This window comes from Salinicola aestuarinus (genome assembly GCF_003206645.1).
Taxonomy (GTDB): Bacteria; Pseudomonadota; Gammaproteobacteria; order Pseudomonadales; family Halomonadaceae; genus Salinicola; species Salinicola aestuarinus.
In genome coordinates this window covers 114,396-228,695 of the sequence record NZ_PZJP01000003.1, presented here as the reverse complement: position 1 = coordinate 228,695, position 114,300 = coordinate 114,396, and the positions used below count along the sequence as shown (strand labels likewise).

The window sequence follows — 114,300 nt, the reverse complement described above, 5'->3', positions numbered from 1 at the left end:
CCAACAGCTCGACGAGGCGCGCGAAGAGATCATCGTTCGGCACCGTCGAGTGCCAGGCGATGAGGCGCTCGGGCGTCTCGATACGGGCGAGCGCGGCGCGACGGACGCTCGGGTCGTCGTCATGGGCGAGCGCTTCGAACGCCTGCGTGTCTTTGGCGCCGAGCTGATCGACGGCGCGTAGGCGGACGGCAGGATCCTTATGCCGCCAACGGGGGGAGAAAAGACGCTGAAAGAGTCCTGGCATGGCCGGTGTGGCATCCTGAAAAACGACGGGCTGGCAATGGCCGGCGCGAGGTCAAAGTGGCGCCAGCGGCAGCCGACTATCTAACCATTTGAACGGCGACGGTAAAAGGGCACGAGGGCGGTCGCGTCGGTCTGTAGCGACACCTGACAAACGTCTGAGGTGGCCGTATGATCGGTTGCAGCGGCGTTCGCCCTCGCTTAGCGTAACCCCCAATCCCAGGCTTCGGAGTTCGGTCATGAGTCTCAAAAGAGATCCGGCAGAGAGCGCCTTCACCTTCAAAGGTGGCATGCTGCCCATGACGGTCATGGAACTGACCAGTGGCGATCCGGAGCGTATCCGCGCTCAGCTCGCGGGCAAGGTGAGTCAGGCACCCGCTTTCTTCCAGCACACCCCGGTCGTGTTGAGCGTCGAGCATATCGACGAGCCGCATCTGGCGCTGGAGCGGATCTGTGCGGTGTGTCGCAGCCACAAACTGCTGCCGGTGGCGGTTCGCGGCGGCCCCGACCCGGTCAAGCAGTCCGCATGGGCGCTCGGCCTGGGCTGGTTCCCGCCGCAGGAGTTGCGGCCGCGCAGTGTCGAAACGAATCCGGTGGAGAAACCGGCCGAGGCGTCTGCCGATGCCGAGCCGGCAATGGCCGCGTCGTCTGCGCCGATCGGCGGGCGCATCTACCGCGGTACCGTGCGTTCCGGTCAGCAGATTTCGGCACCCGACGGCGATCTTATCGTCATCGGCGCGGTCAACCCCGGCGCCGAGATGCTGGCGGGGGGTAGCATTCACGTGTACGGCCCGCTGCGTGGGCGGGCGCTGGCCGGTATCCACGGCGACCGCGATGCCGGCATCTTCTGTCATGATCTCCACGCCGAGCTGCTGTCGGTCGCGGGGACGTACAAGCGGATGGAGGATATCGATCCGCGGATGATGGGAAGTGCAGTCCAGGTTCAGCTCATGGAAGATCAGCTCAAGATATCGGCGCTCACCTGATCACGTCGGCATAATCGTCGACGCCGATGCCGCAGGGCCGCGTAACAAGAACGGTCTTCGAAGCGGTGAGAGCGATTAACAATCTATCGGGTAACAGGAAGTTCATCTTGGCCAAGATCATCGTTGTAACCTCCGGTAAAGGTGGTGTCGGCAAAACCACCAGTGCGGCGGCCATTGCTACCGGGCTCGCGCTGCGCGGCAACAAGACCGTCGTCATCGATTTCGACGTGGGCCTGCGCAACCTGGATCTGATCATGGGGTGCGAGCGCCGTGTGGTCTACGACCTCGTCAACGTCATTCAGGGCGAGGCCGGGTTGAATCAGGCGCTCATCCGGGACAAGCGCTCGGAGAATCTGCACATTCTTCCGGCCTCGCAGACACGCGACAAGGACGCCCTGACGCTCGAGGGCGTGGAGACAATCCTCGGCTCGCTCAGCGAAGAGTTCGACTACATCATCTGCGACTCACCGGCGGGCATCGAGCGCGGCGCCCAGCTCGCACTCTACTTCGCCGACGAGGCGATCGTGGTGACCAATCCCGAGGTTTCCTCGGTGCGGGACTCCGACCGGATCCTCGGCCTGCTGTCGTCGAAATCCCGGCGCGCCGAGCAGAACCGCGAGCCGATCAAGGAGCATCTGCTCGTCACGCGTTACAACCCCAACCGGGTCGACGATGGCGACATGCTCAATCTCGATGACATCTGCGAGATCCTGGCCATCAACCTGATCGGGCTGATTCCCGAGTCCGAGGCGGTACTACGTTCCTCGAACCAGGGCGTGCCGGTCATTCACGACGACAAGAGCGATGCCGGTCAGGCCTATGCCGACACGGTCTCCCGCTTGATGGGCGAGGACGTGCCACTTCGTTTTCAGCACGTGCCCAAGCGCGGGCTGATCTCCCGAATGTTCGGAGGAGGAGGTCGCCGGTGAAACTACTCGAATTTCTCAAGGGCGAGCGAAAGAAGTCCGCCTCGGTAGCCAAGGAACGGCTGCAGATTATCGTTGCTCATCAGCGCGGCCACCGTGGTCAGCCGGACTACATGCCGATGCTTGAACAAGAGCTGCTCGAGGTGATCCGTCGCTACGTCAAGGTCGACCAGGACGCGATCAACATCAGCCTGGACAGCGAAGACGACTGCTCCGTGCTCGAGCTCAACGTGACCCTTCCCAACCGCGACTGATTCGCAGGGGCGCGCCGCTGGTGCCTGGCCTGGCGCCGGCGGCGCATGAGTCGCCCGATTGGCTGTGCTAGGCTTGCCGTTTTGTCAGGCGGAGAGCGCAATGGCCCCGAGCAAAGCGGCCCCGGCCGACACAGAGCCCACGTTTCTGTGGCACGACTACGAGACCTTTGGCGCCGACCCGCGGCGTCACCGCCCGTCGCAATTCGCGGCCATTCGTACCGATCGCGACTTCAACGAGATCGGTGAGCCGCTCACTCTCTACGCGCGGCCCGCAGACGACGATCTGCCCCATCCGCAAGCGTGCCTGATTACCGGCATAGCCCCCCAGACCGCGCTCCGTCGCGGCGTGCCGGAAAGCGAGTTCGCGGCACGCATCCAGGCTGAAATGAGCGTCCCCGGGACCTGCTCGCTGGGTTACAACAGTCTGCGCTTCGATGATGAAGTCAGCCGCCACCTGTTCTACCGCAATCTGCTCGATCCCTATGCTCGCGAATGGCAGAACGGAAACTCCCGCTGGGATCTTATCGATGCGGTGCGGGCGTTCTATGCGCTGCGCCCGGACGGTATTGAGTGGCCTGCCAGAGACGACGGTGCTCCCAGTTTCAAGCTGGAGCATCTCACTGCCGCCAACGGTATCGCCCACGAAGGGGCCCACGATGCGCTCGCCGACGTGCGAGCGACCATCGGCATGGCCCAGCTGCTGCGAGCACGCAACCCGAAGTTCTTCGACTATCTGCTGACGCTTCGCGACAAGAAGCGCGTGGCAGGGTTGCTCGACGTCACTGCGCGCAAGCCGATGCTGCATGTGTCGCGTCGCTACCCGGCAAGCCGTGGCTGCAGCGCGCTCATCGTGCCGCTGGCGATGCACCCGTCCAATCCCAACGGGGTGATCGTCTACGATCTGGCAGTGGACCCGGCGCCGCTGTTCTCGCTCTCCGCGGAGGAGATTCGCGCGCGGGTGTTCGCCTCCGACAGCGAACTCTCGGAAGGGGAGACACGCATTCCGCTCAAGGTGGTGCATCTCAACCGCAGCCCGGTGCTGTTGCCGATTGCCGCCGCCGACGAGAGCGTGGCCGCGCGTCTGGGGCTCGATCGCGCGCGCTGCGAGCAGCACTGGCAAGCGCTGGTGCAGAATCCGGACTCCGCCAGCAAGGCGGCCGGCGCCTTTGCCGAGGCGCCGCCGGAGCCGCCGCGTGATCCCGACCTCATGCTCTATTCCGGCGGTTTCTTCTCGCCACACGATCGCAAGGCGATGGCGCGCGTCCATGCCACCCCACCGAGTGATCTGGCCGAGACCGGTTTTGCCTTTCAGGATCCGCGTCTGGAGGAGATGCTCTTCCGGCTTCGTGCCCGGAGCTACCCCGAGACCCTGTCGACGGAAGAGAAGTCGCAATGGGAAGCGTACCGCTGGGCGCGTCTCAACGACCCGCAGAGCGGCGGGCTGACGCTCAAGGAGTTTGCCCGCGAGATCGAGCGGCTCAATCAGTCGGCGCTGGCCGATCGCGATCGCCAAGTGCTCGAGGAGCTGGTGATGTACGTCGAGTCGATCATGCCCGAACAGGCCTTCGACGCCTATTGAGCGCTGAGACGCCGTCATGAATGAGTTCGACATCGAGCAGCTGACGCCTGAAGACGTAGCGTCAGTGGCCAACGCCCTTGCCGAAGCCGACGGGGTTCCGTGTGAGACGGCGCTGGGCAGCGTCACTGTGACGGGGGCGGCACACGGGCCCAGGCTGCTTCTGTGTCACGGTGCGGGGGCGGGGCACGACTCCGAGTTCCTGGAACAGCTGCGCGCGGCACTGGTGGCCTCACACGTCTGTGTGGTGGCGATCGAGTTTTCGTACATGGGCCAGATGCGGCGCGAGCAGCGCCGGCGACCGCCGCCGAAAATCGAGCGGCTGGTGGCCGAGCTCGCCGAGTGGCAGCGCGCGCTGCAGACGATCGATCCTGAGACACCGCTCTGGCTCGGTGGCAAGTCGATGGGTGGGCGAGCGGCAAGCCTGCTGGCTGCCGAGGCGGGGGCGGATGGTCTGGTGCTGCTGGGCTATCCGTTTCATCCCCCGGCGACGCCGGAGCGGCTGCGTCTCGACCACTGGCCGAGGATCGACTGTCCGCTACTGCTGATTCAGGGCACCCGCGATCCCTTCGGTCGCCGCGAAGAGGTCGAAAGCTATACGCTGCCTGCGCATGTGGAGTGTCACTTTCTCGAGGGCGGCGACCATGACTGGCAGCCGCGCAAACGCCAGCCCGAGAGCCGTGTTGATCTGATCGATCGAGCGGCAGCCCTCGTCGCGCGGCGACTTGGCGCAAGTGGATGATCGGCAGGGGAAATTGGCTCGCTAAAAGCTGTTGACTTTCAATCGGTCACCGGTAGAATGCAGCGCCACGTGACCAACGGGTGGTTAGCTCAGTTGGTAGAGCACCAGCCTTACAAGCTGGGGGTCACTGGTTCGAACCCAGTACCACCCACCATCACTTTCGAGAGATGGCGTTCGAAGAGAAATCGGCTTCGAACATTGCGTAGGTCACGTGATGGATAATGCGGAACGGTAGTTCAGTTGGTTAGAATGCCGGCCTGTCACGCCGGAGGTCGCGGGTTCGAGTCCCGTCCGTTCCGCCATTTCCATGGAAGCTCGCAAGAGTTTCAATTGTTAGATGCGTAGTACGTATCGTGCTGTGAGTTACGACTTGGACACGATGGTTAGCGTGGAACGGTAGTTCAGTTGGTTAGAATGCCGGCCTGTCACGCCGGAGGTCGCGGGTTCGAGTCCCGTCCGTTCCGCCACGCTTCGCACTGTAAGTTGTTTGACGTCTGGGTGGTTAGCTCAGCTGGTTAGAGCACCAGCCTCACATGCTGGGGGTCACAGGTTCGAGTCCTGTACCACCCACCATTATCTCAGGTAATGGTGCACCCTATGCGGAACGGTAGTTCAGTTGGTTAGAATGCCGGCCTGTCACGCCGGAGGTCGCGGGTTCGAGTCCCGTCCGTTCCGCCATCGACGTCTTGCGCCTTGAACCAGCGCTCATGAGTTTCCCCTCCTGGTTCTCGCTGTTTTTCCAGTTTCTTTCTTCAGCTTTGCGGTTGTTTTCAAGCCAACTGTTGATAGACGGAATCTGTTGATAGCGGACCCTGTTGATAGACGTTTCCTCCTGATAGAGCTTCTCTGAGCACTGCATAGCTGCCGATGGCATTCGCCACTCAGGGCGGTTTTTTGCGTTTCCCTATTCCTAATCTCGCCGTCTCTGTCGGTTGTCAAGACGCGTTGATGCGAGGGCATGACGCTTTGGTGCAATGGCTCTCGTCGCTGCTTCGTTTACACTGATGTTCATACGCGCGTTTGAAACCTTCTCCGCTCGCGGCCGTGAACGCGCTCGTCAACGCTCAACGGGACCTCACAGTGACCGCTTTCCCCAACCTCTTTCGTCCGCTGCGCCTCGGCTCGTTGACCCTACGCAATCGCGTCGTGATGGGGTCAATGCATACCAATCTCGAGGAGGCGCCCGACGGCTTCCTGCGCCTAGCGGCTTTCTATGCCGAGCGTGCCCGCCACGGGGTGGCGCTGATCGTCACCGGGGGGATCGCGCCCAATGCCGAGGGGGGTGTGTTTGCCCAGGCAGCCAAGCTGACGGATGCCGACGAGGTCGACGCCCACCGCCAGGTCGTCGAGGCGGTTCATGCTGAAGGGGCGCGCATCTGTCTGCAGATTCTGCACGCCGGACGCTACGCCTACGCCCCGACGCTGGTCGCGCCCTCCGCCATTGCCGCGCCCATCAACCGTTTCACGCCGCGAGCACTGACGTCCGCAGAGGTCGAGCAGCAGATTGCGGACTTTGTGCGCTGTGCGCGGCTCGCGCAGGACGCCGGCTACGACGGGGTCGAGGTGATGGGCTCCGAGGGCTATCTGATCAACCAGTTCCTGTGCGCGCGGACCAATCAGCGCGACGATGAGTGGGGTGGCGACGCCGTGCGCCGCCGCCGCTTTGCCGTCGAGGTTGTGCGAGGCATTCGTCGCGCCTGCGGTGAGGACTTCGCGATTCTCTTTCGGCTGTCGATGATCGACCTGGTCGAGGAGGGCAGCACCCAGGAAGAGATCGTGGCGCTGGCCTGTGAGGTCGAGAGCGCCGGGGCTGATGCGCTTGACTGCGGTATCGGCTGGCACGAGGCGCGGGTGCCCACCATCGTGACCAGCGTACCGCGAGCGGCGTTCGTCACGGTGTCGGCGGCGGTGCGCCAGGCCATTGCGATTCCGACCATTGCCACCAATCGTATCAACATGCCCCATGTCGCCGAGCGAGTGCTCGCCGAGGGACATGCGGATCTGGTCTCGCTCGCCCGTCCCTTTCTGGCCGATGCGGCCTGGGTCACCAAGGCCGCGGCTGAGGATGTGGCGTCGATCAACACCTGTATCGCCTGCAATCAGGCCTGCCTCGACCAGACGTTTCAGGGTAAGCTCACCTCGTGTCTGGTCAACCCGCGAGCGTGCCACGAGACCGAGCTGACACTGACGCCATCCGAGGCTCCCAAGCGGATCGCCGTCGTCGGCGCAGGGCCTGCCGGTCTGGCGGCGGCGGTTGGCTGTGCGGAGCGGGGCCACCGCGTCACGCTGTTCGAACGCCATGCGTCGATCGGCGGCCAGTTTCAGCTCGCCTGGCGAATTCCCGGGAAGGAAGAGTTCGGCGAGACGCTACGTTACTTCAGCCATCAGCTCACGCGTCTTGGGGTCGAGCTGCGTCTGAACACCGACGCCGATGTGCAGACACTGCTCGACTTTGACGACGTCGTGCTGGCCACTGGCGTCACGCCGCGGCGTATCGCCTTCGAGGGAAACGAGCGGGCCTGCGTGATCGACTATCCCACGGCGATTCGACATCCCGAGAGAGTCGGTCGGCGAGTGGCGATCATCGGTGCCGGCGGAATCGGTTTCGATGTCGCCGAGCTGCTCGCCCATGTCGAGATTCCGCAGGGCGAGGTCGCGGCGTTCGAGCCGGCATCGGCCGACGCCACGCCGCAGGCGGTCGAGCAGTGGCACGACGAGTGGGGTGTCGATCTCGCCAGCCGCCATCCGGGGGGACTGAAACCTCGGGTGGCGCCGCAGGCGGCACGCCGCATCACACTGCTGCAACGCAAGCGCGACAAGCCCGGCGCCGGGTTGGGCGCCACCACCGGTTGGGTGCATCGTGCCTCGCTGCGCGCCCGCGGTGTCGAAACGCTGGCCGGCTGTGCCTATCGGCGTCTCGATGATGATGGCCTGCATCTGAGCGTCGATGGCGAGGCGCGGGTGCTGGCGGTGGACACGGTCGTCATCTGTGCCGGGCAGGAGTCACAGCGCGAGCGGCTGGCGGACCTGGCGCGGGCCGGCGTCAGGGCTCACTGCATTGGCGGCGCTGACGTGGCCGCGGAGCTGGATGCGCGTCGCGCCATCGATCAGGGCACGCGACTGGCGGCACGGCTCTGACGGCCTGTCACTGGCAGGGTATGAGACAGGTGATAGACTGAGGCGATTCTCGCAGAGCGCGAGACGCGCAGCGGCGATCCCGCTCGTTGCGTCCTGCGCTCTGTGTCATTCCGGCCACGATACGGCCCACCGACCGTGATACCTGGCCCGACGGGGCGGCAGCGATGATCCTCGGCCGTCCCGCGATGAAGGGATCGGAAAAGGACCCGCCAATGACAATCGACTGCAGCCCCCGCTTTCTGGCGAGCGACAATACCTCCGGCATTTGCCCCGAGGCGCTCGACTACCTGATTCAGGCCAATGCCAGTGACGATCTCGCCTATGGCAACGATCACTGGACCCACCGTGCCGCCGACCGCTTCCGTGAAATCTTCGATTACGACTGTGACGTCTTTTTCGTCTTCAATGGCACCGCGGCCAATTCGCTGGCGCTGGCCGCCCTGGGGCAGAGCTATCACAGCGTGATCTGCCACGAGCTCGCGCACATCGAAACCGACGAGTGCGGCGGCCCGGAATTTTTCTCCAATGGCTCGAAACTGCTCACCTCTCCCGGCGAAGAGGGGAAGCTCACGCCCGAAGGGATCGAGCGGCTGGTGGTCAAGCGAAGCGATATCCACTATCCCAAGCCGCGAGTGGTCTCGATCACTCAGGCCACCGAGGTGGGGACGGTCTACTCCCGCGAAGAGCTGCTCGCCATTCGCACCATGGCGGACAAGTACGACCTGCGGGTGCACATGGACGGCGCACGCTTCGCCAACGCCTGCAGTGCCCTCGATGCGACGCCCGCCGAGCTGACCTGGCAGGCCGGTGTCGACGTGCTCTGCTTTTCGGGTACCAAGAACGGCCTGCCGATGGGGGAAGCGATTCTGTTCTTCGACAAGGCGTTGGCCGAGGATTTTGCCTATCGCTGCAAACAGGCGGGGCAGTTGGCGTCCAAGATGCGCTTCATCGCCGCGCCCTGGCTGGGGCTGCTGGAGTCGGGCGCGTGGCGCACCAATGCCGACCACGCCAACGCCATGGCGCGCTATCTCGCCGATGGTCTCGCCTCGTTGCCCGGCGCCGAGCTGATGTACCCGACCCAGGCCAACAGTGTCTTCGTCAGCCTGCCGACGGCGGTGATCGATCGTCTGCGGGCCCGGGGCTGGACGTTCTATACCTTCATCGGTGCCGGCGGCGCCCGCTTTGTCTGCTCCTGGAATACCACCACAACGCTGCTCGACGAGCTGCTCGCCGACGCCCATGCCGCCTTCGACCATTCGGCGACCGGCTGACGCCCTTCAATGTCGGTCCGTTGGCGCGTCACGCGCGCCAACGGACGATTCTCGCCGATCCAGGTCGCTCTCCCGCCTCGCCGAACGTTTGTTTTTCTTCATGGATTTTCAGTCGTTAGCGGTTTTCGCTTGTCGTTTCGCGTTTTTTTCACGGTAAATTGCCGTGCATCACAACTCGATCGTGGTAGCGTGTTCCAAAGCATAGTTTTCGGCGTTGCGTCGATAGAGCCTGCGGATGAGGGCCGACCGGCGCGTCGTGCATCTGTCCAAGCTGATGGTCAGCTAGCCCGGCTGGCGGGTTGCGGTTCCCGTCCGTTCGGGGGTCACGCAGGAGGCCTCTATGAGCATCTTCGATCAAGTGCAGAGCCGTTTCGAGCGGGTTCAACAAGAAGAAATGAGCCTGCAGGAGTATCTGGAACTGTGTCGCAAGGAGCCGAGCGTCTACGCCAACGCCGCCGAGCGAATGCTCGAGGCGATCGGCGAGCCCAAGACGATCGACACCGCCAAGGATCCGCGCCTCTCGCGCATCTTTTCCAACAAGGTCATCCGCCGCTACCCCGCCTTTGCCGAGTTCTACGGCATGGAGGAGGCGATCGAGCAGATCGTCGCCTATTTCCGTCATGCCGCTCAGGGGCTCGAGGAGCGCAAGCAGATTCTCTATCTGCTCGGTCCCGTCGGCGGCGGTAAGTCGTCATTGGCCGAGCGGCTGAAGCTTCTCATGGAGCGGGTGCCGTTCTACGCCATCAAGGACTCGCCGGTCTTTGAATCGCCTCTGGGGCTCTTCTCGCCGGAAGACGATGCCGAACTGCTGGAGAAGGAGTACGGCATCCCCAGACGCCACCTGCGTGGGCCGATGTCTCCCTGGGCCGCCAAGCGGCTCAAGGAGTTCGGTGGCGATCTCTCACGCTTTAGAGTCGTGCGTCTGACGCCATCACGGCTCAACCAGATCGCGGTGTCCAAAACCGAACCAGGCGACGAGAACAATCAGGACATCTCGTCGCTGGTGGGCAAGGTCGACATTCGCCAGCTCGAGCTCTACTCCCAGGACGACCCCGACGCCTACAGCTTCTCTGGCGGCCTGTGCAAGGCCAATCAGGGACTGATGGAGTTCGTCGAGATGTTCAAGGCGCCGATCAAGGTGCTGCATCCGCTGCTGACCGCGACCCAGGAGGGCAATTACAACCCGACAGAGGGCATGGGGGCGATCCCCTTCGACGGCATCGTTCTTGCCCACTCCAACGAGAGCGAGTGGCAGCAGTTCCGCAACAACCGCAACAACGAGGCGTTTCTCGATCGCGTCTACATCGTCAAGGTGCCGTACTGCCTGCGGGTCTCCGAGGAGATCAAGATCTACCAGAAACTGCTCGAGCACTCCTCGCTCAATCTGGCGCCCTGCGCGCCGGATACACTGCGCATGCTGGCCCAGTTCTCGGTGCTTTCGCGCTTGAAGCAGCCGGAGAATTCGAGCATCTATTCGAAAATGCGCGTCTATGACGGTGAGAACCTCAAGGATACCGATCCCAAGGCCAAGTCGATTCAGGAGTATCGCGACGGCGGCGGTGTCGATGAAGGGATGGACGGCCTCTCCACGCGTTTCGCCTTCAAGATTCTCTCCAAGGTCTTCAACTTCGACACTCACGAGATCGCGGCCAACCCGGTTCACCTGCTTTACGTGCTCGAGCAAGCCCTCGAGCGCGAGCAGCTGCCCAAGGAGACGTTCGACCGCTACCTCCGCTTCATCAAGGAGTACATGGCGCCTCGCTACGTCGACTTCATCGGCAAGGAGATTCAGACCGCCTATCTCGAGTCCTATACGGAGTATGGACAGAACATCTTCGATCGCTACGTGACCTACGCCGACTTCTGGATTCAGGATCAGGAGTATCGCGATCCCGAGACCGGCGAGCTGTTCGACCGCCAGGCGCTCAACGAGGATCTGGAGAAGATCGAGAAGCCGGCCGGTATCTCCAATCCCAAGGACTTCCGTCACGAAGTGGTCAACTTCGTACTGCGGGCGCGGGCCCACAACAACGGCATGAATCCCAACTGGCAGTCCTACGAGAAGCTCAAGGGCGTGATCGAACACAAGATGTTCGCCAACACCGAGGAGCTTCTACCGGTGATCTCTTTCAACGCCAAGGCGTCGGCATCGGATCAGCGCAAGCACGAGGATTTCGTCGACCGCATGGTTCAGCGCGGCTATACCGAGAAACAGGTGCGACTGCTGTCGGAGTGGTACCTAAGGGTGCGCAAGTCCCAGTAGTCGACGTGGCCGGGTTCTCGCCCGGTCGGCTCGCCGCCCGTTCATCGGAGAGGTCATGCCATGAGCTATTTCATCGACCGACGCCCGAATGCCCGCAACAAGAGTGCGGTCAATCGTCAGCGGTTTCTGCAGCGCTACCGTTCACACATCAAGCGGGCGGTCGAAGAGTCGGTCAATCGCCGCTCGATCACTGATATCGAGCGCGGTGAGAAAGTCTCCATTCCCGCGCGCGATATTACCGAACCTTCATTCCAGCATGGCCAGGGTGGGCGCCGGACCATTGTCAGTCCCGGTAACAAGGAGTTCGCCGAGGGCGATCGTATCCGTCGTCCCGGCGGCAGCGGTAGCGGCGGCAGCGGAGAGGGGCAGGCCTCCAATCAAGGGGAGGGCGTCGACGAATTTGCGTTCACGCTCTCCCGCGAGGAGTTTCTCGATTTCGTCTTTGATGGGCTCGAGCTGCCGCACCTCGAGCGCAAGCAGCTCAAGTCGATGGAGGAGACGCGGCCGGTTCGGGCGGGGATCTCCCGTGAGGGCGTGCCCGCGCGCATCAATATCGTGCGCTCGATGCGCGAGGCGCAGGCTCGGCGGATCGGCATGCGGGCGCCGCTCAAGCGGGCACTGCGCGAGGCGCAGGCGGCACTCGAGAACGAGGAGCGCAAGGACCCGGTGCTGCGGAACCCGGCGCGGATCGAAACGCTCAAGGAGGAGATCGAGCGGCTCGAGAAGCGCATCGCCGCCATTCCCTTTCTCGATACGTTCGACCTTCGCTACAACCACTTGAGCCATCAGCCGATGCCGTCGAATCAGGCGGTGATGTTCTGCGTCATGGACGTCTCCGGCTCCATGACCCAGGCGCACAAGGACATCGGCAAACGCTTCTTCCTGCTGCTGTACCTCTTTCTCGAGCGCAACTACGAGCGCGTCGAGCTGGTCTTCGTGCGGCACCACACCGTCGCCAAGGAGGTCGATGAGGAGGAGTTCTTCTACTCCCGCGAGACCGGCGGCACCATCGTTTCCAGCGCCCTGTCGCTGGTCGACGAGCTGATCGATGCTCGCTATTCACCGCAGCTGTGGAATCTCTACGTCGCTCAGGCGAGTGACGGCGACAACTGGGATGACGACTCCTCGACCTGTATGGCGCTGCTTCAGGAATCACTGATGCCGAAGCTGCAGTACTTCACCTACGTGGAGATCACGCCGCATGCGCATCAGGCGCTTTGGACGGCCTACGAGACGATCCGGGCCGGCCACCCGGATCGCTTCGCCATGCAGCAGATCGTTCAGGCGGAGGATATCTACCCGGTCTTTCGCAAACTCTTTAGCCAACGGACCACGACCTGAGTCGGCGGCTGCGCTGCGAGGCGCGCCATGCGCGATGCAACGAGGACGCGGCGCGACGCGAGCGAGGGCTTGCCCGCGTCGCGCCACGGCAGGCTAGACGCCAGGTGCTACCTAGAGGGGGAAATCGATGACGCGACGTACGCCCATCGCCACCGGTTCGGACTGGAACTTCGACGTGCTCGAGCGCTACGAGCGTGCCATCGCCGCGCTTGCCGACGAATACCGCCTCGACACCTATCCCAATCAGATCGAGATCATCACCTCCGAGCAGATGATGGACGCCTACTCCAGCGTCGGTATGCCCATCGGCTATCATCACTGGTCATTCGGCAAGCAGTTCCTCTCGGTAGAGCAAGCCTATCGGCGCGGTCAGATGGGGCTTGCCTACGAGCTCGTCATCAACTCCGACCCCTGTATCGCCTATCTCATGGAGGAGAACTCCCTGATGATGCAGGTGCTGGTTATTGCCCATGCCTGCTACGGTCACAACTCGTTCTTCAAGGGCAACTATCTCTTCAAGGCGTGGACCGATGCATCGGCGATCGTCGACTATCTGGACTTCGCGCGAAAATATATCGACAAATGCGAAGAGCGCCACGGGGTGGAGGCAGTCGAGCAGCTGCTCGACGCCTGCCACGCGCTGCAGAATTACGGTGTCGATCGTTACAAGCGCCCGTCGCCGATCTCGGCAGAGGCGGAGTCGCAGCGTCAGGCCGAGCGCGAAGCCTACCTGCAGACCCAGATCAATACGCTCTGGAGTACCATTCCGATAGCGGGCGGACAGATGCCGATACTGGTAGCCCACGACGACGAGAACGATCCGCTGGGGCTACATCGCCACGGTCGTTATCCCAGCGAGCCGCAGGAAAACCTACTCTATTTTCTCGAGAAGAACGCGCCGCTGCTGGAGCCCTGGCAGCGCGAGGTTGTGCGCATCGTGCGCAAGCTGGCGCAGTATTTCTATCCGCAGCGCCAGACGCAGGTGATGAACGAAGGGTGGGCGACCTTCTGGCACTACACCTTGATGAACCGAATGTACGAGGATGGCTTGATCGACGAGGGCGTCATGATCGAGTTTCTGCAGTCGCACACCGCCGTTGTCAGCCAGCCCGGATTCGACAGCCCCTACTTCAACGGTATTAACCCGTATGCGCTGGGGTTCGCCATGTTCAGCGATATCCGACGCGTCTGCGAAGCGCCCACGGGGGAGGATCGTGAGTGGTTTCCCGACATCGCCGGCAGCGACTGGCTGGAAACTCTCCACTTCGCTATGCAGAACTTCAAGGACGAGTCGTTCATCCAGCAGTTTCTGTCGCCCAAGGTCATTCGCGATCTCAAGCTCTTCAGTCTGGTCGATGACGATCGTGATGACAGTCTTCAGGTCGAAGCGATCCACGACGATCGCGGGTATCGGCGTATTCGCGAAGCGCTGAGCGTCCAGTACGCGCTCTCCGCTCGCGAGCCGAATATTCAGGTCTGGGAGGCCGATATTCGCGGCGACCGCTCGTTGACCCTGCGTCACGTGCAGGATCGGCGCCGACCGCTGGCGCAGACGCTGTTTCCCGTGATGCGCCACCTCCATCAGCTCTGGGGGTTTCCGATCCGGCTGGAGTCGCTCGATGGCGGCGAGGTCGTTCGCCGCTACGAATGGCCGATCCCTGACCCGGCGCGGGATTCGGCCTAAGGCGACGGGCACCGCGGGGCGAGTGTGGCTCGCCGTCGGGCCGAACGGGCGGGCGAGCTGATATACTCGCCGCGGTTTTCCCCTTCACCTGCGCAGCCAAAAACGCCGGGAGCAGACTCCATGCAGAATGCCGTCATCCTGATCAATGTCGAAAAGGGCCGTATCCGCGGCGTTGCCGAGCGCCTCGCCGACCTCGAGGGCATCAGCGAGGTCTACTCGACCTGTGGCCGCTACGACCTCATCGCGATTGCCCGTACCCCGGACTTTGAATCACTCGCTACCCTCGTCACCGAGCGACTGATGAGCGTCGAGGGGATCAGCGATACGGAAACGCTCAATGCCATGCAGTTGCATTCGCGCCACGATCTGGACGCCATGTTCTCCGTCGGTCTCTGATCGGGGTGGCGCGTCGACGACAGGCGGGCGTGCTGGCCAAGCTGTTTCGCTCCTCGAAGATCACGCTTGCCTTCGTGGTGGTCATCAGCGGTCTCTGGTACTGGCACGAGAGCGACGTCCGCGATCAATTGGTCTGGATGGGCGTGCCCGATTGGCAGTGGAACGACTGGCGGGGCTGGAACCGCGTGCTGCGCAACGACGGCTACATGGTCGGCTGGTCCGATCTTCGGGCCATGCCGCTATGGGCCGCCTACCGGCTGACGCCGGCGGGGGATGCCCGCAGTCAGCCTCGCCCCGACGGCTTCGATAAAGACTGGCGGAGCCTCTGGCCGATCACCAGCGGCGACTACACTGGCAGCGGGTACGATCGCGGTCATCTCGCGCCCAACTACGCGATGTCGGTGGTGCACGGGCGTCAGGCACAGCTCGACAGTTTTCTGATGACCAACATCACCCCGCAGCGGCCGAAGCTCAATCGTCAGCTTTGGCAGCGCCTGGAAGAGGCGGTGATCGACGACTTCGTCCCGCGCTTCGGTGTCGCCTGGGTCATCACCGGGCCGGTTTTCGACGATCAGTGGCTTCATCGCGTCGGGTTCTCCCAGATACCCGAGGCGTACTACAAGGTTATCGTCATTCCCGGCAAAACGCCTCGCGCGCTGGCGTTCCTCATGCCGCAGGAAGTGAATGGCCGCGAGCCCCTTGGCCGCTTTCTGGTCTCGATCGACGAGATCGAGGCGCGCACTGGGCTGGATTTCTTTCCGCTGCTGAGCGACGACGTGGAGCGGCCGCTCGAGAGTCGAGTGCAGACGGAGGGCTGGGGGATGGCCTCGGTCTCGACCCGTCCGGGGCGTTATCAGTAGCGCCCCTGGCGTGCGCAGGGTTCGGTCTCGACAGTCATGCAGGGTTCAGAAATGTCGCGTCGCAACGCCATGTCGCGCAGCGCAGCAATGTCGCGTAGTCGCAAATGCGGGTTCGAATCGATGTTGAGTCGACGGCATGTCAGAAGGACATCGAGGTGTCAGAAGGATATCGAGAAAGGGGACTTGCGAGATGCAGTACTCATGACGATGGTGCCCAGGAGAGGACTTGAACCTCCACGTCCATAAGGACACTAGCACCTGAAGCTAGCGCGTCTACCAATTCCGCCACCTGGGCGTCATGAATCTGTCGGGGTAAAGCTTGAGGCTCGATGTGTTCGAGTCTCGAATGGTGCCCGGAAGAGGACTTGAACCTCCACGTCCATAAGGACACTAGCACCTGAAGCTAGCGCGTCTACCAATTCCGCCATCCGGGCTTGCTACCTGCTTTCCACCTTGGCTTGTTCGATAAAACGTCGTGTCGTCGTGACACTGCAATTTTGTCGATGGTGCCCAGAAGAGGACTTGAACCTCCACGTCCATAAGGACACTAGCACCTGAAGCTAGCGCGTCTACCAATTCCGCCATCTGGGCCAAGGCGCGATGCATAATACCGATTGTGCATCCGAATGCAAGCCCGCAGGCGCATGATCTCTGCGCGGATCCTTTGTCGGCACCGCTTCGAAAATGGGTCGCTGGGACATCGTGACGCCCACGGTTGTGACGCCCACGGTTGGGTCGGGCCGGCGTGGCGGCTATACTCCGCACATGACACGACAACGATGTAACGGCAGCGCGTCTCGATTCGACAACGCGCCAGCCCGCCAGGACGGTGCCGAAAACCGTCCACAACTTCCCGGTAATGCCCTTTTCGGTCTCGCTCACGCCAAGCGGCGAGACGTTTCACGCCGCCTCGTGCTCGCGTCGGGCAACCTTGCGCTTCACCGCGCGCGCCCCCTCACCGCCCAGACCGTTTCGCGGGACAGCGGCTTCTATTTTGATCAGCAGACGCGCGGTGCCCAGTCTGCCTGTCTCAACGCAAGGACGATGGCTGCATGACTCAGTGGACACTGAAGGATGACCCGCACGCCGCACGCGAGGCGGACAAGTACGACAACCCCGTGCCGAGCCGTGAATATCTTCTCGCCCGTCTAGAGGCTTACGGCAAGCCGATCACTCATGAAGACATGAGTGCCATGCTGGGGCTCGACGACGACAATCAGCTCGAAGCGGTGCGCCGTCGCCTGGCGGCAATGGAGCGCGATGGACAGATCCTGCGCGATCGTAAGGGTGCCTACGCGCTGATCGACAAGCTCGACCTGATCAAGGGGCGCGTGCAGGGCCATCGCGACGGGATGGGCTTTCTGATTCGCCACGACGGCGTGAAACCGGATCTCGTGTTGCCGCCGCGCCAGATGCGCCGCGTCTTCGACGGCGACCTGGTGCTTGCCCGCGTCAGCGGTCGCGATCGTCGCGGTCGGTCGGAAGGGACCATCGCCGAGGTCCTCGCCCGCAATACGCAGACGCTGGTCGGCATCTTTCGCCAGAACAGTCCCGAATTCGCGGTGCTGATTCCGGAGAACTCGCGTATCAGCCAGGAAGTGATCATCCCGCACAGCGCCAGTCAGGGCGCAAAGGACGGTCAGATCGTCTCGGTGAACATCACCCAGCAGCCGGAAACGCGCAAGCAGCCGGTCGGCGAGGTGGTCGAGGTGCTCGGCGAGCGCATGGACCCGGGGCTCGAGATCGACATTGCCATCCGGACGCACGACATTCCGGCGGAATTTCCTCCCGAGGTGGAGCAGCAGACCGCCGGCATCTCCGCCGAGGTGCTGGAGGAGGACAAGAAGGCTCGCATCGATCTGCGCGACATGCCGTTGGTGACCATCGACGGTGAGGACGCCAAGGACTTCGACGATGCCGTCTGCGCCTGGAAGACCAAGTCCGGCAGCTGGAAGCTCGTCGTCGCCATCGCCGACGTCTCCCACTACGTCCGTGGCGCCAGCGCGCTGGACGCCGAAGCCTACGTGCGCGGCAACTCGGTGTACTTCCCGGGGCAAGTCGTGCCGATGCTGCCGGAGCTGCTCTCCAACGGACTCTGCTCGCTCAATCCGCACGTCGACCGCCTGACGCTGGTCTGCGAGATGAATATCTCCCAGAGCGGGGCGATTAGTCGCTACAAGTTTTACGAAGCGGTGATGCAGTCCCACGCCCGTCTGACCTACAACGACGTGGGTACCATCCTGCAGGACGCCGAGAGTGAAGAGGGTCAGGCGCTGCGCGAGCGTTACAAGAAGCTGGTGCCGTCGCTCGAGAACCTGCATGAGCTCTACGGCGTGCTGCGCCAGGCGCGCACCGTACGCGGGGCGATCGACTTCGAGACCACCGAGACACAGATCGTTTTCAACGATGCGCGCAAGATCGAAAAGATCGTGCCGCGAACGCGTAACGACGCCCACAAACTGATCGAGGAGTGCATGCTGGCGGCCAACGTCGCTACCGCACGTTTCCTCGACAAGCACGACCTGCCGGCGCTCTACCGTGTCCACCAGTCGCCGGCGCCGGAGCGGCTCGAGAACCTCCGTCTGTTCCTCGCCGAGCTCGGTCTCACCCTTGGCGGCGGCGACGAGCCCACGCCGAAGGATTATCAGGCGCTGCGCGAAGTGATCAAGGATCGCCCGGACGCCGACATCATCCAGACGGTGATGCTGCGCTCGATGAGCCAGGCGGTCTATTCGCCGCAGAACGATGGCCACTTCGGTCTCGCCTATCAGGCGTATGCGCACTTCACCTCGCCGATTCGCCGCTACCCGGACCTGCTGGTCCACCGGGCGATTCGCTCGGTGATTCGCGGGCCGCGCCAGACCCAGACCGTACAGCGCGCCGAGAACGCGCCAGTCGAGAAGCCAGCGACGTGGTGCCCCTACACCTTCGAGCAGATGCTCGAGCTCGGTGAACACTGCTCGATGACCGAGCGCCGCGCCGATGACGCCACCCGCGATGTCACGGATTGGCTCAAGTGCGAGTTTCTCTCCGATCACGTCGGCGAGGTCTTCGAAGGCACGATCGCGTCCGTCACGCAGTTCGGTATCTTCGTGCGTCTCGACGATGTCTACGTCGAGGGGCTGGTGCACGTCACCTCGCTGCCCTCCGACTACTATCACTACGAAGCCGAGAAGCATCGCCTCAAGGGCGAGCGCAGCGGGGTCGCTTACCGTCTGGGCGACGGGGTGACCGTGCGCGTGGCACGGGTCGATCTCGACGATCGCAAGATCGACTTCGATCTTGCCGATGCCGCGCCGCGTCATCGCAAGCCCCCCAAGAGCCGCAAGGCCGATAGCAGCGGCGATAACTCGGGTGGCGGTGCGCCGCGCAAGCGCAAGCAGCGCGCTGGCAAGCGGGAACGCAGCGGTGGCCAGGCGTCTGACAGTGGTGACGGCCAGAATCCGCAGGGCGGCGACGCCCAGTCCGGCGACAGCCAGCCGAGCGCAGACGCCGGCCAGAGCGGCGGCGCGACAGCGGATGCCGGCCAGTCGGGTGATGGTGAGGGCAGCAACGAAGGCGGCCGCTCCCAGCGTCGTTCGCGTGGCCCGCGGCAGCGCCGAGGCAAGCGTTAATGGCGAAAAAGCCACAGCGAGCGGGCGCCGGTCGGCCGGCTCGCGACCGATCGAGTCAACCCGGGCGTGAGCGAGCGGCCAAGCCGCGCGCCGCGGCACGCTCGTCTCATGCGATCAGCGCGCCGGACGGCCTGGAGTCCGTCTACGGGGTGCATGCCGTTCAGGCGCTGTTCGAGCGTGGGCAGCCGCCGCGCCGCCTGTGGGTGCAGCAGGGGCATGCCGAGCAGCGTCTGGATGCGCTGTTCGAACAGGCGCGCACCTCGGGTTGCAGCGTGGAGCGGGTGGCTCGGGAGACTCTCGATGCACTCTCGGGTCATGCGTCGCACCAGGGCGTCATCGGCTTTTGCGACCCGCTGGTCGCGGAGAGCGAAACCACGCTCTGGTGGCGACTCGAGCGTTGGCTGAAAGCCGCGCCGCCGCTATTGCTGATTCTCGATGGTGTCACCGATCCGCATAATCTCGGTGCCTGTCTGCGCAGCGCGGATGCGGCCGGCGTTTGCGGGGTCATCGTGCCCAAGGACAAGTCGGCGCCGCTCAACGCGACGGTGCGCAAGGTCGCCTGCGGCGCCGCCGAGAGCGTGCCGGTGTTTCAGGTCACCAACCTGGCGCGCTGCATGGAAAAGCTCAAGTCTCAGGGTGTGTGGCTCATCGGGACGGCCGGCGAGGCAGAGGGTCTGCTGTTCGACGCTGACCTCACGGTCCCCTGTGGCCTGGTCATGGGCGCCGAAGGCAAAGGGCTGCGCCGGTTGACCCGAGAAGCCTGCGACAGCCTGATCAAACTCCCGATGCAAGGGCACGTCACCAGTCTCAACGTGTCGGTGGCAACGGGTGTCTGCCTGTTCGAAGCGCTGCGTCAGCGAGGCGTGACCGCAGCGGTCTAGTTGCTTCTCGCGGCTCTCATCTCTACAATTACGCGGTTCTGCGGGNNCCCGCAGAACCGCGTTTTTGCACTGTCGAGCCGGCGGCCCAGCGCCCGAAGCCGATGGCCAAGCGCCTCAAGTTCGACTATTCGGGTTCGACGAAACGTCGACGCGCCGACACCGGCGCAGACCCGATATCGACTCCTTGCTTCCCGAGGTCTCGTACTCGCGATGCCACGCGGAAGCTGCCAAACCGCAAGGAGCTAACATGCGTCACTACGAAATCGTGTTCATGGTCCACCCGGACCAGAGCGAGCAGGTTCCCGCCATGGTCGAGCGCTACACCAGCCTCGTGACCGAAAACAGCGGCACCGTGCATCGTCTCGAAGATTGGGGTCGTCGTCACCTGGCCTACCCGATCAACAAGATTCACAAGGCGCACTACGTGCTGATGAACATCGAGTGCAGCGGTGAGACTCTCGACGAAATCGAGAACATCTTCCGCTTCAACGACGCCATCATCCGCAGCATGATCGTGCGCAACAAAGAGGCTGTCACCGAAGCCTCGCCGATGATGAAGCCGGCCGAGGAAAAGAGCCGTCGTCGTGACGACAAGCCCTCCGAGCGTGGCGATCGTGAACGTCCCGAGCGTTCCGAAGCCGCTACCGAAGCCAACTGATCCATACCGCTTTAGGAGAGACTCGCATGGCACGTTTTTTCCGTCGTCGTAAGTTCTGTCGCTTCACCGCCGAAGGCGTGAAGTACATCGACTACAAAGACATCGATACGCTGAAAGCCTACGTCACCGAAACCGGCAAGATCGTACCGAGCCGTATCACCGGGACTCAGGCGCGCTATCAGCGCCAGCTGTCCACCGCTATCAAGCGGGCGCGCTACCTGGCGCTGCTGCCGTACTCCGACAGCCACCAGTAATACCGATACCGAGGGCGTCATGCTGGCACTGGCCCGTTGGATCATGCGTGGTACACCACAGGCGATCGTGGCGGCCGCACTGACTGCTCTGGTGCCGTGGCTCTTCTGGTTCAGCGCCGCCGTGGCCGGCCTCGTCACCTTGAGACGCGGCTTCACCACGGCGGCACCGGTACTGATCGCTTCCGCGCTCCCCGCCGGCTGGTGGTGGATGCAGGGTGATGCGGTACCGCTGGCGAGCGTTCTGTTGGTGACGCTGATGGCCACTGTCTTGCGTTCGCGCATGCGCTGGAGCGAGACACTGATCGTCGCGACCGTCGCCAGCATGGTTCTGGTTCAGCTGGGGGTGTTCGTGCCCGCCGGCGGTGCCGGACCGCTGCTGGCGGAGCTGCGACGCAGCAGCACCGACGTCGCTGGCATGCTGGATCAGCTGTCGGCACAGGGCGTCGATACCCAGCTACTGGCCGAGGTCGTCATCGGCGGCGTCACCGGACTGGTGGTGCTGATGGCGGCGGTTGCCTGCACGGCGCTGGCGCGGTCCTGGCAGGCCGGGCTCTACAACCCGGGCGGCTTCCGGGAGGAGTTTCACGCGCTGAAACTCTCGCGCAAACAGCTACTGCTGCTGGTGGGAGTGCTCGTCGCCGGGATGCTGCTGACGCTACCGGCGGCGGCACTGCTGGCCTGGGTGCCGCTACTGGTCGCCGGCGTGGCGCTGGTCCACGGTTTTATCGGTTTGAAGGGAATGAGCGGGTTGTGGCTGGTCGGCTTCTACGTATTGCTGCTGACTACCTGGCCCACGATTCTGATTGTACTGCTGTTGGCATTGGTGGATACCTTCGCGGATTTTCGCGGCCGCCTGACCCGCAGTGACTGACGAGAGGTTCAAGAGAATGGAAGTCATTCTGCTCGATAACATCGGCAAGCTGGGCGACCTGGGTGACAAGGTCACCGTCAAACCCGGCTATGGTCGTAATTACCTGGTACCGTACGGCCTCGCCGTGCCGGCTACCAAAGACAACGTCGAAGCGTTCGAAGCGCAGCGTGCCGAGCTCGAAGCGCAGTCAGCCGAGCGCAAGGCGCAGGCTGAAGAGCGTGCGTCTCAGCTCGCCGAGATCGAGCTTTCGCTGGTGGCCAAGGCCGGTGACGAAGGCAAGCTGTTCGGCTCCATCGGCCCGCGCGATCTCGCCGAAGCCATGGCGCAGGCCGGTATCGACGTCTCCAAGAGCGAAGTTCGCATGCCGGAAGGCCCGATTCGCAAGACCGGCGAGTACGACATCGCGCTGCAGCTGCACGCCGAAGTCTCCTCGAGCGTCCGTGTGGTCGTGGTCGCCGAGTAATCGTCCAGTCGGGCGAATGCCGAGCAAAGGCACGCGGGGCTTCCCCGCGTGCCTTTTTTCATGGGTTTACCGTTTTTCATGAATCTTTCGTGGGCGACCTGGACGGCGCATGACGCCGACAGGTCGGCCGCTTTCATCGAGCGTGGAGCACGCCGCCGGCCATCGATTAACATGAGCGAAGCGCCGGGCGCGTGGTCGGTGCCGCCGAAGGGTCAGAGTCAGCATGAACGAACGCGTCGATAGCGACCTCGAAACCAGCCAGATCAAGATGCCACCGCACTCGCTCGAGGCAGAGCAGTCCGTGCTTGGCGGGCTGATGCTCGACAACTCGAGCTGGGACACGGTGTCCGAGCGTCTCGTTGCCGACGACTTCTATCGTCACGAGCATCGTCTGACGTTCAACGCCATGGCGGAACTCGCCGAGGCGACCCAGCCACTGGACGTGGTCACCCTGTCGGAGTCGCTCGAGCGCCGCGACCAGCTGGAGAGCGTCGGCGGCCTCGCCTACCTGGCTGAGCTTGCCCGCAACACGCCGTCGGCGGGCAATATTCGCGCCTACGCCGATATCGTTCGCGAGCGCGCGATGCTGCGCAAGCTGATCCAGGCGTCGCGTCAGATCGCCGATAGCGCCTACTCGCCCGAAGGGCGGGCGGCGGACGAGCTGATCAACGAAGCGGAACGTCTGGTCTTTCAGATCAGCGAGTCGCGGCCCAAGTTCGGCGGCCCGCAGGGGATGAGCCAGCTGTTGACCAAAGCGGTCGACCGCATCGACGAGCTTTTCAACATGAAAGGCGAGATGACCGGTATCTCCACCGGCTTTCGCGATCTCGACGAGATGACGTCGGGGCTGCAGCCATCAGATCTGGTGATCATCGCCGGGCGTCCGTCGATGGGTAAAACCACGTTCGCGATGAATCTGGTGGAGCACGCCGTCGTCTCCTCCGACAAGCCGGTCGTGGTCTTCTCGATGGAGATGCCCGCGGAGTCGCTGATGCTGCGTATGCTCTCGTCGCTCGGTCGAATCGACCAGACCCGCGTGCGGACCGGTCAGCTCGAGGACGAGGATTGGCCGCGGCTGACCTCGGCGGTCAACCTGCTCAAGGACCGGCAGCTGTTTATCGACGATACGCCGGCGCTGTCACCCAATGAACTGCGTTCCCGCGTGCGACGTATCGCCCGCGAGCACGGCAATGTCGGGCTGGTGATGATCGACTATCTGCAGCTGATGCAGGTGCCCGGTCTTTCCGAGAACCGGACCGCGGAGATCTCCGAGATCTCGCGATCGCTCAAGGGCGTGGCGAAGGAGTTCAGCTGTCCGGTCGTGTCGCTGTCACAGCTCAACCGGTCACTCGAACAGCGTCCCAACAAGCGCCCGGTGATGTCGGATCTCCGTGAATCCGGGGCCATCGAGCAGGACGCCGACGTTATCGCCTTCGTTTACCGTGACGAGGTCTACAATACCGACAACCCGGACAACAAGGGGCTGGCGGAACTGATCATCGGTAAGCAGCGTAACGGCCCGATCGGTACGGTCCACATGGCGTTCATCGGTAAGTACACACGCTTTGAGGATCTCGCGCCGGATAGCTACGGCCAGCACTACGAGTAATACCGTGGCGACGTTTTATCGACGGCGAGTGGCCCGGCGCGCTCGACGTCATTAGTGTATCGCCGCCGCCCCGGGCGGCGTTCATCGATTATCGAGGAGTCAGACATGGCAGGCGGTTTTCAGCGCGGACGTCGGCAGCGTACGCCCAAGATCGAAGTTCGTGGTCAGTTGGAGCAGGTGGAGCGGGAAGGGCCGTTCAAGGAGTGGCTGGGCATGCCGGATCTCTACCGGCACTGGATTACCGTGGACGGTGAACTCTACAGCTACCAGACCGAGGATTCTGAGCTTCCGGTCGCGGTGGGGGACCGGGTGGTCTTTCGCTACAAAGAGACCAAGGCGGGTCGCTGGGTCGATCGCAACTCGCTGGGCAAGGCGATCGATCCGTCGGATTACCAGTAAGTCGGTGTGCGGCATCGGCCCTGACGACCTCAGTCGACACTGACGCGCCAGGCGTCACGACGTGAGGGTCGCGGGTAGACACATTTCGCTACATTGTCATGAAAGCGTCATTGCCATGCGGCTCTATAGTCGACATGAGCCTGCCCAATACTGTTGCCACCGAAGAAGAGACCCTGATCGACGTCATTGAGCGGCGTCGATTGCGCACCCACTTTCAGCCGATCGTCTCGGTCGCCACCGGGCGCATCCTGGCCTACGAAGCGCTTACCCGCGGTCCCGAAGGGTCTTCGTTGGCGACCCCGCTGGCGCTATTCGCGGCGGCCAATCGATGCCGACGGCTGGCCGCGCTCGAGCAGGCGTGCCTTGCCTGTGCCCTCGAGCGCTGGGCGAGAACCGGGCTCGACGCGCTATTGTTTCTCAATATCTCCCCGGATGTGCTGATCGACGTGCCCGTCTTCGTCGAGACGTTCGTACCGCTTCTCGACCGCGTCGGTCTCGCGCCGACGCAGATTGTCCTCGAGATCACCGAGCAGTCACCCGGCATCGACCCGCAGCGTATGGCGACGTCGGTCGAGCACTATCAGTCGCTCGGATTCTCCTTTGCGCTGGACGACCTCGGCGATGGTTACGCCGGCCTTAGACTCTGGTCCGAGCTCACGCCCAGCTACGTCAAACTGGATCGGCACTTCGTCAGCGGTATCGATGGCGATCACGTCAAGCGCCGCTTCGTACGCTCGATTATCGACATCGCCCACAGCCTGGGGGGGCGCGTCATCGCCGAAGGTGTCGAGCGGCAGGCCGAACTCGATGCGCTACTCGAGCTCGGCGCCGACTACTGTCAGGGTTGGCTGTTCGCGCATCCCGATCCGCAGCCACGTCGTGTCCGCGAGGCACTCGAGGCGCGGGTCGCTGCGCTGCGCGAAACGAGCCGTGACTATGCCACCGTGATGGAGATTCGCCGACTTTGTGTGGAATTACCTGCGCTAGGGTCCAGCATCGATGTCGCCAGCGCTGTCGAGCGCTTCACTCGTATGCCGGAGGTCAATGCCTTGGCGGTTGTCGACGAGCACGGCCGGCCGCTAGGGCTACTGGGGCGCCAGCAGCTGATGGCGCTGCTCGGCAAGCGTTTCGGCTTCGACCTCCACGGGCGCCAACCGATCTCCCAGGTGATGCAGGCCCAGGCGCTGTGTGTCGAAGCCTGCGAGCCGCTGGAGCGCGTGTCACGCAAGGTGACCGGACGCGATGAGGCGTCGCGAGACGAGGATTTCATTATTACCGACGGTGGCCATTACCTGGGCGTCGGTCATGTCATCAATCTGCTTCAGCTCGTCACCGAACAGCAGGTGCAGGTCGCCCGTCAGGCCAATCCGCTGACGCAGTTGCCCGGGAATCAACCCATACGCGCCGCGCTCGAGCGCTATCAGCACCGCGCTCGCACGTTCGTCGCCTGCTACCTGGATCTCGACCACTTCAAGCCGTTCAACGACCGCTTCGGCTATGCGCTGGGCGATCAGATGATTCTGATTCTGGCTCGGGTGCTGAGCGAGGCGACTGGCCGTGAAGACTTTCTAGGGCATCTCGGCGGGGACGATTTCGTACTGCTGCTCGATGGAGACGCCCGGCTGCACCAGCGGCTGGGGGCGATTCAGAGTCGCTTTCAGCGAGAGAGCAGTGAGTTGCTACCGACGCTGGAGCGTGCCGCCGGCGGGTTTCACGCCAAGGATCGGTTCGATCAGTGGCGTTTCTTTCCGCATACCCGGCTCTCGATCATTGCGCTGCGCACGCCACCGGGCGCTGCCCTTGAGAGCTTCGGCGATCTCTGGAGCCGCTTCAAGACGCCGGCCAAGCGCGCGGACAACGGCCGGGCGGTGGTGACGATCAAGTCATTCGATGATGGCCTGACGCCCCCGCCGGTGGTGAATGACGAAAGCCTGGTCTCGTGGTTGCGCGACGCGCAGGGATGAAACCTGGTTTTCATATTCCGCTGGCCTAATGGTGGGAATGCCTGAGCGTTCAGGTAGTGCGGCCGGAGCAGGATCGATCGTCCCCGCTACGCCGCTTCCCCATGTCGACCGGAGAACCCTATGGAAATCGAGGAACTGGAGCACTTCACACAGGCGCATCGTGACTACGACGTTCGCATCATCGCCCACGCCGGCAGTCGCTACTACCAGGTGATGCTGGAGCCCGCCGGCGGCGCCACTCAGCGACTGACGCGCCGGGGAAAACCGATGATGTTTCGCTCTCTCGACGACGTCTACGGCGAACTCAAGCGTGCTGCCATACGCCAGGCGTACCTGGTGCATCAGGTCGCCAACGACGACGTCGTCGGATTCGAGGCACACTGTCGCGACCCGCTGCCATCTCGAGTGTCAGTGGTTTTCTGATTCCCCTCTATTCACTCCTTCCCATGCTCATTCGTTGACGCCCACCCATTCCAACGCCATGACTGGCAAGTCGACATGAGACTTGCCCAATAGTCGCCAGACGGCCCGATGTCGCCTTTCGCGTTGCACCGCCAATCGACGTTTCCTCAGCGCCGATAGCCGCTGGCGTGCTCGCCCTTGCCGTAGGCAGCCTCGAAGGTGATCGTCTCGAGAAAGGCGTCGGCCTTGTCCATGATCGCCTGGCGTCGGTCCTCCGCCATTTTGTCCCAGCTACCGTAGATCAGTCGCATGCGCTGGTTATTCTCCAGGGGCTTGCGATGGGTCTCCAGGAAGTGCCAGTAGAGACTGTTGAATGGACAGGCATCCTCGCCGGTCACCTGCTTGACGTCGTAGCGACAGTCGCGACAGTGATCCGACATGCGGTCGATGTACTTGCCGGATGCGCAGTAGGGCTTGGAGCCGAGATAACCGCCGTCCGCGTAGAGCGTCATGCCAAGCGTGTTGGGCAGCTCTACCCATTCGTAGGCGTCGGCGTAGACAGCCAGATACCAGTCGCAGAGTGCCGCCGGCGCCACACCGCAGAGCAGGGCGAAGTTGCCGGTCACCATGAGTCGCTGAATGTGATGGGCGTAGGCGTTGTCGCGGGTCATCTCCAGCGCCCGGCGCAGGCATCGCAGATCGGTATCGGCGTTCCAGTAGAAATCCGGCAGGCCACGACGGGCGTCGAGCCGGTTCTCGCGCTTGTAGTCCGGCATCCGCTGCCAGTAGATCCCGCGGACGTACTCTCGCCAGCCCAGGATCTGGCGGATGAAGCCTTCGGCGGCATTGATCGGCGCCTTGCCGTCCTGCCAGGCATTTTCCACCGCCTCACACACCTCACGGGCACCGAGCAGGCCGAGATTCATCGAGGCCGAGAGCCGGGAATGGAACAGCAGGGGGTCGTCGTCGCTGATGGCGTCCTGATAGGTACCGAAGTGGGGGAGGGCGTGGTCGAGGAAATGGCGCAGATCGGACAGCGCCTGACGCCGGGTGACGGCCCAGTTGAAGCGCTCAAGCGTGCCGAAGTGGTGACCGAAGTGCTCCGAGACCAGTGCCGTGACCGCTTGCGTGACCTCGTCCGCGCGATGCGTCGGCGGCGTGGGAAATTCAAGGTCGCTTCGCACCGGGGCACGATTCTCCTTGTCGAAATTCCACTGTCCACCGGCGGGCTCGCCATCGATCATCAGCAGGCCCGTCCGCTTTCGCATCAGGCGGTAGAAGTCTTCCATGCGAAAGCGTTGGCGACCCTCCAGCCACTCGCCGAAGTCACCCAGGGAGCAGTAGAAACGGGTGTCTTCGAACAGGCGCCAGCGGGTGCCTCGGCTCTGAATGCGTTCGAGTAGTCGCCACTCGCCCGGGTGGGTCACGCGAATTTCGTCGCACTGATAAGCGTCGGCGAGGCGCTCCGCCTCTTCGATCAGATCGTGGCAGTTGTCGTCATCGTCGAGCCGGCTGTAGTGGACCCGATACCCTTTGTCGCGGAGGGTGTCGGCGAAGTGCCGCATCGCCGACAATATCAACACGATCTTCTGCGGATGGTGGGGCACGTAGTCCCCTTCGGTCTTGACCTCGCAGAGCGCGACCACAGCGTCTTCAGGGGCCTGGGTCAGCACCTCGAGAGCGTCGTTGAGCTGGTCGCCGAGGATCAGAATCAGGGGGCGGGGCATCGAATTGTCCATGACTTATACAGATAACATTGATCGTATAAGACGATAGGTTTTGCGCAAGCCGGGAGTGGTAGACTCGCGGCGATAACGAGTCCGATAGGAGTAGTGATATGGCGGCGCGGTACGGAGTGCTACTGGTCAATCTGGGAACGCCGGAGGCACCTACCTCGAAGGCAGTGCGGCGCTATCTGGGGGAGTTTCTCAATGATCCGAGAGTGATCGATGCGCCTCGCTGGATCTGGTGGCCGGTGCTGCACGGCGTCATCCTGCGGATCCGTCCACCGAAGGTCGCCAAGGCCTATGCGTCGGTCTGGCAGGAGGAGGGGTCTCCGCTTCTGGCGATCGGCCGACGCCAGCAGCGCGCGCTCGCGGCCGATCTCGAGGCGACCACCGGCGAGGCGATTCCGGTGGAGCTGGCGATGACCTACGGCGAGCCGAGCATGGAGACAGCGGGGCTCAAGCTGCGCGACGCGGGCGTCGAGCGCATCCTGGTGCTGCCGCTCTATCCCCAGTTCTCGCGAACCACGACCGGCGCTGTATTCCAGCGGCTGGCCAAGGCGCTGGAACCCTGCCCGCACCTGCCGGAGCTGCGTTTCGTCAACGAGTACCATGACCACCCCGACTACATCGAAGCGCTGGCGGCCAGCGTGCGAGAGCATTGGGACAAGCACGGCGACCGGGGTCGGCTGCTGATGTCCTATCACGGCATTCCCAAGCGCTACGTCGACAACGGCGACCCCTACGCCGGCCACTGCCGACGAACCAGCGAACTGCTCGCCAGCGCGCTGGCCCTGGAGGAAGATGCCTGGTTCCAGAGTTATCAGTCGCGCTTCGGCCGCGAGGAGTGGCTCAAGCCGTATACCGACGAGACGCTGAAGGCGTGGGGGGCGGACAAGGTCGAGTGCGTCGATGTCATCAGCCCGGCGTTTGCCGCTGACTGTCTGGAGACGCTGGAGGAGATCGACGCCGAGAACCGGGAGTACTTCGAGGAGGCCGGCGGCGGTCGCTATCGCTATATTCCGGCGCTCAATGACCGCCCGGAACACGTCTATCTGTTGCGGCGGCTGGTCGAGGAGAACACCGCCGGCTGGTAAGGGCGAGGTAGAGTCGCCAACTCAGGGCAGCGGTGAGTTGCCCTGAGGCGCTTCCTCAACGGCGTGTTTTGGCTTTTCACTCTCCAGCTCGATGGGGTTGCCACGCGTGCGCGGGTCCGGCTTGAGCTTGTGATGCAGCGCACTCTTGGCCAGCATGTGCGCCGACACCGGCGCCGTGATAAAGGCGAAGACCGTAATCAGCAGCTCCTGAACCACCGGCCCGCCCTGCAGGCTGAAGTAGAGCGAAGACCCCAGCAGTGTGCAGCCGACGCCCAACGTCGTCGTCTTCGACGGTCCGTGGAGCCGCATGTAGAAATCCTTGAGGTGCGTCAGCCCCAGCGAGCCGATGAAGGCGAAAGCGCCTCCGGCAATGAGCATGAAGGCGATCACGCCCTCGAGAATGCTGTCCAGCATCATGTCTTCCTTGCTCTGCGATCAGAGTCGTCTATTCGATGATGTCGCCGCGCAGCAGATACTTGCAGATGGCGATGGTGCTGATGAAGCCCAGCATCGCGATCAGCAGCGCCGCCTCGAAATAGTTCTTGCCGTTGACCCAGATACCGAAGATCACGATCAGCGCGATCGAGTTCATGTACATGGTGTCTACCGCCAGGATGCGGTCCGGCAGACTGGGGCCGATCACCACGCGATAGAAATTGAGCGAGATGGCCGCCGAGAAGAGCGCCAGCGAGATCCAGAGTGCAGTATCGATCATGGCTCGAAGATCTCCATCAGGGGGCGTTCGTAGCGCTGGTGAATTTCGTCGATCAAGGCATCGACGTCAGCCACGTCGAGGGCGTGAACCAGCAGGGTACGACCATCGAGCCGCAGGTGCGCCGATACGGTGCCCGGCGTCAACGTGATGGTGCTGGCGAGAATCGTGATCGGGAAGTTCTGCGTCAGCGTCAGCGGATACTCGACGAGCGCCGGGCGTAGCTTGCCCCGGGGGTCGAGGATCAGCTTGGAGACCTCGAGGTTGGCAACGACGATGTCGACGAGTACCCGCAGCACGTAACGGATGAGCTTGAACGGCCGCTTGACCCGGGGCTGGCGCTCCCAGAACGGCTGACAGACCAGCGGAATGGCGATCGCCAGTACGCCGCCGAGGAGCCACTGCCCCAGTGCCACGCTGTGTTGCAACAGCAGCCAGACGGCAAGCAGCAGCAGCGAGAGTACCGGCATGGGTAGCCAACGCGTGGGAGGAATCATGAGCCACCTCCATTGGCGGTCTGCGCAAGGATCGACTGCACGTAGCGTCCGGGCTCCAGCAGCTGGGCGGCGCTGGCGTCGGTGAACGCGGTGATCGGGCCGGCCAGGATGGAGAGCACCGGCGAGGCCCCTAGCAGCAGGATCAGACCGGCGAGCATGGCCGGCTGCAGGCGGGGGCCGTCGCTGTCACCGGGTTTGCCCTTCCAGAAAATGGTCGAGCCGCTGCGGCCCATCGCGACGATGCCGGCGAGGCTCGACAGCAGCAGCAGTGGCCAGAGCCACACCTGCTCGTTGGGCTGCGCCGAGTCGAGCAGCAGTGCCTTGCCAATCGCGCCGGAGAGCGGCGGCAGGCCGATGACGGTGACCGCCCCCAGAAAGTAGAAGAAGCCCAGCAGGCTCGGCTGGGTAACGCCGCGTCCGGGCACGATTCTTGCCCCGGCCTTGCCCCGCTGTTCACTGATGGCGTCGGCGAGCAGAAACAGCCCGCCACTCACCAGCGTGGTATGGATCATGTAGTAGAGCAGGGCGGCGATCGGCGCTTCCCGGTTCATGCTCACGCCCACCAGCAGCGTACCCACCGAGATGATGATCAGATAGGCGACCTGGGTGCGCAGATCCCGTGACGACAGTACGCCCACCCCACCGAGCGCAAGGGTCGCCAGCGCGAACCACCAGAGCCAGGGCTGAACGAAACTGGCCAGCTCGCCCGCGCCCTCGCCGAAGATCAGCGTATAGACGCGCAGGATGCCGTAGATGCCCACCTTGGTCATGATCGCGAAGAGTGCCGCCACCGGTGCCGGCGCGCTGGCGTAGGCCCGCGGCAGCCAGAAATAGAGCGGCAGTATCGCCGCCTTAAGGCCGAAGACCACCAGCAGCAGGAAGGCCCCGGCCTTGACCAGCCCCAGCCGGTCCGGGTCGAGCATCGAGACCCGCTGCGACATGTCCGCCATGTTGAGCGTTCCCAGCGTGCCATAGAGCACGCCCAGCGCGATCAGGAACATCGCCGAGCCGGCGAGGTTGAGCGCCACGTAGTGAAAGCCCGCCTGGGTCCGATCCTTGCCGCCGCCGTGCATCAGCAGCGAATAAGAGGCGATCAGCAGCACCTCGAAGAAGACGAACAGGTTGAACAGATCGCCGGTCAGGAAAGCGCCGTTGATGCCCATCAGCTGCAGCTGGAACAGCCCGTGGAAGTTGCTTCCCTTGCGATCGTCGCCGGCACAGGCGTAAAGGACGCTGCCGAGCGCCAGCACGCTGGTGAGGCAGACCATCAGCGCCGAGAGTCGGTCAAGCACCAGAATGATGCCGAACGGCGGCTGCCAGTCGCCCAGCGCGTAGTAGGTGATCTCGCCGCCGAGGCTCTGGATGACCATGGTGACCGCGATGGCCACCAGCGCCAGCGTGGAGACGAGCGCGATGCCCCGCCGAGGCAGGCGCGTGGCGTCGCGCTTGACGAGCATCAGCAGACCGCTGAGTAGCGGTAGCAGCACCGGCAGAACGATAAGGTGCTGCATCATGATTTCTCCTCCTTGGACTCTTCGCGCTGGTCGTTGACCTGATCGCTTCCCAGATCACCGCGCACGCGCATTGCCAGGATGACCGAGAAGGCCGTCATCGCGAAGCCGATGACGATGGCGGTGAGCACCAGCGCCTGCGGCAGCGGGTCGGCGTAGCGGGTCGCATCGTCGCCGACCACAGCGGCGCCGTTGGTGGTGAGCCCCCCGGTGGAGAACAGAAACAGGTTCACGGCGTAGGAGAGTAGCGTGAGCCCCACGACGACGGGGAACGTGCGTCCCCGCAGCGCGAGATAGAGACCGCTGGCGGCGAGGAAACCGGTGACGGTGGAAAAGAGCGCTTCCATCAGAGGGCCTCCTTGTCGTTCTCTTTGCTGGGCCGGTGCGGTGTCGTCAGCTTGCCCAGGTTGGCCAGAATCATCAGCGTGGCGCCGACGACAGTGAGATAGACGCCAAGATCGAAGAGCATGGCCGTGGCCAGTTCGATCTCCCCGATATAGGGGATCGCGAAGTGTCCGAAGGCCGAGGTCAGGAAGTTGTGGCCGAATAGCCAGCTACCCAGACCGGTGAACGTCGCGATCGTCACGCCCGAGACGGCGATGGGCTGATAGTGGAACGAGAGTCTTGCCTGGGCCCAATCGACGCCGCGCGCAATGTAGAGCAGGATCAGCGCCACGGCGGTGACGAGACCGGCGATGAAGCCGCCGCCGGGCTCGTTGTGCCCGCGCAGGAAGATGAACACCGAGACCAGTAGCGCCAACGGCAGCAGCGTCTGCGACACCGTGCCCAGCAGCATCGGGTGGAGATCCTTCGACCAGGGACGACCTTCGCTGTCGCTCGACGGCATGAACAGTCGCAGCCGGTTGAGCAGCTTGAAGATACCGATCGCCGCGATGCACAGCACCGTGATCTCGCCCAGGGTATCGAAGCCACGGAAGTCGACCAGAATGACGTTGACCACGTTGTGTCCGCCGCCACCGCTGACGCTGTTGTCGAGGAAGAAGCCGGAGATGCTGTCGAGCGGGCGAGTCAGTAGCGCATAGTTGAGGCTGGTCACGATGCCACCGAATCCCGCTGCCAGCAGCACGTCGCGAACGATGCGCGCGCCGGTGGACTCCTTCGGCGTGCGCTGCGGCAGGAAGAACAGCGCCAGCATCAGCAGAATGACCGTCACGACTTCCACCGCCAGCTGTGTCAGCGCCAGGTCCGGTGCCGAGAAGCGCGCGAAGGCGAGCGACACCATCAGCCCGACGACCGATAGCATGACCAGCGAGACCAGGCGCCGGCGGTGCAGCACGGCAGTGCCGAGGCCGGCAAGGATCGTGATGACGCCGCCGACGATCAGCAGCCCGTCCAGTGGCTGGGTCGGCTCCGATCCCGTCAGCTGGGTCAGATCGAGCAGACCGCTGCCGGTCAGGAACAGAACGGCGACGATCAGCCACAGCATGTAGCGCTGAAGCGAGCCGTTCTCCAGTCGATCGATCGTCGTCTGGGTCCAGGTCTGGACGCGCCGCACATTGAACTCGAAGTTCATCAGCGCGTTACGCTGCGGGAACTGGCGGTGGAAGCTGAACAGCTTGCGCCGCACGCAGTAGAGACCGATGCCGCCGGCCAGCGCAACGGCGCTCATCAGCAGCGGGAGATTGAAGCCGTGCCAGATCGCCAGATGCAGTTCCGGGCGCGGGGACAGCAGCGTGACCTGGGCGGCCGCGTCCAGCAGCCCGGTGACGCTCAGCGCTGGCAGCAGGCCGATAACGATGCACAGCGCGACCAGCACCATCATCGGTAGACGCATGAAGAACGGCGCCTCATGTGGCGTCTGCGGCAGATCCTCCGCTTTCGGGCCGAAAAAGACATTGCGCACGTAGCGCAGCGAGTAAGCAACCGAGAGCAGGCTGCCGATGGTCGCCAGTACCGGAATCAGCCATGCCAGACCGCCGAGAATGCCCGTGTCGAGGGTCTCGGTAAGCATCATCTCCTTGGAGAGAAAGCCGTTGAGCAGGGGGACGCCCGCCATCGACGCCGCCGCCAGCAGCGCAAGACCTGCCGTTACCGGCATGTAGTGGCGCAGACCGCTGAGCTTGCGAATATCGCGGGTACCGCTCTCGTGGTCGATGATGCCCGCCGACATGAACAGCGCCGCCTTGAAGGTGGCGTGGTTGATGATGTGAAAGAGGCCGGCCACGACCGCAAGCTTGCTGTCCAGCCCGAAGAGCATCGTGATCAGGCCCAGGTGGCTCACCGTCGAGAACGCCAGCACGCCCTTGAGATCGTATTTCAGCAGCGCGAAGTAGGCGGCATAGATCATCGTCACCAGCCCGGTCAGCGTGACGATGTAGAGCCACAGCTGGGAACCGGCGAGCGCGGGGTGCATGCGTGCCAGCAGGAAGACGCCTGCCTTGACCATGGTTGCCGAGTGCAGGAACGCCGAGACCGGCGTGGGGGCCGCCATGGCGTGCGGCAGCCAGAAATGGAACGGGAACTGAGCCGACTTGGTGAAAGCGCCGAGCAGCACGAGCAGCAGCGCCGGCAGGTAGCGCGGGTCGGCCAGAATCAGGTCCCGGCTGTCGAGAACCGTCTGCAGGTCGAACGTGCCCACGATGTCGCCGATCAGCAGAAAGCCGGCGAGCAGGGCAAGGCCCCCCATGCCGGTCACCGTCAGCGCCATCCGCGCGCCGCGTCGGGCCTCGCTCTGGTGATACCAGTAGCCGATCAGCAGGAACGACGACAGGCTCGTCAGCTCCCAGAACACCCACAGCAGCAGCAGGTTGTCCGCCATGACGATGCCGATCATGGAGGTCATGAACAGCATCATGTAACTGTAGAACCGCGGCATGCTGTCCTCGGCGGACAGGTAATAGCGGGCGTACAGGATGATCAGCAGGCCAATCCCCAGGATCAGCAGGAGAAACAGCAGCGACAGGCCGTCGAGTCGCAGTGCGAAGTCGAGTCCCAGCTGTGGCACCCAGTGCATCGCGAAGCGCGGTACGTCTCCCGCCAGCACGTCCGGCACGTGAATCAACACGAGACCCAGCGCGATGGCCGGCAGCAGGGCGGTCATCCCGGTCAGTATGTTGCGTTGCCGGTTATTGCCCAGCAGAGGGACAAGACTGCCCAGCAGCGGCAGTAGAACGATCAGCGGCAGTGCCATGAAAGTGTTGCTCTAGTCGTTGGCCGAGAAGCGATTCCGCATCACCGGGGCGCGGCGATAGGGGCATCGACATGGCGAGCACGAGAACGAATTCATCGCGATCGCCTGGTTCAGTGTAGCGATGTCGGTGCCGACGCCGTTGCTGAATGGAAATGTCGAGCGTCAGTGCATGCGCGGCCAGTTGATCTTCGTCCACTCGAGAGTGGGGGCGGTCGTCGTGAGCGATCGCGATAGCAGCGCCATCGCCGGGCTACCGAGAGATCAAAGGCGTTGGGGCGGATCGGTGAGAAAAGGGTGACGCACGCCGCGGGGGGCTAGCATCCACGCGGGCGTCTGATCGCAGATCGACATCGTCGTGGCGGCGTTCGGTGACAGAGTCTGGGCACCGATACGGCAGGTCGCGCTTGTCAGCGGGCGCTGGCTAGGCGGGTTGCCCGGCATGGTGTCTCTCCTCCCCTCGAAAATCGTTCGACACGGTATTGTCGTAGCTTTGTTTTCAACGGTGAAATTGTTGAAAGTATTAGATATTTGCTGTTGTCGAACGGTTGTACTGAACTGACTCTACCACGCCGATATGCCCCGAGCCATAGCCTGGGGAGGGCGCCACTCGGCGATCCCTGGGGATGTCGGAGCCAGTGACAGCATCCCTGCGACCGGGTGTCGCAGCGGTCCTCGAGCTTCAAGGACGGGCCCTGTCAGATGGCGTGAACCGGCGCCCATCCTGCCGCGAAAGGCAGTCAGCCTCGACGGGCAAGACGAATCGCCCCGTGATGAGCGACGCCAACACCTCATTCCGCCCATGCCGGCAGTCCCGCCCGCGACGCTGCGTGATGGGGAAACGGCGTGCAGAGGCGACGCGAGGCGTTCACCCACGGCGAGGCCGAGATGACCCGGCTTGGCAGTGACGGAATCGGCTACACTGCGAGTTCTGCCGCCCCCGGGTGCGTTTACCCGATGGGCGGCCGCGCCCCAGCTTCTCTTGCATTAAGGATGTGCCCCGTGACTCGTTCCTCTTTCTCCTATCGTCATGTCGTCTCGGTACCCGCTGAGCGTCCGGGGCCGGTGTCTCGGCGGCGTGCCGCTACGCTGTCGCTGTGTCTCTCGCTCTCGCTGATGGGGTGTCAGAGTGTGGCGGATACCCAGGCGCCGGCGACCGCCGAGACGGGCACCCCGTCGGCGGCGAGCTCGACGGCCGCGAGTGGCGCGGCATCGAGTGCCGCGGCAGCGACGCCATCGACACCGTCCCCGTCATCGCAGACCTCGTCGAGTGACACCGACGAAAGCGGCGCGTCAACGACCGAGACGTCGAGCCGCGACAGTGCTCAATTTGCGCAATGGGTGGCGGCGTTTCGTCGGCAGGCGGCGAGCGACGGGATCGATGCGGCAACGCTCGACGACGCTTTTGGCCAAGTGAGCTTCCAGCCCAAGATTCTCGAGTACGATCGCTCGCAGCCGGAGTTCTCCCGCCAGATCTGGAGCTACCTGGATACCGCGGTCTCGGATTCGCGGGTCAGCAATGGCCGCGAACGCCTCGCCGCCAACCGCCAGACGGCAAGCGCCGTGGAGCAGGAGTACGGTGTCCCGGCCGAGGTGATCGTCGCTATCTGGGGGATCGAGAGCAATTACGGCAGCAATTTCGGCAATTTCGAGACGATCGATGCGCTCTCCACGCTGGGCTTCGACGGCCGGCGACAGTCCTTCGCCCGCGGCGAGCTGATGGCCGCCCTCAAGATTCTGCAGAACGGCGACATCGATCGCGATCGCATGCGCGGCTCCTGGGCCGGGGCCATGGGGCACACCCAGTTCCTTCCGTCGAGCTTCCTTGCCTACGCCGTCGACGAGGACGGCGACGGGCGACGCGACATCTGGGGCAGCATCCCCGATGTGATGGCCTCTACCGCCAACTATCTCGATCGCTCCGGCTGGCGCAGCGGCCAGCCGTGGGGTGCCGAGGTCGAGTTGCCGGCGAACTTCGACTACGCCCAGACCGAGCTCGACACGCGCCACTCGAGCCGAGAGTGGGCCGCGCAGGGCGTCTCCGGCATGGCGGGGGCAGTGCTGCCGGCTTTCGCCGACGCCTCGGTGATCGCCCCTGCCGGCGCTCAGGGCCCGGCCTTCCTGGTCGGCCCCAACTTCCGCACGATCCTGCGCTACAACGCGTCGACCAGCTACGCGCTGGCGGTCGCCAAGCTTTCCGACCGTATTGCCGAGCGTGGCGGCATCCAGGCGGATTGGCCGCGGGGCGAACCTGCGCTGTCGCGCAGCCAGATCCGAAGGATGCAGCAGGCCCTCAACGCGCACGGCTTCAACGTCGGCACCCCTGACGGCCTGGTCGGGCCCAATACCCGTCAGGGTCTTCGGGCCTATCAACGCAGCCTCGGGGTGACACCGGACGGCTATCCGACGCAGAGCCTGATCCAGCGCCTCGTCAACGACTGACGCGGCCGCGCCCCGCGCCGCCCCCGGCGCCGAATGATGCGAGATTCGGCGCCATTTCGGCGGTTCGTTCTGGCGGCGGCTGTGCCACACTGGGCGCTTTGTGATCGAGAACATCGAGGCGAGACATGGGAGTGCAGCGGTTCATCGGAGCGAATACTCGCGAGGCGATGCGTCAGGTCCGCCTGGCACTCGGCGAGGACGTGCTCATCCTGTCCAATCGCGTCGTCGACGACGGCGTCGAGATCGTTGCCATGTCGGAGCAGGCGCACGAGCAGGCGCTCGAGGCGTCGCCAACGAGTGAGGCCGAGCAGACCCCGGCCGGGTGGGAGACCTTCAACCAGCGGCTGCTGGAAGACATGCGTGCGCTGCTGCAGGCATCCAGCGAGCCACTTGCCCCCGATGCTCGCGACGAGATCCGCATCGCGATGCACCGACGTCTGCGCCAGGCGGGGTTCAGCGCGACGCTCAGCGATACCCTGCTCGATACCATTCCTGACGAACTCATCGACGCCGGCGAGAGCGACGAGTCGATTCGCGAGGCGTGGCTGGTTCGCCAGCTCGCGGCCCGCCTCGACGTTCTCGACCGCGAGCGGGAGCTCTTCGAGGAGGGGGGCGTGTTCGCCCTGGTCGGTCCCACCGGTGCGGGGAAGACCACCACGACCGCCAAACTCGCGTCGCGCTACGTGATGCAGCATGGGCCCAAGGACGTCGCCCTGGTCACCACCGACAGCTACCGAATCGGCGCGGCGGAGCAGCTGCGTATCTATGCCCGCCTGCTGGGGGCGGAAGTCCATGCCCTCGACGAGCAGGGTGATCTGGGCAGCCTGCTGACACGTCTAGCCCAGCCACGTCGCGGCCTGATGAGCCGCAACGGTGGCAAGCGCATGATGGTCATCGACACCGTCGGCATGAGTCAGCGCGATCAGCGTCTGATGGGCGAGGTCGCCCGGCTTGGCGAGTCGCCGGTCAGTGTGCGCCGCGTCCTGGTGCTGGATGCGGCGCGTCATGGCGACACGCTGGAGCAGATCGTGGAGGCGTGGCAGAAAGCCTCCATCGAGGCGGGTGAGCCGCTCTGGGGCTGTATTCTCACCAAGCTCGACGAGGCCGCGCGGCTGGGCCCGGTGCTGGACGTTCTGATGCGCCATGGGCTCAAGCTCTGCTATCTCTCCCGCGGTCAGCGCGTGCCGGAGGACCTGGAGCCGGTCGCCCTCGACAGCCTGCTCGCCCAGGCCCTCGGCCAGAACGTGACGACGCCGTTCTCGGAAGAGACCGAGGCGTCACCGCCGCCGGCGCGGGCGCGTCAGCAGGCGCTCTCCCTTGGCGTGTTGCGCCAGGGGCGGGCGCTGGAGACGACGTTCGCCACGCTTCACGCCGAGCTCGACGGCATGGCCTGGCTCGAACGGGCCTGGGCGAGCGCGCCCGCAGGGGATACCGACAGTTTCGCGGCGCGAATGCAGGCGGCGACCGACGACAGTCAGCGGGGCGCTGTGTCGTCACTCTGGTGGCCCAAGTCGAGCGCCGTTCGCGGTAGCGGTCAGGCGATGGCAGTGGTGGCGCTGGGTGAGGGTGTCCTGCCGCAACCGCGAGTCTGGCCGCGCCACACGCTGCCTGCCGGCGATGACGCTCGCTTCGACTGGGCCGAGTCGCTGGGCGTCGAATGCCACCTGCTTTCGCAGCTACCGGCGCCGGACCAGCTCGCGCGGCTCGATGTCGCTCGTACGGGCTGGCTCGCCACGGTGGGCAAGGGGCGCCGGCTTCAGCACGCCGGAGAGTCGCTCACGCTCGCGGAAGCGATGCGCCTGGGGGAGCGTCAGCCCCCGACCGAGATTCGCCATCGCGGCCAGCCTGCCACCCTCGAACTGACGCGGCTGGAAACGACGCTGCCGGCCCGTCGTGGCGGTGGCGAGGGGCTGCCCGTGGTCGCCTGGCAGGGCGTCTGGTTCGACGTCGATGAGGGGCGCCAGCTCGGCGTCCGTTACTGGATCGCCAGTGCCCGGACCGGTCTGGACATGGCATCACGCCTGATTACCTCGCTGACGCTGGAGACGCTGCCTACGCTCACCGCGCAGGCCGACCGTCTGGTGCAGGCGCGGCGTCCGGAACTCGAGGATCGCGCGCACCGCTGGCAGCTCGCCGCGGCACTGGCCGCGCTGTCGCTGCGGCTGGCGCAGGAGGAGGGTGGCTGGGCAATGGACGTGCGGGCGCGGCTGGGGGATATCGCCCAGCGTCGCTGCGCGCGCAAGCCCAAGGCGCTGCTGGAGGCGTTGATGGACGCGCTGAGCGCCCAGGACACCCTGCGCCGTGCCCGGTCGTCTGTCGCCTCGCTATGAGTGATCAAGCCGCGGGCCTCCGCGCCTGGCAGCAGCAGCGCGACAGCTGGCCGCTGTTGATCCTCGGTGAGCCGGACCCCGGTGCGCTCTCGCGCGTGCTGGAGTCGCTTGGCGGGTCATGGCGTCCGGTAACGCTGGATCAGGCCGACAGTGGCGCCCCGGCTCACGCGCTGCTGTGGGTCGAAGCCGCGCCGGTGGATGCCACCGCCGACTACCGCTGGCTCAAGCGAATGACGGTGAGCGCCGGGCCGCTGCCGACATTGCTGCGCGGCGAGCGGCTCGAGAGTGCAGCGCGGGAACGTCAGCTCGACAACCTCGGGGTGGCGGCGTGGCGTTTTCTCGGCGTGGCGCTCCATCGCGAGGTGTCGGCGTGGCAGTCGGAGGCTGTCGCCGCGGGACGCCGCCGGGGTTAGGCGATCGCCGCCAGCTGGGCGACCCGGGGCGCCCGGGCCGCGGGATTCTCGACAGCGGGGCGGCGACCCTCGGGCGACGCCTTGTGATCCAGCGTCGAGGTGAGTGCGCCCACGGCGGAGACGACTTCGTCGGCATGGCCTCGTACCTGACGAATGATCTCCCCGGTATCGTTGATCAACGACACGCCCTGGCCGACGCTCGCCAGACAGCCCGCCATGTCGGCATTTGCCTGCTCGGTGAGCAGTTTGAACTCGCCGATGACCGCATCGATGTCATGGGTGGTGCGGGCGGCGCGCTCGGCGAGCTGGCGGACCTCATGCGATACCACGCCGAAACCGCGGCCGTGCTCGCCGGCGCGAGCGGCCTCGATCGCCGCGTTGAGTGCCAGTAGATTGGTCTGCTCGGCGACGCGCCGGATCGCTGCCAGATGCGTGTCGATCTCTTTTGACTGGGCCTGAAGCCGTCCGATTCGCTCGGAGGTGGCGTGGATCGCCTCCGCCATACGGTGAATCTCTGCGGTCGCCTGGCCGAGCAGGTCATTGCCGCGCTCGGAAATCGCCTGGGTCTGCGCGGAGATGTCGTAGGCCATCACCGCGCTCTGCGACTCCGCCTGCTGTTTCAGGACGCGCTGGGTAATGTCGGAGGCGAACTTCACCACCCGCAGTACCCGCCCCTGCGCGTCGCGAATCGGATTGTAGGTCGCCTCCAGCCAGAGCGTGCTGCCGTCGGCGCGAACGCGCTCGAACTGCCCCGAAAAGAACTCGCCTTCGTTCAGTCGCTGCCAGAAGCGGCGGTACGCCTCGCTGTTGGCATGGCTCGCCGTACAGAGCCGGTTGTGGTGGTTGCCCACCAGCTGATCACGCGTATAACCCGTCACCGTCAAGAAGTTCTCGTTGGCGTCCGTGATGATGCCGTCAAGGTCGAACTCGATGCTCGCCATGGAGCGGTCGAGGGCGAGCATGCGTCCCTGGTTGGTCATCGCTTGAGAGGCGCGTTCGGTCGTATCGAAGCCGATCTTGATCACCCGTTCCACGTCACCCCGCAGGTTCCTGATCGGGGTGTAACTCGCTTCCAGCCAGACGGTCTCTCCCGCCTGGGTCAGGTGCGGAAAGCAGCCGCTGACACACTCGCCCCGGGCGAGGCGATCACGCAGCTGCCGGTCATCCGCGACATTGGCGAGCGCCTCGGGAACGAGTCGCTCATGCGGTGTGCCAACGAGCGCTTGCCGAGAGTATCCCAGCAGCGCCAGGAAGCCGGCATTGGCCTCGGTCACGCGCAACTCAGCGTCGAACTCGACAATCAGCGAGGCGCGTTGCAGTGCGGTGATGAGCGACGCATGGCGGGATCGGTTCTTCAAACCTTGGAGCATGGAAAGTCCTTTTGACTCGGGTCGGTCGGTGAGGAGAACCGACCCACTCCCTGGGCGGTTCTGTTGTGTTTTGGTTACCAGCGGACTTCTAACCTTACTTAGCGCAACAAACTTAATTCAAGTTAAGTCATCGCGCCACCTTCTTTGAACGGCGAGCAACGGGCCGCTTGGGAACGGCGAGCGACGGGCCGTCTTGGAACGGCGAGCAACGGGCCGTATTAGAACGGCGAGCGAGGGGCCGTGACCGAGGTTCAGGGGATTGCGAGACGGCGGGACTGGCCGCCACGGACGCCGGGTCGACGCCGTCGGCCCGGCGGTAAGTGCGAAAGATCAATCACTGGAACGGGTGAGCAGGCGCATTCCGTGGCGTGCGGTCACGGCGTCTCCGTGCAGGGCGGGCCGGGTGAAACAGCAGCGCGCGCGTAACGACGGCGGTGGCGGGGGCGAGGTCGTTGGGCTGGCGATTCAGAACAGCCGCGACAGCAGGGCGGTGACCGCCGTCTCCACTCGAAGGATGCGCTCGCCGAGATGGATTCCCTCGAAGCCGGCTTCTTGTAGCCGTTCCACTTCGTAGTCGACGAAGCCGCCCTCGGGGCCGATCGCCAGCACCGTCTCCTCGCTGATGCCGCGGGGGCAGGCCGACGCCATGCCGGGATGGGCGATCAGCGCGCGGCGGCCCGCCGTCAGCGCCGGCAGGCGATCCTCGACGAACGGTTTGAAGCGCGGCTCCAGAGTCACCGTCGGCAGGCGGGTGTCGCGGGCCTGCTCGAGTCCGAGCATCAGGTGCTGGTGAATTTTCTCGGGGTTGAGCTCCGGCGACTGCCAGTAGCTCTTCTCGACCCGGCGGGTGTGCAGAAGTGTCAGCTGTTTCACGCCGAGGGCGGCGGTGTGCTCCAGCGTGCGGGCGAGCATTCGCGGGCGCGGCAGTGCCAGCAGCAGGTGAACCGGCAGGGGGGCCGGCGGCTCGCGTTCGAGTGTGACGCGAAAGCGTGCGGCATCCGCATCCAGCGAGAGCAGCTCACCGCTCCCGATGCGTCCGTCGAGCGCGCCCACCGTGAGTCGGTCACCGGGGGCGGCCCTGTGCACCTCGAGGAGATGGCGCAGGCGGCGCGAATCCCGCACCGTGGCGTGGTCGGCGTCCGTCCAGTCCGTGGGGTCGAGTAGAATGAGGTTCATGGTGCACGCTGTGAGCGGATGGAAAAGCGGCCGGCGGCCGGCCCGAAAGCGGGTCATTGTGCCTCAAACCGTGGGCTTCGTAACATGGTATTGGGCCGCAGTGGGGGCCGTCCGGTCGGGCGACTTCGCCTCCTTTCTGACATAATGCGCGATCCACTCGGGCAAACCGCGATAAAGGCGAGCGATGAAGGTTCTAATCATTGGGGGAGGCGGCCGCGAGCACGCCCTGGCATGGAAGGTCGCGCAGTCGGCCCAGGTCGATACGGTATTCGTGGCCCCCGGCAACGCCGGTACGGCGGGCGAGCCGGGGCTGACCAACGTTGCCATCGACGCGATGGAGACCGCGGCACTGGTCGACTTCGCGAAGGACAATGGCGTCGAGCTGACCATCGTCGGGCCCGAAGCGCCGCTGGTGGCCGGGGTCGTCGATGCCTTCGTCGATGCCGGACTGGCGATCTTCGGGCCGACCCGGGCGGCGGCGCAGCTCGAGGGCTCCAAGGCGTTCACCAAGGATTTCCTCGATCGCCACCTGATTCCGACCGCCGCCTATCGTACGTTCGCCGAAGTGCCGGCGGCGCTCGACTACCTCCGCGAGTGCGGGGCCCCCATCGTGATCAAGGCCGACGGGCTGGCCGCGGGCAAGGGCGTGGTCGTTGCCATGACCGACGCGGAGGCCGAAGCGGCGATCCGTGACATGCTCGAGGACAACGCCTTCGGTGACGCCGGCGCCCGCGTGGTGATCGAGGAGTTTCTGGAGGGCGAGGAGGCGAGCTTCATCGTCATGGTCGACGGCGAACACGTGCTCCCGCTCGCCACCAGCCAGGATCACAAACGCGCCGGCGACGGCGATACCGGTCCAAATACCGGGGGCATGGGCGCCTACTCGCCCGCCCCCGTGGTGACCGAGGTCGTCCACCAGCGGATCATGGACGAAGTGATTCGTCCGACGGTGGCCGGCATGGCCGCCGAGGGGTATCCCTATACCGGATTTCTCTACGCCGGCCTGATGATCGACCCCGACGGTGCGCCCAAGGTAATCGAGTACAACTGCCGCTTCGGTGACCCCGAAACCCAGCCGATCCTGATGCGCCTCGAAAGCGATCTGGTCACGCTGTGTCTGGCGGCGCTCGACGGCCGTCTCGATGACGTCGAGTGCACTTGGGACCCCCGCGCCGCGGTCGGTGTGGTACTCGCCGCCGAGGGCTATCCGGGCAGCTACCCCAAGGGGGATCGAATCACCGGCTTCGACGCCGCCGCGGAGACCGGCTGCAAGGTCTTCCACGCCGGGACTCGACTCGATGACGAGGGTTACGTCGTCACCAGTGGCGGACGCGTGCTCTGTGTGACCGCGCTTGGCGATAGCGTCGGCGCGGCCGCCTCCCGCGCCTATGCCGGGCTCGAGTTCGTGCGCTGGCACGGGGCCGGCTACCGTCGCGACATCGCGCACCGGGCGATCGCCCGCGAACGCGAGCTCTGAACGGCCCATCGAATGACGGCTCGGTGCCGCTCGGCACCGGCATGACAAGCGGAGTTTGCGATGTCGCGTGAGTTTCCCATCATCGCCGTTACCGGCTCCTCCGGGGCCGGTACGACCACCGTCAAACGCACTTTCGAGCGCATGTTCGCCCGAGAGGACGTTCACGCCGCCTTCATCGACGGCGACGCCTTTCACCGCTACTCCCGCGCGGAGCTCGCCGACATCCTGCAGGTCGAGCCGGAGCGCAAGGCGGAGCTTTCGCACTTTTCAGTCGACGCCAATCTGATCGAGCGACTCGACGGGCTCTTTCAGGAGTACGGCGAGAGCGGCAAGGGCACCTACCGCCACTACATCCACGCCGAAGACAAGCGGATGATCGAGGCCGGCTGGCAGGTGGGAACCTTCACCGACTGGCAGCCGATCCCCAGCGGCACCGACCTGATGCTCTACGAGGGACTGCACGGTGGGCTGGTGACGCACGAGCACGATATCGCGCGTCACGTCGACATGCTCATCGGCGTCGCCCCGACCATCAATCTCGAGTGGCTGCAGAAAATCGACCGCGATACCAAGCTGCGCGGATACTCTCAGGAGGCGGTGATCGACACCATCCTGGGCCGAATGCAGGACTACGTGCGCTACATTCAGCCCCAGCTCTCGCGCACGCACATCAACTTCCAGCGCGTGCCGACCGTCGACACCTCCAACCCGTTCGAGCTGCAGGACGTGCCCAACGACGGCGAGTCCTTCGTGGTGATCCGCTTTCGCGATCCGGGCGCGGTCGACTTCCCCTATCTGGTGACGATGATTCATGATGCCTTCATGAGCCGGCCCAACACGCTGGTCGTCCCCGGGGCGCGGCTGTCGCTGGCGATGGACCTGATTCTCGCGCCACAGGTGCAACAGTTGCTGTCCCAGCGCCGCTTTCGCTGACTGCGCCGCCCCTTTACCGCCGTCGATTCGAGGAGAGACGCATGGAACCGACGCTTTTCGACAAGATCATCGCTCGCGAGATACCCGCCGACATCGTTTTCGAGGACGACGAGGTGCTGGCGTTCAATGACATCAATCCGCAGGCGCCGACGCACATTCTGATCATCCCCAAGAAGCCGATCGCCACGCTCAACGACATCGAAGAGACGGATCTGGCGCTGATCGGCCGGCTGCAGTTCACCGCAGCGACGCTCGCCAAGCAGCTCGGCTTTGCCGAAGATGGCTATCGCGTGGTGATGAACTGCAACGAGAATGGCGGACAGTCGGTCTATCATATCCACATGCATCTGCTCGGCGGGCGTCGACTCGCCTGGCCGCCGGGCTGAGCGCTCGACGATCCGTGGACTCACCCACCGGGTGAGCGTGCAACGCGCAAGGAGGCCCGCATGACGCGCCGAATGTCTCGTACCGACAATCTGATTCATCAGTTCGACACCGTGCTGCGCACGCTCACGCCGAAGGCGGCGCAGCCCAGCCGGCCATCGCCCGCCCACTCGCACCCCGAGGGACCACTCGACGAGACCCAGCGCCGCGACGTCGCCGGGTTGATGCGGGTCAATCACACCGGCGAAGTCTGCGCGCAGGCACTCTATCAAGGCCAGGGACTCACCGCCTCGCTCGCCGAGACGCGGGCCCGGATGGAAAAGGCGGCGGCGGAAGAGATCGACCACCTCGCCTGGTGCGATCAGCGGCTGCAGGAGTTGAACGGCCGCACGAGCTATCTCAACCCGGTGTTCTACGCCGCCTCGTTCGGGCTCGGCGCTGTCGCCGGTGCGGTCGGGGATCGGGTCAGTCTTGGCTTCGTCGCGGCCACCGAGGAGCAGGTCGGGCATCACCTCGAGGCGCACGTGCGCCGGCTGCCGGTGGACGACAAGCGCTCCCGGGCGGTGCTCGAGCAGATGCGTGTCGATGAGGCCCAGCACGAGCGCTGGGCCCTGGACTCCGGCGGCAGCCGCTTCCCGCTGCCGGTGAAGTGGAGCATGCGCCTGATCTCCAAACTGATGACCAAGAGCGTCTACCGGGTCTGAACGCCGTTGATCGCCGCTGGCGCTGTGTCGACCGCCGACGCGGCCGATAACCGGCGCAAAAAAAACGCCAGCGACGACCGTCGCTGGCGTTTGTCGTTGCGGGCGGCGTTCGTCACACGCCGCTCGACACAGGGGTCAGACGTCGACGACTTCGTAGTCGTGGGTGATCTCGACGCCACCTTGGGCGAGCATCAGCGAGGCGCTGCAGTACTTCTCGGCGGAAAGGTCGACGGCGCGTTTGACCTGGGCATCTTTCAGCCCGCGACCGGTGACCACGAAGTGAACGTGGATCTTGGTAAAGACGGCCGGCGTGGTGTCGGCGCGCTCGGCTTCGAGCGTCGCGACGCAGTCGGTGACGTCGGCGCGGGCCTTCTCGAGGATCTGAATCACGTCGTAGGAGGTGCAGCCACCCAGGCCCATGAGCATCAGCTCCATCGGCCGCGGTCCGGTATTGCGCCCACCGTTGTCCGGATTGCCGTCGATGACCACGCTGTGGCCGCTGCCGGATTCGGTGACGAACTGGCGTCCGTCGGTCCATTTGACTGTGGCTTTCATGAAAGCGATTTCCTTGCTGAACGGGGTGTGTCGATGGCGCGAGGATAACATCGACGACGCGGCTCACGCCTGGGTCAACCGCGCCTCGAGTTCCTGCAGGCGGGCCGGTGTGCCCACATCGACCCAGTCGCCGCGATGATGGCATCCGCCAACCCGCCCGGCGCGCATGGCCTCGGTGAGCAGCGGTGCGAGTTTTGTCGGCTCGCCGTCGACGAGCGAGGCGACGAGCGCCGGATGGATCACGCCGACGCCCGCGTAGACGAGTTTGGGGTCGCCCTCGGCATGAAGTCGGCCGGCGGCGTCGAGATGAAAGTCCCCGGCATTGAAATCGGTGGCGTCGACCATGACCAGGCTGGCCAGGTCATTCTCTTTCAGCGAGAGCGTGGCCAGCGGGAAGTCGCTCCAGACGTCGCCGTTGAGCAGTAGAAAAGGCGCCTCGCCGAGCAGTGCCAGGGCGTGGCGCAATCCGCCGGCGGTCTCCAGTGGCTCGGCCTCGACGCTGAAGGCAAGCTCAACGCCGTAGCGGCTGCCATCGCCCAGCGCCGCGATGAGCTGCTCGGCCCGGTAACTGGCGTTGATCACCACCTCGGTGAAGCCCGCCGCAGCGAGTCGCTCCAGGTGATGGACGATCAGCGGCTTGCCGGCGACCGGCAGCAGCGGCTTGGGACAGTGATCGGTCAGCGGGCGCATCCGTTTGCCGAAGCCCGCGGCGAGAATCATCGCTTTCACGGTGTCGCTCTCCCGTCGCTGGCGTGCGGCGCGTTCGCACGATGCTCTTTCGCACGATGCTCTTTCGCACGATGCTCGGCGAGCCGCGCGAGCATCGTCGGATGGTAAACCTCGTTGAGCCAGGTACGGAACGAGGCGAGCGCGGGCAGCGCCGCGAGTCCGTCATCGAGCTGGGCAAAGAAGTGCGGCAGCCAGTCGAGATAGCGCGGTTTGCCATCGCGCAGGCAGAGTCGGCAGAACTGGCCCAGTATCTTGAGCTGGCGCTGGACGCCGATCGCCTCGACGGCGGCGTGGAACGCCTCACGATCGAGCCGGTCGGGGAGATCACCCGCCGCTGCCACTTGCTGACGAAACGCCTCGATCCAGTTGGCCACCGTCGCCACCGGCCAGTGCTGGTAGCGTCCGCGCAGCAGCGAGATCAGGTCGTAGCCGAGCGGCCCCGCGAGCGCCCCCTGGAAGTCGATGATCCAGAGCGCGTCGCGATGGATCATCAGGTTCATGGCATCGAAGTCGCGGTGCACCGCGACCGTCGGCAGCGCCGCGATCTGCGCGAGCAGATGCTGCTTGACCCCGGGCCACGTCTCGGGCGTGTCGATTCCCAGCCAGCGGCCGAGCCCCCAGTCGGGGAAGCGTTCCATCTCCTCGTCGAGAAACGCCGGCGTATAGGTCGCAAGCGCTGCGACCGGCGCCCGGTGCTGAATGGCGTCGAGCACGTCAAGCGCCCGTTCGGTGCCGGCGCGGGCGCTCTCGGCGTCGACGAAGTGGTGATGCAGGCTGTCATCGCCGAGGTCGTCGAGCTCGAGAAACCCCTGGTCGAGATCGGCGCCGTGAATGGCGGGGACCGGCAGCCCGGCCTCGCGCCAGTCGCGGCCGATGGTGACGAAAGGGCGGCTGTCCTCAAGGGCTGGCGGTGCGTCCATGACGATCCGCGTGGTGCCGTCGGGGAAACCGACCCGGCAGTAGCCGCGCAGGCTGGCATCGCCGGCGACGACGTCGAGGCGCAGCGAGTCACCGGAGAGGTCGTGGCGGTGCGCGATCCAGTCGCGCAGGGCGTCGAGGCGCAGCGTCATGGGAATATCCGTTCGGGTGGTGAATTCGGGTCGTCAATTCGGGTCGTAAAAGCGGGCGTCGTCAGCGAGTTGACGGGCCCCGCATCGCCCCGCATGCTGGAGCCGCACGCGCTTGCGGGCCCCTTGGAGTCCCTCGACAGCCGCTGCGACGCGGCGTTCAAAGGCGCGATGCGATAGCATGCACCGTCACTGTCGCGGGCGGCCATTGCCCCTCGCGTGACAGCGGGCGCAGTGACGATGGCGCAGGGCCTCGCGGCAACCCCCGGCGAGGTCTGTATAATACCGATTCCACTCGGCAAGGACACAGAGTACATGGGCAAGCGACTGGTCTGGACTGCCCTCACTGGACTGCTCTCGACGACGGCTCAGGCGGCGCCCCCGGAACAACTCCCCGCGGATCAGCTCGACTGGTCGGCGTGGGGTGACGAGGCCCCGGCCGGCGCGCTCTGCACCGGGCGCTACATCGAGCCGGGCTATCGACTGCCGCAGGGGCAGTCGCCCGAAGAGGTGCTGACCGACTCCGCCTCCGCGGAGTACGGCAACGACGGCGAGACGATTCTCGGTGGTGAGGTGGTGCTGCGGCGAGGCGACAGCCAGCTCGAAGCGCCACAGGTTCGCGTCAACGCCGCCCGCGACACCGCGTTCGCGGATGGCCCGATCACGGTGCGCTATCCTGGGCTGCTGGTCCGCGGCGGCGATGCCGAAGTCTCGCTCGACAGCGATGCGGCGCGAATCGACGACGCCCACTACGTGCTGCATCAGCAGCGCGTACGGGGTGATGCCCGGTCGATGCAGCGTCTGGCCGACGGTCGCTATCGCATGTCCGAGGCCAGCTTCACCACCTGCGAGCCGAGCAGCCGCCTGTGGCGTGTGGTCGGTAACGACGTCACCATCGACCGCGAAGCGGGCTACGGCACCGCCAGCAACGCGCGGCTCGAAATGGGCGAAGTGCCGGTTTTCTACTGGCCATGGGTGCGTTTCCCGATCGACGACCGCCGCCAGAGCGGCTTTCTCTGGCCGACCCTGGGGCTTTCCAGCGATGGCTTCGACTACAGCCAGCCCTACTATCTCAATCTCGCGCCGAACTACGATGCCACGCTGACGCCGCGTTATCTCAGCGAGCACGGTGCCATGCTCGGCGGCGAGTTTCGCTACCTGGTGGGCGGAGACGACGAGGGGTCGATCGAAGGGGCCTACCTGCCGAACGACAACGGCGGCGACAGCGATAACCCCAACGACCCCGACGATGCCTTCGACGGTGAAGATCGCTGGTACGTCGACTACCGTCACCATGGGAACTTCAGCGATCGTCTCGACTACGGCCTGCGCTACGGCGCGGCCAGCGACGGTCGCTACTTCGATGATTTCGGCCGTGATTTCAGCGAGCAGGACACCGAGTATCTCGAGCGTCTGGCGCGGCTGACCTACGCCGGCACGACCTGGAATCTCGACGCCCGCGCCCAGGGCTATCAGCGGCTCGACTATCCCCTCGACGAGGATGATCGGCCCTATTACCGGCTGCCGAGCCTGACCGCCGACGCTCGCTGGGAGCAGGACAACGGCTTCTATCAGGAGTGGAACTCCAACGCGACCTACTTCGAGCGCGATCTTCACGGCGTCGACAGCAACGGCTTCTGGGAGGACGAGGAGACCGGCGACACTCGCCAGATCCGCCTGCGCGAGGCCGCCAACGGCGCACGCGTCAACCTGACGCCGGCCGTCGGTTGGCGTGCCCAGCCGAGCTGGGGCTTTCTCGAACCGCGATTCCAGCTCTGGCAGACCCAGTACGAACTCGACTACGGCAACCGCGACACCGATCGCGACGAGAGCCTGTCGCGGACCGTGCCGGTCACCTCGCTGGATTCGGGGCTGATCTTCGAGCGGGACGTCGAACTGTTCGACAGCGACTGGCGTCAGACCTTCGAGCCCCGGCTCTACTACGCCTACGCGCCCGAGCGGGATCAGAGCGAGTTTCCGGACTTCGACACCGATGAGCGGGCGATCTCCTGGAACCAGCTCTGGTCGCCCTACCGCTTCACCGGCAGCGACCGTGTCGGCGACGTCAACAAGGTCTCCTACGGGGCGTCGACGCGTTTCCTCGAAGACGATACCGGTACCGAGCGGCTAGGACTCTCGGTGGGGCAGAGTGCCTACTTCTCGGATCGCAACATCGACATGGATGGCGACCCCGACACCCTGCCGGATCGCGAGAGCAACTACGAGGAGTGGTACAACGCCACCCGTGACCGCTCGCCGGTCATCACCCAGCTCGACTGGCGCATCAACGATCACTGGCGCTCGCGTTACGAGTGGTTCTACGACCCTGACCGCTCCAAGACAGAGAAGGCCTCGGCCTACCTTCAGTACATGAGTACCGCCGGCAGCGTGCTCAACCTCGGCTATCGCTGGCAGCTTCAGGGCTTCGACCCCTCCGGCGACGACGAGGACCAGCTGAGCTACAACCGCGAAGACTACGACGTCTCCTTTGCCTACAAGGCGACCCAATCGCTGGATCTGATCGGACGCTACCTGTACGACAATACCAACAGCCGCGACCTGGAGACCCTCGCCGGCGTTCAGTTCAACAGCTGTTGCAGTGCGGTTCAGCTGGTGTGGCGCGAATGGGTCGACGATAACGATACCGCCAACAACGTCGATGACGACTACACCGATCGCGGACTTTTCCTGCGCTTCGTGTTCAAGGGTCTCGGCGGTGTCGGGCAAAATACCGACAGCTACTTTGCGACCGCGGTGCCGGGCTATCGGCCCACGGAATTCTGAGCAAGGGGGCGGTCCTGGTAAACGGCATCGCCCCATCGCCGTCACGGACCGTCTGGCATAGGCCGGGCGGTCTACCGCGACAATCCGTTTCGACTCCCGCGTGCCGATGCCGGCACGCCCTTCAACAAGCAGGAGAGGTAGGCATGCGTCTACGCGCGAGTATTCCCCTGACGCTGGCCATGTTGCTGTCGCCGTTGGCCGCCATGGCCCAGCCGGTGCCGCTGGACCGTATCGTCGCCGTCGTCAATGATGACGCCATCATGCAGAGTCAGCTCGAGGACCGGGTCGATCAGGCCCGTGGTCAGCTCCAGAGCAACGATATCCAGGTTCCGCCCGCCCAGGCGCTGGAGCGTCAGGTGCTCGATCGCCTGATCGTCGAGCAGATCGAGCTGCAGATGGCCGAAGACGCCAATCTCACCATCGACGAGACTCAGCTCAACGCCACACTGCGCGGCGTCGCCGAGAACAACGGCATGAGTCTCGACGAGTTCGCCAATACGCTGGAGCAGCAGGGACGATCGATCGCTCAGGTGCGCGAACAGATCCGCCGTGAGCTGCTGATCCGTCAGGTTCAGCAGAGCCGCGTCGCCAGCCGCGTCAACGTCTCCGACCGGGAAGTCGACCGCTTCCTCGAGCAGGCCGGTCAGAGCCGTAATGTCTCCTATCATCTCGCCCAGATCCTCATCGCGGTGCCGCAGTCGCCGACGCCGGATCAGGTGAGCCAGGCCCAGGCCGAAGCGCAGGATATCTATCGTCAGCTCCAGAACGGCGCCGACTTCCAGCAGCTCGCCGCGGCCGAATCCGACGACGCACAGGCGCTTGAGGGCGGCGATCTGGGGTGGCGCCCGGCGGCTCAGATTCCGTCGATCTTCACCGACGTCATTCCCGAGCTGGCGCCCGGTGAGGTCAGCGAGCCGATCCGCAGCCCGAGCGGCTTTCACCTGCTCAAGCTGCTGGATACCCGGGGTGAAGGCGGCGGTCAGATGAGCCGCGAACAGGCGAGTCAGGCGATTTTCCAGCGTAAGGTCAATGACGAGCTGGAAGCCTGGATCCAGGAAATTCGCGCCAGCGCCTACATCGACAATCGTCTCGGCGACAGTTGATGTCGCCGCGCCCGATTCTCGCCCTCACCACGGGTGAGCCGGCGGGCATCGGCCCGGAGCTTGCGCTCGACGCTGCGCGAGACTGGCAGGGGCTGGACGCCGAGGTCGTGGCCATCGGCGACCCCGAGATGCTTGTCGACCGCGCCAAGGCGCTCGGCTGGCCGGTCAAGATCGACATCGTCGATCCCGAGCGCGCTCTGCCGCCCCGGCGCGACGGCCACCTGCCGGTGTGGCCGGTGGCGCTGAAGCGCCCGGCGAGGGCGGGACGGCTCGATCCTGCCAACGCCGACTACGTGATCGATACACTCGATCTCGCGGTCGAGGCGTGTCGCGCGCAGCGGGCGAGTGCGATGGTCACGGCGCCGCTGCACAAGGGAGCGATCATCGATGGCGGTTTTCCCGGCTTCACCGGGCATACCGAATATCTCCGCGACGCCTGCGCCGTCGAGGAGGTGGTGATGATGCTCGCCACCGACCGCACCGCGCGTCCGCTGCGGGTGGCGCTGGCGACCACCCATCTGCCGCTCTCTCAGGTGGCCGGGGCGATCACCGTCGACTCGCTGATCCGCGTGTCGACGATCCTCGATCGCGAGCTGCGCGAATGCTTCGGTATCGGGAATCCGCGAATGCTCGTCTGCGGGCTCAATCCGCACGCCGGCGAAGCGGGGCATCTCGGGCGTGAAGAGATCGACGTCATCGAGCCCGCGCTGGCGCGGCTGCGCTCGGCCGGGCTGGATGTCGTCGGCCCGCTGCCCGCGGATACGCTGTTCACCCCGCGCCATCTCGATCGCGCCGACGCGGTGCTCGCGATGTATCACGACCAGGGCTTGCCGGTGCTCAAGTACGCCGGTTTCGGCCAGGCGGCCAATATCACCCTCGGTCTCGGACTCGTTCGCACCTCCGTCGACCACGGTACCGCGCTGGATCTCGCCGGCACCGGCCGCGCCGACACCGGCAGCCTGCGCGTCGCGCTCAACGTCGCCGCCGACATGGCGCGGCGCGCTCACTGACAGAATTCGAGGTTTCATGGCTACTCGCTCCCCGCTTCCCCGGGCCCGTAAACGGTTCGGTCAGAACTTTCTCCGCGATACCGGCGTCATCTCGCGTATCGTGCGCGCCATCGCGCCCCGCGAGGGTGATCGCCTGGTCGAGATCGGGCCCGGGCAGGGCGCGCTAACCGCCCCGCTGATCCAGGCGTCGCAGGCGCTCGAGGTGATCGAGCTCGACCGCGACCTGATTCCCGGGCTACGGGTGCAGTTCTACGACTACCCCGATTTCGTGATCCACGAGGGGGATGCGCTCAAGTTCGATTTCCAGGCGCTGAGTGATCAGGACGGCCGGGCGCTGCGGGTCGTCGGCAATCTGCCCTACAACATCTCCACGCCGATCATCTTCCATCTGCTCGGCGCTCGCGGGGCGATCGAGGACATGCATTTCATGCTTCAGAAAGAGGTGGTCGATCGCCTCGCCGCCGAACCCGGCGACACGGACTGGGGCCGGCTGTCGGTCATGACCCAGTACTACTGCCAGGTGGAGTCGCTGTTCGTGGTGCCGCCGGAGTCGTTCTTGCCGCAGCCCAAGGTCGACTCGGCGATCGTGCGGCTGACCCCACATGCCGAGCTGCCAGCGGTCGCCGACGACGAGACGCGCTTCGCCGACGTGGTACGCCAGGCTTTCGGTCAGCGGCGCAAGACGCTTCGCAACAATCTCAAGGGGCTTATCAGCGCCGAGACACTGACCGAGATCGGCATCGATCCGGGTCGCCGTCCCCAGACGCTGCGGGTCGACGAGCTGGTGGCGATCAGCAACCGAGTCGGTGAATCGGCATGAGCGATCTCGTCCACGACGTCACCGTCACCGTCGAGCCCGAATACCGGGAGGATGAGTCCTCGCCGCAGGAAGATCGCTACGTCTTCAGCTATACCGTGACGGTCTACAACGCGGCCGCCCAGAGTCTGCAGCTACTGTCGCGCTACTGGAAGATCACCCAGGGCCACGGCAAGGTGCAGGAGGTTCGCGGCAACGGCGTGGTCGGCAAGCAGCCGGTCATCGCCGCCGGACACAGCTTTCGCTATACCAGCCGCGCGGTGCTGGAGTGCCCGGTCGGTGTGATGCAGGGCAGCTACACTTGCATCGACCCGGCGACGCAGGAGACCTTTGAGGTCGCCATCGCGCCGTTCCGGTTGGCCGGCCCGCATCAGGTTCACTGACGCGTCCGGTGTCACCGGGCAGGGCACCAGGCGACCGGGGCGTTCATCTTCATCATCTTCAGGCAGGGGTAGGGCATGGCCACGTATGCGATAGGCGATCTGCAGGGCTGCTACGCGGAGTTCGAGGCGCTGCTGGCGCGGCTCGACTTCTCGCCCTCGCGTGACCGGCTCTGGCTGGCCGGAGATCTGGTCAACCGGGGCCCGGGCTCGCTCGCCTGCCTGCGCCGCTGTGTCGAGCTCGATGGCGCGGCCAGCGTCGTGCTCGGCAATCACGATCTGCACCTGCTGGCGGTCGCCCGCGGTCACGGCAAGCTCAAGCGGAAGGACACGCTGGTGCCGATTCTCGATGCCCCGGATCGCGAAACGATGCTCGAATGGCTGCGGTGTCAGCCGCTGCTGGTCACCGATGACGCGCGAGGTTGCGTGATGAGCCACGCCGGCATTCTGCCGCAGTGGTCGCTGGCGCGAGCGAGCGAACTCGCCGCCGAGGCCGAGCGCGTGCTGAGTGGGCCCGACGTCGACGCCTTTCTCGCCGTGATGTACGGCAACCGACCGGCGCTGTGGGACGAGTCATTGACGGGCGAGGATCGCATCCGTGCCATCGTCAATGTCTTTACCCGTATGCGCTTCATCGATGCTCAAGGCACGCTCGATTTCGACGCCAAAGAGGGGCTCGATAGCGCCCCGGCCGGCTTCGCGCCCTGGTTCACCTATCCGCGGGCCGATTCGCCAACGCTGCTGTTCGGCCACTGGGCAGCGCTGGAGGGACGGACCCCCGGGGCGCGGGTCGAGGCGCGTGCGCTCGATACCGGCTGCGTCTGGGGCGGCTCCCTTACCGCGCTGGATATCGATAGCGGCGAGTCCATCGTCGAGCCGGCTCACGGCGTGACCGCCTGACATCGCCTGCCGGCGGCGCGGTTCATCACTGTTTTATCCACAAGCGGTTCGGTTCGCTCCAAAGCGCTACCTACCCACAGGCGGTCTGTCTCCGCCCGAGGAACGTCAACCATGTCCACTCCGTTCGAACATCTCGACCCGACGACCCTGTCGCAGTGGCTGAGCGAAGGTCGCACGCTGACGCTGGTCGACATCCGCGACCCGCTCAGCTTTTCCCAGGGCCACATCCCAGGTAGCCGCCATCTGGACAACTCGACCGTTGCCGAACTGGTCGAGCAGACGCCCGTCGACACGCCGCTGGTGGTGGTCTGCTATCACGGTCACTCGAGCCAGCAGGCCGCGGCCTGGCTCGCCGGGCAGGGCTTCGAGACGGTCTACAGCCTGGAGGGCGGCTTCGTCGACTGGTCGCACCGCCATCCCGACCATGTCGCGCAGTGACGTCATGAATACGCCGGATCCCCATCTCGAGGGGCTGACGGTCTATCTGGTCGGCGGCGCGGTGCGCGATGCGCTGCTCGGCTGGCCGGTGGGCGATCGCGATTGGGTCGTGGTCGGTGCGACCGCCGACGCGATGCGCGCGCGAGGTTTCCGCCCGGTGGGGCGGGACTTCCCCGTCTTTCTGCATCCCGAGACGCACGAGGAGTACGCGCTGGCGCGCACCGAGCGCAAGCAGGGCCACGGCTACACCGGCTTCGAGATTCACGCCAGCCCCGACGTGACGCTGGAGGCGGATCTGGCGCGCCGCGATTTCACGCTCAATGCCATGGCCGAGTCCGCCGACGGCGAACTCGTCGACCCCTATGGCGGCCGTGCCGATCTCGATGCGAGGCGGCTGCGCCATGTCTCGCCCGCCTTCGTTGAAGATCCCCTGCGCGTACTGCGGGCGGCGCGCTTTCTCGCCCGCTACCGCGGACTCGGGTTCGAGATCGCCCCCGACACCTTCGCGCTCATGCGCGAGCTGTCGACGACCGGCGAAATCGGTCATCTGGTCGCCGAAAGGGTGTGGGTCGAGACCCAGAAAGCCCTGGGTGAGTTCGACCCCGCGGCGTACTTCGCGACACTCGACGCCTGCGCTGCACTGCCGGTGCTGATGCCGGAGCTGGCAACGGCCGACCTTGCAGCGGCCTGCGCACGCATGGCGGAGGTGCTCGAGCCGCAGCCCATCGGGCTGTGGCGCTGGGCGCGACTCGGTGAGCATCTCGCCGCCGAGGCGCAGGAATCGCTCAACGCCCGTCTCAAGGTGCCCAATGACTATCGCGAGGCCATGCGCCTGGCCGGCCATTCGCGAACGCTGCGGCTCGAGCTCGGCGACACGCGCGACGCCGCGGCGATCATGGCGTGGCTCGACGCCATCGATGCCTGGCGTCGCCCCGAGCGGCTGGCGCCGCTGATCGCGCTGATCGCTCACGACGACGGCAAGCTCGCCGACGATCTCGCGCTCGCCTCGCGTCTTGCCGCCCAGGTGCTGCCCAAGTCGCTGCTCGACGAGGGCTTCCGCGGCCCGGCGCTCGGTCAGGAGCTCGCCCAGCGTCGAGAGGCGACCATCGCCGAGGCGCTGGGCACGGCCTAGTCATCACGGCGGCGAATCGGGCATGCAAAAACGCCCGCTGCGNNCGCAGCGGGCGTTTTGACGTTACCGGGACGGTATCGATGACCTAGACGAAGAGCCCGATCAGCAGCGACATGGCCAGGCCGACGAGACCGATGATCGTCTCCATCACGGTCCAGCTCTTCAGCGTCTGAGCTTCGGTCAGGCCGAAGTAGCGGTTGACCAGCCAGAACCCGGAGTCGTTGACGTGGCTCAGCACCGTCGCGCCGGAGGCGATGGAGATCACGATGAGTCCCAGTACCGGGCCTTCCAGGTTGAGGGTCGAGATGACTGGCGCCATCAGGCCGGCGGCGGTGATCATCGCGACCGTGGCCGAACCCTGAATGACGCGCACGGCGGTGGAGATGATGAAGGCCAGCAGGATCGGCGGCAGCGAGCTGTCGGCCATCAGATTGCCCATCACTTCGCCGACACCGGAGTCGATCAGCACCTGCTTGAACACGCCGCCGGCGCCGGTGACCAGAATGATGATACCCGCGGGTTCCAGCGCCTTGGTCGCCACTTCCATGACTTTCTCTTTCGCCATGCCGCGACGGATGCCCAGGCAGTAGAACGCCAGCACCGTGGCGAGAATCAGCGCGACGAACGGGTGACCGAGGAACCCGAGCACCGAGGTCAGCGTGCTGCCCTCGGGCATCACGACACCGGAGACGGTGTTGAGCACGATCAGCGCCAGCGGCAGCAGCGTGATCGAGACGATCATGGTGAAGCTCGGCAGGTTCTCGCTGTTCTGCGTCTCCTTGGGCAGCTCCATGTACTCCGGGATTTTGGCGTCGATGTGCTTGCCGATCCAGCGGCCGAACAGCGGCCCGGCGATGATCATTGCCGGCAGACCGGCCATCGCCCCGAAGAGAATCACGTAGCCGAGGTCAGCACCTACCAGCTCGGCGACCGCAATCGGCCCCGGGGTCGGCGGAATGAACGAGTGCGTCACCGCCAGCCCCGCCAGCAGCGGAATGCCGTAGTGGAGCAGCGAGCGGCCGGTCCGCCGGGTCAGGGCGTAGATCAACGGCACCAGGATGATGAAGGCGACGTCCAGGAAGACCGGAATGGCCACCAGAAAGCCGGTCAGGCCCATCGCCCACTGCGAGCGGTCTTCGCCAAAGCGCTTGAGCAGGGTGTTGGCGAGACGATCGACACCGCCAGAGACTTCGAGCATCTTGCCGAACATGGCGCCGAGACCGACCACCGTGGCGACGAAGCCCAGCGTGCCGCCCATGCCCTTTTCGACGGTATCGAGCAGCTCCTCGACGCCCATGCCGGCGGAGAGGCCCGCGATCAGGCTGACCACGAGTAGCGAGACGAAGGCGTGAAGGCGAAGAACGAGTACGAGAACCAGCAGCAGAACGATACTGAGCGCGGCGACCGCGATCAGCCGGTAGGTCGGGTCGCTCAGCAAGACCTGGAAGGGAGCGATGAGGCTTTCCATGACGACGAAAGATCCTGGTTGGGAGCACGGGCGCGCGACGCGACCCTTAGCCTTTGGTGGCGTTGTGCTTCGCGGTGGAGTTGGCGAGAATGGATGTTACCGGTAACAACCGCATAACAACAATGCGCCTAAAGGCGTAGAGACAGGGCGTGAGTTGGCGGTTAGGCAGTATTGATCACTCGAACGTCTCCGTGATCTCACCAGGATCTCGGTATCGACCCCGCGGCAAGAGTCAGGCGCATGAAAGCAGAGTATGGACACCGCATCGTTGTCATGGGCGTTTCCAGCTGTGGCAAGACGGAGATCGGCAGGCAGCTGGCAGTGAAGCTCGACGGACGCTTCGTCGATGGCGACGACTACCACTCGACGGCGAGCGTCGAGAAGATGGCTCGTGGCGAGCCGCTCGACGACGACGACCGCGCCGGCTGGCTTCAGCGTCTGAGCGAGCTGATCGGCGACGCCCGGGCACGCGGCGAGACGCTGGTCGTGGGCTGCTCCTCGCTGAAGCGCCGCTACCGCGACCTATTGAGAACGGGGGACGAGCAGCTCGCTTTCGTTTTCCTCGAGGGCACGCGCGAGCTGTTGCTGCAGCGGATCCAGTCCCGCGAAGATCACTTCTTCAAAGGCGAGGCGATGCTCGACAGTCAGCTTGCCACGCTGGAGGCGCCGCAATCCGACGAGGCTGTGACCGTGGATATCGCCGGTACCATCGAACAGGTGGTCGATCAGGCGGCCAAGGGGTTGGAAGCGCGCTATCGCCGTCTGGGCCAGAACGACGTCTAGGCGCGGTCGCGCAAGGCGGCCCTGGCCCGGCGCCTAGAGACTGCCGCCGAGCTGGATCTCGAACCCCAGGTTTTCGCTCGCCGGCTGTCTGGGTGCCCCGCCCAGTCGCGCCAGCAGCCGGTCAGCGATCGTCTCGCCGATACGTCGGCGCGGTGTCACCACCGTGGCGAGCGGTGGCGTCGTCGCCTCGACGATATCCAGTCCGTTGAACCCCGCCAGCGATAGCGCCTGCGGTACCTCGAGCCGCCGGCGCTGACACTCGAACAGGGCTCCGGCCGCCAGATCGTCGTTGTTGCAGAAGATACCGTCGAGCGTCGGCCAGCGGTCGAGCATCGACGCCAGCATCTCGCCGCCGAGGCGGTAGGTCGACGGGTGCGCGGTGGTCAGGCAGTGTTCGGTCGACAGTCCCGCCGCGCGTAGCGCCGACTCCCACCCCGCCATGCGCAGCTGCGTGCGGTGATCCATTCTTGCCGCCAGGAAGCCGATGCAGCGACGTCCCTGATCGATGAACGCCTGCGTCATCGCGGCGCCGGCAGCGGTCTGATCCAGCCCGACGTTGATGTCGATGGGCGTGTCGGTCAACTCCAGCGTCTCCACAACCGGAATGTCGGCGCAGCGCAGCAGGTGTCTGGCATGTTCGGTATGCCGGGTGCCCGGCAGGATCAGCGCATCCACGCCAAAACGCAGGTACGTGTCGATCAGCCGCTCCTCTTCGAGAAACGAATACCCCGTGTGCCCGATCAGCACCTGATACCCCGACGCCCCCAGGCCGTCTTCGATACCGCGCTGGATCTCCGAGAACACGGCGTTGGAGAGCGACGGAATCAGCAGCGCCACGCTGTGGCTGCGTCCGCTCGCCAGCGCGCCGGCGCTGTGATTGGGAATGTAGCCGAGTGTCTTCGCCGCCGATTCGATTCGCTCGCGCAGCGGCGCGGAGACCCGCTGCGGTTCGCGCAGCGCCCGCGATACGGTGATCTTGGTGACACCGACGCGATCGGCGATGTCCTGCAGGGTGACGCGTCCCGATGAGCGGCGTGGCATGTCTCGTCTCTAAAGCGGGCGGAAAGGTCGCGGGTATTCAGAGGCCGGCGGCAATGGATGTTACCGGTAACTTTTCTCAGGCTAACACGTCGTTTATGTCTGCCGCTGTGCGCTGATAGTCGTAAGGTCGAGAGGGAAAGACGCCGCCGTGCCGGCGCAACATCGCTCAGGGCGCGCTATCCCCGATCAACAGTTCCGTCTCGAGCGTTCGCGAGCGGCGAGGGCCGAGGTCGAGCAGCATGGCGGCGGCGAGACGACCCTTGGCAGTGCTGTCCTGTCGGACGGTGGTCAGCCGTGGGCGGCGACGCTGCCCTTCGGCGATACCGTCGAAGCCGGTGATGCGCAGATCTCGGGGGACCTTGAGGCCGCGGCGCTCTGCCAGATCGATGGCGGTCAGCGCGATGCGGTCGGAGAGACAGATGAGCAGGTCGGGCCGGGCCGGAAGTGGCTGGTCGAGCAGGGCAGCGATTGTCGGTACGCAGCCGTCGTGGGTGTTGCGATCGATGTTCCATAGCGCGATCGAGTGCGGATCGATGTCGGCTTCGATGAATGCCTGGAGCACCCCGTCGAGACGCCGGCGAGTCACGGTGAGCTCGCTGGCGAGTAGCGCCTCGCTGTCGATGAGGCCCTGCTGCGCGCGTGTCAGCCGCAGGCCGACGATCGCCACCCGGCGATAAGGGCGGCGCAGGGCATGTCGCGTCAGTGCGAGACTGGCCCGGTAGTTGTCGATATGGACCGAGGGGACCCCGGGCAGATCGATATCGATGCCGACGGCGGGGCGATCGTCGAGCAGTTTCAGAATGCGCCGAGCGTCGCCGTGCAGCCCGTAGACGATGACGCCGTCGGCCATGTCGACGCTGCCGGCGCCCTCCTCGAGTCGACCGGGGAGCAGCATCAATGAGTGGTCATGCTGATCCAGCTGCTCGGCGACGCCGGCGATCAGTTCGCTGGCCACGCTGTCCCTGAGGCTATAGCTCAGGTTATCCGCCAGCAGCAGGGCGACGATACCGGAGCGGCCGGTGCGCAGCATCCGCCCCCGGGAGTCCGGGCCGGTGTAACCGAGGGCCTCGGCCGCGGCAAGGATCTCCTCACGGCGGGTCTCGGAGAGCTGGTCGGGACGGTTGTAGGCATTCGAAACGGTGGTGGCGGAGACCCCCAGCTGCTGCGCTACCGTTTTCAGCGTCATGCGCTTGTTGGGATTCACAACCGGCGGCAGGCGAGGCGAGGGCGCCTCGGCAGGCGGGTCTTGGGCTGCGACATGCGCAGTGTCTCCTCGTGAAGGATGAAGGGGAGCCGTGGCGACGAGGGTGTCGCCCGTCAGCCCCGGGGCAATGCGGCTACCGGGTCGTCAGCCACACCGCGGCGTTGCCGGCCAGCATCGAGTTGGCGAGGGCCTCGGGGTGACTCTGGACGAGCGGTCGCCCCGCAGGTAGCGCGATGGGCCGCTCGCCAAGGTTGAGTACCACCCGCAGATCGCCATTGGTCAACATCAAGACATCCTCACGCGGGTTGGGTTCCCACGCCAACTCGCCCATGCCCAGACGCTGGTCACGGCGGACCTCGAGCAGCCGCTGATAGAGCGTCAACGTCGTCTCCGGTCGACCGAGCTGGCAGTCCACCGCGTAACGGGCGTAGTGGTCCGGCTGCGGTAGCCAGCGCTCGCCGCTAGTGTTGAAGCCGAAGGCAGGGCCCTCGGCCTGCCAGGGCAGCGGAACGCGACAGCCATCGCGCCCGCCATCCTCTCCCCCCGGACGAAAGAAGCCCGGATCCTGACGGTAATGATCGGGCATGGTGGTGTGATCCGGCAGGCCAAGCTCCTCGCCCTGATAGAGATAGGCGGAACCGGGAAGTGCCAGCGTCAGCATGATGATCGCACGGGCGCGGCGCAGGCCCAGCGCCTCGTCGGGCTGTTCGTCATCGATGCCGATTTTCTGCGGTCTGGCGCCCGGGTTGGAGAGCCCCAGACGTGACGCATGGCGCACCCCGTCATGGTTGGACATCACCCAGGTGGTGGTGGCGCCGACCTGAGCGGTGACCGCCAGCGAGCGGTCGATCACCTCGCGCAGCGCTGCGGCGTCCCAGCGGGCGATCAGATAGTCGAAGTTGAACGCCTGCTGCATTTCGTCAGGGCGGATGTAGCGCACCACCCGTTCCGGTCGCAGCCAGGCTTCGGCGACCATCATCCGGTCGCCGCCGTACTCTGCCAGCACGCGGTGCCAGCGCCGATAGATGTCGTGCACCTCGTCCTGATCCCACATGGGACCGCGGTTGCCCCCCTCGACCATCACCTGCTCGCCGTCCCAGTCGGGCAGGCCGGCCTGCTTGATCATGCCGTGCGCCACGTCGACACGGAAGCCGTCGACGCCGCGTTCGAGCCAGAAGCGCAGTACCTGCTCGAACTCGTCGCCGATCTCCGGGTTTCGCCAATCGAAGTCGGGCTGGCTGCTGTCGAACATGTGCAGATACCACTGGCCGTCATCGACCCGCGTCCAGGCCGGTCCGCCGAAGATGCTCTGCCAGTTGTTGGGCGGCAGTTCCCCCTGCTCGCCTTGACCATCGCGAAAGAAATAACGCGCCCGCGCTCGGCTGCCCGGTGGCGCAGCCAGTGCCTCCTGAAACCAGACATGCGCGCTGGAGCTGTGGTTCGGCACCAGATCGACGATCATTCGGATGCCGCGCTCGTGGGCGCCGGCGAGCAGGCGGTCGAAGTCCGCGAGCGTGCCGAACAGGGGATCGATGTCGCGATAGTCCGCCACATCGTAGCCGGCATCTGCCTGCGGCGAGCGGTAGAACGGCGACAGCCAGAGGGCATCGACCCCCAGCGCCTCCAGATAGTCTAGCCGGGCGGTGATACCGGCCAGGTCGCCGATGCCATCACCATTGGCATCCATGAAGCTGCGCGGATAGATCTGATAGATGACGGCATCGCGCCACCACTGTGGCCGGGAGTGCTGCTGAGTCATGGGGGCATCCGTCGTGCGGTGAAGAATCAGGAGGTCGTCGCCTGCGCCGGCGCAGGCTGGGTGTCCGGCGCCGCTATCATTGGCAGCGCGTGGCCGTCGCGATCGAAAAGGTGAGCCCGGTGGGCGTCAAAGGTCAGCGTGACGCGCCCGCCGCGGGTAAAGGGGCAGGGCGCTTCGGTGCGACACACCAGCGCTTCGCCGTCAGGCACCTGCAGGTAAAGGTAGGCCTCGCTGCCCAGATACTCGACGTTGAGGATCTTGAAGCCGGACTCACCCGTTGCCGCCGCCGGAATCAGGTGCTCCGGTCGCACGCCCAGCGTCAGGGATTCGTCGTCGTTCTCCATTCTGCGTGGCAGCACCTGATCACCCAGGCCGGGAATGCTGATTTGGCAGCCTGCCTCCCCCGCCGTGCGCCCCGTCACGCTGAGAAAATTCATCCGGGGCGAGCCGATAAAACCGGCGACAAAGCGCGAGGCGGGCTGCTCGTAAAGCGCCCGTGGCGAGCCAACCTGCTCCACGTGGCCCTCATTGAGCACCACGATGCGATCGGCCAGCGTCATCGCCTCCACCTGGTCATGCGTGACATAGATCATGGTCGAGCCGAGGCGCTCGTGGAGGTGGGCGATTTCGTTGCGCGTCTGCACTCGCAGTGAGGCATCCAGATTGGACAGCGGCTCGTCGAAAAGCAGGATCTTGGGCTCGCGTGCCATGGCGCGGCCGATCGCCACGCGTTGTCGCTGGCCGCCGGAGAGCGCTTTCGGCAGCCGGTCGAGCAGGTTGTCGAGCTGCAGAATCTTGGCGGTCTGACTCACCCGCTCCTCCATCGTCTGCTTGTCCGACTTGGCGAGCTTCAGACCGAAGGCGATGTTGTCGTGAACGGTCATGTGGGGATAGAGCGCGTAGGACTGAAACACCATGCCGATGCCACGCTCCGGTGGCGTCAGATTGTTGACCCGCTGGTCATCGATCATCAGATCCCCGTGGGTGATCGATTCCAGTCCGGCGATCAGGCGCAGCAGCGTCGACTTGCCACAGCCCGAGGGGCCGACGAAGACCACAAACTCGCCATCCCCGATCTCCAGCGAGACATCCTCGATGACCCGGGTCGTGCCAAAGCGCTTGTTCACGTTCTCAAGCGTCACGGAAGCCATGTTTCTCTCCTGCATGACAGGCCACGCATTGGCGCGGCCGAGGGGTCGATATCAGCCCTTGACGGCACCGGCGGTGAGGCCGGAGACGATGCGGCGCTGGAAGATCACCACCAGTATCACCAGTGGCACGGTCACGATCACCGAGGCGGCCATGATGGGGCCCCAGGGCAGTTCGTACTGGCTGCCGCCGGAGATCAGGGCGATGGCCACCGGTACCGTGCGTTCGCTGTCGGTGAGGGTGAAGGTCAGGGCAAACAGAAATTCGTTCCACGCCGCGATGAAAGCGAGCAACCCGGTCGTGGCCATCGCCGGCCACAGCAGTGGCATGAAAACCTTGGTCAGCGTCACCCAGGGCGAGGCACCGTCGACGATCGCGGCCTCTTCCAGCTCATCGGGGAGCTGGCGCATGAAGGTGGTCAGAATCCAGACCGTGAACGGCAGCGTGAAAATGGTGTAGCTCAGGATCAGGCCGCCTGGCGAGTTGTAGAGATCGAGCGTGCGAATCACCTCGAATAGCCCCGACAGCACCGCGACCTGGGGAAACATCGACACGCCCAGAACCAGTATCATCACCGTGGTGCGCCCGCGAAAACGCACCCGTCCCAGCGCCCAGGCGGCGGTCAGGCCCAGCAGCAGCGCAATCGCCACGACGCTGATGGCAACGACCACCGAATTGCGGATGGCGGCCAGAAAGGCCGGCTGCGAGAGCACCGCGGCGTAGTTGGAGAGATCGACGCTGTCGACCCAGTAGCTCACCTCGAACAGCTCGCTGGACGGTTTCAGCGAGGTCACGACCGCGTAGTAGAAGGGGAAGATGGCATACAGCATCAGCACGCCGACCAGTAGCCAGAAACCGATCTTCAGTAGGATTGCCTGCAGCCTGCGTAGCGTCATGATTCGCCCCCCAGCTGGCGTCGTCCCAGATAGAGATAGATCACCGTGACCAGCGCAATGATCATGAACAGCAGCGTCGAGGCCGCGCTGCCATAGCCGACGTCCTGAAATTCGACCAGCTGCTGGCGGGCGTAGATCGACATGGTCATGGTCGAGGAGGCGTTGGAGGTCAGCACGTAGATGACGTCGAAGACGCGCAGCGCATCGAGTGCCCTGAAGATCACTGCCACCAGCAGCGCGGGTGTGATCAGCGGCAGGGTCACGCGGAAAAAGACCTTGACCGGGGAGATGCCGTCGACCTTCGCCGCCTCGTAGCAGTCGCCCGGTAGCATCTGCAACGCCGCCAGTACCAGAAGCGCCACGAACGGTGTCGCCTTCCAGACATCGACCATGATCACGGCCCACATGGAGAGGCTGGCGTCCGCGGTCCATGAGAGCGGGGCCGCGATCAGACCGAGCCCCATCAGCAGATGATTGATGATGCCGAACTGATCATTGAGCATCCATGCCCAGATCTTTGCCGACACGACGGTGGGAATCGCCCAGGGAATCAGCATCGCCGCGCGCACCAGCGTGCGACCGCGAAAGTGGGCGTTGAGCACCAGCGCGACGATCACCCCCAGCACGGCTTCGAGGGAGACCGAGACCAGCGCGAAGTAGAGCGTGTTCCAGACCGACTGCCACCACAGCGGATCGGCCATGATGCCGTACCAGCCCTCATCGAAAACCAGATAGTTCTCGAGTCCGATGAACTGCGCCCCTTCGAGGCTGGAGAGGCTGGCATCGGTGAGGCTGAACCAGAAGGTCCGCATCAGCGGCCAGCCGGCGACCGCTGCCAGCACGATCAGCATGGGGGTGAGGAAGAGCCACGCCGCTCGGACTCGCCGACGTCGCACTCGGGTGCCGCGCTCTCGACGCGGCGGGGCGTCGAGCCGCACCGAGCCATCGCCGCTCGCCGCATGACGGCCGTTATCGGGTGGAGCGCCTTGCTGTTCTCGTGCGGTCATGGTCTACCCCTCCGGGCGGATTACCAGCGGCGGCGCTTGATACGTTCCAGCTCGCTCTGAAGACTCTCGAGACCCTGGTCGGCGGCCGCATTGCCGGAAAGCACCTCATGCACGGTGTTGAAGAAGGCGTTCGAGACGCGGGGGTAGTTGTCACCGGTGACCGCAGACGGACGCGGCACGGCCGAGGTGAAGGTCTCGTAGAGCGTGCCGAAGAACGGGACGGCGGCCAGGACCTCGTCATCCTGATAGAGCGCCGGCATCGTCGGGTTGTAGGCACCCTCGATGGCGCGGCGCTTCTGCTCGTCGGCGGAGGTCAGAAAGGCGACAAGATCGGCGGCCATCTCGGGGTCTTCGCTGTAGCGCGATACCGCCAGATTCCAGCCGCCCAGCACGCCGGCACTCTGGCCGTCCTCACCACCGGTGGGGAGCGGCGCGACCTCGACCCGATCGCGAATGCTGCTCTGCTCGGACTGCACGAGATCCCAGGCATAGGGCCAGTTGCGCATGAACAGCGCGTTGCCGGACTGGAACACCCCGCGCGCTTCTTCCTCGGTGTAGTTGAGCACGCCTCGCGGCGAGATCGCCTCGATCCAGCCGGCGGCCAGCGACAGTGCCTCGACCGCCTGCGGGTTGTTGACGGTAATCTCGCCGTCGTCATCGACGATGGTCCCGCCCTCGGGGTAGCTGGCGATCCACTCCAGCGCGTTGACGGTCAGCCCTTCGTAGGCGCGCCCCTGAAATACGTAGCCCCAGAAGTCGCTGTGGCCTGCTTCACGCTCACCGGCCTGCACCGTCTGTGCGACCTCGGTCAGCCCGGCCCAGGTGGTGGGCAGCTCGAGGCCGTATTTATCCAGTAGATCCTTGCGGTAGTAGAGAACCCCGGCATCGGTAAACCAGGGCATCGCCACCAGTTGGCCGTCGATGGTGTTGTTGTCGACGATGGCGTCGAAAAAGCCGTCCGTGGCGCCGTCGGGCAGGTGTTGCCTCAGGTCGACCAGATGCGGCGCCAGCATGCCCGGCCAGACGACGTCGATCTGGAACACATCGATATCGCCGGAGCGCGAGTTGAGGATCTGCTGGTAGAGCGACAGCCGTTCGGTGGCAGAGTTGGGCGTGGAGACTACCTCGACGCTGTGTCCCGTCTCGGCTTCCCAGCGAGCGACCCCGTCCTGGCAAAGCTGAAGCTCGGCGCCGACGGCCCCGCAGGAGATGGTGAGGTCGGCCGCAGCGGCCGGCGAGAGACCACCGACGGCCATCAGCAGGCAGCCCGCGGGAATCAGTCCGTGTTTCATGACAACGCCTCCAGGAGAACCAATGGCAGCTACTTGGCTTAATCGTTCAAGTCCACCTCGAAAGGTACTTTTCGCGGCACGATGGCGACATTGGACGATGGATTCATAACCCTTTGTCACAGAGACCAATGTCGGAGTGAAACCTGAACCACGGCTATGTAAGTTCCATTTCGATCCCGCCTGAGCGGCGGGTACAACAAGACTGCCGGGACTTCGAGCAGCCGGCCGGATCGAATGAACAATACAAACAAGGGACACCGCCATGCCTTCGCCATCCCGTTTCTCGCGTCGCCCACTGGCCGTTGCCGTTGCGCTGGCAATGGTATTGCCGACGGGGGCTATCGCCGCCGACCAATCCATTGAGGACCGGCTGGCCGAGCTGGAGGCCCGTATCGCCGCCTCCGAACGTCGGGCCAGTCAGGCAGAACAGCGTGCCGCGCAGGCCGAGGCGGCGCTGCAGAATCAGCAGATGGGGCAGCCGGGCAGCTCGCTGCAGGTTGCGGGGGATGAGATGACGGCGCCCGGCATCCCGTCCGAGGTCCGCGAGGAGGATGGGGAGGCCGACGGCCTGTCGATGAGCGTCTACGCCCGCTCCGGGCTGCTGCTTGGCACCGATCGCAAAAGCGCACCGGGTGGCCCTTACCTGACCCCCGGCGGACGTTCGGGCGGCGCAGTGGGCCGGCTGGGTAACGAGCCGGACACTTATGTCGAAACGATCTTCGACTACAACCAGCGCTACGAGAACGGAACCCGGGCGCTCTATCGCGTCATGATCGCCGACAGCACCACCACCAGTAACGACTGGACCGCCGAGGAGTCGCAGCTCAATCTGCGTCAGGCCTTCGTCGAGTTCAGCGATCTGTCGAGCTTCACCGGCCCGTTCCGGGACGCCTCGATCTGGGCCGGTAAGCGTTTCGACCGCGACAACTTCGATATTCACTGGCTCGATAGCGACGTCATTTTTCTTGCCGGTACCGGTGCCGGTATCTATGACGTCAGCGTCACCGACAGCTGGGACACCAGCTTCTCCCTGTATGGCCGAAGCTTCAGCGACTACCCCGTGGTCACCGATGAGCAGCCGGATCTGGAGGGCAGCACCGATAACCTGATTCTGACCTCCAACAACCGCTTCGGGCCCTGGCAGGTAATGGTCAGCGGGATGTCGGCCAACGACAACGACGAGCGGGACAATGATCCGGCCAACAACCTGGCAGGCGATAACGTCGCCGATAGCGGCTTCCACACCATGGTGGCCTACCACGGCGACAGTTTCTTCGGATTGGGAGAAGGGAGCTACAAGGCAGCGCTGCTCTACGGCCAGGGGCTGGGGGGTGAAGTCAAATCATTGGGCTCGGATGGCAATCTGAACGAGGACGCCACCACGACTCGCGTGGCCCTGTATGGCACGACCTATCTCGCGCCGAGCTGGCGTATCGCGCCGGCCCTGCTGGCGCAGACCAGCAGCGACCGTTATGCCAACGGTGACAGCTACGACTGGGCCACGCTGAACGCGCGGCTGGCCAACGAGCTGACCGACAACTTCGAGATGCAGTACGAAGCGAGCTATCAGTGGATGGATCTCGATCCCAACGGCTATGCCGGGCTCAACAACGTGGAAGGTGGTTACACTCGACTCACCGTGGCACCTACCTTCAAACCGCAGGTGGGTGGTTTCTGGGAGCGCCCGGAGATTCGGTTCTTCGCCACCTGGAGCGACTGGGACGACGAACTCAATCGCTTCTCGGATGAGGACGCGCTGGGCAGCGACGGCTTTACCGGCAGCGAGTGGACCTTCGGCACCCAAATGGAGGTGTGGTTCTAACCGGCACGCCACGGGGACCGGGCCGGTGGGGTGTCCTGAAGCCTCAGGCCCCGACCGTTGTCCGCCACCCGCCTGATGCAACACCCCGCCGATTGGCGGGGTGTTGTTGTTTGGGCGCCAGAGACCGTGTCAGGAGAGCGATAGCAGAAAGAGGGTCAGTGGCGGTGAGAGCAGCGACAGCAGAAAGCCGCTGACGATGGCGACCGGCACACAGGCGATGCCACCATACTGCTGAATCACAGGCAGGGTGAAATCCATCGAGGTCGCGCCGCTGTAGCCTACTGCGAGCGGCACCGCGCGGCGGATGAAAAGCGGTACCAGCAGAAACGCCACCAGCTCCCGCGCCAGGTCGTTGAAAAACGCGGCGCCGCCCAGCACGGGTCCAAGCTGATCGCCGATCAGAATGCCTGACAGCGAGTACCAGCCAAAGCCGGCGGCCATTGCCATGCCCTGATTCCAGGGCAGCGACAGCAGCGGCGCGGCGATCAGACCGGCAACCATCGAACTCAAGACAACCCCGACCGCGATCGCCAGCCCCAGTCGGTTGAGCAGGATCTGGCGTAGCCCGAGTCCGGAGTTACGCAGTTGACAGCCGATCAGCGCGAGCAGAGCGTAGAGCGCCCAGGTGGCCAGCGTTTCCGCCGCAGCGGCCGGGTGCCAGCCGGCGAGCTGGATGGCGGCGCCGATCAGCACCCCGAGTAGCACCACGCCGGCGAGCATCAGCGAGCCCTTCATCGCCTGCCACTTGCTGCCGGTAGCCGGGGCGTCGTGCCCCTCGATGCGCTCGACCCGCGCCAACCGAAAGCGGCCCAGCCAGGCGAGCACGGCCAGATTGAGCGGCGAAATGATCGCAAAGAGCGTCAGCGCCGTCGTGCCGATGCGCGAGAGCTGGCCGAGGAGGTCGTTCATGGCGCCGAGCCCGAGTCCCATCAGGAACAGAATGACGTAGACCGACGCGTTGACGCCGCTGTCGATACCGCGCTTGATGCGCTCGTCGCGTAGCGGAATCAGATAGCCCACGACCAGCGGCAGCAGTATCCACAAAAGCCCCAGCAGCATCACGCCCTCTCTCGGCAGTTCACACGACGAAAAAAACGGACGCTGCATGACGCGGTGTCCGTTGAAGATCAAGACTTTAGAAGATTCAGATGCGCCAGGGAAGAGGGCAGCGCTCAGTCATCGGCGGGGGCGGATTCGCTCAGCCGTTGCTCAGGCGCTGATTCGTCGCTCAGGCTGACCGCGTCCAGCGTGAGCTGGCTGGTCTGTTCCCCGTCGCGCACGTAGTGGCTACCCAGCAGCAGACCGGGGTGCTCGCGGTGGAAGGTGAGAAACAGATGACGGTCGCGTTTCTCCGGGTCCCAGGTGTCCACCGTCACCCCCGGGAAGTGCCCCGCGGGTGCGGTCACCTCCGATTGGTCGGTGACGCGGTAGTCGAGCGTCTTCCTGCGCCCCTTGTGGTCCTGATAGACCAGCTCGCAGGGAGAGACCTGCGGATGGGTGCAGCGGGCCTTTGGGGCTTGGCGCGACAGCATGAAGAGCGCCGCCTGACGGTCCGGCTGCTCGGTGAGTTGCTCGCGGTCGAGATGATAATCGTCGCCGATGCCGAAGAGTGCGTAGCGGCTGCGGTAGTCCCGGGCGTCGACGCTGTCGCCCTCGAGGGTGAAGCGACTGCGCTCTTCGCCGCTCGCCACCTTGAGACTCGCGGTCATGGCGCTCTCCCACATCGCCCCTTGCCGCGAAAGCGTATGGGTAATCCCTATCGTCGGCCAACCGTCGATATCCAGCGAATAGTGCGCCGTGAAAGGCTGCGGGGCGGCCATGGTGAAGGGGCTGCACAGGGCGAGCGCCAGACTGATCAGCAGGAAGACGAACCGAGAAGTGACACAGGACATGCAGCTTGGCTCCAGGTAGACGTAACGAACGCTGCCTCTTGGGATGCCTGTCAGCGCGATACGTTCCGTCAGCGCGGGGGGCGACGGAGAGTTAGGGGGCGACAGAAAGAAGAGAGCCTTTGGATCGGTGCCCTCATGCCTCATGCCCTACGCCTCAGGGCTCGCGCAGTCGCCGATGGCGAACCAGGGATGACACTGGCCGACACGAAAAAGGGGCCCGAAGGCCCCTTGTTGTCGTTAAGGATCGACTGTCGCGTTCAGTTCGTGTCCGGCAGTGCGTAGGCGATGACGTAGTCGCCGCGATCCGGCGACTGTCGCGCACCGCCCGCCGAGATAATGACGTACTGCTTGCCGGTCTCCGGCGAGATATAGGAGATCGGCGTCCCCTGACTGCCCACCGGTAAACGCGCCTTCCAGATCTCTTCACCCGTTGCAGAATCGAACGCACGCAACCAGTTGTCCTGCGTGGCGGCGAAGAAGGTCAGCCCACCCTGCGTGGTCATCGAACCACCAATGGTCGGCATGCCGATGGGGATCGGCAGCTGCATTTTAGTACCAAACAGCTCCGTGTCTTGAACCGTACCCAACGGCACTTCCCAGTTAACGCTGCGCGTCTGCATGTCGATGGAGGTCAACGTGCCAAACGGCGGCTCCTGGCAGGGAATGCCCAGCGGCGACAGGAAACGATCCTTGATGACCGAGTAGGGCGTGCCCTTGAGCGGGACCGCGCCCATGCCGGCGTTCACCGACTCGTCGCCGTCCGACGCCTCGGCGCCCTCGTCCTGCGGCTCCATGTGGACGTACAGGCCGAGGCGCATGTCATTGACATAGAGCGTGTCGGCGGTGGGGTCATAGGAGACGCCGCCCCAGTTCATGCCGCCCAGCGAGCCGGGGAAGGAGAGCGAGTAGTCGGTATCCGGTGCGGTGTAGAGGCCCTCGTAGCGATAGCCCTTGAAGATGTAGCGGCACATCAGCTGGTCGAAGGGCGTTGCGCCCCACATGTCGGCTTCGGTCAGCGTCTGCGCACCGATCTGCGGCATGCCCACGGAGAGCGGCTGCTTGAGCGCATAGTTCTCGTTAGGGATGCTGGCCGGCTTGACGTCCTTCTCGACGACCTCGGTCAGCGGCTCACCGGTGAGACGGTCGAGCACAAAGATTTGCCCGGCCTTGGTACCGAAGGTCAGCGCGGGCGTCGTGCTGCCATCCTCTTCGGGGAAGTCGATCAGCGTCGGCTGCATCGGCACGTCGAAATCCCACAGATCGTGGTGCACGGTCTGATAGCGCCACTTCTCGTCACCCGTGGTCGCATCGAGCGCCAGCATCGTCGCGCCATAGGCTTCATCTTCCGGCGAGCGGTCCACGCCCCACAGGTCGATGGCAGCGCTGCCGACCGGCATGAACACTGTGTTCGACCAGGCATCAAAGGTCATCGGTGCCCAAACGTTGGGGGTCGAGCGAGCATAGATCTCGTTATCGCTCGGCGCCTCGCGCTGCTCCGGGTTACCCGGATCGAAGGCCCACTTCATCTCGCCGGTGATCACGTCAAAGCCGCGCATCACGCCGCCGGGCATGTCGAGGGCGACGTTATCGGCAACGCGGCCGCCGACGACAACGGTGGTACCGGCCACCAGCGGCGGAGAGGTCATCGAATACAGCGGCGATTCGGCATTGCCCAGATGTTGCTTGAGATCGATGGTGCCCTCGTCACCGAAATCCGCGCAGAGCTCGCCGGTGTCGGCATTCAGGGCGACCAGCTGGGCGTCGATGGTGTTCATGAAGACGCGTCGCGGGCAGGCCGTGTCGGTCGAGGTATCGACTGGCGTCACCGGGGTGGAATCCGGCGCCTGCGGCTGCGTGAGCGGCTGATCGGCGTCGAAATAGGCCAGGCCACGGCAGCGAACCCAGGTCTTGGTGTCGGTCGGGAACTCGTGGCGCCACTGTTCGTCGCCAGTGGTGGCGTCGACGGAGATCACGGTGTTGGAGGCCGTGCAGAGATAAACGGAATTGCCCACCTGCAGCGGTGTGTTCTGATCTTCCAGACTGCTGCCGTCAGTGTTGATCGGCGTTTCGCCGGTGCGGAAGGTCCAGGCGACCTCCAGCTCGTCGACGTTGTCGCGATTGATCTGGTCGAGGGCCGCGAAGCGATTCTGATCGCCGCCGCTGCCGTAGTGATCCCAGTTCTGCTGACGTGTCGCGTCGGTGACCGGTGTCTTGCCGGTGTCGGCGACCGCGTTGTGAATGCCATGCGGCTGGAACATGCCCCAGGTCATGCCGACGATGGCGAGCAGCGCGATACCCGCGGCGCCCAGGCTCAAGCCCTTGCGACTCTGATAGCCCGCGCGCTTGAGCAGCAGTGGCTGAATCAGCAGCAGGACGAACAGAATGCAGAGGAAAGCGAAAAGACGCGCGTGAAGCGCCCAGAAGTCGAGTCCGGCTTCCCAGAATGCCCAGATGACCGTGGCGAGGAAAGCGACCAGATAGATAGCCAGCGCCATGACGCCACCGCGGACGATTTCGACGCCGGTGGCCAGCAGGGCGAGGCCCATGAGCAAGTAGTACCAGCTACCGCCACGACCGATCAGCATGCCCCCGCCAATGACGAGGCCCAGGCCGAGCAGCGCGATGACCGCGCCGATCAGTATCAGCACCAGTCGGACCGGTGCCGAGACACCCGTTTTCTCTCTTTTCATCGTTGTTTCCCTTGCATCGTTGTTTCCCTTGACTGTTAGCGGGCGAATTGTAATCGAATGCGCGCTTTTCGAGGTAGGGCGATCGTTGGATCGATCAACCGCCTCAATATCCCGCGTCGGGATCGATGGTCTTGACCGGCTCGCCGCGAGCCATGGCGGCAAGCGCATCGGCGACCTGATCTGCCGCGGCGCCAAGCGGTGTCGGGCCCGCCATGTGCGGAGTGACGAGAATGCGCGGGTGCGTCCAGAGCGGGCTGTCGGCGGCGAGCGGCTCGGTCGGGAAAGCATCCAGCAGAGCGCCGCGCAGACGGCCTTCGTCCTCGCCTTCGCGCTCTCCGTCACCCAAGGCCTCGAGCAGCGCGGCCTCGTCGATCAGCGTGCCGCGGCCGGGATTGATCAGGCTGGCCCCGGGCGCAAGCTTGGCAAGCGTGTCGCGATTGACGATCTGCCGCGTCGCCGGGGTGTCCGGCAACAGCGTGACCAGCGTTCGAACCTGGCCGAGCAGGGCGTCGAGCCCGTCGTCGCCGTCATGGCAGGTGATGGTCTCGAGCTGCTTGGGTGAGCGGCTCCAGCCGTGGACCGGGAAGCCATCCGCCGCCAGCGCCTCGGCGACGCGGGTGCCGATGGCGCCGAGCCCGAGCACGCCAACGCCCCAGTCGTCCTTGTCGACGACGTCGAACTCACGCCACTCGCAGGCTGCCTGCTGACGGCGGTAGCGGTCGAAGTCGCGCTGGAAGTGAAAGACGCCGTAGCGCACATAGTCCGCGATCAGTTCGCCCATGCCAGCATCGCGCAGCTTGACGATGGGTGTCTCGCGGGGCAGCGCGGGGTTCTGGAGCAGCGCATCGACGCCGGCACCGAGGTTGACGATGCCCTTGAGCCGCGTCTGCTCTTCGAAGAGCGAGGCGGGCGGCTTCCACGCGACGAGAAAATCGGCCTGTGGGTTGCCGCTCTCGCCGGCGATCTCGACGCTGGCCTCCGGCAGTCGCGCGCGCAGCACGTCGCGCCACGCTTCGCCGTCTCGGTGATAGATCAAAACGCGCATGTCAGCTCCAGTGGTAGGGATTTAACGAGGTGAAGATCACCCGTGTCGTTATTTCAGCCTAACCGATCCGCGTGTTCGGCGTCGTCGCTGAGGCGGTCGAAACCCCGCGCGGGTACCGGCGTGAGAGGCAATAAAGCTTTTGACGGCGCCACGCGAGGCGATGCTACTATCGTTGGCGATGCAACGGTCGACAATCGCCACGGCGCACCGCGCCAGCGGCGATTTCACACCTCGGCCGGCAAGTGGCAGGACAGGTTTGGCTCGATCCCCTCGACGGCCTGCGTCCTTACAATTCGGTTTCGTTAGTCGAGTCGCCTCATGTTCCAGGTTTCCCTGCCTTTTACCCGTGAAGAGTACGCCAGCCGCCTGCACAAGGTTCGCGTATCGATGGCCAGTCGCGGGCTCGACGTCCTCATCGTCAGCGACCCCTCCAACATGGCCTGGCTGACCGGCTACGACGGCTGGTCGTTCTATGTCCATCAGTGCGTGCTGGTGGGACTCGAGGGGGAGCCGGTCTGGTACGGTCGACGTCAGGATGCCAACGGCGCCTGGCGAACCTGCTGGATGGACGAGCAACGGGTGCGCTATTACCCGGACTACTACGTCCAGAATCCCGAGATGCACCCGATGGAGTATCTGGCTCAGTCGGTGCTGCCGGAGTACGGCTGGCACAACGGCTGCGTCGGGCTCGAGATGGACAACTACTATTTCTCGGCCAAGGCGTACGTCAGCCTGGTCAAGCAGCTGCCGCATGCGCATCTCGAGGATGCCACCGCGTTGGTCAACTGGTGCCGCGCGATCAAGTCGCCCCAGGAGATCGCCTATATGCGCACGGCGGCGCGCATCGTCGAAGGCATGCACAGCCGCATCATCGAGATGATCGAGCCCGGACTCGCCAAGAGTAAGCTGGTCTCCGAGATCTACCGCGTGGGCACCGAGGGGTGGACCGACCCCAACGGTGTCGTCTACGGCGGGGACTATCCGGCCATCGTGCCGCTGTTGCCCACTGGCAGCGACGCGGCCGCCCCGCACCTGACCTGGGACGACACCCCGTTTCGCAAGGGCGAGGGGACGTTCTTCGAGATTGCCGGCTGCTACAAGCGCTATCACGCGCCGCTGTCGCGCACCGTCTTTCTGGGGACGCCGCCGAGGGAGTTTCTGCGCGGCGAATCGGCGCTGCTCGAAGGGATCGAGAACGGTCTGGCCGTCGCCAAGCCCGGCAATCGCTGCGCCGATATCGCCCTGGCGCTGGGCGCGGCGATGGACAAGTACGGCTTCGACCGTGGGGGCGCCCGCTGCGGCTACCCCATCGGCATCAGCTATCCGCCGGACTGGGGCGAGCGCACCATGAGCCTGCGTCCTTCCGACGAGACGATTCTCGAGCCCGGCATGACGTTCCACTTCATGCCCGGCATGTGGATGGACGACTGGGGACTCGAGATCACCGAGAGCATTCTGATTACCGAAAACGGCGCCGAACCGCTCTGCGAGTTCCCCCGCCAGCTCTTCGTGAAGTGAGATCGCACCGCGCTTCGCCACACCGTCAATGTCGCGCGTCGGGTCGGGCGGCCCGATGATCGCCCTTAAGAATCCAGGAGAGTGACCATGTCCACGCGCCCCAGCCCTATCAGCGCCACCGTCGACTTCGATGCCGAGGGTGTCCAGCACGGCTTTCTGAAACTCCCCATTTCCGTGGACGAGTCCGCCTGGGGAGCGGTGATGATCCCCATCACCGTGGTCGCCAATGGCGAGGGGCCGACGGCGCTGCTGACCGGTGGGAATCACGGCGACGAGTACGAGGGCATCACCGCGTTGCTGAAGCTCGCAAGCTCGCTGAAGGCGGAAGACGTGCGAGGCCGCGTGATCATCGTGCCGATGATGAACGTCCCGGCGGCGGAAGCGGGCAAGCGCACCTCGCCGCTGGACGGCGGCAACCTCAACCGCAGCTTTCCCGGCGACCCCAACGGCGGCGTGACCAGCCAGATCGCCGACTACTTCAGCCGCGTGCTGGTACCGATGTGCGACGTGGCGCTGGATCTGCACTCCGGCGGACGCACCCTGGACATCGTCCCGTTCGCCGCCGCGCACCGGCTCGACGATCTGGCGCAGGAAGACGCGAGCCTCGCCGGCGCCATCGCCTTCGGTGCGCCCTACGCGATGATGATGTTCGAGCTCGACGCCACGCGACTCTACGACACCGCCGTCGAGTCCCAGGGCAAGATCTTCGTCACCACCGAACTCGGCGGTGGCGGCACCTCGACGCCGCAGAGCCTCGCCGTTACCGAGCGGGGCGTTCACCGCTTTCTGGTCCACTACGGACTGCTGGCCGGCAAACCCAGCGAGAGCGACGAGGCGGCGCCCGCCGAACCGATGACCTATCTCGATATGCCGGACGCGAGCTGTTACGTGCAGAGCGAGCACGCCGGGCTGCTGGAGCTGACCGTGGCGCTGGGCGACACGGTGGCGCACGGCGACGTCATCGCCAGGGTCTATGACATGACCCGCACCGGCGCCGAGCCGGTCGTTTATCACGCTGAGCGGGACGGGGTGCTGATCGCCCGGCGCTTTCCGGCCAAGGTTGGCATGGGCGACACCATCGCGGTGATCGCCGAGGTGGTCGAGTCGCTGGCCAGAGCCTCGAGTCACGGCGGCGAGACGGACGCTCCCCTGTCGCCACGCGCCGAATGAAGCTCGACCGCTACGATCTCAAGATCCTCCAGATCCTGAGTCACGACGGCCGGATCACCAAGTCGCGGCTGGCGGAGGCGATCAATCTCTCTGTCAGCCCCTGCTGGGAGCGGGTCAAACGTCTCGAGAAGGCCGGGGTGATCGAGGGCTACAGCGTGCGGCTCAACCCGGACGCCATCGTCAAACGCACGCCGGTGTGGGTGCAGGTCGAACTCAAGCAGCACAGCGCCGAAAGCCTCGCCCGCTTCGAGCGACTGGCGCTCGACACCGAGGCGGTGGCGGAGTGCTATGCCATCGGCGGCGGCATGGACTATCTCGTGCGCGTCGACGCCGAGAGCATCGACGCCTATCAGCGCCTCATCGACGCCTGGCTGGTCTCGGACCTGGGGATCGAGCGCTACTTCACCTACATCGTCACCAAGACCGTGAAGCGGGAAGGGCCACCGGCGCTATCGCTCGACGAGTAGGGAAGGGGGGCGAGCAAGACCACAACGACCCGGCCATGTGGCCGGGTCGTTGCGTTGTAGGGGGACGTTGTCGGGGAAAAGTCTCAGTAAGAAAGTTGTCGAGGCAACAGTAGGGTCGCCGCCGCCGAAGTGCCCGACGAGCGTCTGCCGCACGCCATCGAGGCCTTCCGTTGTGTGCTCTCGGGGGGTTGAGCGTGACGCCACGCGCCTGAGTGCCCCGTCACCGCCAAAAAAACCGGAGGTCGCACGGCCGCTTTCCAAAAAAAACGCCAGGTCGGACAGCGCAGGACGAAAAAACAACCGACGCCGTCAGGCGTAGGCTGGGGGCATCGGCGGGTTATGCCCGCTCCGACCCTTTTCGTATCGACCGGCACTTTCGCCGGTCGCGACGCTGGAGATGACATGAAGCTCGACGATCCGCGGCTATTCCGCCAGTACGCCTACATCGACGGCAAATGGACCCACGGCTCCCAGGGCCGGGAAGAGGCCGTCGTCGACCCCGCCACCGGCGAGACGCTGGGCCACTGCGCGCTGCTTGAAGCCGAGCAGATCACCGCCTCGGTCACCGCCGCCGAGCACGCCTTCGCCGGCTGGCGTGCCCTCAACGTCAACCAGCGGGCCGAAAAGCTCAACGCCTGGTATCGCCTGCTGCATCAGCACAAGGAGGACCTTGCCTACCTGATGACCCGTGAGCAGGGCAAACCGCTCGACGACGCCCGCGGCGAGATCGACTACGGCGCGAGCTTCATCCAGTGGTTCGCCGAGGAGGGCAAGCGCGCCTACGGCATGACCATTCCCAGCCACATTCCCGATGCCGCGCTGGGGACGATCAAGGAACCGGTGGGCGTGGCGGCAATGTTCACGCCGTGGAACTTCCCGCTGGCGATGATCACCCGCAAGGCGGGGGCGGCGCTGGCCGCCGGCTGCCCGGTGATCGTCAAGCCCGCTAACGAGACGCCCTATTCGGCGCTGGCGCTGGCGGAACTCGCCGAGCGCGCCGGTATCCCCGCCGGCGTGTTCAACGTCGTCACCGGCGATGCGGCGACCGTGTCGGAGGTGCTCTGCAGCGACGACCGGGTGCGCAATATCTCTTTCACCGGCTCGACCCGGGTCGGCAAGCTGCTGATGCGCCAGAGCTCGTCCAACGTCAAGCGGATGTCGCTGGAGCTCGGCGGTAACGCGCCTTTCATCGTCTGCGACGACATGGACCCGGACGCGGCGGCGAAAGAGGCCGTGGCGGCGAAGTTCCAGACCGCCGGGCAGGATTGTCTCGCCGCCAACCGCATCCTGGTCCAGCGGGGCATCTACGACGCCTTCGTCGAACGCTTCGTCGTCCACATGGATGCGCTCAGCGTGGGTAACGGCTTGGAGAACAGCGACATCGGCCCGCTGATCCACAAGCGCGCCGTGGATGCCGCCGCCGCCATCGTCGAGGACGGTGTCGCCAGAGGCGCCCGCCAGCTCGGCAGCCAGCGGCGGGCTCCGGGGGAAAATTTCTTCGTGCCCACGCTGCTTGCCGACATCACCCCGGAGATGCGCGTCTTCCGCGAGGAGACCTTCTCGCCGGTGGCGGGGATCGGTGTCTTCGACACGGACGAAGAGGCACTCCGACTGGCCAACGATACCGAATACGGTCTCGCCGCCTACGTCTACACCACCGATGTGCGTCGCATCTGGAAACTGATGCGCGGGCTCGAATACGGCATGGTGAGCGTCAACAGCGTCAAGATGACCGGCGCACCGATTCCCTTCGGCGGCGTGAAGCAGTCCGGGCTTGGCCGTGAGGGCGGTGCGCAGGGCCTGGAGGAGTATCTCGACACCAAGTACTACTGCCTGGGCAATTTGCCCTCCGTCAGTTCCTCCTGAGCCAAGGCGGCACGCCGGGTGCCGTTTCCTCAACTCATTTTTCATCGACCGGGCGGCGATGCCGCCGCTCGGCCACCGGCATTCAGCCGGCGTCATCCCTGAGGTAGCCCCATGTCAGACACGCGAGTTTCCACTGCCGACCTGATCGACAGCAGTCGCCGCCACACCTTTCACGCTTCCACCCACCTGCGCGATTTCGCCCAGGGCGATGCGCCGGGACGTATCATCACCGGCGGTAAAGGCATCTCCATCGTCGACCGCGACGGCCGCGAGATGATCGACGCCTTCGCCGGGCTCTACTGCGTCAACATCGGCTACGGGCGCACCGAGATTGCCGATGCGATCTACGCGCAGGCCAAGGAGCTGGCTTACTACCATACCTATGTCGGCCACTCCAACGAGCCGCTGATCGCCCTCTCCGAGCGCATCGCCAAGCTCGCGGGCAATGGTCTCAACCGCGTCTACTACGGGCTCTCCGGCAGCGACGCCAACGAGACGCAGATCAAGCTGGTGCGCTACTACCACAACGTCACCGGTCGTCCGCAGAAGAAAAAGATCATCTCGCGCCATCGCGGCTATCACGGGTCCAGCATCGCCGCCGGCTCGCTTACCGGGCTGCCCGCGTTCCACCAGCACTTCGACCTGCCCATCGACGGCGTGCTGCATACCGAGGCGCCGTATTATTACCGCCGGCCCCGGGGCGAGATGAGTGAGCGCGAGTTCTCTGCCCACTGCGCCGCCGAGCTCGAGGCGATGATCCAGCGCGAAGGCCCGGAGACCGTCGGTGCCTTCATCGGCGAACCGGTGCTGGGGACCGGTGGCATCATTCCGCCCCCGGAAGGTTACTGGGAGGCGATCCAGACGGTACTCGAGCGCTACGACATCCTGCTGATCAGTGATGAGGTCGTCAGCGGCTTCGGGCGCCTGGGCAGTGATTTCGGCTTCCAGCACTACGGCATCAAGCCGGACCTGGTGACCATCGCCAAGGGGCTGACCAGCGCCTATCAGCCGCTCTCCGGGGTGATCGTCGGCGAACGGGTGTGGCAAGCGCTGGAAGACGGCACCGGCGAGTTCGGCCCCATCGGCCACGGTTGGACCTACTCCGGCCACCCGCTGGGCGCCGCCGCCGCAATGGCGAACCTCGACATCATCGAGCGCGAGAATCTGGTGGGCAACGCCGCCGAGACCGGCGCCTATTTCAACGCCGCCATGCAGCGGACCTTCGGCGAGCATCCGCTGGTCGGCGATGTCCGCGGCGAAGGGCTGATGGCGGCGCTGGAGTTCGCGCCGCAGAAAGGCGCCCACGTACCTTTCGACCCGGCGCTCAAGGTCGGCCCCCGAATCGCCGCCGCCGCACTGGAGGAGAATCTGATCGCCCGCGCCATGCCCAACGGCGACATCCTTGGCTTTGCGCCGCCGCTGGTCATCGACCGCGACGAAGTGGACGAGGTGATCGGCCGCGCCAAACGCGCCATCGACCGGGTGACCGACGAGTTGACGCGCAGCGGCGATCTCAAGGGCTGATCAACGGCGATCCCAAGGGCTGATCAAGCGTGTGTTGCCCTACGATCCCGCTACGCGCATGGATGTCGGCGTGAACCTGCGGCAGGGTGAAGCGATTCATCCTGCCGCTTTGCCATGCCGTCGTTTTACCGTTCCGATTCGGGAGCCGACATGTCCGACCCCGTCACCCTGCACGACATCTATCTGGCCCGGGCTCGCATCCAGGGTCAGGCCGCGCGCACGCCGCTGATCCACTCGCAGAGTCTGTCGGCGCGCTTTGACGCCGACATCCACTTGAAGCTCGAAACGCTGCAGCCGAGCGGGGCGTTCAAACTCCGCGGCGCGCTCAACAAGATCGCCTCGCTCTCGCCCGATCAGCTCGAACGCGGCGTGACCACGGCCTCCACTGGCAATCACGGCCGCGCCGTGGCGTGGGCAGCGAAACGCCTCGGCGCGCGGGCGGTGATCTGTGTCTCCGAACTGGTGCCGGCCAACAAGGTCGCCGCCATCGAGGCGCTCGGCGCCGAGGCAAGGGTGATCGGTCGCTCCCAGGACGACGCCTTCGTCGAGGCGAGGCGACTGGTGAGTGAGGCGGGCATGGCGCTGATCGAGCCCTTCGATGACCCGCTGATCGCGGCCGGGCAGGGCACCATCGGTCTGGAACTGATGGAGGATCTGCCCAAGCTCGACCGCACGCTGATCGGGCTCTCCGGCGGCGGCCTGCTCGGCGGTGTCGGGCGGGCGCTCAAGGGCATCAACCCTGGCGTGCACGTGACCGGCGTCAGCATGGAGAAGGGCGCGGCGATGATCGACAGCCTCGCGGCGGGCAGGCCGGTCGAGGTCGAGGAGGAAGCGTCGCTTGCCGACTCCCTCGGCGGCGGTATCGGGCTCGACAATCGCTGCACCTATGCGCTGGTGCGCGAGGTGATGGACGATCACTACCGCGTCTCCGAGACGGCCATCGCCCGCGCCATGCTGCATTTCTTCGAGCACGAGAAGATGCTGGTCGAAGGGGCAGCGGTGGTCGGCCTCGCCGCGCTGGAAGCGCACGGCATCGACGTGCGCGGCGAGACGATCGCGCTGATCGTCTCCGGCAACGGCGTCGACGCCGGTACGCTGATGCGAGCGCGAACGCTGGTCGACTACCCTGAACGCTGAACGGGGCGTTGCCGGCATCGCTGGAGGCGAGCGTCGCGATGAGATCGAACTACTGTTATCAATAAGTCAGGAGTGAGGATGCAGCTCTACAACCGCGAGCAGATCCAGAACGTCGTTGCCCTCGACCGCGAGTCGCTGGAGGCCGTCGAGCGCGGCTTTCGCGCGCTGGGCGAGGGCAACGTCGTCCAGCCGCCGATCCTCTCCATGCCGATCGCGGAGTCCAATGGCGAGGTCGACGTCAAGACTGCCCACATCAAGGGCAACGCGGCATTTGCGATCAAGGTGAGCCCGGGCTTCTTCGACAACCCCAAGCTCGGTCTGCCGAGCCTCAACGGGCTGATGATCGTCTTCTCCGCGAAGACCGGTGTGGTCGAGGCGGTGCTCTTCGATGAGGGCTATCTGACCGACGTGCGCACCGCGCTCGCCGGGGCCATTGCCGCCAAGCACGCCTCCCGGGAAGAGAGCCGCCGCGTCGCCGTGCTAGGCGCCGGCGTGCAGGCCGAGTTGCAGATCGCCGCGTTGACGCTGGTGCGCGACATCGCGCATATCGACGTCTGGGCTCGCGACGCCGAGAAAGCCGGCGTCTACGCTGCGCGGATGCGCGAGCGCCACGGTGTGACGGTCGCGGTGCACGACGAGATCGGCACGGCTTGCGCCAACGCGGACATCGTCGTCACCACCACGCCGTCGCGGGCGCCGCTGCTCTTTGGCGAGCATCTGCCGGCAGGCGTCCACGTTACCGCCATGGGCTCGGACAGCCCCGAGAAGCGCGAGCTCGACACCTCGGTGATGACGCGCGCGGATCACTTCATCGCCGATACCCGCGCCCAGAGCGAGACCAACGGGGAGCTCAAGGCCTACGCCGGCCACACGCCGCCGTTCAAGGTACTCGAACTCGGCCGCGTCATCGCCAACGGCCAGCCGCTACGTCGGGAACCGAACGAGATCACCGTCTGCGATCTCACCGGCACCGGCGTACAGGACACCGCCATCGCCGGCTTCGCGCTAGGTCGGCTGACGGCGTGAGGGCAGCGTGAGAGACAGTCGTGGGTCCGGCGACCGCCGATGATGGCAATCGCCTTCGCGTCCAGAAAGATCGCGGCTCTCGCGACGGTGGGCGCGATCGGACGTTGACGGTCAACGCCAAGCGCGCGGCGAGAAGTCGATGGCGCGACCGCTCGTGATCGATGACAGCTGACCCGCGGCTGTCTTCCGGCGGACCGCCCCATCCGTTGCTAGAGTGTCATGAGCGTTCCACCCAACGGAGAACTTCATGCGCATTCTGTTTACCGGCGGTAGCGGCAAGGCGGGTCGTCATGCGACCGCCTATCTTCGCGATCAGGGACACCAGATCACCAATCTGGACTGGGCGCCGTCCGACACGCCTGGCATCGTGTCGTTGACGACCGATCTGACCGACGCCGGGCAGGTCTTCAATGCCTGCCAGGCCTACGCCAGCCTCGATGAGCTGGAGCCGGGCACCGGCGTGCCGAGCTACGATGCCATCGTCCACTTCGCGGCCATACCGGCGATTCTGCACCGGCCGGACAACGAGACGTATCGCATCAACACGCTGAGCACCTACAACGTGCTGGATGCCGCCACCAAGCTGGGTATTCCCAAGGTGATCTTCGCCTCCAGCGAAACCACCTACGGCATCTGCTTTGCCAATGGCGAGAGAAAGCCGGACTATCTGCCGGTGGACGAGGCGCATCCCACCGTCCCCGAGGACAGCTACGCCATGAGCAAGGTGGTCAACGAGGTCACCGCACGCTCCTTTCAGGCGCGCTCGGGCATCGATGTCTATGGCTTGCGTATCAACAACGTGATCGAGCCGCATGAGTACCGTGAGAAGTTCCCGGCCTTCATGGAGGACCCGGCCCTTCGCCGTCGCAATATCTTCGCCTATATCGACGCCCGCGATCTCGGGCAGATGGTCGACTGCTGTCTGAAGACGGACGGGTTGGGCTATCAGGTATTCAACGTGGCGAATGACGACCTTTCGGTGAGCCTCACCACTGCCGAGGTGAGCGAACGGTTCTACTCGGGGGTACCGCTCAAGCGCGAGATGGGCGAGTTCGAGACCTTCTACAGCATCGAGAAGGCCCGCCGGCTGGTCGGTTTCGCGCCGATTCACTCCTGGCGAGATGAGCTGGTGCAGTAGCGTCGGCTCGCGCCGCCCGTCAGTCCGTCCATCGATCTGCTATTGGGGGAACGGCTCGGCCCCGCCGGCCGAGGAGGTTGGCGGCGCCAGCGCGGATGCCTTGGCGATGATCACCAGTGCCAGCACGCCGAGCAGCGCGAAGGCGTAGTGCAGGGTGATGAAGTGCGCCGTAAAGCCGATCAGCGGCGGGCCGATCAGGATGCCGCCGTAGCCCAGGGTGGCGACGCTCGCGATGGCGACACCCGGTGGCGTTTCCGGGTCGTTGGCCGCACGGGTGAATGCCAGCGGCATGATCATCGCGTAGCCAAGCCCCAGCAGCGCGAACCCGGCGAGCGCCGCGCCGAACTGCCCGGAGAGTACGGCGAGCAGCACGCCGGCGAACGCCAGGCAACCCGCCAGCCGAGCCACGCGCACGGCACCCAGCCGGGAGATCGCCACGCCGCCAACCAGCCGCATCGCCACCATCGCCACTGAAAAGACGGCGTAGCCCAGCGCCGCCTGCGCCTCGCTCACCCGGGTGACGCTGACCAGGAAGAGCGCGCTCCAGTCGGCAATCGCCCCTTCGCCGAGGGCCGAGCACATCGCCACCAGCCCGATCCAGAACAGTGCGCCGCGGGGCAGCGGGAAGCGTCGTGCGCCCGGCGCGCGATCCCGCGTTTCCGAGCGCCAGCCGATATGACCGAGCCAGCTCGCCGTCGCCCATAGCGTGGCGCCCATGACGAAAAAGTGCGCGACGAGCCCCAGACCCAGCGAGGTCGCGGCGAAACCACTGAGCGCACCGACGCCGGCACCGAGGCTCCACAGGGCGTGAAACGACGACATCACCGGGCGTTGAATGAAGCGCTCCGCCTCGCCGGCCCAGCTATTCATGGTGACATCCATGGCGCCGTGTCCGGCGCCGAACAGGCATAGCGCCACGGCGAGGAAGGGGACGCTCGGCGCCAGCGCGATCAGCGGCAGCGCCACGGCGTAGCCGACGCCAATGGCGAGCGTGGCGGGCGCGGCGCCGAAGTGGTCCGCGGCGCGCCCGGCGAGCGGAAAGGAGGCGATCGCGCCGATGGCGAGCATCAACAGGAGCAGGCCGAGCTCGCCGCCGCCGAGATCGTGGCGCGCGGTGACCGACGGGATGCGCGAGGCCCAGGTGCCGAATAGCCCGCCATTGAGGGCGAACATGGCGGCGACCGCAAGCCAGCTCCGTTTGGCGCTGGGGGCAGCGGCTGTCGGATCACGGCGTCCGATCACCGCGACGCGCCCCCGGGTTTGTCACGCGAGGCGTTGGGTGGCGCCTTATCACGAGAGGCGTGGGGCGGCGCCTTGTCACGAGAGGCGGGCACTGGTGCGACGCCGGGACCGGTGGGCTGGCCCACCTGATGCCACTCGCGGCCGTCACGCTCGATCAGTGAAAAGGCGCCCTCGGGGCCGTCCGCGCCGGCGGCGTAGTCTTCCACCGCCGGTGACTGGGCCCAGGCATCGAAGAAGGGCTGCACCGCGCGCCAGCCGTTCTCGATCGTGTCGGCGCGCTGGAACAGCATCTGGTCGCCGGTGAGGCAGTCGTAGAGGAGCGTCTCGTAGCCGGTCACTGCCGGCAGGTCGAAGAAGTCCTTGTAGCCAAAGCCCATCTTGACGGTATCGGTATGCAGCTCCGGCCCGGGGCGCTTGGCCTGGAAGTCGAACCACATGCCCTCGTTGGGCTGGATCTGAATGATCAGCCAGTTCGAGGCCGTGCGCTCGAGCTCGGTATCGCGAAACTGGGCGTAGGGCGCCTGCTTGAAGCAGATGGCGATTTCGGTATCGCGGGCGCTCATGCGCTTGCCGGTGCGCAGGTAGAAGGGGACGCCCATCCAGCGCCAGTTGTCGACCATCACCTTCATGGCGACGTAGGTTTCGGTGGTGCTGTCGGCGGCCACGCCCTCCTCGTCGAGATAGCCCGGCACCGTCTCGCCGTCGATCTCGCCGGCGGCATAGCGGCCGCGGGCGGAATTGGCGGCGGCCTCTTCCACCGACCACGGGCGGATCGCGCTCAACACCTTGGACTTTTCGCCACGCAGCGCATCGGCACCGAAGTAGGCGGGCGGTTCGATCGCGACCATCGCCAGTAGCTGAAAGAGATGGTTGGGCACCATGTCCCGCGTGGCACCGGCGCTGTCGTAGAACGCCGCGCGTTTCTCCACGCCGATGGTTTCGGCGGCGGTGATCTGGATGTGATCGATGTAGTGGTTGTTCCAGAATGGCTCGAACAGCACGTTGGCGAAGCGCGCCACCAGAATGTTCTGCACCGTCTCCTTACCCAGAAAGTGATCGATCCGGTAGATCTGATCCTCTTTCATCATCCCCAGCAGCTGGGCGTTGAGCTCGCGGGCGGACTGGGCGTCGTGGCCGAACGGCTTCTCGACGATCAGACGGCGATAGTGGTCACGGCTTTCGCGCATCAGCCCGGCGTTGCCGAGCCGGGTGGCAATCTCGCCGAAAAAGCGCGAGCCGGTGGCGCAGTAGAAGATGGCGCTGGCGGTCTCGCCGGTGTCGATCTGCTCGCTGATCTTCGCGTAAACGGCGTCGTCGGTGAAGTCGCCCTGAAGGTAATGGAGCCGCTGTTCGAACTGACCCCAGGCCGCATCTCCCACGTCGCTCTTGCGCCCTTCGGCGTGGCTCTTGGCCGCCTTGTCGGCGAGGAATTCCTTGAAATGGCGGCGAAAGCTGGCGTCATCCTGTTCGGCGAGGTCGATGCCCACGAGGCGCATGCGCGGGTCGAGCAGGCCGTCGCGGTCGAGATGGTAGAGCGAGGGAATCAGCAGTCGTTTCACCAGATCGCCGTTGGCCCCGAAGATGAACATGGTGGTGTTCTCGGCGGCGGGGGCGTCCCCCTGCGGATTGGCGCCACCGTCCAGCGGCGTCGCCGGGTCCTGCTGCGTATTCTCTGCCATGGAGCTACCTCTCGAAGGAAAGAGTGAAACGGTGTCGCGAGACATCGCCAGCAATCCCCGCTCAGCGTAATACGTCTTGGCGCTTCGGGCCGTTTTTCCCGCTCGCTATCGCCCGCCGATGTCCGTATCCCCACTTTCAGGCAGCAACGCATGGGCTTGAGCCGCTATGGTAGGGGCGACGTCGGCCGCGGTCGGCCGGCGTGTGCCATCCATCTTCAGGGAACTTCACGCATGAACGAGGACAACCGTAACCAGCAGCCACGAACGAAGACGCTTCACTTCGGGCATGACGAGCTGGTCATTCGCCAGCGCTACGAGACGCTGAGCATCGTCAACGACGTGCTCATCGGCATCTGGTTCGTCGTCGGCAGCTTTCTGTTCTTCTTCGAATCACTGACCTATTACGGGACCTGGCTGTTTCTGATCGGCAGTCTCGAGATGCTGATCCGCCCGGTCATCCGCCTGACCCGAAGACTGCATCTGACACGGCGTCGCGGCGGCTCGGGTAGCGCGGTCGAGACCAGTCACGACTTCTGAGGCCGCATGACGTGTCTGGCGCATCGCCGCCCAACCGCATCGCGACTTTGCATGCCCGGGCAGAGGCGGACTAGCCTGCATCGGGACAGGTCGTGACGGGCGCCGCTCGCGTCAGGGAGGCTCGAATCAAGGACGAACGCCAAAAACGCCATGGGAGGCCACTTGAGCGATAACGATCTCGGCACATTCGATGCCGTACAGCTGGAAGACGCATACCGGAACCTCAAGGCCTCGCCGCTGGAGGCGACCCGCGCGGCGCTTGGACGCATCGCGCGTTTCAACGAGGCGGTCAACGCCTACGTGCATGTCGATGAAGAGGGGGCCGAGGCGGCCGCGAAGGCCTCGACCGAGCGCTGGAAGAAGGGCGCGCCGCTAAGCCCCATCGACGGCATTCCGGTCTCGATGAAGGATCTCGCCGAGGTCGCCGGTATGCCCGCCCGCGGCGGCTCGCTGACGACGTCCAAGGCGCTCTGCGAGCACGACTGTCCGCCGGCACGCATGCTGCGCGAGGCCGGTGCGGTGATCCTCGGCAAGACCAATACGCCGGAGTTCGGCTGGAAAGCCGTCACCGACAACCGCGTGTTCGGCGCCACGCGCAATCCGTGGAACACCGAACTCACGCCGGGCGGCTCCTCCGGCGGTGCGGCGGCGGCGGCCGCGCTCAACATGGGGGTGCTGCACCAGGGCGGCGACTCCGGCGGCTCGATCCGCATTCCCGCCGCCTTCACCGGTACCTTCGGCTTCAAGCCCACCTATGGCTGGACGCCGCAGTGGCCGCCGGCCACCGAGGCGACGCTCTCGCATCTTGGCCCGATCACCCGCAGCGTGACCGACGCGGCCCGCCTGCTCAACGTGATCGGCCGCTATGACTACCGCGACCCCTACGCGGCGCGGGGCCAGCCGGAAGACTGGGGGGCCGATCTCGGCCGCGATCTGACAGGACTGCGCATCGCCTACTCGCCGACGCTGGGTTACGCCGAGGTGGACGAGGAGATCGCCACCTCGGTGCGCGAGGCCGCCAGCCGACTCGAGGCGCTCGGTGCCGAAGTCGAGGAGATCGACCCGGGGTTCGAGTCGCCGCTTGGCATCTTCCAGAAGCTCTGGTTCACCGCTTCGCGGGATTTCTGGTCGCAGTGCAGCGAGGCCGACCGTGAGCGTCTCGACCCGGGGCTGGTCGCCAACGCCGAGCACGCCAGCGACTGGAGTGCACTGGATCTCTTTCAGGCGCTGAGCCAACGGGCCGCGTTCACCCAGTCGCTGGAGCGGTTCAACCAGCGCTACCACTTGCTGATGACGCCAAGCGTGCCGATCTCCCCGTTCGCGGTGAATCACGAGGTGCCGCCGAATAGCGGCATGCGCGACTGGGAAGAGTGGGCGCCGTTCTCCTACCCCTTCAACCTGAGTCAGCAGCCGGCGGCCTCGGTACCCTGCGGCTTCACCCGGGCCGGGCTGCCCATCGGCTTTCAGCTCGCCGGTGGCAAGCACGACGACGTTCGCGTGCTGCGCGCCTGCGACGCCTACATGCGGGCGCATCCGCCGCGCTTTCCCGAGGCGCCGCAGTCGGCCTAGCCATCGTCATTGCCCCGGCATCCGTCAGGGACGGGATGCCGGGTCCGGCACAAACACCCACGCCTCGCCCTGAGCGAACTACGCTGAAAACCGTCGTCGTGCGTTCGTTCCTCGCGGAGCGAGACCCGCGACGAGGGTTTTCCCGTTCATCACCCGCGTTCGCGGGGTTCATCCGGGTCGCTGGCAGGGACCGGTTGCACAGACCGTCTGCCTGGACCGCGAAAGGAGTCGCCAGCATGAGTCAGAACGTCGCCGAGATTCTGGTCGAGACACTATCCGAGGCCGGTGCCAAGCGCTGCTATGGCGTCGTCGGGGATACCATCAATCACTTCACCGACGCCATCCGCCGCAGCGATCTGGACTGGGTCCACGTGCGTCACGAAGAGGTCGGTGGCTTTGCCGCTGGCGGCGAGGCGCACATGACCCGCAACCTCACGCTCTGCGCGGGCACCTGCGGGCCGGGAACGCTGCACTTCGTCAACGGCCTCTTCGAGGCACACCGCAACGGCTCGCCGGTGGTGCTGATCGCATCCCAGGTAGGCACCGCGGACACCGGCGTCGGCTTCCCGCAGGACGTCGACCCCAAGCCGATCTATGCCCAGTACAGCGTTTTCTGCGAGTCGATCATCAATCCGGATCAGGCGCGGCGCATGGCGGCCCTCGCCGCGCAGGAAGCGATCGCCAAGAACGGCGTCGCGGTGCTCATCGTCCACGGTGATCTCTTCACCCAGACGCCGAGCCACGACCTGCCCTACCGGGCACATCGCTTCGACCCGGTGATCCGCCCCAACGCCGAAGAGCTGGTGCCGGCGATCAAGGCGCTAAACGCCGGTGGCAAGGTCTCGATCTTTGCGGGATTCGGCTGCGAGCACGCCCGCGGCGAGGTGCTGGCGCTCGCCGCCAAGCTCAACGCGCCGGTGGCGTGGACCTCCCGCGCCAAGGATTTCATCGAGCCGGATAATCCCTTCGACGTCGGCATGACCGGGGTCTTCGGCCTGGCCGGCGGCTACCGCGCCGTGGCGGAGTGCGACACGCTGCTGCTGCTCGGCTGCAGCTTCGCCTGGACCCAGTTCTACCCCGAGAAGGCGACGATCATTCAGGTCGACATCGACCCGGGGCAGATCGGCCGGCGCCATCCGGTGGATGTCGGCCTCGTTGGCAGCGTGCGGGATACCTGCGCCGCGCTTGCCCAGCTCGTCGATGAGAAGACGGACACCCAGTGGCTCGACAGCTGTCGCGAGACTTACGCCAAGGCGCTCGCGCACGATGCCCATCAGTCCGACGATGACGACCTGATTCATCCGCAGGAGCTGACGCTGGCGCTCAACGCGGCGGCCCACGACGACGCCATCTTTACCGCTGACGCCGGCAGCCCGATGGTCTGGATGCTGCGTCACATTCGCACCAACGGGCAGCGCCGCACGCTGTCGAGCCTGGTGCACGGCACCATGGCCAATGCCTATCCACAGGGCATCGGTATCCAGAAGGCATTTCCCCAGCGCCAGGTGATCGCCATGTGCGGTGACGGCGGCATGACCATGCTGATGGGCGATCTGCTGACGCTCAAACAGGAGAAGATCCCGCTCAAGATCGTGGTCTTCAACAACAGCTCGCTGGGTTTCGTCGAGATCGAGCAGAAGGTCGACGGGCTGCTCGACAGCTACACCGATCTCGACAATCCCGACTTTGGCCAGCTTGCCCAGGCGATGGGGTTGTGGGGGCGCAAGGTGGAGCAGAAGCACGAGCTGGACCACGCCATTGCCGAGTGGCTGGCGCATCCGGGCCCGGGCATTCTCGACGTCACGGTCAACCGCATGGAGCTGGTCATGCCGCCGAAGGTCGAGCCGGGCCAGGTCACCTCGACCGCGCTCTACTCCGGCAAGGCGGTGCTCAACGGTCGTATGAGCGAGGTCGTCGATCTGGTGAAGAGCAACTTCTGGAAGTGACGTCCGTCGAGCGCCGCCGTCGAGTCGAACCGACGGCGGCGCTGTCGGTTCGACTCGCTCATTCTTCTCGCTACCCGACCGGGAGATTGTCATGTCGGTGAAGACAACCGTTCGCCCAACGCTCAGAGAGATGCGCCCGCTGATCACGCCGCGGCCGACGGCGGCGGGGTCGCAAGATTCTGCGAGATTGGCGCGCGCCGGCGCTCTCGCCGACCGCGAAGGCTCTCTGTCAGACCGCGAAGGCTCTCTAGCAAACCGCGAAGGCTATGCCACCGACTTCCTCGAAGGCTTCGACCTGCCGCTGCCGACCCCGGTGGGCGAGCGGGCCGATGAGGTCACGCCGGTGCCCGGCCGCGACGATGGCCGGCTCGATTACACCCACTTCTCGATCGTGATGTCGCGCCCCCGGCGGCTGGCGATCTTCACCGCGCTCAACCTCGATGGCCGCTCGCTGACCAGCGTGCCCCGCAGCGACAACTGGCGGCTCGACCCCAGGCTCGATGCCTCGCTGCAGGCGGGGCCGAACGTCTATTCGCGCAATCCGCTGGATCGCGGCCACCTGGTGCGGCGTACCTCGGCGAACTGGGGCGAGGAGGCCGAGCGCGCCGAGGCCGATACCTTCCACTTCACCAACTGCGCCCCGCAGATGGCGGCGTTCAATCAGCAGACCTGGCTGGGGCTGGAGGACTATCTGCTCGAGCACGCCCGCGCCGACCGCCAGCGTCTGAGCATCTTCACCGGGCCGGTGTTTCGCGACGCCGACCGGACCTATCGCGGCATTCGCATTCCCGAGGCGTACTGGAAAGTGGTCGCTTTCGTCGGCGAAGACGGCCGCCCCTCGGCCACGGCGTACATGATTGACCAGTCCGATGAGCTCGAGGATCTCGGTCCCGGCTTTCTGTTCGGACAGTACAAGACCTACCAGCGCAGCGTGGCGCGTATCGCAGCGCTGGCGCAGCTCGACTTCGGCGAGCTCTCGCGCTTCGACGGCTTTTCCAACGAGGAGCGTGACACCGGTACGCGCATCCAGGCGGAGATTCGCGGCCCCGAGGATATCCGCGTCTAGCCCTCGATTCGGCGAGGGGGCGAGTGCGGAATCCGCCGCTTCGGCGTTAGCGGTTTTGCAACGCGAAAGCCGGGGCGCAAACGGCCCCGGCCTTCTTTGGTCCTGCCGAACATGACTGACGGTGTCAGTCGAGCTCGGCTACCTTCGCGTCAAAATCGTCGAACATCTGGAAGACATCGTCGCAGAGCGCTTGGGAAGGCTTGTTACCCGAGCCGGGTTCCAGCGTCTGGAATTCGTCTTCATGCGCTTTGAGGGTCGACTCGACGTGGGCCTCCTCCATCGCCTGCTTCATGTTCTGCATCGCCGTATCGGGATCTTCCGAATGGGCCTGGCCGTAGGAGACGATCTGTTCCTGAAACCGGTGGTTGGCTTGGACGAGGGCTTCGGTGGTGCACTCCTGTGCCTGCACGCCTGTGATTTGGGCACCGCTCAGCAGCAGCAGGCCCAGGGCCAGTCTCTTTTTCATGGAAGTTCCTATGGATGAATTCTTGACGCTTGGGGGCGAGCGATCGTCAGCGCCAAACCCGGCTATCGCGCGTTCGACCTTGCCCGGGATGACTCGAGACCCCGCTACCCCGCAGGCATTTTAACGCGATCATCCCCGGATCGTTGGACTCTCTCGAGGACTCGACGGGCGACATGCGTCGATGGTCCCGATGTCGAGGATCGGCGTTCGCGCTATTGTGTCGGTCGGACGGGGCGCTAACCTCGCGCGCGCCGACAGGAGGTCGATATGCAGCACCCTGGTTTTATCTGCGCCACCTGTGGCGTGCAGTACCCTGACAGCGCCGAGCCGCCGGCGCACTGCGACATCTGCGAGGACGAGCGCCAGTTCGTGCCCGTCGAAGGACAGCGCTGGACCACTGCGAGCCAGCTCTCTGCGGCGCATACCAATACCTTTCGTCACATGGCGCCGGGGCTGCTGGCGCTCGCCAGCGTGCCGAAGATCGCCATTGGCCAGCGTGCCTTTCTGCTGCGCACGCCGGCGGGCAATCTGCTGTGGGACTGTCTCAGCCTGCTCGACGAGGCGACGTTCGAGCTGATCGAAGGGCTCGGCGGCATCGACGCCATCGCGATGTCTCATCCCCACTTCTTCTCGACCATGGCCGCCTGGGGCGAGGCGTTCGACTGCCCGGTTCACGTCCACGCCGCCGACCGCGACTGGGTGACGATTCCCGACTCGCGCCTGCAGTTCTGGGAGGGGGAAACGCTCGAGCCGCTACCGGGGCTGATGCTGCACCGGCTGGGTGGCCACTTCCCCGGGGCCTGCGTCCTCCATTGGGCCGAGCGAGGGATCCTTCTCACTGGCGACACCCTGCTGGTGACGCCGGATCGCATGGCCTCCTTCATGTGGTCCTATCCCAACAACATCCCGCTGCCCGCCTCGGCGGTCGTGCAGATCGGCGAGCGGCTCGCGCCGCTCTCCATCGACAGCGCCTATTCCGCCTTCTGGGGTCAGGAGATTCTGCTCGACGCCGGTCGCGTGATCGAGGAGTCGGTCCAGCGCCACTGCCTCGCCGTGCGGGGCGAGGTGCCGTCGGCGTGAGTCGACGTATGACACCGTCCGGGTCGATGCGCTTCTGGCGTCACCCCGCGCTGCCATTTCTGGAACTGCGCGAGACGCGCGCGGGGGAGAGTGTCGGTTACGCCCGGCACAGCCACGACAGCTTCTCCATCGGGGCCGTCACCGGCGGGCGGAGTCTCTTCGAGTACCAGGTGCCCGGTGAGTCGCTACAAGCGGTGCCGGTCACTCGAGGGGCGGTGGTCATCATGAATCCGCGGGAGATTCACGCCTGCAACCCGACGGACGGCACGCCCTGGTCGTACTACATGCTCCACGTCGATCCGGCGTGGCTTTCGCCACTGCAGGGGGCGCGCGGTTTTCGACCGCTGGCGCTCCACGCGACGCGAGACGTGACGCTCTACGCGGCGCTGATCCGGCTGTGTCGACTGCTGCTCGACGACCACGCCACGGCGCCCAGTAAAACGCTCGCCTGTCGGGACTTCTTTCGGGGCCTGTTCGCGCATTCGCGAAGCGACCCGCGCGAGTGCCACCCGGAAAGCACCCGGCTGGCACGCACGGCGGCGCTGATTCGTCAGCGCTGCGCCGAGCCGCTCACGCTTGCCTGGCTTGCGGAGCGCTCGGCGATGACGCCAAGCCATCTGGTGCGCCTTTTCAAACGGGAGTACGGCATCACCCCGCATGCCTTCCTGCTCGACTGCCGGATTCGCCGAGCGCGAGAGGCGCTGAGCGCCGGGCGGCCGATCGCCGAGGTCGCCCACGACTGGCACTTCGCCGATCAGGCGCACTTTCAGCGCATCTTCAAACGCGTCACGGCGACGACGCCGAATCGTTTTCGCCGCGCTAGTTGACCGCAAGACCGATCGCGCTGGCGGCGAGCATCAAGGCCAGCGAGCGATTGACCCAGCGGATCTTGCGCGGTTCCGGCAGCCGCCGGCGAAGCCACGCACCCAGCGCGCCCCACGCGGCGAGGCTCGCATAGCAGATGGGAAAGAACAGCAGTGCGAAAAGCGCGACGCCGAGAACGTCAGCGTCCGAGGTGAAGGCGCCAATCCCAGCGGCGCTCGCCATCCAGGCCTTGGGATTGAGCCACTGCATCAGTGCGCCGCGGCGAAACGTGGCGACCGCCAGCGGGCGCGATGTCAGGTGGCCGTCGTCGAGCGCCATGCCCACGGCGAGATAGAGCAGAAAACCGATACCCAGCCAGCGGATCGTCGTCATTACCGTCGGCCAGGCGAGCAGCGGCTGCAGCACGACCCAGATCAAGATCAGCAGCAGCGTGAAACCGCACGTCGCCCCCGTCACGTGGCGCAGACTGTGGCGAAAGCCATGCTGCATGCCGGCGCTGAGCGCGACCAGATTGACCGGGCCGGGGGAGAGCGACGCGGCGAGGGCGAAAGCGGCCATGGAGGCGAGCAGTGTCGGCGACATGGGAAGGCTCCTCGAAAAGAAGACGAGGAGCCTAGCGAGGCCGAAGGCGACGTTATTGAACGATATTGCGCAGTGAGCGTGTCGCGACTTGTCCAGGACGCCGGTGAGTTCTATACCGACGGTCGTTAACACGCTCATCATCAGTCGACAGGGAGTGACTGAGCATGCTGACCTTCGGGTCCTGGATCTGCCTGCTGGCAGGAATCGTCACGGCGATCGCGATCGCCATCGATGTCTCGAAACGCCCACAGCCCATGAAGGTCATGAACGTGACCTGGCCCATCACCGGTCTCTACATGCCGGTCATCGGCTGGTTCGCCTACCGGCGAATGGGGCGCGCGCCGCTCGTCTCGGCCCAAGCATCGCACTCTCACGGCGGCGCTCAGCACGAAGGTCACGGGGGCCACGAAGGGCATCAGCCTCACGGCGGCGACAAACCCAAGTGGCAGAGCGTGTTCGTCTCGGCGACCCACTGCGGCGGCGGCTGCACGCTGGGGGACATCATCGCCTCGCCCCTCGCCACGCTCACCGGATTCGCGTTACTCGGCTCGAGCGTCGTCGGTCATTTCGCGCTGGCCTTCGTCTGCGCCTATCTCTTCGGCGTGCTGTTTCAATATCTGCCGATTCGCGCGATGAGCGACGCTGGTCGCGGCGAGGCGCTGAAGAACGCGATCAAGGCCGATACGCTCTCGCTGATCGCCTTTCAGACCGGCATGTACCTGTGGATGCTGATCGCGCTGCAGCTCTGGCTGGCGGAGATAACCGCCTTCAGCGTCTCGTTCTGGTTCATGATGCAGATCGCCATGCTGGTCGGCTTCGTCACTTCCTATCGGGCTAACTGGCTGCTGATCGATCGCGGCATCAAGCACGGGATGTGAGCGGTCAGCGGTCCTGCGGCCCGGTTTGGGTCATCAGCGGGGCGATAAGGCGCTCGAGTTCGTCGTCGGCATCCCCCAACTGCTCGTAGAGCGCGGCAAATCCTTCGAAGGTGCTGCGCCCTGCCGGGTTGTGATTGAGCGGATCGCTGTCGTCGAGAAAGTCGGCAATTTCACGCATTTCGGGGTGCCAGCGCCATGCCTTCGGCAGCATGTCAGGAATGCCCTCGTCGATTCGGGTGACCACCTCCGGCAGACGCTCGGTGAGTTCATCGCGCAGGGCGCTGCCGGCACCGCTGCGGGCAGCGGCGATAAGCATCATCGTGGTCAGGGCGGTCATACCCTTGTTGATGCCGGCAAAGCAGAGCTTGAGCGCCGAGGCGCTGCCGCAGCCGCCGGCGAGCGCGCGCACGTCGAGGCCGGCGTCGTTGAGCGCCGTCATCAGGTCGCTGTGCTCGCCGGCGACGTAGATTCGCGGCGTCTTTTCGGCGGATGGTGGCGGGCCGATGATGCCGCCGTCGACGAACTCGGCTCCGGCGCCGCGAATCACGTGCTCTATGCGCGAAAGCGTGGCGGTGCTGACGGCATTGAGGTCGCAGTAGACCGGCGGTGTCGGGGCCGATGCCAAGTGGGGGGCAAGCGAGACGGCCAGCGCTTCGGCTTCCGCCGGCGGCACTACCGACAGCAGCAGTGAGGCGCGCATGAGTTCGTCGAGGTCGACGTCGCGCATGCCGGCGTCGCGGGCGCGGGTGACGCTTGCGTCGCTGCGACCGACCAGTGACGTGATGACCTCGACGCCATGATCGGTCAGGCGGCGAGCGATGGCGGCTCCCATGGCGCCGGGAGCAAGCAGAGCAACGGTCGTGGGCATCGGAAACACTCCGTGTCGAAAACGGTGACCCCGCGAGGCGGCAAGACGTACCGGCGCGGACGTGAAGACACTATCGTCCACCCGACGGCGAATCACTATCCCGATGATCGGCGGGCCGTAAGGGAAGCGTCGAGTCGGTGCAGCCGCCGCCGCCCGTTCTTTTGACTCGCGACGAGGTTCGAACATGATGCAGATCCCATTGTCACCCCCGACGCCGGAGGTTCTTACCTTCGGGTCCGATACGACGCACGGCGTTCCCAATTCGCCGCTGCCGGTGCTGATCCACCGGCGGGTCTTCGACCCGGCGGCGCTCGATGCCTCGATGCTCGCCGAGCGCTTCGAGAAACGCTTTACGCAGCATGGCTGGCGGCCCGAGTGGCGCTACGGCCTGTTCGATTTCGATCACTTCCACTCCACCGCCATGAGGCGCTCGGGGTGTTTCGCGGCCAGGCCCGAGCGCGACTCGGTGGTCCGGCTGGCGAGGAGATCGAGCTAGACGCCGGCGACGTGCTGATCCTGCAGGCGGGCGTCGGCCACGCCTGCCTGCAGGACGAAGGCGGCTTCTCGATGGTCGGCGCCTACCCGCCCGGCCAGCGCTGGGAGGTCGAACGCGGCGACCCGAAAGCCCTTGCGGCCGCCACGGCGCGCGTCGCCGCGGTGGCGCTGCCGGAAGACGACCCGGTCGGCGGTGATCTGCTAAGTCACTGGCGCTGACGTACTGGGAGGGTCGCTGGGTTGAATCCTGCGCGTTTCGTCTATAGTTAGCCGCCTACACGTTACGTGGGATAGTCAATCAGTCAGGCAATCAGGGAGTCGATCGATGTCGCAGGAAGAGCAGATGAATCGAGAAGTGAGCGTCGCGGTACTCGGCCTGGGCGCGATGGGGCACGCCTTCGCGGACAACCTCGTCGCCGCAGGCTACCGGGTCTCGGTATGGAACCGCTCGCCCGGCAAGGCCAGCGACCTCGTCGACAAGGGCGCCAGGCTGGCGAACTCGCCGGCGGAAGCGGTGGCGGGGTGTCAGGCGGTGATCACCATGCTGCCGGACCTCGACGTCACTCGCGAGGTGCTGATGGGGCACGACGGGGCGCTCGGCGCGATGTCGAGCGAGGCGGTACTGATCCAGATGGGGACGCTAGGCGTGGTCGAGACCGAGCGGCTGATCGACGGCGTGGCGGCGGCCCGCGGCGACGTCGTCTTCATCGACGCGCCGGTCTCCGGGACCAAGGCGCCGGCACAGCAGGGTAGCGTCTCCGTGCTCGCCAGCGGTGATCGCGAACGCGCCGGCAGCCTCGTCGAGCCGATCTTCGACGTGCTCGGGGCGCAGACTCACTGGCTGGGCGAGGCCGGGCAGGGCGCGCGCATGAAGGTGGTGGTCAACGCCTGGTTGATCGCCATGATGCAGGGCATTGCCGAGACGGCGCGGCTGGCGGATACCCAGGGCATTGCGCCGGAAACGCTGTGGTCGGTGCTGGAGGGCGGCCCGCTGGCGGTGCCTTACATGAAGGGCAAACTGGATGCGATCTCTGGCGAGAACTTCGACCCGCAGATGGCGCTGCAGTGGGGCCTGAAAGATGCCGGCCTGGCACTCGAGGCGGGCAGGAACACGGCGCTGCCCTCGCTTTCGCAGATCCGCAACCTGTGGGCCGATGCCGTCGACGACGGCTACGCCGAGCAGGATATCGCAGCGATCTACGCCTACCTCAAGCAGCGCTAGCGCTGAGACACCGGCAGCGGCGGCTGCCGGCTGCCTCCGTGAAGCGGCGACGCAACGCGCACTCAATGACACGCCCCGACGTCTGCGTCTCTCGCCGACGTCGGGGCGTCGTCAGGTTCCGCCTCGGAACGTGGATCTCAAGCCGCAGACCTAGACCTAGAGCTCAGACGGTGAGACCGGTGGCCTCGTCGAGCCCGAGGTGAACGTTCATGTTCTGCACCGCGGCGCCGGCGGCGCCCTTGCCCAGGTTGTCCAGCCGCGAGACCAGCGTCAGCCGCTCGGCGTTGCCGAAGACGAACAGTTCCACCCGGTTGGTCTCGTTGCAGGCCTGCGGGTCGAGGAAGCCGGCGTCGAGATTGGCCTCATCCGCGAACGGCATCACCCGGACGAAGGGCTCGTCGGCGTAGTGCCGGCGATACGCCGCGAGCAGCGCCTCGGCGTCGGCGCCACTCTCGAGCTGGCTGACAGCCAGCGGTACCGTGACCGACAGCCCCTTGAGATAGGGCCCGACAATGGGCGAGAAGACCGGCTGGGCGGCGAGTCCGGTGTGGCGCTGCATCTCCGGCAGATGCTTGTGGCTCTGGCCCATCGCGTAGGGGCGCGGTGCCATCAGCCGCCCTTCGGTGTCGGCTTCGTAGTCGGCGATCATCTTTTTACCGCCGCCGCTGTAGCCCGTCAGCGAGAAGGCCGAGAGCGGCGTCTCGGGGGAGAGCAGGCCCGCGTCGATCAGCGGCCGCACCAGCAGGATGAAGGCGCTGGCATGACACCCGACATTGGCGATGCGCTTGCTGGCGCGGATCGCGTCGCGCTGGCCGGCGACGAGCTCCGGCAGGCCGTAGACCCAGGCGTCATCGGTCCGAAACGCGCTGCTGGCATCGATCAGGCAGGTGTCGGGGTTGTCGACCAGCGCCGCGGCCTCGCGGGAGGCGGCGTCGGGCAGACAGAGAAAGGCGACGTCGGCGGCGTTGAGCAGCCGCGCGCGCTCTGCCGTGTCACGGCGCTTGTCGCTGTCGATGCGCAGCAGCTCGATGTCGCTACGCTGATTGAGATAGTCGAACAGACGAAGACCGGTAGTGCCTTCCTGGCCGTCGACGTAGACCTTGAACGGTGTCTGCTGGGTCATGCGCAAAATCTCGTATGTCTGCCTGACGATTGACGAATCGAGCGGCTGGGGGCCCCATATTGTGCGGATTTCGCTTTCGCTTGTCATGCCGCCCGGGGCTGCACCGACGGCGGTGTGGCGGGCCTAGAGTGTGCGGACCTAGCGTGTGGTGGGCCTAGCGTGTGGCGGCCCTAGAGAGTGACAGGACATGCTCTGGCACAGCGCTCCAGGCGACGGCATGCCTCGCGCAGCGTTGCCACGTCCGCGGTGAGACTCACGCGGATGAACCCGGCGGCGGCGGGGCCGAACGCCTCCCCGGCGAGTACCGACACGGCGTGATCGTCGAGTAGGCGATCGGCGAAGGCCTGGGCGCTCAGACCGGTGGCGCGGATGTCCACCATCATGAACATGCCGGCGGCCGGCGTCAGGGTGCTCACCACGTCGCTCGAGGCCAGCGTTTCGACCACCGCATCGCGGCGTGCCCGGTAGGTTTCCCGCATGGTGTCGAGCTCACCGTGCGGCTCGGCCAGCGCGGTGATCGCTGCGTCCTGCACGAAGGGCGGGCTGCCGTACAGCATGCAGAGCGCCAGATTGACCAGGTGGCCGATGAGTGTCCTGGGGGCGACCACCCAGCCCAGTCGCCAGCCGGTCATGGCGTGGGACTTCGACAGGCTGCCGATGACGGCAGTGCGCTCGGCCATGCCGGGCAGCGCGTCCGGACTGCCCGCTTCGCCGTCAAAGATCAGGTCCGCGTAGACCGCGTCGACGACCAGCCAGAGATCGTGCTCCCGGCAGAGCGTGGCGATCGCCTCCCAGCGCTCGCGGTCGAGACAGTGCCCGGTCGGGTTGTGGGGACTGTTGATCAACAGGGCGCGGGTACGCGGGGTGATCGCCGCGGCGAGATCCGCTGGCCGCGGCAAAAAGGCCTCTTCCGCTCGCAGGCCGACCCAGGTTGGCGTGGCACCGGTCGCACGGACCGCCGCCTCGTAGGTGACGTAGGCGGGCTGGGGCACGATGACCTCGTCACCGGCGTCGAGCAGACACTGCAGCGTGGCGTAAAGCCCACACTGGGCGCCGGCAAGCACCATGACATTCTCTGCGTCCACGCCAGCGTGCCCGCCGCGCCGGCGGTGGTCCGCGGCGATCTGCTGGCGCAGCGCCGCCTTGCCCTGTACATGGGCATAGTGCGTGCCGCCGCTGCGCAGGCTGGTGACGGCGGCCTCGACGATCGGCGTCGGGGTGTCGAAGTCCGGGTCACCCACGGAGAGCAGGATGATCGCCTCGCCGGCGGCCTCTCGCGCCTTGGCGCGAAAGTGAATGTTCCAGGCGCTTGCGCCCTCACCGGCGATGCGCTGGGTCAAGCTCGAGTAGTGCATGATCGATCCGCCACGGTTTTCGCTCCAGCCTAGCGATGTCTGGGACGCATGAATAGCGATGTCTCGGACGCCTGAATCGCGATGTCGCGGGAGCGGGAACGGGAACGGGAACGGCAAGGATCAGAGACGCGTCGCGACGACAGCCTGACCCTCAGGCGAAAGGGGGTATCGCTCGAGCGGGCTGGGGGCTTTCGAGAGACGGTGGGAAGAGTCGCGGGGTGGCTCGGGGTGGCTCGGGGTGGCGCGGAGTGGCTCGGGGTGGCGCGGAGTGGCTCGGGGTGGCGCGGGCAAGGTGCCGTGAGACGCCGGGGCCGTCAGGGGCAACGACGGGAAGACGACGCGAGCGACGGGGGCGAACCCCGTCCACTCGCGGATCGGTTACGCGGCAAGCGTGGTCTAGTCGAGCGCGGCGCGGACGGCGTCCAGCCCGGGTTCGCCGTCACGCGTGGTGACGCCATCGAGAAATTCGGCGACGCGCTGCGGATGGGCCTGGAGCCAATCGCGGGCGACGGTCTCGGCGCTACGGTTCTGGCGGCCGTAGCCGTCGATGAACTCGCTCTGCTCGTCGGCGGTGAGACGAAACTGCTCGAGCAGCTGGCGCAGGTTCGGATGGGCATCCACGAAGTCGGCGTTGGCGATGGTGAGGACGTCGCTTCGTCCGTTGTTCGGGCCGTAGACCGACTCGGAATCATCGAGGATGTGCATGTCGTAGGCGGGCGCCATCCAGTGCGGTGTCCAGCCGTACCAGACGATCCAGCGCTTGTCGTTGACGGCGGCGTCGACCTCGGAAAGCATGCCCGGGGTCGAGGATTCGAGAACCTGCCAGTCGCCGAGGCCGTAGGTGTCATTGTCGACCGCACCGTGGATGAACTCGCTGACGGTGGAACCGGATTCGATGGAGTAGAAGCGGGCGTCGAAGCGATCGCGGTGGGCGTCGAGATCCTCGGCGTGGGTGATACCGGCGTCATAGACGTAGCCCGGCACCGCAAACCCCATGCGAGCGCCGGTGATGTTGGTGCCCAGATCCTCGACCTTGCCGCTCTCCATGGCGCGGTCATAGCTCTCCTGCTGCGCTGGCATCCAGCCGCCGAGAAAGACGTCGCTATCGCCGGACATCAGCGTTTGATAGCCGACCGTGCTGCTCACTTCCTGATTGGCGCCGGTGTAACCGAGCGGCTCGATCAGCTGCTCGAGGATCTCGGTCTTGACGGTGACGCCAGGCCACGGTGGCACCACGAAGTTGATGTTCTCCGCCTCGTCGGCGGCGAGGGCGGAGAACGACAGCGGGATGAGCGCAGTGGCAAGCAGGTAATGGCGTTTCGTCATGGTCACTCCAGTTTGTGAGTTATCGATAGTGGGTGGTGATCACGGTTCGCGTGGGTTCGTCCCGCGCGATATCAACGGCTCACTCGGCCGATACCGTCGGCATGCCGCCAAAGGGCGCGCGGCCGAGAACGCGCTCGAGCGCGGGCCGAAAGTGCTCGAGGGGGTAGGTATCGTACGCGGGATCGAAGGAGGTCTGATCCCATTCGTCGCAGAAGCGCACGGTGCGAGCGTAGGCGGGGTGATCTTGGTAGGCGTCCCGGGCGTGACGGTCGAGGCCGTAGTATTGGCGGTAGTGATAGCCCTGGAACAGCTCGTGGTGGCGCACCATCCAGAGATTGAGCGGGTCGACGAAGGGCTCGAGGATCGCCGCCGCAATCTCGGCGTGGTTGTCGGGGGCGAGATCGTCGCCGATGTCGTGGAGCAGGGCGCAGACGATGGTCTCGTCGTCGGCGCCGGCGCGCTCGGCGCGGGTCGCGGTCTGCAGGCAGTGGGTGTAGCGATCGACGGGATAGCCGTGGGTATCCCCCTTGAGTCGCTCGAGATGAACCAGCACGCGGGGAATCACCCCGTCGCGGTAGTCGCGGAAATGGTCGTCGATGCGGCGCCAGTCATCGACCTGCGCCTCGTCGAAACGGGTGAAGTCGGCACTCATGAAGCACGCTCCTGAAAATGGGGGGGAAGACTCTGACGTTTGAGCGTCAGTCGCCGGCTGGCGGTGGTGTCGCGGTCGACGTAGCCCTGGCGCAGATGGCGGACGCCTTGAGTCAGGGTGAAGGCGGTGCGCCCGTGGAGCAGGCGGTAATTGTCCATGATCAGCATTTCGCCGGGGGCGAGCTTGGGCGTTAGCGTCATCTCTGGCGCGGTGATCAGCGAAAAGAACTGCTGGCGGGCGGCGTAGTAGCGCTCGAGTGTCGCCGGTTCGAGCGCCGGTGTGCGCTCGGTGCGGTTGCTGAAGCGCACCCGGAAGATGTCGCCGCGGGCGTCGAGCTCGATCAGCGGACCCTCGCTTTCCAGGTGCGTGTCGTCGTCGACGTAGCGAAAATGGGTGGGCGTGCGCGTCAAGATATCGAAGGCTGCCGGGTCGCTCTCGCGCAGCCGCTCGGCGGCCTGGAAACCATCGGCCAGCGTACTGTCTCCGCCGCTGTCGGCGTTGCTCAGACAGTGCAGCCAGATATAGCCGGGGATGGGGTCGCGATAGGGGTTGTCGGTGTGAGGCTCGAGCCCGCGCTGGGTCATGGTCAGATCGAAGGCGTCCGCTACCGATTTGACGTCGGCGACGCCACCCCAGTTGGTGCGGCGAAGCGGGCCGAGGCGTGCAACCAGAGGAAGCATGCCATCGTCCTCTAGCGGCACGCCGCGCACCTTGGCCACGCCCAAGCGCTCGAGATCCTCGAGCATCGTCAGCAGCGCCGTGTCGTCGGCAACGGCCTCCTCGAACGTCACCTCGGGGATCGCGGTGAGAGTGGCGTCCCAGAGGGTACGCGGCTCACGCGGGGCGGGCAGCAGCTCGGCGACCGGGAAGGTGGTCGCGTGGCCGTCGCTGAAGCCGATGTGCAGGTGCGTGGCGTCATAGTCCAGCGACGCAATGGCGAGATCCAGCGGCAGGGCGGCGGCTTCGATCAGCCGCTGGCCGGTGCGCGGATCCAGTGTCTGCGGGTCCGGGGCACGCTCGCGCAGCCAGAGCGCGTGAAGGCGTCGCTCGGCGGTGCGGTCGACGACGCGCAGCTCGCGGGCGCCCGTCTCGGGAATGATCTCGGCATACAGGGGCATGGCACTCTCCGCGGTCGGGTGGACGCTATCCGGTCAGTGGGTGTTATCCGGTCAGTCGGCGGTATCCCGCGGCGCCGTTTGATTGGCGCGCTTCAGCGGTGGCTGCCCGGGCGCACTCCACTCTAGGGTCGCGTGAGGGTAGAGAGTTGATACTTTTGGCCATATCCTTGTGTTTTTTGCACCTGCCGAAGAGGAATCATGGACGTCTCGACGCCGGAATGGCTCTATCCGCGCCCCGACCTGCCCCCCGTGCTCGACCCGAAAGAGGCGGATGTCACCATCAATCTGTGGCTTCTGCCCAAGTTCTCCATGCTCACGCTCTACTCGCTGCTGGAACCGCTGCGCGTTGCCAACCGATTCGGACGAGCGCTGTTCGCCTGGCGGCTCTTTTCCGGTGACGGCGGGGCGGTGACGGCGAGCAACGGTGTCTCGGTGGACGTCGACGCGGCGCTGGACGCCGCTGGCGTCTACGACAACCTGCTGGTGGTCGCCTCCTACGACGCCGAAGCGACGGTGCGTCACGCCCAGTGGGCGGTACTGCGCCAGGTCGCCGCCCACGGCGGGCTTCTCGGCGCGCTGGACACCGGCGCTTTCATCCTCGCCCGAGCCGGTCTGCTCGAAGGGTTCGAGGTCGCGCTGCACTGGGAGAGCCATGCGGCGTTCGTCGAGGAGTTTCCGACGCTGACGCTGAGCGAAGCGGCCTATCGCTTCGATCGCCAGCGACTCACCGGCGGAGGGGGTGCCTCCAGCCTCGACCTGATGCTGGCGCTGATCGAGCGCGAGTTCGGCGCCAACCTTGCCGCCGCCGTCAGCCGTCAGCTAATCCATTTGCGCCGTGACGATACCACCGCAAGTCTTGCGCGGATCGAGTCCGACCCGCGGCCAAGAAGCGTGCGCCGCGCCGAGTCGGTGATGGAGGCGAACCTCTTCCAGCCGCTGTCGATCCCCGAGATCTGTCGTCGGGTGGGACAGTCCCAGCGTCAGCTCAATCGGCTGTTCCATCAGCACTGCGGTGAGACGATCAAGGCGCGCTACCTTTCGCTGCGCCTGGACCGGGCCCGCCAGCTGCTGGCCGACAGCCGCATCAGCGTCACCCAGGCCGCGCTGGCCGCGGGATTCGGCCAGCCGGCGCACTTTTCACGCGTCTACCGGGAGCGATTCGGCGAGTCGCCTAGAATGACAGCGACGCGGGGCCAGCGCCGGTCCTGAAGGAACGGGGTTACCGCGCGGCGCGATGCCGGCGGCGGATAGCGTCGGAAAGCGTCAAAATGGCGTCGTCTGGTGTTAAGTGACGGGCGAGATGGGCGCCGACAATGAGCGCCAACTTGATGCCCTGACGGCATCCGATTCGCTCTGCGCCTAGTGCGCTCCGACGGGAGAGCCTCGATGAATTCCAATGTCATTCTCACCTGCGCCGTTACCGGCGCCGGCGACACCGCCCACAAGCACCCTGACCTGCCGGTCACACCGAGCCAGATCGCCACGAGCGCCATCGACGCCGCTCGCGCCGGTGCCAGCATCGTTCACCTGCACGTTCGCGACCCGGAAACCGGCGGGATCAGCCACTCGCTCGATCATTTCCGCGAAGTGGTCGAGCGCATTCGCGAATCCGACGTCGACGCGGTGATCAACATTACCGCCGGCGGCGGCGGCGATCTCTTCCCCGAGATCCGCAACGGCGTGATTCACGGCGGCGAAGGCACCGATCTGCAGACGCCGGCCGAGCGTCACGAGCCGGTGGGCGCGCTGCTGCCTGAGCTCTGCACGCTGGACTGCGGCAGTCTCAACTTCGGCGACATGGTCTACCTCAACAGCGCTGAGTGGCTGCGCGAGCACGCTCGCCTGATCCAGCAGGCCGGGGTCAAACCGGAGCTCGAGTGCTTCGATCTCGGCCACGTCTGGTTCGCGCGTCAGCTCATCGACGAGGGGCTGATCGACGGTGATCCGCTGTTCCAGCTCTGCCTGGGAATCCCCTGGGGCGCCGAGGCGGATACCGAAACGATGTTGGCGATGCGCAACAAGCTGCCTGCCAACGCCATCTGGTCCGCTTTCGGCATCGGGCGTCAACAGTTCCCGATGGCGGCGCAGGCCGCGCTGCTGGGCGGACACATGCGTGTCGGCCTGGAGGACAACCTCTATCTGAGCAAAGGGGTCTTCGCCAGCAACGCCCAGCTGGTCGAGCGCGCGGCAACGCTGGTCGAGAACCTCGGCGGCAAGGTGCAGACGCCGCAGCAGACCCGGGAGTCGCTGGGGCTTCGCGCGGTCTGAGGCCATTTTGGCCTTCTCCTTCTCACGCCGCTGCGGCGGCGTTCGCGCCTTTCCCACGGCGTCGCGACCGTCACCGCGGCGCCCTGATGCATCCGAATTCGAGAGACTTCATGAGTGAATCGACCCTTCCCCGCCGCGTCGCCGTCATCGGCACCGGCGTCATCGGTAACGGCTGGATCGCCCGCGCACTGGCGGCAGGCTGTCACGTCACCGCCTTCGATCCGGACCCGGCGGCACCGGCGCGCACCCGGGCTTTCGTCGCCCGCGCCTGGCCGTCGCTCGAACGTCTCGGCCTCGCCGAGGACGCCGATGCCTCCGCGCTGACCTTCGCCGAGACGCTGTCCGCGGCGGTGGAGGGTGCCGAGCTGATCCAGGAAAACGTGCCCGAACGGCTCGCGCTCAAGCACGACGTGCTGAGTCAGCTCGACGCGCTCGCCGACGTTGATGTCGTGATCGGCTCGTCGACTTCCGGCATCAAGCCCAGCGACCTGCAGTCGGCCTGTCCGCGGGCGCCCGGCCGGGTGATCGTGGCGCACCCCTTCAATCCGGTCTATCTGCTGCCGCTGGTGGAGCTGGTCGGCGGCGAGCAGACCGGGCAGGCGACGCTCGAGCGCGCCCAGGCGCAGTACGCGGCGCTTGGCATGCGCCCGCTGGTGGTTCGTCGTGAGATCGAAGGTCACGTCGCCGACCGGCTGATGGAAGCGCTCTGGCGCGAAGCGCTGCACCTGGTCAACGACGGTGTCGCCACCACCGAGGAGATCGATGCCGCCGTGGTCTACGGTTGCGGTCTGCGCTGGTCGCTGATGGGCACCTTTCTGACTTTCCACCTGGCCGGTGGCGAGGGGGGCATGCGCCACATGCTTCATCAGTTCGGCCCGGCGCTGAAGCTGCCGTGGACGAAACTCGAGGCCCCCGAGCTGACCGAGACGCTGATCGACAGGGTGGCGGACGGCTGCGAGCATCAGGCCGCCGGGCGCAGCGTTGCGGAACTGGAGACACGGCGCGACGCCTTTCTTACCGAGCTCTTGGAACTCACCCAGAAGTACTGGCCGGAAGCCGAAGGGCTCAAGGGTCGTATTTGATCGACGAGGCGCATTTGATGAGCACATCCCACGCTGCAGTGCCGGCCGACCGGCTGCTCGAGACCCGGGTCGAGGATGCCTGGGTCGACTACAACGGCCACATGAACGATGCCGAGTACGCCCGGGTCTTCTCGCTCGCGGTGGAAGCGCTGATGGACGCAATCGGTCTCGACGAGGCCGGTCGTGCCGAGCAGGGCTATACCCTCTATACCCTCGAGACCCATCTCTGCTATCGCCAGCAGGCGTATCGCGGCGAGAGGCTCGGCGTCGAGTTCGTGCTGCTCGACGTCGATGCCAAGCGATTGCATACGTTCTTCACGCTGCGCAACGCCGATGGCGAACTGCTGGCCACCAGCGAGCAGATGCTGATGGGCATCGACGTGACCCGCGAGCGGCCCGCGCCGTTCCCGGCGTCGGTGGCGAGTGCGATCGAGCGTCAACCGCGGGCGGGCGGCGAGTGGCCTTCCGCAGCGGGGCGCCGCATCGGCATCCGTCGCAGCTAGCGAACCGCGCCTGCGAAGGCAGGCCCGCCGCCCGGATGTCGGCCCGCTGACACAAAAAACCCCGCCAATCGGCGGGGTTTTTCGTGAGTGATCGCTACCTGACGATAGCGGTCAGGATCTCAGGCGAGACGCCCCCGGCGCTCAGCGCGCTTGAGCATGCGCAGTCTCGAGCGCAGTTCGTCGCGTTCGAGATAGCAGCCCTGCAGCCAGCGGCTACCGCCGGTACCGGCGTCGAAGGCGTCGCGGGCATGAAGCAGTCGGCGATTGTCGAAGATCACCAGATCCCCCGGGGCATAGCCGAAGCGCAGCGCGAATTGGGGCTCGGCGAGTAGCCGCTGCACGGCCATCAGCGCCGCATAGGCCGGCTCGACGTCCTCGAAGGGGGCGAGCAGCGGCCCGCGCAGGAAGTCGGCGATGCGCACCTCGTCGAGTTCGCCCTCGCCGTCCAGCCCGATCATCGGCGCGAACCAGACGTGATCGCTGGTGCGGGCGGTGTTGGCATAGCACCAGCGCACCCGAGTGAGCGTCTCGAAGTGCTCGGGGTGGCGCGCCCGCAGCGTCTCGGCCACGGCGAAGCCATCCATCATGATCGCCTCGCCGCCGACGGTATCGTTCTCCAGACAGTGCAGCATCTGCACCCCCGGCTGGTACTCCCGTGTGGGCAGGTCGACATGAGGCGCCAGGGCGATCGAGGTGTAGGCGTTGGAGTCCGGATCGGGCTTGGCCCGGACGTCGAACAGATGGCCGAAATTGGTCGGCCGGGGCGGGCCGATTCGGCGGGCGATGGCGTCGAGGCTGCCCGGTTCCACGGGCAGGTTGCGCAGCCGCACCAGACCCTCGCGAAGCACGGCGTCCAGCGCCTGGCTCAGCAGCGGGTCCTCGGCCTGCGGGTCGCTCGCCTGGGCCATCCAGCCGCTGGCATCGAGCGTGGTGGGGGCATCGCGTTCGCTGCCGAGCCAGTGAACCCGTGGGGGCAGCACCGCCGGCAGCGCCTCGAGGTGGCTATAGTCGTGGGCGCGCAGCCAGCCGGGATGAAAGGCGAGTCGGCGGCCTTCGGGGGCGAAATCCAGCGTCACCGCGCCGTTCGCCTCGAGCTGCGCCGCCTCCAGCGTGGGCCAGGCACCGAGCCGCGAAAGATCGAGTATGCGCTCGCGGGTCGCCGGATTGACGGTGCTGTCGTCGGCGGCGTTCTCGCGCAGCCACACGCTGTGGTAGCGACTCTTGCGGCCATCTGCCCACTCCACCTCGAGCTGGTGCGGGGTGACGTCGAGTCGGACGATATCGACCTCGACCGGCCAGACGTCGTAGTCGGGCGTGGGGGGTAGCGGCATCGCGTCGGATCGGCCGGCAGCGTCGTGGGTCATGCGGTGCTCCAGTGGGGTGAGACGTGACTCAAGGCTCCCCCATCGCGGCGGCCGAAACCCGCGGTTATTGGCCGTATCCTTGATCTTTTTGGTCGTGACGGCGAGCGGCGCTCGGGGCATGGCCGAAGCGGCGGCGGTAGGCGCGGGAGAAGCTCGAAGCACTCTGGAAACCGCAGCCCAGTCCGATGCTGAGAATGTCGCGGTCGGTCTCCTCGAGCAGGTGGCGAGCGCGGTCGAGACGCAGTGCCAGGTAGTAGTCTCTCGCCCGCGTACCCAGTTCGCCAAGAAAGTGGCGCTGTAGCTGACGCGGCGATAGCTGGACCCGGGCGGCGAGCTCGGTGAGCGAGAGCGGGATCTCGAGATGGCGCTCCATCAGCGCCACCGCATCGACCAGGGGGCGGCAGTGGGTGCCAAGGCGCGTGACCAGCGATAGCCGCTGCGACTCCTGTCGCGGCCTCAGACGGGCATGGACGAGCTGCTCCGCCACGGCGTTGGCCAGTGCCTCGCCGTGGCGCTGGCCGATCAGGCTCAGTGTCATCTCCATCGCGGCAGCGCCCCCGGCGCAGGTAAAGCGGCGCGCGTCGAACTCGTAGAGCGACTCCGCTGCCTCCAGATGCGGAAAGCGCTCGCGAAACCCCGGCAGACTCTCCCAGTGCAGCGTTACCCGGTGATTCTCCAGCACACCGGCTTCGGCGAGCAGCAGCGGGCCGGTGTCGATCCCGCCGAGAAAACAGCCCTCGCCGGCGCGGCGCGTAAGCCACTGCAGCAGCCGGCGCGAGAGCTGCTGCTCGGTGTCGAAGCTGGCACATACCGCCACGCTCGGCAGCGGCGGGGCGGCGTCGAGGTCGTGGTCGACCAGCAGTGTCATGTCGTTGCTGGCGGTGACCGAGTCGCCCTCGACGGCGATGAGCGTCCAGCGATAGAGCGTCTCGCCGGCGAGACGGTTGGCGATGCGCAGCGGCTCCACGGCGGCGAAGAACGCCACCATCGAAAATCGCGGTACCAGTAGAAAGCCCACCGGCTCCGGGAGTGGACCTGAGTAGTCGGGGCGCATGGGAGTCAGTTCGCCGGTCGCGTCGCCGACGAGCAGCGAGGAGTAACAGAAAGCATGGGCGAGTTCGAAGGCGTCATCGAGCAGAACCGGGTAAGGGCGTCAGCGACAGGGTACAGGCGTTGACGGGCGATGCGCACCGGCCCGAACGCCGCGTGGGCGTTCGGGCCGGCTCAGCTTGGCGAGACTCAGGGCGTGGGCAGGAACAGCGGCATCAGATAGTAGACGAACAGGGTGATGACAATGGCGCTGACCACGTTCATCGCGATGCCCGCCTGCGCCATCTGGCGGATCGAGAGGCGGCCACTGGAGAAGACCGCGGCGTTGGGCGGCGTCGAGATCGGCAGCATGAACGCACAGGTGGTTGCCAGGGCCACGCCCACCATCAGTCCCAAGGGATTGCCGGTGGTGATCGCGCCGGCGAGCCCGGCGGTGATCGGCAGCGCCATGTTGGCGGTGGCGGTGTTAGAGATGATCTCGGTGAGAAAGAGCATCAGCACGATCATGATCAGCAGCAGCCAGAAGTAGCCGATACCGTCGAGACCCTCGAGCTGCAGACTGATCCAGCCGGTCAGGTCACTCGCGCTGAAGGCAGCCGCCAGGGCCATGCCGCCGCCCCAGAGAATGAACAGCCCCCACGGGAGATCGCGCATGTCTTCCCACACCAGCAGGGCGCGTTTCTCGCGGCTCGCCGGGACGATGAACAGCGAGATCGCGGCCACCACGGCAATGATGGTGTCGTTGATTGGAAGGTCGAAGAACGGTGCCAGCCAGCCGCGCAATGCCCAGGCGGCGGCGGTGAGCCCGAAGATCACCAGTACCCGTTTCTCCTCCGGGCTCATCGGCCCGAGCGCCTTGAGCTCTTCGGCGACGAAGTTCACCTCGAGGCGCTCGTTGGGCACCTTGGCGTAGATCTGGGTCAGGTAGAAATAGAGCACTACGAGCAGCGCGAGCGACAGCGGCAGGGCGAAGATCATCCACTGCAGAAAGCTGATCTGGATGTCGAAGAACTGGGGAATCATCGCCACCACGATGCCATTGGGCACCGAGCCGATGATGGTCGCGAGCCCGCCGATGGAAGCGGAATAGGCGACGGTAAGCAGCAGCACGCGGGCGAAACCGTCGCGCTGGCCGGCGTCGAACTGGTCGCGCTCGTCGAGTTCGGCGATCAGCGCCACGGCGATGGGCAGCATCATCAGCGCGGTGGCAGCGTTGGAGATCCACATCGACAGGAAGCCCGAGGCGATCATCACGCCGAGCACGATGCTGCGCAGGCTGTTGCCGATCCGGCTGACAATCGAGAGCGCGATTCGCCGGTGCAGGTTCCAGCGCTCGATGGCGATCGCCAGAATGAAGCCGCCCATGTACATGTAGATGACCGGGTTGGCGTAGCCGACCGCCGCATCGTTGAGTGACATCACCTCGGTGAGAGGGAGCAGCACCATGGGAAGAAACGCGGTGACCGGGATCGGCACCGGCTCGGTGACCCACCACACCGCCATCCAGGCCGTCAGCGCGAGCACCGTGCGCGGTGCGGGGTCGATCAGCGATTCGGGCATCGTGACCTGAATCAGTGCAAACAGAACCGGTCCCGCCAGCAGCGTTACCCCGTGTTTCCATCCCATCGCGGCTAGCGACATCCTCAAAACTCCTCGACTGTTGTGTTCACACCTCCAGCGACGCCGGAGGTGCCCGAACCGCGAAGCGAGGCGTTTCGTGCGGTAAAGCGATGCGTCTCTGAAGGCGAAGCGCGACGTTCCGCGGGGGGGAATTGATGCTAGCACTTTGGTTTATAAGACGTTGGTCGTATGACGTGAGACTTTGGTCTAAGGCTGGAGCGTCGTCGTGGCGCATTTCCGGGACGGTCAGACCGAATGCGCTACGCTCAACTCATGGTCACTCGCGCGCTCGCCTCGTCGTCTCGATTGCGTCGCCTCCCCCTTTCGGGTTGGCGCTCGGGGCTTTGGCGATCCGGACTTTGGCGATCGGGGCTTTGGATCACGCTGATGCTGCTGGGGCTGGCGTGCGCGCTGACAGCAGTGGGGCAGTCTGCCGGGGGAAGGGCAGTCATTCTCACCCTCAATGACAGCGTGAACCCCGCGACGCGTGACTATCTCGAGCGCGGCATCCATCACGCCGAATCCGCCGCGGCGGCCGTCGTGATCATCGAAGTCGATACCCCGGGCGGGCAGGTGGAGTCGCTCCGCCGTCTGGCCCAGACGATCCTTGCCGCCGAGGTGCCGGTGGTGAGCTATGTCACCCCGAGCGGCGCTCGCGCGGCCAGCGCCGGCACCTACCTGCTCTACGCCAGCCACGTGGCGGCGATGACGCCGGGGACGCACCTGGGGTCGGCGACGCCGGTGCTGCTGGGGCAGGGCAGCGAAAGCGGGGAGGAGAACTCAGCGGCGGAAGAGGAGAGTGCCGGCGAGGTCAGCGATAGTCGCCGCAAGCGAATCGAGGATGCGGTGGCGATGATCCGCGGCT

Annotated in this window: 101 protein-coding genes and 8 tRNA genes (2 of these 109 running past the window's edge); 68 read left to right on the top strand and 41 right to left on the bottom strand. The window is 65.4% G+C overall.

The annotated features are described in order from the left end of the window. Positions 1–244 carry the start of a DUF349 domain-containing protein gene (locus tag DOM41_RS03885; protein WP_110685523.1) on the bottom strand. Its footprint begins 2,513 nt before the window's first position, so only the first 244 of its 2,757 coding nucleotides appear in the window; the start codon lies at positions 242–244; its stop codon lies beyond the left edge, outside the window. A 235-nt stretch (positions 245–479) separates the two neighbouring features. Between DOM41_RS03885 and minC the strand changes: the two genes are divergently transcribed. From minC to DOM41_RS03800, 17 genes are all read left to right on the top strand, one after another. Next, positions 480–1,226, top strand: coding sequence for a septum site-determining protein MinC (gene minC / locus DOM41_RS03880; RefSeq protein ID WP_110685522.1), 747 nt, complete (start codon positions 480–482; stop codon positions 1,224–1,226). A 107-nt stretch (positions 1,227–1,333) separates the two neighbouring features. Further along, a complete protein-coding gene (gene minD / locus DOM41_RS03875) occupies positions 1,334–2,155 on the top strand; it encodes a septum site-determining protein MinD (RefSeq protein ID WP_110685521.1) in 822 nt (273 codons plus the stop codon). Continuing rightward, the gene (gene minE, locus DOM41_RS03870) at positions 2,152–2,406 is read left to right on the top strand and encodes a cell division topological specificity factor MinE (protein ID WP_110685520.1); all 255 of its coding nucleotides are present in this window, start codon (positions 2,152–2,154) and stop codon (positions 2,404–2,406) included. Before minD ends, minE begins: the two co-directional genes overlap by 4 nt. Before the next feature lie 100 nt (positions 2,407–2,506). Continuing rightward, complete coding sequence (sbcB, locus tag DOM41_RS03865) at positions 2,507–3,985, top strand: exodeoxyribonuclease I (RefSeq protein WP_110685519.1); 1,479 nt, start codon at positions 2,507–2,509, stop codon at positions 3,983–3,985. Positions 3,986–4,001: 16 nt separating this feature from the next. After that, complete coding sequence (locus DOM41_RS03860) at positions 4,002–4,724, top strand: alpha/beta family hydrolase (RefSeq protein ID WP_110685518.1); 723 nt, start codon at positions 4,002–4,004, stop codon at positions 4,722–4,724. Positions 4,725–4,802: 78 nt separating this feature from the next. Then, positions 4,803–4,878: transfer RNA gene (locus DOM41_RS03855), tRNA-Val, on the top strand. 71 nt (positions 4,879–4,949) lie between these two features. After that, a tRNA-Asp gene (locus DOM41_RS03850) sits at positions 4,950–5,026 on the top strand. Between the two features lie 88 nt (positions 5,027–5,114). After that, positions 5,115–5,191 (top strand) — tRNA-Asp (locus DOM41_RS03845). Between the two features lie 29 nt (positions 5,192–5,220). Further along, positions 5,221–5,297, top strand: a tRNA-Val gene (locus tag DOM41_RS03840). A gap of 28 nt (positions 5,298–5,325) precedes the next feature. Next, positions 5,326–5,402, top strand: a tRNA-Asp gene (locus tag DOM41_RS03835). 402 nt (positions 5,403–5,804) lie between these two features. Next, positions 5,805–7,862 carry an NADPH-dependent 2,4-dienoyl-CoA reductase gene (locus DOM41_RS03830; protein ID WP_110685517.1) on the top strand — a complete coding sequence of 686 codons (2,058 nt, stop codon included), beginning with the start codon at positions 5,805–5,807 and terminating at the stop codon, positions 7,860–7,862. 212 nt (positions 7,863–8,074) lie between these two features. Next, positions 8,075–9,133, top strand: coding sequence for a threonine aldolase family protein (locus DOM41_RS03825; protein ID WP_110685516.1), 1,059 nt, complete (start codon positions 8,075–8,077; stop codon positions 9,131–9,133). 340 nt (positions 9,134–9,473) lie between these two features. Continuing rightward, a complete protein-coding gene (locus DOM41_RS03820; protein ID WP_110685515.1) occupies positions 9,474–11,396 on the top strand; it encodes a PrkA family serine protein kinase in 1,923 nt (640 codons plus the stop codon). A gap of 60 nt (positions 11,397–11,456) precedes the next feature. Beyond that, entirely contained in the window at positions 11,457–12,737 is a 1,281-nt protein-coding gene (locus DOM41_RS03815; RefSeq protein ID WP_110685514.1) for a YeaH/YhbH family protein, read from the top strand. Between the two features lie 127 nt (positions 12,738–12,864). Then, a complete protein-coding gene (locus DOM41_RS03810) occupies positions 12,865–14,421 on the top strand; it encodes a SpoVR family protein (protein ID WP_110685513.1) in 1,557 nt (518 codons plus the stop codon). A 120-nt stretch (positions 14,422–14,541) separates the two neighbouring features. Continuing rightward, positions 14,542–14,817 (top strand): Lrp/AsnC family transcriptional regulator, encoded by a 276-nt coding sequence (locus tag DOM41_RS03805; RefSeq protein WP_110685512.1) that lies wholly within the window; start codon positions 14,542–14,544, stop codon positions 14,815–14,817. A 29-nt stretch (positions 14,818–14,846) separates the two neighbouring features. Then, the gene (locus tag DOM41_RS03800) at positions 14,847–15,677 is read left to right on the top strand and encodes a DNA/RNA non-specific endonuclease (protein WP_245391728.1); all 831 of its coding nucleotides are present in this window, start codon (positions 14,847–14,849) and stop codon (positions 15,675–15,677) included. Between the two features lie 208 nt (positions 15,678–15,885). On the opposite strand, the gene DOM41_RS03795 is transcribed toward DOM41_RS03800, so the two are convergent. From DOM41_RS03795 to DOM41_RS03785, 3 genes are all read right to left on the bottom strand, one after another. After that, positions 15,886–15,972 (bottom strand) — tRNA-Leu (locus tag DOM41_RS03795). 52 nt (positions 15,973–16,024) lie between these two features. After that, positions 16,025–16,111: transfer RNA gene (locus tag DOM41_RS03790), tRNA-Leu, on the bottom strand. A gap of 70 nt (positions 16,112–16,181) precedes the next feature. Next, a tRNA-Leu gene (locus tag DOM41_RS03785) sits at positions 16,182–16,268 on the bottom strand. A 461-nt stretch (positions 16,269–16,729) separates the two neighbouring features. On the opposite strand from DOM41_RS03785, the gene rnr reads away from it, so the two are divergent. From rnr to DOM41_RS03735, 10 genes are all read left to right on the top strand, one after another. Next, positions 16,730–19,291: a ribonuclease R gene (rnr, locus tag DOM41_RS03780; protein ID WP_110685511.1), complete on the top strand. Its 2,562-nt coding sequence runs from the start codon at positions 16,730–16,732 to the stop codon at positions 19,289–19,291. Then, complete coding sequence (rlmB, locus tag DOM41_RS03775; RefSeq protein WP_110685510.1) at positions 19,291–20,172, top strand: 23S rRNA (guanosine(2251)-2'-O)-methyltransferase RlmB; 882 nt, start codon at positions 19,291–19,293, stop codon at positions 20,170–20,172. The genes rnr and rlmB overlap by 1 nt, the downstream gene beginning before the upstream one ends. Positions 20,173–20,419: 247 nt before the next feature. Continuing rightward, positions 20,420–20,830, top strand: coding sequence for a 30S ribosomal protein S6 (gene rpsF, locus DOM41_RS03770; protein WP_110685509.1), 411 nt, complete (start codon positions 20,420–20,422; stop codon positions 20,828–20,830). 26 nt (positions 20,831–20,856) lie between these two features. Then, a complete protein-coding gene (gene rpsR, locus DOM41_RS03765) occupies positions 20,857–21,084 on the top strand; it encodes a 30S ribosomal protein S18 (RefSeq protein WP_035472385.1) in 228 nt (75 codons plus the stop codon). Between the two features lie 19 nt (positions 21,085–21,103). Further along, entirely contained in the window at positions 21,104–21,955 is an 852-nt protein-coding gene (locus DOM41_RS03760) for a hypothetical protein (protein WP_110685508.1), read from the top strand. 16 nt (positions 21,956–21,971) lie between these two features. After that, on the top strand, positions 21,972–22,418 hold the full coding sequence (rplI, locus tag DOM41_RS03755) for a 50S ribosomal protein L9 (RefSeq protein WP_110685507.1): 447 nt from the start codon (positions 21,972–21,974) through the stop codon (positions 22,416–22,418). Positions 22,419–22,641: 223 nt separating this feature from the next. Then, complete coding sequence (gene dnaB / locus DOM41_RS03750) at positions 22,642–24,027, top strand: replicative DNA helicase (RefSeq protein ID WP_110668692.1); 1,386 nt, start codon at positions 22,642–22,644, stop codon at positions 24,025–24,027. Between the two features lie 105 nt (positions 24,028–24,132). Further along, entirely contained in the window at positions 24,133–24,426 is a 294-nt protein-coding gene (locus DOM41_RS03745) for a hypothetical protein (RefSeq protein ID WP_110685506.1), read from the top strand. 134 nt (positions 24,427–24,560) lie between these two features. Continuing rightward, positions 24,561–26,390, top strand: a complete 1,830-nt coding sequence (locus DOM41_RS03740) for a bifunctional diguanylate cyclase/phosphodiesterase (RefSeq protein WP_110685505.1) — start codon at positions 24,561–24,563, stop codon at positions 26,388–26,390. Between the two features lie 120 nt (positions 26,391–26,510). Further along, on the top strand, positions 26,511–26,813 hold the full coding sequence (locus DOM41_RS03735) for a DUF6482 family protein (RefSeq protein WP_110685504.1): 303 nt from the start codon (positions 26,511–26,513) through the stop codon (positions 26,811–26,813). Positions 26,814–26,959: 146 nt separating this feature from the next. Here DOM41_RS03735 and DOM41_RS03730 read toward each other — a convergent pair whose 3' ends face one another. Next, complete coding sequence (locus tag DOM41_RS03730; protein WP_110685555.1) at positions 26,960–28,519, bottom strand: cryptochrome/photolyase family protein; 1,560 nt, start codon at positions 28,517–28,519, stop codon at positions 26,960–26,962. Positions 28,520–28,629: 110 nt separating this feature from the next. Here DOM41_RS03730 and hemH point away from each other — a divergent pair, with 110 nt between their 5' ends. Then, positions 28,630–29,613 (top strand): ferrochelatase, encoded by a 984-nt coding sequence (gene hemH, locus DOM41_RS03725; RefSeq protein ID WP_110685503.1) that lies wholly within the window; start codon positions 28,630–28,632, stop codon positions 29,611–29,613. A gap of 21 nt (positions 29,614–29,634) precedes the next feature. On the opposite strand, the gene DOM41_RS03720 is transcribed toward hemH, so the two are convergent. From DOM41_RS03720 to DOM41_RS03695, 6 genes are read right to left on the bottom strand one after another with little or no spacing between them, the layout of a single operon-like run. Next, positions 29,635–30,030 carry a Na+/H+ antiporter subunit G gene (locus DOM41_RS03720; RefSeq protein ID WP_188112354.1) on the bottom strand — a complete coding sequence of 132 codons (396 nt, stop codon included), beginning with the start codon at positions 30,028–30,030 and terminating at the stop codon, positions 29,635–29,637. A gap of 28 nt (positions 30,031–30,058) precedes the next feature. Then, positions 30,059–30,328 (bottom strand): K+/H+ antiporter subunit F, encoded by a 270-nt coding sequence (locus DOM41_RS03715; RefSeq protein ID WP_110685502.1) that lies wholly within the window; start codon positions 30,326–30,328, stop codon positions 30,059–30,061. Further along, entirely contained in the window at positions 30,325–30,822 is a 498-nt protein-coding gene (locus DOM41_RS03710) for a Na+/H+ antiporter subunit E (protein ID WP_110685501.1), read from the bottom strand. The genes DOM41_RS03715 and DOM41_RS03710 overlap by 4 nt, the downstream gene beginning before the upstream one ends. Then, a complete protein-coding gene (locus DOM41_RS03705; protein WP_110685500.1) occupies positions 30,819–32,336 on the bottom strand; it encodes a monovalent cation/H+ antiporter subunit D in 1,518 nt (505 codons plus the stop codon). Before DOM41_RS03705 ends, DOM41_RS03710 begins: the two co-directional genes overlap by 4 nt. Beyond that, the gene (locus DOM41_RS03700) at positions 32,333–32,680 is read right to left on the bottom strand and encodes a Na+/H+ antiporter subunit C (protein WP_110685499.1); all 348 of its coding nucleotides are present in this window, start codon (positions 32,678–32,680) and stop codon (positions 32,333–32,335) included. Before DOM41_RS03700 ends, DOM41_RS03705 begins: the two co-directional genes overlap by 4 nt. Next, entirely contained in the window at positions 32,680–35,484 is a 2,805-nt protein-coding gene (locus DOM41_RS03695; RefSeq protein ID WP_110685498.1) for a monovalent cation/H+ antiporter subunit A, read from the bottom strand. Before DOM41_RS03695 ends, DOM41_RS03700 begins: the two co-directional genes overlap by 1 nt. Positions 35,485–36,483: 999 nt before the next feature. On the opposite strand from DOM41_RS03695, the gene DOM41_RS03685 reads away from it, so the two are divergent. From DOM41_RS03685 to DOM41_RS03675, 3 genes are all read left to right on the top strand, one after another. Further along, a complete protein-coding gene (locus tag DOM41_RS03685) occupies positions 36,484–37,923 on the top strand; it encodes a lytic murein transglycosylase (protein WP_245391727.1) in 1,440 nt (479 codons plus the stop codon). Between the two features lie 125 nt (positions 37,924–38,048). Next, on the top strand, positions 38,049–40,253 hold the full coding sequence (flhF, locus tag DOM41_RS03680) for a flagellar biosynthesis GTPase FlhF (protein WP_110685496.1): 2,205 nt from the start codon (positions 38,049–38,051) through the stop codon (positions 40,251–40,253). Beyond that, the gene (locus tag DOM41_RS03675) at positions 40,250–40,666 is read left to right on the top strand and encodes a hypothetical protein (RefSeq protein ID WP_110685495.1); all 417 of its coding nucleotides are present in this window, start codon (positions 40,250–40,252) and stop codon (positions 40,664–40,666) included. The genes flhF and DOM41_RS03675 overlap by 4 nt, the downstream gene beginning before the upstream one ends. On the opposite strand, the gene DOM41_RS03670 is transcribed toward DOM41_RS03675, so the two are convergent. Both DOM41_RS03670 and DOM41_RS03665 read right to left on the bottom strand, forming a co-directional pair. Further along, the gene (locus DOM41_RS03670; protein ID WP_110685494.1) at positions 40,663–42,036 is read right to left on the bottom strand and encodes a methyl-accepting chemotaxis protein; all 1,374 of its coding nucleotides are present in this window, start codon (positions 42,034–42,036) and stop codon (positions 40,663–40,665) included. The two genes, DOM41_RS03675 and DOM41_RS03670, sit on opposite strands and share 4 nt — an antisense overlap. Positions 42,037–42,501: 465 nt before the next feature. Next, a complete protein-coding gene (locus DOM41_RS03665) occupies positions 42,502–43,212 on the bottom strand; it encodes a 16S rRNA (uracil(1498)-N(3))-methyltransferase (protein WP_110685552.1) in 711 nt (236 codons plus the stop codon). Positions 43,213–43,396: 184 nt separating this feature from the next. Here DOM41_RS03665 and purD point away from each other — a divergent pair, with 184 nt between their 5' ends. The 4 genes from purD to coq7 are packed head-to-tail and all read left to right on the top strand — an operon-like array spanning position 43,397 to position 46,710. Continuing rightward, a complete protein-coding gene (gene purD / locus DOM41_RS03660) occupies positions 43,397–44,689 on the top strand; it encodes a phosphoribosylamine--glycine ligase (protein ID WP_110685493.1) in 1,293 nt (430 codons plus the stop codon). Positions 44,690–44,749: 60 nt separating this feature from the next. Then, positions 44,750–45,622 carry a phosphoribulokinase gene (locus DOM41_RS03655; protein WP_110685492.1) on the top strand — a complete coding sequence of 291 codons (873 nt, stop codon included), beginning with the start codon at positions 44,750–44,752 and terminating at the stop codon, positions 45,620–45,622. A 41-nt stretch (positions 45,623–45,663) separates the two neighbouring features. Further along, entirely contained in the window at positions 45,664–46,008 is a 345-nt protein-coding gene (locus tag DOM41_RS03650; RefSeq protein WP_110685491.1) for a histidine triad nucleotide-binding protein, read from the top strand. A 60-nt stretch (positions 46,009–46,068) separates the two neighbouring features. Next, positions 46,069–46,710, top strand: a complete 642-nt coding sequence (coq7, locus tag DOM41_RS03645) for a 2-polyprenyl-3-methyl-6-methoxy-1,4-benzoquinone monooxygenase (RefSeq protein WP_110685490.1) — start codon at positions 46,069–46,071, stop codon at positions 46,708–46,710. A 135-nt stretch (positions 46,711–46,845) separates the two neighbouring features. On the opposite strand, the gene DOM41_RS03640 is transcribed toward coq7, so the two are convergent. From DOM41_RS03640 to DOM41_RS03630, 3 genes are all read right to left on the bottom strand, one after another. After that, on the bottom strand, positions 46,846–47,265 hold the full coding sequence (locus DOM41_RS03640) for an OsmC family protein (RefSeq protein WP_110685489.1): 420 nt from the start codon (positions 47,263–47,265) through the stop codon (positions 46,846–46,848). A gap of 63 nt (positions 47,266–47,328) precedes the next feature. Beyond that, positions 47,329–47,994 (bottom strand): N-acetylmuramate alpha-1-phosphate uridylyltransferase MurU, encoded by a 666-nt coding sequence (gene murU, locus DOM41_RS03635; protein ID WP_110685488.1) that lies wholly within the window; start codon positions 47,992–47,994, stop codon positions 47,329–47,331. Next, positions 47,991–49,064, bottom strand: a complete 1,074-nt coding sequence (locus DOM41_RS03630; RefSeq protein WP_110685487.1) for an aminoglycoside phosphotransferase family protein — start codon at positions 49,062–49,064, stop codon at positions 47,991–47,993. Before DOM41_RS03630 ends, murU begins: the two co-directional genes overlap by 4 nt. A gap of 312 nt (positions 49,065–49,376) precedes the next feature. Between DOM41_RS03630 and DOM41_RS03625 the strand changes: the two genes are divergently transcribed. From DOM41_RS03625 to DOM41_RS03590, 8 genes are all read left to right on the top strand, one after another. Then, the gene (locus DOM41_RS03625; RefSeq protein WP_110685486.1) at positions 49,377–51,845 is read left to right on the top strand and encodes an LPS-assembly protein LptD; all 2,469 of its coding nucleotides are present in this window, start codon (positions 49,377–49,379) and stop codon (positions 51,843–51,845) included. 143 nt (positions 51,846–51,988) lie between these two features. After that, the gene (locus tag DOM41_RS03620; protein ID WP_110685485.1) at positions 51,989–52,948 is read left to right on the top strand and encodes a peptidylprolyl isomerase; all 960 of its coding nucleotides are present in this window, start codon (positions 51,989–51,991) and stop codon (positions 52,946–52,948) included. Continuing rightward, complete coding sequence (pdxA, locus tag DOM41_RS03615) at positions 52,948–53,958, top strand: 4-hydroxythreonine-4-phosphate dehydrogenase PdxA (protein ID WP_110685484.1); 1,011 nt, start codon at positions 52,948–52,950, stop codon at positions 53,956–53,958. The genes DOM41_RS03620 and pdxA overlap by 1 nt, the downstream gene beginning before the upstream one ends. Before the next feature lie 16 nt (positions 53,959–53,974). Further along, positions 53,975–54,778 (top strand): 16S rRNA (adenine(1518)-N(6)/adenine(1519)-N(6))-dimethyltransferase RsmA, encoded by an 804-nt coding sequence (gene rsmA / locus DOM41_RS03610; RefSeq protein ID WP_110685483.1) that lies wholly within the window; start codon positions 53,975–53,977, stop codon positions 54,776–54,778. After that, the gene (gene apaG / locus DOM41_RS03605) at positions 54,775–55,158 is read left to right on the top strand and encodes a Co2+/Mg2+ efflux protein ApaG (protein WP_110685482.1); all 384 of its coding nucleotides are present in this window, start codon (positions 54,775–54,777) and stop codon (positions 55,156–55,158) included. The genes rsmA and apaG overlap by 4 nt, the downstream gene beginning before the upstream one ends. 75 nt (positions 55,159–55,233) lie before the next feature. Next, positions 55,234–56,055 carry a symmetrical bis(5'-nucleosyl)-tetraphosphatase gene (locus tag DOM41_RS03600; RefSeq protein WP_110685481.1) on the top strand — a complete coding sequence of 274 codons (822 nt, stop codon included), beginning with the start codon at positions 55,234–55,236 and terminating at the stop codon, positions 56,053–56,055. A 111-nt stretch (positions 56,056–56,166) separates the two neighbouring features. Beyond that, positions 56,167–56,493: a thiosulfate sulfurtransferase GlpE gene (glpE, locus tag DOM41_RS03595; protein ID WP_110685480.1), complete on the top strand. Its 327-nt coding sequence runs from the start codon at positions 56,167–56,169 to the stop codon at positions 56,491–56,493. Positions 56,494–56,497: 4 nt separating this feature from the next. After that, positions 56,498–57,625 (top strand): tRNA nucleotidyltransferase/poly(A) polymerase-related protein, encoded by a 1,128-nt coding sequence (locus DOM41_RS03590; RefSeq protein WP_110685551.1) that lies wholly within the window; start codon positions 56,498–56,500, stop codon positions 57,623–57,625. Between the two features lie 85 nt (positions 57,626–57,710). Here DOM41_RS03590 and DOM41_RS03585 read toward each other — a convergent pair whose 3' ends face one another. Further along, on the bottom strand, positions 57,711–59,093 hold the full coding sequence (locus DOM41_RS03585) for a GntT/GntP/DsdX family permease (RefSeq protein WP_110685479.1): 1,383 nt from the start codon (positions 59,091–59,093) through the stop codon (positions 57,711–57,713). 240 nt (positions 59,094–59,333) lie between these two features. Between DOM41_RS03585 and DOM41_RS03580 the strand changes: the two genes are divergently transcribed. Further along, on the top strand, positions 59,334–59,876 hold the full coding sequence (locus tag DOM41_RS03580; RefSeq protein WP_245391726.1) for a gluconokinase: 543 nt from the start codon (positions 59,334–59,336) through the stop codon (positions 59,874–59,876). A 33-nt stretch (positions 59,877–59,909) separates the two neighbouring features. On the opposite strand, the gene DOM41_RS03575 is transcribed toward DOM41_RS03580, so the two are convergent. The 7 genes from DOM41_RS03575 to DOM41_RS03545 all read right to left on the bottom strand — a co-directional run bounded on the left by DOM41_RS03575 (position 59,910) and on the right by DOM41_RS03545 (position 68,224). Continuing rightward, positions 59,910–60,917, bottom strand: coding sequence for a LacI family DNA-binding transcriptional regulator (locus DOM41_RS03575; RefSeq protein ID WP_110685478.1), 1,008 nt, complete (start codon positions 60,915–60,917; stop codon positions 59,910–59,912). A gap of 166 nt (positions 60,918–61,083) precedes the next feature. Further along, positions 61,084–62,103: a LacI family DNA-binding transcriptional regulator gene (locus DOM41_RS03570; RefSeq protein WP_110685549.1), complete on the bottom strand. Its 1,020-nt coding sequence runs from the start codon at positions 62,101–62,103 to the stop codon at positions 61,084–61,086. A gap of 151 nt (positions 62,104–62,254) precedes the next feature. Then, complete coding sequence (locus DOM41_RS03565) at positions 62,255–63,880, bottom strand: glycoside hydrolase family 13 protein (protein ID WP_110685477.1); 1,626 nt, start codon at positions 63,878–63,880, stop codon at positions 62,255–62,257. Between the two features lie 26 nt (positions 63,881–63,906). Then, complete coding sequence (locus DOM41_RS03560) at positions 63,907–65,031, bottom strand: ABC transporter ATP-binding protein (protein WP_110685476.1); 1,125 nt, start codon at positions 65,029–65,031, stop codon at positions 63,907–63,909. A 51-nt stretch (positions 65,032–65,082) separates the two neighbouring features. Further along, positions 65,083–65,925, bottom strand: coding sequence for a carbohydrate ABC transporter permease (locus tag DOM41_RS03555; protein WP_110685475.1), 843 nt, complete (start codon positions 65,923–65,925; stop codon positions 65,083–65,085). Next, a complete protein-coding gene (locus DOM41_RS03550; protein ID WP_342588141.1) occupies positions 65,922–66,932 on the bottom strand; it encodes a carbohydrate ABC transporter permease in 1,011 nt (336 codons plus the stop codon). The genes DOM41_RS03555 and DOM41_RS03550 overlap by 4 nt, the downstream gene beginning before the upstream one ends. Before the next feature lie 20 nt (positions 66,933–66,952). Further along, complete coding sequence (locus tag DOM41_RS03545; RefSeq protein WP_110685474.1) at positions 66,953–68,224, bottom strand: ABC transporter substrate-binding protein; 1,272 nt, start codon at positions 68,222–68,224, stop codon at positions 66,953–66,955. A 262-nt stretch (positions 68,225–68,486) separates the two neighbouring features. Here DOM41_RS03545 and DOM41_RS03540 point away from each other — a divergent pair, with 262 nt between their 5' ends. Beyond that, a complete protein-coding gene (locus tag DOM41_RS03540; protein ID WP_110685473.1) occupies positions 68,487–70,046 on the top strand; it encodes a carbohydrate porin in 1,560 nt (519 codons plus the stop codon). Positions 70,047–70,175: 129 nt separating this feature from the next. Here the strand turns inward: DOM41_RS03540 and DOM41_RS03535 are convergent, their stop codons facing one another. The 4 genes from DOM41_RS03535 to DOM41_RS03520 form a co-directional block, all read right to left on the bottom strand. Continuing rightward, complete coding sequence (locus DOM41_RS03535; RefSeq protein WP_110685547.1) at positions 70,176–71,105, bottom strand: LysO family transporter; 930 nt, start codon at positions 71,103–71,105, stop codon at positions 70,176–70,178. Positions 71,106–71,218: 113 nt separating this feature from the next. Continuing rightward, positions 71,219–71,938 (bottom strand): hypothetical protein, encoded by a 720-nt coding sequence (locus tag DOM41_RS03530; RefSeq protein WP_110685472.1) that lies wholly within the window; start codon positions 71,936–71,938, stop codon positions 71,219–71,221. A 257-nt stretch (positions 71,939–72,195) separates the two neighbouring features. Continuing rightward, complete coding sequence (locus DOM41_RS03525; protein ID WP_110685471.1) at positions 72,196–74,628, bottom strand: membrane-bound PQQ-dependent dehydrogenase, glucose/quinate/shikimate family; 2,433 nt, start codon at positions 74,626–74,628, stop codon at positions 72,196–72,198. 103 nt (positions 74,629–74,731) lie between these two features. Beyond that, complete coding sequence (locus DOM41_RS03520) at positions 74,732–75,673, bottom strand: 2-hydroxyacid dehydrogenase (RefSeq protein ID WP_110685470.1); 942 nt, start codon at positions 75,671–75,673, stop codon at positions 74,732–74,734. Between the two features lie 318 nt (positions 75,674–75,991). Between DOM41_RS03520 and doeA the strand changes: the two genes are divergently transcribed. The 8 genes from doeA to DOM41_RS03480 all read left to right on the top strand — a co-directional run bounded on the left by doeA (position 75,992) and on the right by DOM41_RS03480 (position 85,519). Beyond that, positions 75,992–77,191, top strand: a complete 1,200-nt coding sequence (gene doeA, locus DOM41_RS03515) for an ectoine hydrolase DoeA (RefSeq protein WP_110685469.1) — start codon at positions 75,992–75,994, stop codon at positions 77,189–77,191. 87 nt (positions 77,192–77,278) lie between these two features. Continuing rightward, complete coding sequence (gene doeB / locus DOM41_RS03510; RefSeq protein ID WP_188112353.1) at positions 77,279–78,361, top strand: N(2)-acetyl-L-2,4-diaminobutanoate deacetylase DoeB; 1,083 nt, start codon at positions 77,279–77,281, stop codon at positions 78,359–78,361. Further along, positions 78,358–78,828, top strand: coding sequence for an Lrp/AsnC family transcriptional regulator (locus DOM41_RS03505; protein ID WP_110685467.1), 471 nt, complete (start codon positions 78,358–78,360; stop codon positions 78,826–78,828). The genes doeB and DOM41_RS03505 overlap by 4 nt, the downstream gene beginning before the upstream one ends. A gap of 402 nt (positions 78,829–79,230) precedes the next feature. Next, the gene (locus DOM41_RS03500) at positions 79,231–80,694 is read left to right on the top strand and encodes an NAD-dependent succinate-semialdehyde dehydrogenase (protein ID WP_110685466.1); all 1,464 of its coding nucleotides are present in this window, start codon (positions 79,231–79,233) and stop codon (positions 80,692–80,694) included. Between the two features lie 111 nt (positions 80,695–80,805). Continuing rightward, entirely contained in the window at positions 80,806–82,218 is a 1,413-nt protein-coding gene (locus DOM41_RS03495; RefSeq protein ID WP_110685465.1) for an aminotransferase, read from the top strand. 150 nt (positions 82,219–82,368) lie between these two features. After that, positions 82,369–83,355: a hydroxyectoine utilization dehydratase EutB gene (gene eutB, locus DOM41_RS03490; RefSeq protein ID WP_110685464.1), complete on the top strand. Its 987-nt coding sequence runs from the start codon at positions 82,369–82,371 to the stop codon at positions 83,353–83,355. A 78-nt stretch (positions 83,356–83,433) separates the two neighbouring features. After that, a complete protein-coding gene (locus DOM41_RS03485; protein ID WP_110685463.1) occupies positions 83,434–84,381 on the top strand; it encodes a cyclodeaminase in 948 nt (315 codons plus the stop codon). A 247-nt stretch (positions 84,382–84,628) separates the two neighbouring features. Continuing rightward, positions 84,629–85,519, top strand: a complete 891-nt coding sequence (locus DOM41_RS03480) for an NAD-dependent epimerase/dehydratase family protein (RefSeq protein ID WP_110685462.1) — start codon at positions 84,629–84,631, stop codon at positions 85,517–85,519. A 39-nt stretch (positions 85,520–85,558) separates the two neighbouring features. Here the strand turns inward: DOM41_RS03480 and DOM41_RS03475 are convergent, their stop codons facing one another. Further along, a complete protein-coding gene (locus tag DOM41_RS03475) occupies positions 85,559–86,761 on the bottom strand; it encodes an MFS transporter (protein ID WP_245391725.1) in 1,203 nt (400 codons plus the stop codon). Then, a complete protein-coding gene (zwf, locus tag DOM41_RS03470; protein ID WP_110685460.1) occupies positions 86,758–88,440 on the bottom strand; it encodes a glucose-6-phosphate dehydrogenase in 1,683 nt (560 codons plus the stop codon). The genes DOM41_RS03475 and zwf overlap by 4 nt, the downstream gene beginning before the upstream one ends. A 231-nt stretch (positions 88,441–88,671) precedes the next feature. Between zwf and DOM41_RS03465 the strand changes: the two genes are divergently transcribed. From DOM41_RS03465 to DOM41_RS03450, 4 genes are all read left to right on the top strand, one after another. Further along, on the top strand, positions 88,672–88,977 hold the full coding sequence (locus DOM41_RS03465) for a YrhK family protein (RefSeq protein ID WP_110685459.1): 306 nt from the start codon (positions 88,672–88,674) through the stop codon (positions 88,975–88,977). A 162-nt stretch (positions 88,978–89,139) separates the two neighbouring features. Further along, positions 89,140–90,546: an amidase gene (locus tag DOM41_RS03460; RefSeq protein WP_223160923.1), complete on the top strand. Its 1,407-nt coding sequence runs from the start codon at positions 89,140–89,142 to the stop codon at positions 90,544–90,546. A gap of 236 nt (positions 90,547–90,782) precedes the next feature. After that, positions 90,783–92,492, top strand: a complete 1,710-nt coding sequence (locus DOM41_RS03455; RefSeq protein WP_110685457.1) for a thiamine pyrophosphate-dependent enzyme — start codon at positions 90,783–90,785, stop codon at positions 92,490–92,492. A gap of 91 nt (positions 92,493–92,583) precedes the next feature. After that, positions 92,584–93,558: a DNA/RNA non-specific endonuclease gene (locus DOM41_RS03450; RefSeq protein WP_110685456.1), complete on the top strand. Its 975-nt coding sequence runs from the start codon at positions 92,584–92,586 to the stop codon at positions 93,556–93,558. Positions 93,559–93,682: 124 nt separating this feature from the next. Here DOM41_RS03450 and DOM41_RS03445 read toward each other — a convergent pair whose 3' ends face one another. Further along, positions 93,683–94,024, bottom strand: a complete 342-nt coding sequence (locus tag DOM41_RS03445; protein WP_110685455.1) for a hypothetical protein — start codon at positions 94,022–94,024, stop codon at positions 93,683–93,685. Between the two features lie 267 nt (positions 94,025–94,291). Between DOM41_RS03445 and DOM41_RS03440 the strand changes: the two genes are divergently transcribed. Then, positions 94,292–95,104, top strand: coding sequence for an MBL fold metallo-hydrolase (locus tag DOM41_RS03440; RefSeq protein ID WP_110685454.1), 813 nt, complete (start codon positions 94,292–94,294; stop codon positions 95,102–95,104). Positions 95,105–95,112: 8 nt separating this feature from the next. After that, the gene (locus DOM41_RS03435; RefSeq protein ID WP_110685453.1) at positions 95,113–95,931 is read left to right on the top strand and encodes a helix-turn-helix transcriptional regulator; all 819 of its coding nucleotides are present in this window, start codon (positions 95,113–95,115) and stop codon (positions 95,929–95,931) included. On the opposite strand, the gene DOM41_RS03430 is transcribed toward DOM41_RS03435, so the two are convergent. Continuing rightward, the gene (locus DOM41_RS03430) at positions 95,924–96,511 is read right to left on the bottom strand and encodes a LysE family translocator (protein WP_110685452.1); all 588 of its coding nucleotides are present in this window, start codon (positions 96,509–96,511) and stop codon (positions 95,924–95,926) included. The genes DOM41_RS03435 and DOM41_RS03430 overlap by 8 nt on opposite strands. A 164-nt stretch (positions 96,512–96,675) precedes the next feature. Between DOM41_RS03430 and DOM41_RS03425 the strand changes: the two genes are divergently transcribed. Next, positions 96,676–97,389, top strand: a complete 714-nt coding sequence (locus tag DOM41_RS03425; protein WP_110685451.1) for a DUF4396 domain-containing protein — start codon at positions 96,676–96,678, stop codon at positions 97,387–97,389. A gap of 4 nt (positions 97,390–97,393) precedes the next feature. Here DOM41_RS03425 and DOM41_RS03420 read toward each other — a convergent pair whose 3' ends face one another. After that, entirely contained in the window at positions 97,394–98,257 is an 864-nt protein-coding gene (locus DOM41_RS03420) for an NAD(P)-dependent oxidoreductase (protein WP_110685450.1), read from the bottom strand. 184 nt (positions 98,258–98,441) lie between these two features. Between DOM41_RS03420 and DOM41_RS17740 the strand changes: the two genes are divergently transcribed. From DOM41_RS17740 to DOM41_RS03410, 3 genes are read left to right on the top strand one after another with little or no spacing between them, the layout of a single operon-like run. Then, a complete protein-coding gene (locus tag DOM41_RS17740) occupies positions 98,442–98,753 on the top strand; it encodes a cupin domain-containing protein (protein WP_245391724.1) in 312 nt (103 codons plus the stop codon). Continuing rightward, positions 98,693–98,971, top strand: a complete 279-nt coding sequence (locus tag DOM41_RS17735) for a cupin domain-containing protein (RefSeq protein WP_245391723.1) — start codon at positions 98,693–98,695, stop codon at positions 98,969–98,971. Before DOM41_RS17740 ends, DOM41_RS17735 begins: the two co-directional genes overlap by 61 nt. 25 nt (positions 98,972–98,996) lie before the next feature. Then, positions 98,997–99,974 (top strand): NAD(P)-dependent oxidoreductase, encoded by a 978-nt coding sequence (locus DOM41_RS03410; protein WP_342588143.1) that lies wholly within the window; start codon positions 98,997–98,999, stop codon positions 99,972–99,974. 163 nt (positions 99,975–100,137) lie between these two features. On the opposite strand, the gene argC is transcribed toward DOM41_RS03410, so the two are convergent. The 5 genes from argC to tmpA form a co-directional block, all read right to left on the bottom strand. After that, on the bottom strand, positions 100,138–101,097 hold the full coding sequence (gene argC / locus DOM41_RS03405) for an N-acetyl-gamma-glutamyl-phosphate reductase (RefSeq protein ID WP_110685448.1): 960 nt from the start codon (positions 101,095–101,097) through the stop codon (positions 100,138–100,140). A gap of 170 nt (positions 101,098–101,267) precedes the next feature. Next, positions 101,268–102,452 (bottom strand): pyridoxal phosphate-dependent aminotransferase, encoded by a 1,185-nt coding sequence (locus DOM41_RS03400; protein ID WP_110685447.1) that lies wholly within the window; start codon positions 102,450–102,452, stop codon positions 101,268–101,270. A 396-nt stretch (positions 102,453–102,848) separates the two neighbouring features. Continuing rightward, the gene (locus tag DOM41_RS03395) at positions 102,849–103,778 is read right to left on the bottom strand and encodes an ABC transporter substrate-binding protein (RefSeq protein WP_110685446.1); all 930 of its coding nucleotides are present in this window, start codon (positions 103,776–103,778) and stop codon (positions 102,849–102,851) included. Positions 103,779–103,857: 79 nt separating this feature from the next. After that, complete coding sequence (locus tag DOM41_RS03390) at positions 103,858–104,430, bottom strand: HD domain-containing protein (protein WP_110685445.1); 573 nt, start codon at positions 104,428–104,430, stop codon at positions 103,858–103,860. After that, positions 104,427–105,548, bottom strand: a complete 1,122-nt coding sequence (gene tmpA, locus DOM41_RS03385; RefSeq protein ID WP_110685444.1) for a 2-trimethylaminoethylphosphonate dioxygenase — start codon at positions 105,546–105,548, stop codon at positions 104,427–104,429. Before tmpA ends, DOM41_RS03390 begins: the two co-directional genes overlap by 4 nt. A gap of 198 nt (positions 105,549–105,746) precedes the next feature. Here tmpA and DOM41_RS03380 point away from each other — a divergent pair, with 198 nt between their 5' ends. From DOM41_RS03380 to DOM41_RS03365, 4 genes are all read left to right on the top strand, one after another. Next, positions 105,747–106,757: a GlxA family transcriptional regulator gene (locus tag DOM41_RS03380; RefSeq protein ID WP_110685443.1), complete on the top strand. Its 1,011-nt coding sequence runs from the start codon at positions 105,747–105,749 to the stop codon at positions 106,755–106,757. Between the two features lie 177 nt (positions 106,758–106,934). Beyond that, positions 106,935–107,816, top strand: a complete 882-nt coding sequence (locus DOM41_RS03375) for a beta-keto acid cleavage family enzyme (protein WP_110685442.1) — start codon at positions 106,935–106,937, stop codon at positions 107,814–107,816. 110 nt (positions 107,817–107,926) lie between these two features. Continuing rightward, positions 107,927–108,898 (top strand): 3-hydroxyacyl-CoA dehydrogenase NAD-binding domain-containing protein, encoded by a 972-nt coding sequence (locus tag DOM41_RS03370; RefSeq protein ID WP_110685441.1) that lies wholly within the window; start codon positions 107,927–107,929, stop codon positions 108,896–108,898. Between the two features lie 17 nt (positions 108,899–108,915). Further along, positions 108,916–109,401: a thioesterase family protein gene (locus DOM41_RS03365; protein ID WP_110685440.1), complete on the top strand. Its 486-nt coding sequence runs from the start codon at positions 108,916–108,918 to the stop codon at positions 109,399–109,401. 119 nt (positions 109,402–109,520) lie between these two features. Here the strand turns inward: DOM41_RS03365 and DOM41_RS03360 are convergent, their stop codons facing one another. The 3 genes from DOM41_RS03360 to DOM41_RS03350 form a co-directional block, all read right to left on the bottom strand. Then, positions 109,521–110,765: a TauD/TfdA family dioxygenase gene (locus DOM41_RS03360; RefSeq protein WP_110685439.1), complete on the bottom strand. Its 1,245-nt coding sequence runs from the start codon at positions 110,763–110,765 to the stop codon at positions 109,521–109,523. Positions 110,766–110,829: 64 nt separating this feature from the next. Then, positions 110,830–111,819, bottom strand: a complete 990-nt coding sequence (locus DOM41_RS03355; protein ID WP_110685438.1) for a GlxA family transcriptional regulator — start codon at positions 111,817–111,819, stop codon at positions 110,830–110,832. 185 nt (positions 111,820–112,004) lie between these two features. Next, positions 112,005–113,456 carry an SLC13 family permease gene (locus DOM41_RS03350; protein WP_223160922.1) on the bottom strand — a complete coding sequence of 484 codons (1,452 nt, stop codon included), beginning with the start codon at positions 113,454–113,456 and terminating at the stop codon, positions 112,005–112,007. 366 nt (positions 113,457–113,822) lie between these two features. Here DOM41_RS03350 and DOM41_RS03345 point away from each other — a divergent pair, with 366 nt between their 5' ends. Next, positions 113,823–114,300, top strand: the 5' end (the start) of a protein-coding gene (locus DOM41_RS03345) for an NfeD family protein (RefSeq protein ID WP_245391722.1). Its footprint extends 866 nt past the window's final position; only the first 478 of its 1,344 coding nucleotides appear in the window; it begins with the start codon at positions 113,823–113,825; its stop codon lies beyond the right edge, outside the window.

Excerpts from the sequence above, each read along its gene's own strand:
- minC (WP_110685522.1), top strand. The coding sequence starts at position 480 with ATGAGTCTCAAAAGAGATCCGGCAGAGAGCGCCTTCACCTTCAAAGGT.
- sbcB (WP_110685519.1), top strand. The coding sequence starts at position 2,507 with ATGGCCCCGAGCAAAGCGGCCCCGGCCGACACAGAGCCCACGTTTCTG.
- DOM41_RS03860 (WP_110685518.1), top strand. The coding sequence starts at position 4,002 with ATGAATGAGTTCGACATCGAGCAGCTGACGCCTGAAGACGTAGCGTCA.
- DOM41_RS03825 (WP_110685516.1), top strand. The coding sequence starts at position 8,075 with ATGACAATCGACTGCAGCCCCCGCTTTCTGGCGAGCGACAATACCTCC.
- DOM41_RS03820 (WP_110685515.1), top strand. The coding sequence starts at position 9,474 with ATGAGCATCTTCGATCAAGTGCAGAGCCGTTTCGAGCGGGTTCAACAA.
- DOM41_RS03815 (WP_110685514.1), top strand. The coding sequence starts at position 11,457 with ATGAGCTATTTCATCGACCGACGCCCGAATGCCCGCAACAAGAGTGCG.
- DOM41_RS03810 (WP_110685513.1), top strand. The coding sequence starts at position 12,865 with ATGACGCGACGTACGCCCATCGCCACCGGTTCGGACTGGAACTTCGAC.
- DOM41_RS03805 (WP_110685512.1), top strand. The coding sequence starts at position 14,542 with ATGCAGAATGCCGTCATCCTGATCAATGTCGAAAAGGGCCGTATCCGC.
- rnr (WP_110685511.1), top strand. The coding sequence starts at position 16,730 with ATGACTCAGTGGACACTGAAGGATGACCCGCACGCCGCACGCGAGGCG.
- rlmB (WP_110685510.1), top strand. The coding sequence starts at position 19,291 with ATGGCGAAAAAGCCACAGCGAGCGGGCGCCGGTCGGCCGGCTCGCGAC.
- rpsF (WP_110685509.1), top strand. The coding sequence starts at position 20,420 with ATGCGTCACTACGAAATCGTGTTCATGGTCCACCCGGACCAGAGCGAG.
- rpsR (WP_035472385.1), top strand. The coding sequence starts at position 20,857 with ATGGCACGTTTTTTCCGTCGTCGTAAGTTCTGTCGCTTCACCGCCGAA.
- DOM41_RS03760 (WP_110685508.1), top strand. The coding sequence starts at position 21,104 with ATGCTGGCACTGGCCCGTTGGATCATGCGTGGTACACCACAGGCGATC.
- rplI (WP_110685507.1), top strand. The coding sequence starts at position 21,972 with ATGGAAGTCATTCTGCTCGATAACATCGGCAAGCTGGGCGACCTGGGT.
- dnaB (WP_110668692.1), top strand. The coding sequence starts at position 22,642 with ATGAACGAACGCGTCGATAGCGACCTCGAAACCAGCCAGATCAAGATG.
- DOM41_RS03745 (WP_110685506.1), top strand. The coding sequence starts at position 24,133 with ATGGCAGGCGGTTTTCAGCGCGGACGTCGGCAGCGTACGCCCAAGATC.
- DOM41_RS03740 (WP_110685505.1), top strand. The coding sequence starts at position 24,561 with ATGAGCCTGCCCAATACTGTTGCCACCGAAGAAGAGACCCTGATCGAC.
- DOM41_RS03735 (WP_110685504.1), top strand. The coding sequence starts at position 26,511 with ATGGAAATCGAGGAACTGGAGCACTTCACACAGGCGCATCGTGACTAC.
- DOM41_RS03730 (WP_110685555.1), bottom strand. The coding sequence starts at position 28,519 with ATGCCCCGCCCCCTGATTCTGATCCTCGGCGACCAGCTCAACGACGCT.
- hemH (WP_110685503.1), top strand. The coding sequence starts at position 28,630 with ATGGCGGCGCGGTACGGAGTGCTACTGGTCAATCTGGGAACGCCGGAG.
- DOM41_RS03720 (WP_188112354.1), bottom strand. The coding sequence starts at position 30,030 with ATGATGCTGGACAGCATTCTCGAGGGCGTGATCGCCTTCATGCTCATT.
- DOM41_RS03715 (WP_110685502.1), bottom strand. The coding sequence starts at position 30,328 with ATGATCGATACTGCACTCTGGATCTCGCTGGCGCTCTTCTCGGCGGCC.
- DOM41_RS03710 (WP_110685501.1), bottom strand. The coding sequence starts at position 30,822 with ATGATTCCTCCCACGCGTTGGCTACCCATGCCGGTACTCTCGCTGCTG.
- DOM41_RS03705 (WP_110685500.1), bottom strand. The coding sequence starts at position 32,336 with ATGATGCAGCACCTTATCGTTCTGCCGGTGCTGCTACCGCTACTCAGC.
- DOM41_RS03700 (WP_110685499.1), bottom strand. The coding sequence starts at position 32,680 with ATGGAAGCGCTCTTTTCCACCGTCACCGGTTTCCTCGCCGCCAGCGGT.
- DOM41_RS03695 (WP_110685498.1), bottom strand. The coding sequence starts at position 35,484 with ATGGCACTGCCGCTGATCGTTCTACTGCCGCTGCTGGGCAGTCTTGTC.
- flhF (WP_110685496.1), top strand. The coding sequence starts at position 38,049 with ATGGGAGTGCAGCGGTTCATCGGAGCGAATACTCGCGAGGCGATGCGT.
- DOM41_RS03675 (WP_110685495.1), top strand. The coding sequence starts at position 40,250 with ATGAGTGATCAAGCCGCGGGCCTCCGCGCCTGGCAGCAGCAGCGCGAC.
- DOM41_RS03670 (WP_110685494.1), bottom strand. The coding sequence starts at position 42,036 with ATGCTCCAAGGTTTGAAGAACCGATCCCGCCATGCGTCGCTCATCACC.
- DOM41_RS03665 (WP_110685552.1), bottom strand. The coding sequence starts at position 43,212 with ATGAACCTCATTCTACTCGACCCCACGGACTGGACGGACGCCGACCAC.
- purD (WP_110685493.1), top strand. The coding sequence starts at position 43,397 with ATGAAGGTTCTAATCATTGGGGGAGGCGGCCGCGAGCACGCCCTGGCA.
- DOM41_RS03655 (WP_110685492.1), top strand. The coding sequence starts at position 44,750 with ATGTCGCGTGAGTTTCCCATCATCGCCGTTACCGGCTCCTCCGGGGCC.
- DOM41_RS03650 (WP_110685491.1), top strand. The coding sequence starts at position 45,664 with ATGGAACCGACGCTTTTCGACAAGATCATCGCTCGCGAGATACCCGCC.
- coq7 (WP_110685490.1), top strand. The coding sequence starts at position 46,069 with ATGACGCGCCGAATGTCTCGTACCGACAATCTGATTCATCAGTTCGAC.
- DOM41_RS03640 (WP_110685489.1), bottom strand. The coding sequence starts at position 47,265 with ATGAAAGCCACAGTCAAATGGACCGACGGACGCCAGTTCGTCACCGAA.
- DOM41_RS03630 (WP_110685487.1), bottom strand. The coding sequence starts at position 49,064 with ATGACGCTGCGCCTCGACGCCCTGCGCGACTGGATCGCGCACCGCCAC.
- DOM41_RS03625 (WP_110685486.1), top strand. The coding sequence starts at position 49,377 with ATGGGCAAGCGACTGGTCTGGACTGCCCTCACTGGACTGCTCTCGACG.
- DOM41_RS03620 (WP_110685485.1), top strand. The coding sequence starts at position 51,989 with ATGCGTCTACGCGCGAGTATTCCCCTGACGCTGGCCATGTTGCTGTCG.
- pdxA (WP_110685484.1), top strand. The coding sequence starts at position 52,948 with ATGTCGCCGCGCCCGATTCTCGCCCTCACCACGGGTGAGCCGGCGGGC.
- rsmA (WP_110685483.1), top strand. The coding sequence starts at position 53,975 with ATGGCTACTCGCTCCCCGCTTCCCCGGGCCCGTAAACGGTTCGGTCAG.
- apaG (WP_110685482.1), top strand. The coding sequence starts at position 54,775 with ATGAGCGATCTCGTCCACGACGTCACCGTCACCGTCGAGCCCGAATAC.
- DOM41_RS03600 (WP_110685481.1), top strand. The coding sequence starts at position 55,234 with ATGGCCACGTATGCGATAGGCGATCTGCAGGGCTGCTACGCGGAGTTC.
- glpE (WP_110685480.1), top strand. The coding sequence starts at position 56,167 with ATGTCCACTCCGTTCGAACATCTCGACCCGACGACCCTGTCGCAGTGG.
- DOM41_RS03590 (WP_110685551.1), top strand. The coding sequence starts at position 56,498 with ATGAATACGCCGGATCCCCATCTCGAGGGGCTGACGGTCTATCTGGTC.
- DOM41_RS03585 (WP_110685479.1), bottom strand. The coding sequence starts at position 59,093 with ATGGAAAGCCTCATCGCTCCCTTCCAGGTCTTGCTGAGCGACCCGACC.
- DOM41_RS03580 (WP_245391726.1), top strand. The coding sequence starts at position 59,334 with ATGAAAGCAGAGTATGGACACCGCATCGTTGTCATGGGCGTTTCCAGC.
- DOM41_RS03575 (WP_110685478.1), bottom strand. The coding sequence starts at position 60,917 with ATGCCACGCCGCTCATCGGGACGCGTCACCCTGCAGGACATCGCCGAT.
- DOM41_RS03570 (WP_110685549.1), bottom strand. The coding sequence starts at position 62,103 with ATGACGCTGAAAACGGTAGCGCAGCAGCTGGGGGTCTCCGCCACCACC.
- DOM41_RS03565 (WP_110685477.1), bottom strand. The coding sequence starts at position 63,880 with ATGACTCAGCAGCACTCCCGGCCACAGTGGTGGCGCGATGCCGTCATC.
- DOM41_RS03560 (WP_110685476.1), bottom strand. The coding sequence starts at position 65,031 with ATGGCTTCCGTGACGCTTGAGAACGTGAACAAGCGCTTTGGCACGACC.
- DOM41_RS03555 (WP_110685475.1), bottom strand. The coding sequence starts at position 65,925 with ATGACGCTACGCAGGCTGCAGGCAATCCTACTGAAGATCGGTTTCTGG.
- DOM41_RS03550 (WP_342588141.1), bottom strand. The coding sequence starts at position 66,932 with ATGACCGCACGAGAACAGCAAGGCGCTCCACCCGATAACGGCCGTCAT.
- DOM41_RS03545 (WP_110685474.1), bottom strand. The coding sequence starts at position 68,224 with ATGAAACACGGACTGATTCCCGCGGGCTGCCTGCTGATGGCCGTCGGT.
- DOM41_RS03540 (WP_110685473.1), top strand. The coding sequence starts at position 68,487 with ATGCCTTCGCCATCCCGTTTCTCGCGTCGCCCACTGGCCGTTGCCGTT.
- DOM41_RS03535 (WP_110685547.1), bottom strand. The coding sequence starts at position 71,105 with ATGCTGCTGGGGCTTTTGTGGATACTGCTGCCGCTGGTCGTGGGCTAT.
- DOM41_RS03530 (WP_110685472.1), bottom strand. The coding sequence starts at position 71,938 with ATGTCCTGTGTCACTTCTCGGTTCGTCTTCCTGCTGATCAGTCTGGCG.
- DOM41_RS03525 (WP_110685471.1), bottom strand. The coding sequence starts at position 74,628 with ATGAAAAGAGAGAAAACGGGTGTCTCGGCACCGGTCCGACTGGTGCTG.
- DOM41_RS03520 (WP_110685470.1), bottom strand. The coding sequence starts at position 75,673 with ATGCGCGTTTTGATCTATCACCGAGACGGCGAAGCGTGGCGCGACGTG.
- doeA (WP_110685469.1), top strand. The coding sequence starts at position 75,992 with ATGTTCCAGGTTTCCCTGCCTTTTACCCGTGAAGAGTACGCCAGCCGC.
- doeB (WP_188112353.1), top strand. The coding sequence starts at position 77,279 with ATGTCCACGCGCCCCAGCCCTATCAGCGCCACCGTCGACTTCGATGCC.
- DOM41_RS03505 (WP_110685467.1), top strand. The coding sequence starts at position 78,358 with ATGAAGCTCGACCGCTACGATCTCAAGATCCTCCAGATCCTGAGTCAC.
- DOM41_RS03500 (WP_110685466.1), top strand. The coding sequence starts at position 79,231 with ATGAAGCTCGACGATCCGCGGCTATTCCGCCAGTACGCCTACATCGAC.
- DOM41_RS03495 (WP_110685465.1), top strand. The coding sequence starts at position 80,806 with ATGTCAGACACGCGAGTTTCCACTGCCGACCTGATCGACAGCAGTCGC.
- eutB (WP_110685464.1), top strand. The coding sequence starts at position 82,369 with ATGTCCGACCCCGTCACCCTGCACGACATCTATCTGGCCCGGGCTCGC.
- DOM41_RS03485 (WP_110685463.1), top strand. The coding sequence starts at position 83,434 with ATGCAGCTCTACAACCGCGAGCAGATCCAGAACGTCGTTGCCCTCGAC.
- DOM41_RS03480 (WP_110685462.1), top strand. The coding sequence starts at position 84,629 with ATGCGCATTCTGTTTACCGGCGGTAGCGGCAAGGCGGGTCGTCATGCG.
- zwf (WP_110685460.1), bottom strand. The coding sequence starts at position 88,440 with ATGGCAGAGAATACGCAGCAGGACCCGGCGACGCCGCTGGACGGTGGC.
- DOM41_RS03465 (WP_110685459.1), top strand. The coding sequence starts at position 88,672 with ATGAACGAGGACAACCGTAACCAGCAGCCACGAACGAAGACGCTTCAC.
- DOM41_RS03455 (WP_110685457.1), top strand. The coding sequence starts at position 90,783 with ATGAGTCAGAACGTCGCCGAGATTCTGGTCGAGACACTATCCGAGGCC.
- DOM41_RS03450 (WP_110685456.1), top strand. The coding sequence starts at position 92,584 with ATGTCGGTGAAGACAACCGTTCGCCCAACGCTCAGAGAGATGCGCCCG.
- DOM41_RS03445 (WP_110685455.1), bottom strand. The coding sequence starts at position 94,024 with ATGAAAAAGAGACTGGCCCTGGGCCTGCTGCTGCTGAGCGGTGCCCAA.
- DOM41_RS03440 (WP_110685454.1), top strand. The coding sequence starts at position 94,292 with ATGCAGCACCCTGGTTTTATCTGCGCCACCTGTGGCGTGCAGTACCCT.
- DOM41_RS03435 (WP_110685453.1), top strand. The coding sequence starts at position 95,113 with ATGACACCGTCCGGGTCGATGCGCTTCTGGCGTCACCCCGCGCTGCCA.
- DOM41_RS03430 (WP_110685452.1), bottom strand. The coding sequence starts at position 96,511 with ATGTCGCCGACACTGCTCGCCTCCATGGCCGCTTTCGCCCTCGCCGCG.
- DOM41_RS03425 (WP_110685451.1), top strand. The coding sequence starts at position 96,676 with ATGCTGACCTTCGGGTCCTGGATCTGCCTGCTGGCAGGAATCGTCACG.
- DOM41_RS03420 (WP_110685450.1), bottom strand. The coding sequence starts at position 98,257 with ATGCCCACGACCGTTGCTCTGCTTGCTCCCGGCGCCATGGGAGCCGCC.
- DOM41_RS17740 (WP_245391724.1), top strand. The coding sequence starts at position 98,442 with ATGATGCAGATCCCATTGTCACCCCCGACGCCGGAGGTTCTTACCTTC.
- argC (WP_110685448.1), bottom strand. The coding sequence starts at position 101,097 with ATGACCCAGCAGACACCGTTCAAGGTCTACGTCGACGGCCAGGAAGGC.
- DOM41_RS03400 (WP_110685447.1), bottom strand. The coding sequence starts at position 102,452 with ATGCACTACTCGAGCTTGACCCAGCGCATCGCCGGTGAGGGCGCAAGC.
- DOM41_RS03395 (WP_110685446.1), bottom strand. The coding sequence starts at position 103,778 with ATGACGAAACGCCATTACCTGCTTGCCACTGCGCTCATCCCGCTGTCG.
- DOM41_RS03390 (WP_110685445.1), bottom strand. The coding sequence starts at position 104,430 with ATGAGTGCCGACTTCACCCGTTTCGACGAGGCGCAGGTCGATGACTGG.
- tmpA (WP_110685444.1), bottom strand. The coding sequence starts at position 105,548 with ATGCCCCTGTATGCCGAGATCATTCCCGAGACGGGCGCCCGCGAGCTG.
- DOM41_RS03380 (WP_110685443.1), top strand. The coding sequence starts at position 105,747 with ATGGACGTCTCGACGCCGGAATGGCTCTATCCGCGCCCCGACCTGCCC.
- DOM41_RS03375 (WP_110685442.1), top strand. The coding sequence starts at position 106,935 with ATGAATTCCAATGTCATTCTCACCTGCGCCGTTACCGGCGCCGGCGAC.
- DOM41_RS03370 (WP_110685441.1), top strand. The coding sequence starts at position 107,927 with ATGAGTGAATCGACCCTTCCCCGCCGCGTCGCCGTCATCGGCACCGGC.
- DOM41_RS03365 (WP_110685440.1), top strand. The coding sequence starts at position 108,916 with ATGAGCACATCCCACGCTGCAGTGCCGGCCGACCGGCTGCTCGAGACC.
- DOM41_RS03360 (WP_110685439.1), bottom strand. The coding sequence starts at position 110,765 with ATGACCCACGACGCTGCCGGCCGATCCGACGCGATGCCGCTACCCCCC.
- DOM41_RS03355 (WP_110685438.1), bottom strand. The coding sequence starts at position 111,819 with ATGCGCCCCGACTACTCAGGTCCACTCCCGGAGCCGGTGGGCTTTCTA.
- DOM41_RS03350 (WP_223160922.1), bottom strand. The coding sequence starts at position 113,456 with ATGTCGCTAGCCGCGATGGGATGGAAACACGGGGTAACGCTGCTGGCG.